At 71.7% G+C, this 81,306-nt stretch carries 82 protein-coding genes and 2 pseudogenes; 37 read left to right on the top strand and 47 right to left on the bottom strand.

Annotated features, from left to right (window positions below; all coding sequences use genetic code 11):
* Positions 1-186 precede the first annotated feature (186 nt).
* Positions 187-1,161, bottom strand: a complete 975-nt coding sequence (locus J7E94_RS09135; RefSeq protein WP_215013911.1) for a carbohydrate kinase family protein — start codon at positions 1,159-1,161, stop codon at positions 187-189.
* A gap of 132 nt (positions 1,162-1,293) precedes the next feature.
* On the opposite strand from J7E94_RS09135, the gene J7E94_RS09130 reads away from it, so the two are divergent.
* Together J7E94_RS09130 and J7E94_RS09125 are read left to right on the top strand one after the other, a co-directional pair.
* A complete protein-coding gene (locus tag J7E94_RS09130) occupies positions 1,294-1,530 on the top strand; it encodes a hypothetical protein (protein WP_215013909.1) in 237 nt (78 codons plus the stop codon).
* Between the two features lie 73 nt (positions 1,531-1,603).
* Positions 1,604-3,043 (top strand): hypothetical protein, encoded by a 1,440-nt coding sequence (locus J7E94_RS09125; protein ID WP_215013907.1) that lies wholly within the window; start codon positions 1,604-1,606, stop codon positions 3,041-3,043.
* A 93-nt stretch (positions 3,044-3,136) separates the two neighbouring features.
* Here J7E94_RS09125 and erpA read toward each other — a convergent pair whose 3' ends face one another.
* Positions 3,137-3,493 (bottom strand): iron-sulfur cluster insertion protein ErpA, encoded by a 357-nt coding sequence (gene erpA / locus J7E94_RS09120; protein WP_030010511.1) that lies wholly within the window; start codon positions 3,491-3,493, stop codon positions 3,137-3,139.
* A gap of 292 nt (positions 3,494-3,785) precedes the next feature.
* Here erpA and nadA point away from each other — a divergent pair, with 292 nt between their 5' ends.
* Positions 3,786-4,973 (top strand): quinolinate synthase NadA, encoded by a 1,188-nt coding sequence (gene nadA, locus J7E94_RS09115; RefSeq protein WP_215013905.1) that lies wholly within the window; start codon positions 3,786-3,788, stop codon positions 4,971-4,973.
* A 115-nt stretch (positions 4,974-5,088) separates the two neighbouring features.
* Here nadA and J7E94_RS09110 read toward each other — a convergent pair whose 3' ends face one another.
* The 4 genes from J7E94_RS09110 to J7E94_RS09095 all read right to left on the bottom strand — a co-directional run bounded on the left by J7E94_RS09110 (position 5,089) and on the right by J7E94_RS09095 (position 8,102).
* Positions 5,089-5,646, bottom strand: a complete 558-nt coding sequence (locus J7E94_RS09110) for an HAD domain-containing protein (protein ID WP_215013903.1) — start codon at positions 5,644-5,646, stop codon at positions 5,089-5,091.
* Between the two features lie 15 nt (positions 5,647-5,661).
* Positions 5,662-6,363, bottom strand: a complete 702-nt coding sequence (locus J7E94_RS09105; RefSeq protein WP_215013902.1) for a bifunctional 2-polyprenyl-6-hydroxyphenol methylase/3-demethylubiquinol 3-O-methyltransferase UbiG — start codon at positions 6,361-6,363, stop codon at positions 5,662-5,664.
* Positions 6,364-7,275 carry a phosphotransferase gene (locus J7E94_RS09100; RefSeq protein WP_215013901.1) on the bottom strand — a complete coding sequence of 304 codons (912 nt, stop codon included), beginning with the start codon at positions 7,273-7,275 and terminating at the stop codon, positions 6,364-6,366.
* Between the two features lie 77 nt (positions 7,276-7,352).
* Positions 7,353-8,102 (bottom strand): hypothetical protein, encoded by a 750-nt coding sequence (locus J7E94_RS09095; RefSeq protein WP_215013899.1) that lies wholly within the window; start codon positions 8,100-8,102, stop codon positions 7,353-7,355.
* A gap of 197 nt (positions 8,103-8,299) precedes the next feature.
* Here J7E94_RS09095 and J7E94_RS09090 point away from each other — a divergent pair.
* From J7E94_RS09090 to J7E94_RS09080, 3 genes and pseudogenes are all read left to right on the top strand, one after another.
* Positions 8,300-8,740: pseudogene (locus tag J7E94_RS09090) on the top strand (tetratricopeptide repeat protein); the annotation flags it as partial.
* A gap of 1 nt (position 8,741) precedes the next feature.
* The gene (locus J7E94_RS09085; protein ID WP_215013897.1) at positions 8,742-9,278 is read left to right on the top strand and encodes an NUDIX domain-containing protein; all 537 of its coding nucleotides are present in this window, start codon (positions 8,742-8,744) and stop codon (positions 9,276-9,278) included.
* Positions 9,279-9,332: 54 nt separating this feature from the next.
* Entirely contained in the window at positions 9,333-9,536 is a 204-nt protein-coding gene (locus J7E94_RS09080; protein WP_215013929.1) for a DUF397 domain-containing protein, read from the top strand.
* Positions 9,537-9,609: 73 nt separating this feature from the next.
* Here J7E94_RS09080 and J7E94_RS09075 read toward each other — a convergent pair whose 3' ends face one another.
* From J7E94_RS09075 to J7E94_RS09065, 3 genes are all read right to left on the bottom strand, one after another.
* The gene (locus J7E94_RS09075; protein ID WP_215013896.1) at positions 9,610-12,738 is read right to left on the bottom strand and encodes an efflux RND transporter permease subunit; all 3,129 of its coding nucleotides are present in this window, start codon (positions 12,736-12,738) and stop codon (positions 9,610-9,612) included.
* Between the two features lie 137 nt (positions 12,739-12,875).
* On the bottom strand, positions 12,876-13,604 hold the full coding sequence (locus tag J7E94_RS09070; RefSeq protein ID WP_308344758.1) for a response regulator transcription factor: 729 nt from the start codon (positions 13,602-13,604) through the stop codon (positions 12,876-12,878).
* Positions 13,605-13,689: 85 nt separating this feature from the next.
* Complete coding sequence (locus J7E94_RS09065; RefSeq protein ID WP_215013895.1) at positions 13,690-14,511, bottom strand: adenosylcobinamide-GDP ribazoletransferase; 822 nt, start codon at positions 14,509-14,511, stop codon at positions 13,690-13,692.
* An 85-nt stretch (positions 14,512-14,596) separates the two neighbouring features.
* Between J7E94_RS09065 and J7E94_RS09060 the strand changes: the two genes are divergently transcribed.
* Positions 14,597-15,370 (top strand): hypothetical protein, encoded by a 774-nt coding sequence (locus J7E94_RS09060; RefSeq protein WP_215013894.1) that lies wholly within the window; start codon positions 14,597-14,599, stop codon positions 15,368-15,370.
* 70 nt (positions 15,371-15,440) lie between these two features.
* Here J7E94_RS09060 and J7E94_RS09055 read toward each other — a convergent pair whose 3' ends face one another.
* Together J7E94_RS09055 and J7E94_RS09050 are read right to left on the bottom strand one after the other, a co-directional pair.
* Positions 15,441-15,719 carry a hypothetical protein gene (locus J7E94_RS09055; RefSeq protein WP_215013893.1) on the bottom strand — a complete coding sequence of 93 codons (279 nt, stop codon included), beginning with the start codon at positions 15,717-15,719 and terminating at the stop codon, positions 15,441-15,443.
* A 13-nt stretch (positions 15,720-15,732) separates the two neighbouring features.
* Entirely contained in the window at positions 15,733-16,527 is a 795-nt protein-coding gene (locus J7E94_RS09050) for a PspA/IM30 family protein (RefSeq protein ID WP_215013892.1), read from the bottom strand.
* Between the two features lie 272 nt (positions 16,528-16,799).
* Here J7E94_RS09050 and J7E94_RS09045 point away from each other — a divergent pair, with 272 nt between their 5' ends.
* Both J7E94_RS09045 and J7E94_RS09040 read left to right on the top strand, forming a co-directional pair.
* Positions 16,800-17,408 (top strand): DUF3043 domain-containing protein, encoded by a 609-nt coding sequence (locus tag J7E94_RS09045; protein WP_251056366.1) that lies wholly within the window; start codon positions 16,800-16,802, stop codon positions 17,406-17,408.
* Between the two features lie 74 nt (positions 17,409-17,482).
* Entirely contained in the window at positions 17,483-18,190 is a 708-nt protein-coding gene (locus tag J7E94_RS09040; RefSeq protein WP_215013891.1) for a bifunctional 2-polyprenyl-6-hydroxyphenol methylase/3-demethylubiquinol 3-O-methyltransferase UbiG, read from the top strand.
* Positions 18,191-18,252: 62 nt separating this feature from the next.
* Here J7E94_RS09040 and J7E94_RS09035 read toward each other — a convergent pair whose 3' ends face one another.
* Entirely contained in the window at positions 18,253-18,465 is a 213-nt protein-coding gene (locus J7E94_RS09035) for a hypothetical protein (protein WP_215013889.1), read from the bottom strand.
* Between the two features lie 105 nt (positions 18,466-18,570).
* Here J7E94_RS09035 and J7E94_RS09030 point away from each other — a divergent pair, with 105 nt between their 5' ends.
* The 6 genes from J7E94_RS09030 (at position 18,571) to J7E94_RS09005 (ending at position 25,125) form a co-directional block, all read left to right on the top strand.
* Positions 18,571-19,776: a bifunctional adenosylcobinamide kinase/adenosylcobinamide-phosphate guanylyltransferase gene (locus J7E94_RS09030; protein ID WP_215013888.1), complete on the top strand. Its 1,206-nt coding sequence runs from the start codon at positions 18,571-18,573 to the stop codon at positions 19,774-19,776.
* A 13-nt stretch (positions 19,777-19,789) separates the two neighbouring features.
* Positions 19,790-20,122 (top strand): DMT family transporter, encoded by a 333-nt coding sequence (locus J7E94_RS09025; RefSeq protein WP_215013887.1) that lies wholly within the window; start codon positions 19,790-19,792, stop codon positions 20,120-20,122.
* On the top strand, positions 20,119-21,183 hold the full coding sequence (gene cobT / locus J7E94_RS09020) for a nicotinate-nucleotide--dimethylbenzimidazole phosphoribosyltransferase (protein WP_215013886.1): 1,065 nt from the start codon (positions 20,119-20,121) through the stop codon (positions 21,181-21,183). Before J7E94_RS09025 ends, cobT begins: the two co-directional genes overlap by 4 nt.
* An 84-nt stretch (positions 21,184-21,267) precedes the next feature.
* Positions 21,268-23,166: a phosphatidylglycerol lysyltransferase domain-containing protein gene (locus tag J7E94_RS09015; protein WP_215013885.1), complete on the top strand. Its 1,899-nt coding sequence runs from the start codon at positions 21,268-21,270 to the stop codon at positions 23,164-23,166.
* A complete protein-coding gene (locus J7E94_RS09010) occupies positions 23,163-23,876 on the top strand; it encodes a hypothetical protein (RefSeq protein ID WP_215013884.1) in 714 nt (237 codons plus the stop codon). The genes J7E94_RS09015 and J7E94_RS09010 overlap by 4 nt, the downstream gene beginning before the upstream one ends.
* Before the next feature lie 73 nt (positions 23,877-23,949).
* Positions 23,950-25,125, top strand: coding sequence for a sensor histidine kinase (locus J7E94_RS09005; RefSeq protein ID WP_215013926.1), 1,176 nt, complete (start codon positions 23,950-23,952; stop codon positions 25,123-25,125).
* Between the two features lie 616 nt (positions 25,126-25,741).
* On the opposite strand, the gene J7E94_RS09000 is transcribed toward J7E94_RS09005, so the two are convergent.
* Positions 25,742-26,248: an NUDIX hydrolase gene (locus J7E94_RS09000; RefSeq protein ID WP_215013882.1), complete on the bottom strand. Its 507-nt coding sequence runs from the start codon at positions 26,246-26,248 to the stop codon at positions 25,742-25,744.
* 18 nt (positions 26,249-26,266) lie between these two features.
* Between J7E94_RS09000 and J7E94_RS08995 the strand changes: the two genes are divergently transcribed.
* The 3 genes from J7E94_RS08995 to J7E94_RS08985 all read left to right on the top strand — a co-directional run bounded on the left by J7E94_RS08995 (position 26,267) and on the right by J7E94_RS08985 (position 27,625).
* Complete coding sequence (locus J7E94_RS08995; RefSeq protein WP_215013880.1) at positions 26,267-27,046, top strand: GntR family transcriptional regulator; 780 nt, start codon at positions 26,267-26,269, stop codon at positions 27,044-27,046.
* A gap of 140 nt (positions 27,047-27,186) precedes the next feature.
* Positions 27,187-27,375, top strand: coding sequence for a hypothetical protein (locus tag J7E94_RS08990; RefSeq protein WP_215013878.1), 189 nt, complete (start codon positions 27,187-27,189; stop codon positions 27,373-27,375).
* Positions 27,368-27,625 carry a hypothetical protein gene (locus J7E94_RS08985; protein WP_215013876.1) on the top strand — a complete coding sequence of 86 codons (258 nt, stop codon included), beginning with the start codon at positions 27,368-27,370 and terminating at the stop codon, positions 27,623-27,625. Before J7E94_RS08990 ends, J7E94_RS08985 begins: the two co-directional genes overlap by 8 nt.
* A 539-nt stretch (positions 27,626-28,164) precedes the next feature.
* Here the strand turns inward: J7E94_RS08985 and J7E94_RS08980 are convergent.
* The 5 genes from J7E94_RS08980 to J7E94_RS08960 form a co-directional block, all read right to left on the bottom strand.
* A complete protein-coding gene (locus J7E94_RS08980; RefSeq protein ID WP_374224415.1) occupies positions 28,165-28,980 on the bottom strand; it encodes an endo alpha-1,4 polygalactosaminidase in 816 nt (271 codons plus the stop codon).
* Positions 28,977-29,627: a spherulation-specific family 4 protein gene (locus J7E94_RS08975; RefSeq protein WP_215013925.1), complete on the bottom strand. Its 651-nt coding sequence runs from the start codon at positions 29,625-29,627 to the stop codon at positions 28,977-28,979. Before J7E94_RS08975 ends, J7E94_RS08980 begins: the two co-directional genes overlap by 4 nt.
* A 32-nt stretch (positions 29,628-29,659) precedes the next feature.
* The gene (locus J7E94_RS08970; RefSeq protein ID WP_374224414.1) at positions 29,660-31,345 is read right to left on the bottom strand and encodes a hypothetical protein; all 1,686 of its coding nucleotides are present in this window, start codon (positions 31,343-31,345) and stop codon (positions 29,660-29,662) included.
* The gene (pelF, locus tag J7E94_RS08965; RefSeq protein ID WP_215013874.1) at positions 31,342-32,886 is read right to left on the bottom strand and encodes a GT4 family glycosyltransferase PelF; all 1,545 of its coding nucleotides are present in this window, start codon (positions 32,884-32,886) and stop codon (positions 31,342-31,344) included. The genes J7E94_RS08970 and pelF overlap by 4 nt, the downstream gene beginning before the upstream one ends.
* A 103-nt stretch (positions 32,887-32,989) precedes the next feature.
* Positions 32,990-35,017 (bottom strand): hypothetical protein, encoded by a 2,028-nt coding sequence (locus tag J7E94_RS08960; RefSeq protein ID WP_215013872.1) that lies wholly within the window; start codon positions 35,015-35,017, stop codon positions 32,990-32,992.
* Between the two features lie 344 nt (positions 35,018-35,361).
* Between J7E94_RS08960 and J7E94_RS08955 the strand changes: the two genes are divergently transcribed.
* The 6 genes from J7E94_RS08955 to J7E94_RS08930 all read left to right on the top strand — a co-directional run bounded on the left by J7E94_RS08955 (position 35,362) and on the right by J7E94_RS08930 (position 44,819).
* Positions 35,362-36,921, top strand: coding sequence for a leucyl aminopeptidase (locus J7E94_RS08955; RefSeq protein ID WP_215013870.1), 1,560 nt, complete (start codon positions 35,362-35,364; stop codon positions 36,919-36,921).
* Positions 36,922-37,219: 298 nt separating this feature from the next.
* Complete coding sequence (gene lpdA, locus J7E94_RS08950; protein ID WP_215013869.1) at positions 37,220-38,608, top strand: dihydrolipoyl dehydrogenase; 1,389 nt, start codon at positions 37,220-37,222, stop codon at positions 38,606-38,608.
* 53 nt (positions 38,609-38,661) lie between these two features.
* A complete protein-coding gene (gene sucB, locus J7E94_RS08945; protein WP_215013868.1) occupies positions 38,662-40,467 on the top strand; it encodes a 2-oxoglutarate dehydrogenase, E2 component, dihydrolipoamide succinyltransferase in 1,806 nt (601 codons plus the stop codon).
* A gap of 155 nt (positions 40,468-40,622) precedes the next feature.
* On the top strand, positions 40,623-41,246 hold the full coding sequence (locus tag J7E94_RS08940) for a GntR family transcriptional regulator (RefSeq protein ID WP_215013921.1): 624 nt from the start codon (positions 40,623-40,625) through the stop codon (positions 41,244-41,246).
* 254 nt (positions 41,247-41,500) lie between these two features.
* Positions 41,501-44,185: a pyruvate dehydrogenase (acetyl-transferring), homodimeric type gene (aceE, locus tag J7E94_RS08935; protein WP_215013867.1), complete on the top strand. Its 2,685-nt coding sequence runs from the start codon at positions 41,501-41,503 to the stop codon at positions 44,183-44,185.
* 112 nt (positions 44,186-44,297) lie between these two features.
* Positions 44,298-44,819, top strand: coding sequence for a DUF4240 domain-containing protein (locus tag J7E94_RS08930; protein WP_215013866.1), 522 nt, complete (start codon positions 44,298-44,300; stop codon positions 44,817-44,819).
* Positions 44,820-44,822: 3 nt separating this feature from the next.
* Here J7E94_RS08930 and J7E94_RS08925 read toward each other — a convergent pair whose 3' ends face one another.
* Positions 44,823-45,593, bottom strand: a complete 771-nt coding sequence (locus tag J7E94_RS08925; RefSeq protein ID WP_215013865.1) for an SDR family NAD(P)-dependent oxidoreductase — start codon at positions 45,591-45,593, stop codon at positions 44,823-44,825.
* 88 nt (positions 45,594-45,681) lie between these two features.
* Here J7E94_RS08925 and J7E94_RS08920 point away from each other — a divergent pair, with 88 nt between their 5' ends.
* Positions 45,682-46,335, top strand: a complete 654-nt coding sequence (locus tag J7E94_RS08920; RefSeq protein WP_308344752.1) for a TetR family transcriptional regulator — start codon at positions 45,682-45,684, stop codon at positions 46,333-46,335.
* Between the two features lie 51 nt (positions 46,336-46,386).
* Here the strand turns inward: J7E94_RS08920 and J7E94_RS08915 are convergent, their stop codons facing one another.
* From J7E94_RS08915 to J7E94_RS08845, 15 genes are all read right to left on the bottom strand, one after another.
* Positions 46,387-46,779: a hypothetical protein gene (locus J7E94_RS08915; protein ID WP_215013862.1), complete on the bottom strand. Its 393-nt coding sequence runs from the start codon at positions 46,777-46,779 to the stop codon at positions 46,387-46,389.
* A gap of 183 nt (positions 46,780-46,962) precedes the next feature.
* Positions 46,963-47,430, bottom strand: coding sequence for an NUDIX domain-containing protein (locus J7E94_RS08910; RefSeq protein WP_215013861.1), 468 nt, complete (start codon positions 47,428-47,430; stop codon positions 46,963-46,965).
* Positions 47,427-47,918 carry an NUDIX hydrolase gene (locus J7E94_RS08905; RefSeq protein WP_215013860.1) on the bottom strand — a complete coding sequence of 164 codons (492 nt, stop codon included), beginning with the start codon at positions 47,916-47,918 and terminating at the stop codon, positions 47,427-47,429. Before J7E94_RS08905 ends, J7E94_RS08910 begins: the two co-directional genes overlap by 4 nt.
* Positions 47,915-48,238, bottom strand: coding sequence for a MazG-like family protein (locus J7E94_RS08900; RefSeq protein WP_215013859.1), 324 nt, complete (start codon positions 48,236-48,238; stop codon positions 47,915-47,917). Before J7E94_RS08900 ends, J7E94_RS08905 begins: the two co-directional genes overlap by 4 nt.
* Positions 48,239-48,340: 102 nt before the next feature.
* A complete protein-coding gene (locus tag J7E94_RS08895; protein ID WP_215013858.1) occupies positions 48,341-49,396 on the bottom strand; it encodes a sulfotransferase in 1,056 nt (351 codons plus the stop codon).
* The gene (locus J7E94_RS08890) at positions 49,393-50,133 is read right to left on the bottom strand and encodes a phosphotransferase (RefSeq protein ID WP_215013857.1); all 741 of its coding nucleotides are present in this window, start codon (positions 50,131-50,133) and stop codon (positions 49,393-49,395) included. The genes J7E94_RS08895 and J7E94_RS08890 overlap by 4 nt, the downstream gene beginning before the upstream one ends.
* Positions 50,134-50,149: 16 nt before the next feature.
* Positions 50,150-50,977 carry a class I SAM-dependent methyltransferase gene (locus tag J7E94_RS08885; protein ID WP_215013856.1) on the bottom strand — a complete coding sequence of 276 codons (828 nt, stop codon included), beginning with the start codon at positions 50,975-50,977 and terminating at the stop codon, positions 50,150-50,152.
* Positions 50,978-51,007: 30 nt separating this feature from the next.
* Positions 51,008-51,523 (bottom strand): topology modulation protein, encoded by a 516-nt coding sequence (locus J7E94_RS08880; protein WP_215013855.1) that lies wholly within the window; start codon positions 51,521-51,523, stop codon positions 51,008-51,010.
* Between the two features lie 38 nt (positions 51,524-51,561).
* Positions 51,562-52,599 (bottom strand): hypothetical protein, encoded by a 1,038-nt coding sequence (locus J7E94_RS08875; protein WP_215013853.1) that lies wholly within the window; start codon positions 52,597-52,599, stop codon positions 51,562-51,564.
* On the bottom strand, positions 52,596-54,299 hold the full coding sequence (locus tag J7E94_RS08870) for a carbamoyltransferase C-terminal domain-containing protein (RefSeq protein WP_308344744.1): 1,704 nt from the start codon (positions 54,297-54,299) through the stop codon (positions 52,596-52,598). Before J7E94_RS08870 ends, J7E94_RS08875 begins: the two co-directional genes overlap by 4 nt.
* Positions 54,296-55,222, bottom strand: coding sequence for a thymidylate synthase (locus J7E94_RS08865; protein ID WP_215013851.1), 927 nt, complete (start codon positions 55,220-55,222; stop codon positions 54,296-54,298). The genes J7E94_RS08870 and J7E94_RS08865 overlap by 4 nt, the downstream gene beginning before the upstream one ends.
* Complete coding sequence (locus J7E94_RS08860) at positions 55,219-56,208, bottom strand: NAD(P)-dependent oxidoreductase (RefSeq protein ID WP_215013849.1); 990 nt, start codon at positions 56,206-56,208, stop codon at positions 55,219-55,221. The genes J7E94_RS08865 and J7E94_RS08860 overlap by 4 nt, the downstream gene beginning before the upstream one ends.
* Positions 56,209-56,473: 265 nt before the next feature.
* Positions 56,474-56,674 (bottom strand): hypothetical protein, encoded by a 201-nt coding sequence (locus J7E94_RS08855; RefSeq protein ID WP_215013847.1) that lies wholly within the window; start codon positions 56,672-56,674, stop codon positions 56,474-56,476.
* Positions 56,671-56,892: a hypothetical protein gene (locus J7E94_RS08850; RefSeq protein WP_215013845.1), complete on the bottom strand. Its 222-nt coding sequence runs from the start codon at positions 56,890-56,892 to the stop codon at positions 56,671-56,673. Before J7E94_RS08850 ends, J7E94_RS08855 begins: the two co-directional genes overlap by 4 nt.
* Positions 56,889-57,080, bottom strand: a complete 192-nt coding sequence (locus J7E94_RS08845; RefSeq protein WP_215013843.1) for a hypothetical protein — start codon at positions 57,078-57,080, stop codon at positions 56,889-56,891. Before J7E94_RS08845 ends, J7E94_RS08850 begins: the two co-directional genes overlap by 4 nt.
* Positions 57,081-57,683: 603 nt before the next feature.
* On the opposite strand from J7E94_RS08845, the gene J7E94_RS08840 reads away from it, so the two are divergent.
* Both J7E94_RS08840 and J7E94_RS08835 read left to right on the top strand, forming a co-directional pair.
* A complete protein-coding gene (locus J7E94_RS08840) occupies positions 57,684-58,682 on the top strand; it encodes a hypothetical protein (protein WP_215013841.1) in 999 nt (332 codons plus the stop codon).
* 23 nt (positions 58,683-58,705) lie between these two features.
* On the top strand, positions 58,706-59,272 hold the full coding sequence (locus J7E94_RS08835) for a GNAT family N-acetyltransferase (protein WP_215013839.1): 567 nt from the start codon (positions 58,706-58,708) through the stop codon (positions 59,270-59,272).
* Between the two features lie 558 nt (positions 59,273-59,830).
* On the opposite strand, the gene glnA is transcribed toward J7E94_RS08835, so the two are convergent.
* Entirely contained in the window at positions 59,831-61,240 is a 1,410-nt protein-coding gene (gene glnA / locus J7E94_RS08830; protein ID WP_030707538.1) for a type I glutamate--ammonia ligase, read from the bottom strand.
* Positions 61,241-61,426: 186 nt separating this feature from the next.
* Here glnA and J7E94_RS08825 point away from each other — a divergent pair, with 186 nt between their 5' ends.
* Positions 61,427-61,897 carry an RDD family protein gene (locus tag J7E94_RS08825; protein WP_215013837.1) on the top strand — a complete coding sequence of 157 codons (471 nt, stop codon included), beginning with the start codon at positions 61,427-61,429 and terminating at the stop codon, positions 61,895-61,897.
* Between the two features lie 97 nt (positions 61,898-61,994).
* On the opposite strand, the gene J7E94_RS08820 is transcribed toward J7E94_RS08825, so the two are convergent.
* From J7E94_RS08820 to J7E94_RS08800, 5 genes are all read right to left on the bottom strand, one after another.
* Positions 61,995-62,693: a DUF4191 domain-containing protein gene (locus J7E94_RS08820; RefSeq protein WP_215013835.1), complete on the bottom strand. Its 699-nt coding sequence runs from the start codon at positions 62,691-62,693 to the stop codon at positions 61,995-61,997.
* A gap of 10 nt (positions 62,694-62,703) precedes the next feature.
* Positions 62,704-62,901, bottom strand: coding sequence for a hypothetical protein (locus J7E94_RS08815; RefSeq protein ID WP_215013833.1), 198 nt, complete (start codon positions 62,899-62,901; stop codon positions 62,704-62,706).
* Positions 62,902-63,186: 285 nt separating this feature from the next.
* Positions 63,187-64,140: a lipoyl synthase gene (lipA, locus tag J7E94_RS08810; protein ID WP_215013831.1), complete on the bottom strand. Its 954-nt coding sequence runs from the start codon at positions 64,138-64,140 to the stop codon at positions 63,187-63,189.
* A 109-nt stretch (positions 64,141-64,249) separates the two neighbouring features.
* Positions 64,250-65,062 (bottom strand): lipoyl(octanoyl) transferase LipB, encoded by an 813-nt coding sequence (gene lipB, locus J7E94_RS08805; RefSeq protein ID WP_215013829.1) that lies wholly within the window; start codon positions 65,060-65,062, stop codon positions 64,250-64,252.
* Positions 65,063-65,105: 43 nt separating this feature from the next.
* Complete coding sequence (locus tag J7E94_RS08800) at positions 65,106-65,426, bottom strand: hypothetical protein (RefSeq protein WP_251056363.1); 321 nt, start codon at positions 65,424-65,426, stop codon at positions 65,106-65,108.
* Between the two features lie 173 nt (positions 65,427-65,599).
* On the opposite strand from J7E94_RS08800, the gene J7E94_RS08795 reads away from it, so the two are divergent.
* Positions 65,600-67,051, top strand: coding sequence for a regulator (locus J7E94_RS08795; RefSeq protein ID WP_215013827.1), 1,452 nt, complete (start codon positions 65,600-65,602; stop codon positions 67,049-67,051).
* 129 nt (positions 67,052-67,180) lie between these two features.
* Here J7E94_RS08795 and J7E94_RS08790 read toward each other — a convergent pair whose 3' ends face one another.
* From J7E94_RS08790 to J7E94_RS08780, 3 genes are all read right to left on the bottom strand, one after another.
* Positions 67,181-68,428, bottom strand: coding sequence for an FAD-dependent oxidoreductase (locus J7E94_RS08790; protein WP_215013826.1), 1,248 nt, complete (start codon positions 68,426-68,428; stop codon positions 67,181-67,183).
* A gap of 166 nt (positions 68,429-68,594) precedes the next feature.
* Positions 68,595-69,491: a TIGR01777 family oxidoreductase gene (locus J7E94_RS08785; RefSeq protein ID WP_215013825.1), complete on the bottom strand. Its 897-nt coding sequence runs from the start codon at positions 69,489-69,491 to the stop codon at positions 68,595-68,597.
* Between the two features lie 345 nt (positions 69,492-69,836).
* Positions 69,837-70,595: a VIT family protein gene (locus J7E94_RS08780; RefSeq protein ID WP_215013824.1), complete on the bottom strand. Its 759-nt coding sequence runs from the start codon at positions 70,593-70,595 to the stop codon at positions 69,837-69,839.
* Positions 70,596-70,684: 89 nt separating this feature from the next.
* Here J7E94_RS08780 and J7E94_RS08775 point away from each other — a divergent pair, with 89 nt between their 5' ends.
* Entirely contained in the window at positions 70,685-71,764 is a 1,080-nt protein-coding gene (locus tag J7E94_RS08775) for a PP2C family protein-serine/threonine phosphatase (protein ID WP_215013823.1), read from the top strand.
* A 50-nt stretch (positions 71,765-71,814) separates the two neighbouring features.
* On the opposite strand, the gene J7E94_RS08770 is transcribed toward J7E94_RS08775, so the two are convergent.
* The gene (locus tag J7E94_RS08770) at positions 71,815-72,066 is read right to left on the bottom strand and encodes a hypothetical protein (protein WP_215013822.1); all 252 of its coding nucleotides are present in this window, start codon (positions 72,064-72,066) and stop codon (positions 71,815-71,817) included.
* Between the two features lie 165 nt (positions 72,067-72,231).
* Here J7E94_RS08770 and J7E94_RS08765 point away from each other — a divergent pair, with 165 nt between their 5' ends.
* On the top strand, positions 72,232-72,603 hold the full coding sequence (locus J7E94_RS08765) for an ArsC/Spx/MgsR family protein (protein ID WP_215013821.1): 372 nt from the start codon (positions 72,232-72,234) through the stop codon (positions 72,601-72,603).
* Here the strand turns inward: J7E94_RS08765 and J7E94_RS08760 are convergent.
* Complete coding sequence (locus J7E94_RS08760) at positions 72,600-73,523, bottom strand: alpha/beta hydrolase (protein WP_308344736.1); 924 nt, start codon at positions 73,521-73,523, stop codon at positions 72,600-72,602. The two genes, J7E94_RS08765 and J7E94_RS08760, sit on opposite strands and share 4 nt — an antisense overlap.
* A 136-nt stretch (positions 73,524-73,659) precedes the next feature.
* On the opposite strand from J7E94_RS08760, the gene J7E94_RS08755 reads away from it, so the two are divergent.
* Positions 73,660-74,121, top strand: coding sequence for a MarR family transcriptional regulator (locus J7E94_RS08755; protein WP_308344734.1), 462 nt, complete (start codon positions 73,660-73,662; stop codon positions 74,119-74,121).
* A complete protein-coding gene (locus J7E94_RS08750) occupies positions 74,118-75,761 on the top strand; it encodes a PLP-dependent aminotransferase family protein (protein WP_251056362.1) in 1,644 nt (547 codons plus the stop codon). Before J7E94_RS08755 ends, J7E94_RS08750 begins: the two co-directional genes overlap by 4 nt.
* Positions 75,762-75,946: 185 nt before the next feature.
* On the opposite strand, the gene J7E94_RS08745 is transcribed toward J7E94_RS08750, so the two are convergent.
* Positions 75,947-76,504 carry a TetR/AcrR family transcriptional regulator gene (locus J7E94_RS08745; RefSeq protein ID WP_215013816.1) on the bottom strand — a complete coding sequence of 186 codons (558 nt, stop codon included), beginning with the start codon at positions 76,502-76,504 and terminating at the stop codon, positions 75,947-75,949.
* 82 nt (positions 76,505-76,586) lie between these two features.
* On the opposite strand from J7E94_RS08745, the gene J7E94_RS08740 reads away from it, so the two are divergent.
* The gene (locus J7E94_RS08740) at positions 76,587-77,183 is read left to right on the top strand and encodes a DUF2867 domain-containing protein (protein WP_215013815.1); all 597 of its coding nucleotides are present in this window, start codon (positions 76,587-76,589) and stop codon (positions 77,181-77,183) included.
* A 414-nt stretch (positions 77,184-77,597) separates the two neighbouring features.
* Positions 77,598-78,152, top strand: coding sequence for a hypothetical protein (locus J7E94_RS08735; RefSeq protein WP_308344733.1), 555 nt, complete (start codon positions 77,598-77,600; stop codon positions 78,150-78,152).
* 4 nt (positions 78,153-78,156) lie between these two features.
* On the opposite strand, the gene J7E94_RS08730 is transcribed toward J7E94_RS08735, so the two are convergent.
* A complete protein-coding gene (locus J7E94_RS08730; protein ID WP_374224413.1) occupies positions 78,157-79,110 on the bottom strand; it encodes a Gfo/Idh/MocA family protein in 954 nt (317 codons plus the stop codon).
* A gap of 223 nt (positions 79,111-79,333) precedes the next feature.
* Here J7E94_RS08730 and glnII point away from each other — a divergent pair, with 223 nt between their 5' ends.
* Together glnII and J7E94_RS08720 are read left to right on the top strand one after the other, a co-directional pair.
* A complete protein-coding gene (gene glnII / locus J7E94_RS08725) occupies positions 79,334-80,383 on the top strand; it encodes a glutamine synthetase (RefSeq protein WP_215013814.1) in 1,050 nt (349 codons plus the stop codon).
* Positions 80,384-80,888: 505 nt separating this feature from the next.
* Positions 80,889-81,284: pseudogene (locus J7E94_RS08720) on the top strand (winged helix family transcriptional regulator); the annotation flags it as partial.
* Between the last annotated feature and the right edge of the window lie 22 nt (positions 81,285-81,306).

The following is an 81,306-nucleotide window of genomic DNA, read 5'->3' as shown; positions in this document are numbered from 1 at the left end:
CTGCACGGGTGCCGCGCCGCTGCGGGGGCTCCGCGCCCGAACCCCCCCGACTCAAACGCCGGCGGGGCTGGATATGCCTCTACGCGGCAACCAGCCCTCCGGGCAGGCAGGCGCCAGCCCACCCCAGCCCCGCCGGCGATTGAGGCGCGGGGGCGGAGCCCCCGGAGCGGCGGCGCACCCGCGCCGTCAGGAGAGGTGGGAGCGGACCTCGGTCGCGGCCTCTTCGCCGTAGGCCTTGGTGAAGCGCTCCATGAAGTGCGCCCGCGCAAGGGTGTACTCCTGGGTGCCCAGCGTTTCGATGACCAGGGTCGCCAGCATGCAGCCCACCTGCGCGGCACGCTCCAGTCCCACACCCCAGCTCAGCCCCGTCAGGAACCCGGCCCGGAACGCGTCGCCGACGCCCGTCGGGTCGACCTTCGCGGTCTCCTCGGGGCAGCCGACCACGATCGGCGCCTCGCCGACCCGCTCGATCTTCACGCCGTTCGAGCCGAGGGTCGTGACCCGGGTGCCGACCTTCGCCAGGATCTCCTCGTCCGACCAGCCCGACTTCGACTCGATGAGGCCCTTCTCGTACTCGTTCGAGAAGAGGTACGTCGCGCCCTCCATCAGGGTGCGGATGTTCTCGCCGTCCATCCGGGCGATCTGCTGCGAGAAGTCGGCCGCGAAGGGGATCCCGCGCGTCCGGCACTCCTCGGTGTGGCGCAGCATCGCCTCGGGGTCGTCCGCGCCGATCAGGACGAGGTCCAGCCCGCCCACGCGGTCGGCGACGGCCTTCAGCTCGATCAGGCGGGCCTCGCTCATCGCGCCCGTGTAGAAGGACCCGATCTGGTTGTGGTCGGAGTCCGTGGTGCACACGAAGCGCGCGGTGTGCAGCACCTCGGAGATCCGGACGGACTCGGTGTCGACGCCGTGCCGGTCCAGCCAGGCGCGGTACTCGTCGAAGTCGGAGCCGGCGGCTCCGACCAGGATCGGGCGGCTGCCGAGCTGCCCCATGCCGAAGCAGATGTTCGGGCCGACACCGCCCCGCCGGACGTCGAGGTTGTCGACGAGGAAGGAGAGGGAGACCGTGTGCAGCTGGTCCGCGACCAGCTGGTCGGCGAAACGGCCGGGGAAGGTCATGAGGTGGTCGGTGGCGATGGAGCCGGTGACTGCGATGCGCACGGCGTGGACGCTCCTGCGGAGGACAGTAAGGGGACAGTCAAAACTACCCGGTCGAGGGCCCCGGGCCGACCGGCCGAAACTACCCCGTAGTAGGTCTTTCTTCACGTGAGGCGCGGTGCCTACGGTGCGTCCATGACCTACACCGATGGCTCCGGCTCCACCGAGTACACCGCCGAGACGCGCGGCGCGGAAGACTCGCGGCGGCCCGGCTTCGCCCGCCTGCTGGGCGACTGTGCCCGAATGGCCCCCCACTGGGCGGTTCCGGCGGGTCCGCTGCCGGCCCGGGTGGCTCCCTCGCAGATCCACGGGATCAGCGTTCCGCCGGCCTCGGCGCGCCTGATCGCCTCCACGGCGGTCTACGGGGACTGATCGGGGAACCGGTTGCGCGTCTGTTCCGTCACACCCGCATCAAGCACGCCGGGACAGGTGAAGGAGCGATGCGGTGACCAGCGAACAACCCGAGACATCACGCGGCACACGAGGGCGGCCGGCCTGGGCCGTCGGGTCCGTCGCGGCTGCCGTGCTGCTGGCCGGCGGCGGTACGGCGTACTGGGCCTCCACCGCGTACGGCGACGCCTCGCCCCGTACGGCCGGCAGCGCGGCCTCCGCGCCCCGGGACGCAGGGAGCCCCTCGGGGCCCGGCATCGCGCCCGGGGAGCCCGACCCGTCCGGCGGCGGGGTGGTCTACCGGGCCGACGTGAAGCTGCCGGAGGGTCCGGCGACCGCGCCCGCCTACGCCGTGTCCGGGGAGGTCACCTCGGAGGAGGCGGCCAGGCTCGCCGCCGCCCTCGGCATCGCGGGCGCCCCGCGGGCCAACGGCGACGTCTGGGTGGCCGGGGAGGCCGCCGACGGCTCCGGGCCCCGGCTCGCGGTGACCCGCAAGGCGCCGGGGACGTGGAACTTCAGCCGCTTCCAGGGGCCGGGCGACGGCGGCGGCAACGGCGCCGGGGACGACTGCGTGCGCGGCAAGGACACCTGCGGCCCCGCCACCCTCCCGCATGAGGCGGTCAAGCGCACCGGCAATCCGCTGTCCGAGGAGGCCGCCAAGGCCGCCGCGGCCCCGGTGCTGGCCGCCGTCGGGCAGTCCGGGGCCGCCCTGGACGCCCGCCTCACCCAGGGGCCGGTGCGGGTGGTGACGGCGGACCCGGTGGTCGGCGGCCTCCCCACACAGGGCTGGTCCACGAAGGTCAGTGTGGGCGCCGACGGCTCGGTCGTGGCGGGCAGCGGCGAGCTGAAGACCCCCGTACGGGCGTCCGAGCAGCCGGTGGTCGGGGCCGTGGAGGCGCTGGCCCGGCTGAACGCGAAGTCGGGCGGCCCGGAGGGCACCGACCCGGGGCCGAGCGGCTGCGCGACCTCGGTCCCCCTGGACCCGGACACCCCGCTGGGGCCGACGGACGTCCCGCCCTGCAACCCGGAGCCGCGGCCGATGAAGCCGCCGCGCACGGAGACGGTCACGGGCGCCGCTCTGGGTCTGGTGCCCGGGACGGTGGACGGGGCCCGCGGCCTGGTCCCGGCCTGGCTCTTCGAGGTGGCGGGCAAGGACGGCGCCCCGGGCCGTACGGTGGCCCAGCCGGCCGCCGCTGAGGACACCGCGCCCACTCCCGGCCCGAAGGGCGGCGCTACCGTGCCCGGGTTCTCGTACACCCAGGCCGACCGGAAGCTGACCGTGAACTTCTGGGGCGGTGCGTGCAGCACCTACGCCCTGGAGGCACGGGAGCAGCCCGAATCGGTCCTGGTGAAGATCACCGACACCCCGAACAAGCCGGGCCAGGCCTGCATCATGATCGCGCAGGAGATGTCCCTGACGGTGACGCTCCAGCAGCCGCTGGGCGACCGCAAGGTCGTCGACGCGACCACGGGCAAGCCGCTCCCCCGGCAGTAGCCCGGGAAGCCCCGGGGCACGCGCGAGGGCCCGCCTCGCCGGTCGGATGTGACCGGAGGGGCGGGCCCTCGTCGTGTACCGGGTCGTCCAGGTTTAGCTGAACGAGTCGCCGCAGGCGCAAGAGCCGGTGGCGTTGGGGTTGTCGATCGTGAAGCCCTGCTTCTCGATGGTGTCGACGAAGTCGATGGAGGCGCCGTGGAGGTACGGGGAGCTCATCCGGTCCGTGACGACCTTCACGCCGTCGAAGTCCTTGACGACATCGCCGTCGAGGGAGCGCTCGTCGAAGAAGAGCTGGTAGCGCAGGCCGGAGCAGCCGCCGGGCTGGACGGCGACGCGGAGCGCCAGGTCATCGCGGCCTTCCTGCTCCAGCAGGGTCCTGACCTTCTCGGCGGCGGCGTCGGACAGGAGGATGCCGTCGCTCACAGTGGTCTTGTCGTCCTGTACGGACATCTGCATTCACTCCCGAAGTGGGCGGCTCCCAGCCGGAGGCAGGGAAACGTCGGACTCTTGCCGTCGGTGGCAACGAGCGGGACCGCGGATTCATTCCGGGACCCGACGCTTGTTTCAGATATTCATGCTCGCACACCGCGCGGGGGCGGAGCCGAAGGTTCGGCGGGCTGATGCGTCACATCGACACTATGGACATCGTCAAACTGACATGAAGAGGTTATGATAGATAGCGTCAAATAGACGAGAACTCGAAGCGATACCTCAAGCAGTCCCTTGTCGCAGAACAGAAAGGGTGCGTGCAGTGACCACCGCCCAGCCTTTGGACGTCCAGCCGACGCCCCTTGCCCTGCTGCTGCTCGGCCGTGAGGCCGACCCCAAGAGCGAGCGCGGCGTGGAGTGCCCCGGCGACCTGCCCTCGCCCTCGGACCCGAACCTCGTGGCGCGCGCCCGCGCGGCCAAGGAGAAGCTCGGTGACAAGGTCTTCATCCTCGGCCACCACTACCAGCGCGACGAGGTCATCGAGTTCGCCGACGTCACCGGCGACTCCTTCAAGCTGGCCAAGGACGCGGCCGCCAAGCCGGAGGCCGAGTACATCGTCTTCTGCGGCGTGCACTTCATGGCCGAGTCCGCGGACATCCTGACCTCGGACGACCAGAAGGTGGTCCTGCCCGACCTGGCCGCCGGCTGCTCGATGGCCGACATGGCCACCGCCGAGCAGGTCGCCGAGTGCTGGGACGTCCTGACCGAGGCCGGCGTCGCCGGTGCGACGGTCCCCGTCTCGTACATGAACTCCTCCGCCGACATCAAGGCCTTCACCGGCAAGCACGGCGGCACGATCTGCACCTCGTCCAACGCGAAGAAGGCCCTGGAGTGGGCGTTCGAGCAGGGTGAGAAGGTGCTCTTCCTCCCGGACCAGCACCTCGGCCGCAACACCGCCGTCCGCGACATGGGCATGTCCCTGGACGACTGCGTCCTGTACAACCCGCACAAGCCGAACGGCGGCCTGACCGCCGAGCAGCTGCGCGACGCCAAGATGATCCTGTGGCGCGGCCACTGCTCGGTCCACGGCCGGTTCTCGGTCGACTCGGTCAACGACGTGCGCGCCCGCATCCCCGGCGTGAACGTCCTGGTCCACCCCGAGTGCAAGCACGAGGTCGTGGCGGCCGCGGACTATGTCGGCTCGACGGAGTACATCATCAAGGCGCTGGAGGCGGCCCCGGCCGGCTCCAAGTGGGCCATCGGCACCGAGCTGAACCTGGTCCGCCGCCTGGCGAACCGTTTCGCCGCGGAGGACAAGGAGGTCGTCTTCCTCGACAAGACGGTCTGCTTCTGCTCGACGATGAACCGCATCGACCTCCCCCACCTGGTGTGGACCCTGGAGTCCCTGGCCGAGGGCAACCTCGTCAACCGGATCCAGGTCGACAAGGAGACCGAGAGCTTCGCGAAGCTCGCGCTGGAGCGGATGCTCGCGCTTCCGTAACTCTCCACCCCGCACTGCGCGAAGGGCCGCTTCCCATGGCCGGGGAGCGGCCCTTCGGCGTCTCAAAGGCGGAGCCACACTGAGCGAGGGGGCTGGTCCGACCAGCCCGTCCTTGCTACGCCGCTTCCGAAGATCCCGTTGCCACCGCCTGAAGGGAGGCCCATTCCTGGACCTCCACGAGGTGGTCCGTCTGAAGGCCGACGTACGGGTCCGGCTGGACGAGGAGGGTGGGGTGGCCGCGGGCGGTCCGTTCGGCGGCCCAGGTGTGGTCGAGGGCGGTGAAGTCGTCGTCGATCCAGGCGACTGCCGACCCGCCGAGCCATGGCTCGACGTGGTCGCGCTTCCACAGGTAGCCGTTGGGGTGGCTGGTGGTGATGTGGGGGCGGGGGAGGTCGAGGTACGGGAACTCCGGCAGCCCAAGGAGCGGCCCGACGATGGCGGTGGCGTCCTTGCGCCGGCTCGTGCACCACACGGGGGCGACGAGACCGCCAGCCAGGTAGTCGGCGAGCAACGGGCCGTGGGCTGGATTGAGCCAGATGGGCACCGGGTCGTCGGGGTTGCGGCCCGTGGGTAGAACGGTGTGGCGGACGTGCGTGGCAGGGGTGCTGCCGTCGGCCGTCGGGAACGGTATGAGGACGCCGTCGATGTCCAGCAGGAGGTAGGGCAGGGGCATCGTTGCCTCCGTCGGTCAGCGTTTGCGGGCGGTGATCAGGAAGGTGGTGGGCCACGGATCGAGACGCGGGTGCCGTAGCTCGATGGCGGAGGTGATCCGCAGGCCGGTCCGGGAGAGGTGGGCGGCCCACCGCCGGGCGTCGAACTCCCAGCGGGCGATGGGCAGCCTGCTGCGGTCGGGCATGGTGACGTAGTCCTCGCGCGGACGGTCGTCCGGCGAAGGATGTCTTCCGGCCCGTGCGGGGTGAGGTACGGAGAAGGCCAGGAGCCCATTGGACTTGAGGCGGCGGGAGATCGCGGCGAGCAGAAGCTCCGGGGCGACCAGGCCGACGACGCCGAAGACGCCGAAGACCGAGTAGATCGCGTCGAAGGTCTGACCGGTGGCGTGGAGGTGGTGCAGGGCGTGGCCGGCGGCGAAGGTGACGCCGCCGATGTGACCGTAGTGCGAACGCGCCCGCCGTACCTGGAGGCCCACCAGGTCGACGCCGGTGACGCGGGCCTGGTGGTGCTGGGCCAGGTGGGCGACGTTGTGGCCGGGACCGCAGCCCAGCTCCAGGAGGCGCTTGCCGCGCAGGTCCCGGCCGAGGATCTCCGCGCCGGGGCCCAGGCCGCGGTGAGTGCTCCACTCCATCCGTGCGGGAGGGGTGAGGGGCTGGGCCGGGCTGATGGCGAGGCGCTGGGCGGCGTGGGCGTACCAGGGGCAGACCTGGGCGAGCACCTAGACCTCCAGGAGTTGGACCACGTCGTTCAAGTGGCGGCGGACGACGGGGATGTACGCGGGGTCCTTGGCCGGGTCGTTGATCCAGCGGGTGGCCTGTTCCATGAACCACTCGACGGCCCACATGCGGTGCCAGCCCAGGGCCCATGCCTCGGCGGCCAGACCACCCCGGGCGGCGACAGCGTCCTCGTGGCCGCCTGCGGTCACGTACTGCTCCAGGAACACCCGCAGCCGGTCGGGGCTCGGCGTGTCGGTGGTGCCGTGGTAGGAGGCGAGGTCGATCAGGCCGGGGCCGGTGAAGGCGCGGGCGAAGTCGAGAAGGTGCCAGCCGCTCTCCCCGATGTGGACACTCGTGGGGTGGAACTCGGAGTGGACCCAGCCGAACGGGTCAAGAGTCGCTCCCTGGGCGCGGGCCTCGGCCGCCGCGGAGATCTTCCCCAGGGCAGTCTCGATGTCGTCGCAGTCCATCCACCGGTCGGCCTTCCGCAGCCGCTGTAGGTGATCAAGGGCTCGGCCGGGCAGGGCCGCGAGGCCCGCACCGTCGAGTAGGGGCAGGCCGCTCGCCGGGCGGGCGGCGTGGACCATCACAGCGGCGGCGACGCCGTCGAGGTCGTCGGCATCCCGGACGGGGGTGCCGAGGTCGTCCATGAGCATCCCGAGCCACTTGTCCCGCATGGCGGTGGCGTGGAGTGCGGGTACCGGCAGCCCGCGCTGGTGGGCCAGCCGCAGGGCCTGGGCCTCGCGGTCGAAAGGTTCCTTGGCGTACTTGAAGACGGCGGTGGTGCCGTCGGGGAAGGTGACGCGCTCGACTCCGGACATGCCCCAGACGCGGATCTCGGCACGTTCGGGGAGGGGCTTGCCGACGAGGGTGCACAGGTCGTTCACCAGGGCGGTGGTGAGGCTCTGGTCCATGGGGGTCTCCAGGGGCTGGTTGGCTCCGGGGCGGGCGAGCAGGTCAGCCCGCCCCGAAGTCGTGCTGGGGGTTGGAGCTACTGGGCCGCAGTCATGCGGTGGGCGTAGACCTGTTCGATCCAGCCCGCCTTGAATGCGGCGAGGTCGTCACGGAAGTTGGCCATCGAGGCACCGTAGGGCGCGACAACGCCGCCGGACTGGTCCGGTACGGACTGGCAGCCGTGCACGAGCCGGCCGCCGAGCGCGGCGTGGGCCTTGATGGACTCGATCCGGCGGCGCTCGGCCAACCAGCCGCCGTGGTAGACCTCGTCGAGCATCCCGCCCATCTCGTCGTCCAGGTCGAAGACGACGGAGGTGGCGGCGGGGAAGAACCAGCACGGGCCGACGTTGGAGATGTGGCCGTCCAGCTCGACCTTGTTGAGCGCCATCAGTGTGGCCGCCTCGCGCAGCATGCGCAGGTGGTGGGCGGTGATCTGCGGCAGGCCAAGGCCGGCCAGGTGCTCCTCGCGGAAGAGGTACGAGTAGACCCCGTACGCCGTCGCCAGCACGAGGGCCGCGTCCGAGGTGGACTCGCCGTGGTTCTTGATGAAGTCGAGCGCGAACTGCTCGACCGCGCTCTCGGTCGTCTCGCTCACGCCCAGGAGCTGGGACTTGACCAGCTCCCAGTCGGCGACGAGCCAGGTGTTGGACTCGAAGCGGAAGAAGTACTCGGTCGGGTCGATGGTGAGGTGTCGGCCCTCGACCTGGATGCCGGGCAGGCGGCTCCAGCGCGGGTCGAAGGCGTCGGGCAGCTCGACCGTGATGGTCGCGGTGTCGATAGTGGTCACCGTGTCTCCGTCTCTCATCGGCCGGGCTCGGACATGGGAATGCCCGAGCCCGGTGGGGCGTACGGAACTTGGAGCCGCCCGGCCCGTGAGTGGGGCGGCTGTCGATAAGTGAACCGCCCGCTACGCAGAGTGGGTACGGTGTGACGGAGTCCAAGCGGTATACGCGGTTTACAGCTCCGGGACGGAGGAACGTGCCAGCGCCGACCGACCCCAACTCCCGCCTACTCGAAACGATCCACGCCGCCGGATGCACGTACGAAGCCCTTAGCTACTCCCGCGTCAGCGGCCCCGCCGCCGGCACCGTGGCCAGCCACACCGCCCGCACCCTGACCGACCTGGCCGACCACGTCGGCACCGAGCAGCAGCACCGCGACGCCCTCACCCGCTGGGACCCGGAGAAGTACAAGCGCGTCCACGCCCTCACCCACGCTGACCTCGGCGACAGCCTCGCCGCCCAGGCCCGCGCTGACGAAGCGGTCGCCGCCTGGACCCAAGCCCTGGTCCTCATGGAGGGCATGACCTCCGACCGCACCCGCAAGGCGATCACCTCGATCCGCTCCACGCTCGCGGTCTACCAGCGCCGCCGCGTCCCCGGCGCCGCCGATCTCGCCCGCCGCGCCCGTGAAGCCCTCGCCTAACATGCCCAACAACCCGCCCGACGAAGGGAACACCGTGGACCAGCAGATCGACGACCGCTCCCAAACCCTCGAGCCGGCGCTCGAATCGATGATCCTGCTGGTCGCGGCGGTCATCGTCCACGACAAGGCCACCAACCGTGTCGTCCTCCTCCAGCGCAGCGAGAACGCCAAGTTCGCCCAGGGCCTGTGGGACCTGCCCGTCGGCAAGAACGAGCAGGGTGAGCCCATCACCGAAACCGCGGTGCGCGAGCTCTACGAGGAGACGGGCCTCACCGTGAAGCCCGAGTCCCTAAAGGTCGCCCACATCATCCACGGCGCCTGGGGCGTCGAAGCCCCCAACGGCTTCCTCACGGTCGTCTTCGCCGCCCACGAATGGACCGGCGAACCCGAGAACCGGGAACCGCGCAAGCACTCCCAGGTTCGCTGGGTCGACACTGACGCTATCCCCGATGCCTTCGTGGACACGACCTCCAGCGCCCTCCATCATTATTTGTCCAGTGGCGCGGACGTCTCCCTTGACGGCTGGCCGACGGCGTGAGCATGACGCTGGCCGCCTCAGTTGGAGGCTTGAGGCCATGCGACACCCGACGACCTGAGCGCCGCCCGCTGGCGCAAGAGCAGCTACAGCGACACCAACGGGAGCCAGTGCATCGGGATCGCCGACGGCTTCACAGGAGTGATCCCCGTATGGGACAGCAAGGACCCGACGGCCCGCGCTGATCGTGGCGGCCGCCGACCGCGCTCTGAATGGGACATCAGTCGGAGTGAGTTGCTCGACGCCATCGTCGCCGGGTGAGGTGAGCCGGGACGGCAGGGGCCCCGCAGCGCGTGGCGCTGCGGGGCTTCCTGTCCCTGGGGTGGGCGGTGTGTCAGACGCCGGCCGGGGTGTCCTCCGGTGCCGTCGCCGGGGACGGGACCACCCTCAGGCGGGCCGTCTTCCTCGCGCGGCGGCGCTCCTTGCGGAGTTCCACCATCGTGTAGAGGGTCGGCACCAGCAGCAGGGTCAGCAGGGTGGAGCTGACCAGGCCGCCGATCACCACGACCGCCAGCGGCTGCGAGATGAAGCCGCCCTCTCCGGTGACGCCCAGCGCCATCGGGAGCAGCGCGAAGATCGTCGCCAGGGCCGTCATCAGAATCGGCCGCAGGCGGTGGCGGCCGCCCTCGACCACGGCCTCGACGACGCCCAGCCCCTGGGCCCGGTACTGGTTGACCAGGTCGATCAGCACGATCGCGTTGGTCACGACGATGCCGATGAGCATCAGCATGCCGATCATCGCCGGGACGCCCATCGGGGTACCGGTGACGAGCAGCAGGCCGAGCGCGCCGGTCGCCGCGAACGGGATCGAGACCAGCAGGATCAGCGGCTGGACCAGCGAGCGGAAGGTCGCGACGAGCAGCATGAACACGATCGCGATGGCCGCGAACATGGCCAGGCCCAGCGAGGCGAAGGCCTCGTCCTGGTCCTCCGAGACGCCGCCGATAGAGGCCCTGGCGCCCTCCGGCAGGTCCAGGGCCTTGATCTTCGTCTGGAGCTCGGAGCTGACCGCGCCCGTGTTGTCGCCGACCGGCTTCGCCGTGACGGTGGCGGCGCGGGCGCCGTCGATCCGGGTCATCGCGACCGGGCCGGGGACCACCTTGACCTCGGCGATGTCGCCGAGCTTGAGCGGGCCGATCGGCAGCGCCTGGAGTTCGGCCAGGGTGGTGGCCGGCTGCGCGGAGCGGATGACGATGTCCCGCTCGGTGTTGTCCAGTACGGCCTTGCCCGCCGGGTTGCCCCGTACCGCCTGCGCGACGATCGCGCCGAGCGCGGCCTGGTTCAGGCCGGCGTCCGCGGCCTTGGGGGTGGCGGTCACCGAGATCCGGGGCACGGACTGGGACAGGTCGCTCTGCACGTCGGTGACGTTCTTGAGGGTGGCCACCTCGGCCCTGACCTGCTCGGCGGCCTTGGCGAGGATCTCGCCGTCGCCTGCCTTGACGACCACGCTGAGGTTCTGGCTGCCGAAGCCGTCGCCCGCCTGGATCCTGGTGTCGCCGATGCCGTCGAGCTTGGCCAGCTCGCCCTCGATCCGCTTCTTCACGGCCTCCGCGTCGCCCGCGTCCTTCAGCGTGACCTGGTACGAGGCCTGGTTGGAGCCCGTACCGCCGCCGAAGGCCGCGAGGAAGCCGGAGGAGCCGACGGTGACCTGGTAGCTCTTGACGCCGTCCACCGAGGCCAGCGCCTTCTCGACCTTGCGGCTCGCCTCGTCGGAGGCGGCCAGCGAGGTGCCGGGGGCCAGCTCCTGCTTGACCGTCAGGACATTCTGCTCGCCCTGGTCGAAGAAGTTGGTCTTCAGCAGCGGGGTCATCCCGAAGGTGCCGACGAGGATCACGACGGCGATGGCCACGCTGGTCAGGCGGCGCCGGGTGGCGAAGCCCAGGACGCGGACGTAGAGCTTCTGGAGGCGGCTGCGCGCCTCCTTCTCCTCAGCCTCGCGCCGGGCCCGTGCAGCGCTCTCGGCGTCTCCCGCCGCCACGCCCTTCGGCGCGCTCAGGAACCAGTACGAGAGCACCGGTACGACCGTCAGCGAGACGAGCAGCGAGGCCAGCAGGGCGGCCGTGACGGTGAGCGAGAAGGAGCCGAAGAGCTCGCCGATCATGCCGCCGGTGAGACCGATCGGCAGGAAGACGGCGACGGTGGTGAGGGTGGAGGAGGTGACCGCGCCGGCCACCTCCTTGACCGCGGTGAGGATGGCGGTCTCGCGCTCCTCGCCGTAGCCGAGGTGGCGCTTGATGTTCTCCAGGACCACGATCGAGTCGTCGACCACGCGGCCGATGGCGATGGTGAGCGCGCCCAGCGTCAGCATGTTGAGCGAGAGGTCGCGGGTCCAGAGCACGATGAGCGCGAGGACGACGGACAGCGGGATGGAGACCGCGGTGACCAGCGTCGAGCGCAGCGAGGCCAGGAAGACCAGGATCACGATCACCGCGAAGAGCAGGCCGAGCAGCCCCTCGGTGGTGAGGCTGGAGATGGACTTGGCGACGGCCGGGCCCTGGTCGCTGACGACGGTGAGGCCGGCGCCGGCGCCGAGCGTGGAGCGCAGCTCGGGCAGCTTGTCCTTGACGGCGTCGGAGATGGCGACGGCGCTGCCGTCCTTGTCCATGGTGAGGACGAGGGCGAGGCTGGGCTTGCCGTTGGTACGGGTGATGGAGACGGCCTTGGCGGCCTCCTGCTTCACCGTGGCCACGTCGCCGAGGCGGACGGCCGGCTTGCCGGGTCCGGGGCTCAGGCGCAGGTCCTCGATCTGGGCGAGGGAGGTGTAGCCGGCGCCGACGCGGACGGTGCGGTTCTTGCCCTCCTCGTCGAAGGAGCCGGCGGGCACGGTCGCGCCGCCCGCCTGGAGGCCCTGGGCGAGGGCGGCGCCGTCGAGGCCGGTGGCCGCGAGCTTGGCGTTGTCGGGGGTGATGGTGACCTGGAGGTCCTGGACGCCGTCGACGGTGACCTGGCCGACGCCCTCGATGTCCGACAGCACGGGGACGACGGAACGTTCCAGCTGGTCGGCGAGTGCCTGCTGGTCCTTGTCGGAGGTGACGGCGAGGATGACGGTCGGGATGTCGTCGGTGGAACCGGCCACGACCTGCGGGTCCACCTCGGCGGGCAGCCGGACGCGGGCCCGGTTGACGGCCTGCTGGACGTCGGCGACGAGCTGCTTGGTGCCGCTGTCGCCGTAGTCGAAGGTGGCCATGACGAGGGCGTTGCCCTCGCTGGCGGTGGAGGTGATGCCGGTGATGCCGTCGACGCCCTTGAGCATGGCCTCGATCGGTTCGACGACCTGCTTCTCCACCACGTCGGGCGAGGCGCCCTGGTACGGCGCGAGCACGGACACCATCGGCAGTTCGATGGAGGGCAGCAGCTGCTGCTTGAGCTGCGGGATGGCTATGGCGCCGAAGAGGAGCGCGACGAGCGACACGAGGCCGATCAACGCCCTTTGGGCAAGGCTGAAGCGGGACAGCCAGGACATGGGTATGGGATCTCTCTGCAGTGACGAAGGCGAGGGCCTTTTCAGCCTTTCGCATGCCGTGGCGCCGCTGCGTCGCTCGCAGGTCCCGTCCTTATGTGCGGCATACCGCGTCCGCAGTACGCCGTACTACTGCGCCGCTACTCCGCGCGGGGCCGGACCAGTCCCGATTCGTAGGCGATGACCACCAATTGCGCCCGGTCGCGGGCACCGAGCTTGGCCATGGCCCGGTTGACGTGGGTCTTGACGGTGAGCGGGCTGACCTCCAGCCGTCCGGCGATCCCGTCGTTGGACAGCCCGGCGGCCACGTGGACGAGGACCTCGCGCTCCCGGACGGTCAGCGCGGCGAGCCGCTGCGCGTGCGAGCCGGCCGTGGCCGCGGCGGCGGCCGGGTCGGCGCCGCCGCCCTGGGCGAGGAAGGTGGCGATGAGCCCCTTGGTGGCGGCCGGGGAGAGCAGCGCCTCGCCGGCGGCGGCGACCCGGATGGCGTTGAGCAGCTCCTCGGGCTCGGCGCCCTTGCCCAGGAAGCCGGAGGCGCCGGCCCGCAGGGCGGCGGCGACGTACTCGTCGACCTCGAAGGTCGTCAGCATCACCACGCGCACGGCGCCGAGTTCGGGGTCCGCGCTGATCAGGCGGGTGGCCGCGAGCCCGTCGGTGCCGGGCATCCGGATGTCCATGAGGACGACGTCGGGGCGCGCGCGGCGGGCGAGTTCGAAGGCCTGGGCCCCGTCGGAGGCCTCCCCGACGACCTCCATGTCGGGCTCGGAGTCGACGAGCACCTTGAAGGCGCTGCGCAGGAGCGCCTGGTCGTCGGCGAGCAGCACCCGGATGGGCGCGGCGGGGGTCGGGTCCGTCCGGATGTCGTCCACGGGGTGAGCCTACGTGGGCACCGGCGGGGCACCCGAGGGGCATCAGCCCGGCCACCGGCGGGGCATCAGCCGGGGACAGGCCGGGTCAGCCCAGAGCCAGGACGATCAGGGCGGTGGTCGCGGAGACCTCGGCCAGGGCGCCGAAGACGTCGCCGGTGACCCCGTCGAAGCGCCGGACGCAGCGGCGCAGCAGCAGTTCCGCGGCGAGCAGGGCGGCCAGCACGGCCGCGGCGTGCCGCCCGGCGGCCGGGAGGCCCAGCGGGAGGGCGGCGGCCGCGGCCAGGACCACGGTCAGGGCGGCGACGGCGACGGCCGCACGGCGCGGGACCACCCCGGCGACCGCCGCGCCGAGCCCCTCGGGGCGGGCGGCGGGAACCCCTTCCCGGGAGGCGAGGGTCATGGCGAGGCGCGCGGTCACGGCGGCGGTCACGGCGGCGAGGGCGCCGCGGATCCAGCTGCCGGCGTACGCCTCGGACAGGGCCGCCACCTGGACGAGGAGCAGGAGGACCAGGGCCACGACCCCGAAGGGGCCGATGTCGGACTGCTTCATGATGCGCAGCGCGTCCTCGGCCGGTTTGGCGCTGCCCAGTCCGTCCGCGGTGTCGGCGAGCCCGTCCAGGTGCAGCCCCCGGGTCAGCGCGGCCGGTACGGCGACGGTGACGGCCGCGGCGAGCACCGGCCCTCCGCCCAGCAGGAGCAAGAGCACCCCGGGCACCGCCGCGAGCAGGCCTACGACCAGCCCGGCGGCCGGGGCGCAGGCCATCCCGGTACGGGCGGCGGGGCGGTCCCAACGGGTGATGCGGGCGGGCAGCACGGTGAGCGTGCCGAACGCGAAGCGCAGGCCGTCGCCGAAGGAGGCGCGGTCCGGGGCCGGCGGCAGCGGCGGATCTTCGTACGAATCTGTCATCGGCGCGAACGCTACCCGCTCGAAGTCAGCGGTAAATTACCGCATACGGGCCAAACCGGGAGCCACTGAACAGAGAGCTGGTGCGATGGGTCACTGGTGGTATCGGAACATCGACGAACCGGGCAAGCTGCCCCTCCTTCTGGCCCTGCTCTCCTTCGTGACGTCGTTCCTGGTCACCCGCGTGATCACCCGGATGATCCGGGCCGGGAGAGGGCCCTTCAAGAACGTGACCCCGGGCGGCATGCACGTCCACCACGTGGTGCCCGGCGTGATCCTCGTGGTCATCGGCGGTTTCGGGGCGGTCGCCAGCGGCCGCCACGGCTTCGGCGCGATGGCCTCGGCCGTCCTCTTCGGGCTGGGTGCCGGCCTCGTCCTGGACGAGTTCGCGCTGATCCTGCACCTCGACGACGTGTACTGGAGCGAGCAGGGGCGCAAGAGCGTGGAGATGGTGGTCCTGACGGCCGCGCTCGTGGCGCTGGTCCTGGGCGGATTCCTGCCCTTCGGGGTGGACGAGCTGACCAGCGAGGAGCGCCAGAGCCGCGGGCTGGTCGCCATGAACACCGCCACCAACTTCTTCCTGGCCCTGATCGCCCTGTGGAAGGGCAAGGCGCGCACCGCCGTCTTCGGCACGGTCATCCCCTTCGTGGCCCTGATCGGCGCGATCCGCCTCGCGAGGCCGACGTCCCCGTACGCGAAGAGGTTCTACGCGAAACGCCCGCGCGCCCGGGCCAAGGCGGGACTGCGCGCCTTCCACCACGACCGGCGCTGGGCGGCGCCGCGCCGCAAGTTCGAGAACTTCATCGGCGGGACCCCCGATCCGGAGCGGGCCGTCTCCCTGCAGAAGCCGCCCGAGCACTGACCGCGCTACGACGACGGGCCCGTCGTCGTAGCGGTGTGCCGGTGGCGGTGTCCTGGCGCTGAGCCCGGTATCAGCCCGGGATCAGGCCGTCGTCGCTGAGCATCTCCTTGACCTCGTCGAGCGACGCGTCGTCCGCGGGCAGGATCAGCTCGGACGGCTCCAGCGCGTCATCGGGGAGCGGCTTGCCGAGCCGCCGCACGGCATCGAGCAGTGCGCCCAGCGTGCGCCGGAAGCCCTCCTCGTCGCCGGACTCCATCTCCGCGAGGAGTTCGTCGTCCAGCTTGTTGAGCTCGGCGAAGTGGCCGTCGGCCACCTTCAGCTGGCCTTCCCCCATGATGCGGACAATCATGACGGGCCCCGTCCTACTGCTTGTCGAACCGGTGCTGGGTCTGCGGCTGCTGGGCGGTGCCCGGGGCGCCGCCCTCGATGGCCTGCTGCTGGGCGGAGGGGCCGCCCGCCAGCTCGGCCTTCATGCGCTGGAGCTCCAGCTCCACGTCCGTACCGCCCGACAGGCGGTCCAGCTCGGCCTGGATGTCGTCCCTGGCGCCGAGCCCGCTCTGGTCGTCGAGCGCGCCGGAGGCCAGCAGCTCGTCGATCGCGCCGGCGCGGGCCTGCAGCTGGGCGGTCTTGTCCTCGGCCCGCTGGATGGCCAGGCCGACGTCGCTCATCTCCTCGGAGATGCCGGAGAAGGACTCCGCGATCCGGGTCTGCGCCTGGGCCGCGGTGTAGGTGGCCTTGATGGTCTCCTTCTTGGTGCGGAAGGCGTCCACCTTGGCCTGGAGCCGCTGGGAGGCGAGGGTCAGCTTCTCCTCCTCGCCCTGAAGGGTCTGGTGCTGCACCTCCAGGTCGCTGACCTGCTGCTGGAGCGAGGCGCGGCGGGCCAGGGCCTCGCGGGCCAGGTCCTCGCGGCCCAGGGCGAGGGCCTTGCGGCCCTGGTCCTCCAGCTTGGCGGACTGCCCCTGGAGCTGGTTCAGCTGAAGCTCCAGGCGTTTGCGGGAGGTCGCCACGTCGGCGACTCCGCGGCGCACCTTCTGCAGCAGTTCGAGCTGCTTCTGGTACGAGTAGTCGAGGGTTTCGCGCGGGTCCTCGGCCCGGTCCAGGGCCTTGTTCGCCTTCGCGCGGAAGATCATCCCCATACGCTTCATGACACCGCTCATGGGCTTCGCGCGCCCCCTTCTAGACGGACTGTGCTCCAGGTCACCGACAGAACCCACAGTACGGGCCCTGTCTCCATTACCGCACTGTTCGAGGACGGATGCGCTCCTCCTCCAGGACGACTGCGCCCCCGCCGTGTCAGGCGTGAGGAGTAGGTGGGCCCCCGATCACCACCGCGGGCGGACCCGCGGCACGAACCGTGCAAGGGGAAGACGCCCGCCGTTGCCGGATCGTTCCCCGCGGGGGTGGGGGCCATGCCCGCAACCACGTAGGCTTGGGTTTTGTGTTTGGGAACCGCTCCTCCAAGGAAGAGAAGGCCGCCGCCACCGACAAGGTGACCGCCGATCTCTCGCAGCCCCGTAACCCGCAGGCCCCGAAGGGCCGCCCTACGCCGAAGCGTGCTGTGGCCCAGTCGCAGCGCAAGGCCGTGGTGGCCTCGACCGGCAACCGCAAGGAGGATGCCAAGCGAACCCGTGAGCGCCGTCGCGTCGAGATGGCCAAGCAGCGCGAGGCGCTGGCCAGCGGCGACGAGCGCTACCTGCCCGCGCGGGACAAGGGCCCCGTCCGCCGGTTCGTCCGCGACTTCGTGGACTCCCGCTTCTCGGTCGCCGAAATGTTCCTGCCGCTGGCCGTGGTCATCCTGGTGCTCAGCATGTGGCGGCAGCCGTCGATCCAGAACATCGCGCTGCTGCTGTGGCTGGCCGTGATCGCCCTGATCCTCGTCGACTCCATCGGCATGGTGTTCCGCCTCCGCAAGGCGCTGAACGACCGCTTCCCGGACGAGCCGCGCCGCGGCGCCATCGCGTACGGCCTCATGCGCACCCTCCAGATGCGCCGGCTGCGCCTGCCGAAGCCGCAGGTCAAGCGCGGGGAACGGCCCTGAGCGGATTCACCGAAGGCGCCCGCCTCTGGCTCGAGGGCCTGGGCGGGCTCCGTAACGCCGTCCGCCAGGAACTCGTGGGCCGCCAGGTCGACGAGCAGATCGCGCACCACTTCCCCGTAGGGCAGCGGCTGCGCGTGCTCGACGTCGGCATGGGCCAGGGCACCCAGGCGCTGCGGCTGGCCCGCGCCGGGCACAAGGTCACGGGCCTGGAGCAGGATCCCGGCATGCTGACCGTCGCGCGTGCGGCGCTGGACCGGGAGCCCGCCGGGATCCGCGACCGGGTCCGCCTCATGGAGGGCGACGGCCGCGAGACCGGCGCCCACTTCCTGCCGGGCAGCTTCGACGTGGTGCTCTGCCACGGGGTGCTGATGTACGTACCCGAGGCGGACGCCATGCTCGCCGGGCTGGCCCGGATGCTGGCCCCCGGCGGGCTGCTGTCCCTGCTCGTGCGCAACGGCGACGCGCTCGCCATGCGGCCGGGGCTGGACGGCGACTGGAAGGGTGCGCTGGCCGCCTTCGACAGCGTCGACTACACGAACCGGCTCGGCTTGGACGTGCGCGCCGACCGGCTGGCCGATCTGACGGCCACGCTGTCCGGGATCGGCGCGCCGCTGCAGTCCTGGTACGGGGTGCGCGTCTTCACCGACGGCACCGAGGCGGGCGGGACCCTGCCGCCCGACGAGGAGCTGGAGCGGCTGCTGTCCGCCGAGGACCGCGCGGGCCGCACCGACCCCTACCGGGGCGTGGCGGCGCTGCTGCACCTGTGCGGTGTGCGGGGCTGACCCCGCGGCGCGGGGGTCACGGCGGCTGCGCGCCCCCGCACCCCCGGCGCCTCGATTAGGGCCTAGACCTCCAGGGCCTCGCGCAGGCTCATCGTGTAGAGCTCGGTGCCGGCGTCGTCCGACAGCTTGACCTGCTCGACGCCGCCCTCCAGCAGGTCCTTCCAGTACTCACCGATCCAGGACTCCGCGTCCCCCTGCGTGGTGAACTCCTCCGGTACCACCGACGGGCTCGTCTCCGCGCCATCGGCCGTCTCGAACCGCCACGTCCACGCCATGTCCGCCTCCGTTGCTCGTCCGCTGCTCGCACGCTGCTTCGCCTTGAGTGTGCCCGCAGAGTAACCGGGCGCGCACCACTCTCGGCGACGCGGGAGGATCATCCTGTGGAACTCACTCTGCTCGGCACCGGCACACCCGAGGGCCTGCCCCGCCCCGGCTGTCCCTGTGCGGCCTGCGCACTCTCCGTCGGCGCCCGCTCCCGCGCCGCGACGGCCGTCCTCGTCGACGGGGCGCTGCTGCTCGACCTGACCCCCGGGGCGGTGCTGGCCGGCGCCCGGGCCGGGCATTCCCTGGCCGGGGTACGGCAGGTCCTGCTGACCCACCCGCACGACGGGCCCGCGGTGGAGCTGCCGCCCGGGCTGCCGGCCGCGGGACGGGTGCCCGACGGGCGGGAGCTGTCGGTGATCTCCGGGCACCGGGTGCGGGCCGTGCCGATGGACGCGCCGGGCACCGGGTACGAGGTGACGGGCCCGGACGGCGGCCGACTGCTGTACCTCCCGCCCGGCGGGGCGCCGGGCGGGACCGGGGAGACCAGGGGGCTGCGTCCGTACGACATGGTCCTCGCCGACGTGCTGGGCCGGCCCGAAGCCCTGGCCCGGCTGCGGGCGAGCGGCGCGGTGGGCCCGGCCACGGACGTGATCGCCGTCCACCTCGACCACGACACCCCGCCCGGCCGCGAGCTGGAGCGCCGGTGCGCGGCCGCCGGGGCCCGGGCGGTGCCGGACGGGACCACCGTGAGCGTCGGGGAGTACGGCGCGGAGCCGGACCTGCCGCGCCGCACCCTGGTGCTGGGCGGGGCCCGGTCCGGGAAGTCCTTCGAGGCGGAACGGCGGCTGGAGGCCTTCCCCGGGGTGGTCTACGTGGCCACCGGCGGCACCCGCGACGGGGACGCGGAGTGGGTGCAGCGGGTCGGCCTGCACCGGGAGCGCCGGCCCGCGAGCTGGCGGACGGCGGAGACCTGCGACCTGGTGCCGCTGCTCGCCAAGACGGGTCCGCCGCTGCTCATCGACTGCCTGGCGCTGTGGCTGACGGACGCGATGGACCGGGCGGGCGCCTGGGACGACGGGGAGTGGGCCAGGAGCGCGCGGCTGAAGCTCGCCGACCGGGTGGCCGAGCTGGTGGCCGCGGTGCGGGCGACCCGCCGCCAGGTGGTGCTCGTCAGCAACGAGGTGGGGGCCGGGATCGTCCCGGCGACCGCGTCGGGCCGCCGCTTCCGCGACGAGCTGGGACGCCTCAACAACGCGGTGGCGGGCGAGTGCGAGCACGTGCTCCTGGTCGTCGCGGGACAGGTGCTCGTACTCAAGGACTAGCAGGGGTGACGCCGTGAGGCCCTGGAGGTCCGACGGAGAGAGGACCGGACTGGCCGCCTTCGCGGGGTGCTGCCTGCCGGGCGGCGGCGACGCGGTGGGCGTGCGGTTCGGCAACCGCGAACTGGACCCGCTGTGGGGCGCGTCGCGCGGGGCCTACGTCTTCGGCGCCATCCCGGTGGTCACCATCCTGCTCTCCTCCCGGCTCGACGACGAGGAGCTGACGGTGGGTCTGCTGCTGGGCGCGCCCCTCGTGATGGCGGGCGTCCACCTCGGTGCGCCGAGGCCCGGCCGGCACCGGGAGACCCCTGAGGGGAGGGCCTCACCGGCTGTACGCTTCGGCAGATGAGCACGCTGAATCTCGACGACTTCTCCGATCTGATCGAGCGCCCCGACGGGGGCGTCCGGCGTGATGCCGAGGAACGCCGTGAACGCCTCTCGGTGCCGCCCGGCGCGCTGGGCCGGCTCGACGAGCTCGCCGAGTGGCTCGCCGCCGCTCAGGGGCAGGTCCCGGTCAAGCCGATCGAGCACCCGCGCGTGGTGCTGTTCGCCGCCGACCACGGGATCGCCTCCGGGGGCGTCTCCGCCCGGGCCGCGTCCGGCGGCCACGAGCTGGTGCGGGCCGTGCTCGACGGGGCCAGCCCCGTCGCCATCCTGGCCGGCCGGCTCGGCGTCACGGTGCGGGTCGTCGACGCGGGGCTCGACTGCGACCCGGAGCTGCTGCCCGAGGATGTGGTCCGCCACCGTGTGCGGCGCGGCAGCGGCCGGATCGACGTGGAGGACGCGCTGACGGCCGAGGAGGCGCAGGCCGCGCTCCGGCTCGGGATGCGGATCGCCGACGAGGAGGCCGACTCCGGTACGGATCTGGTCGTCCTCGGCGATCTGAGCGTCGGCGGGACCACCGTCGCCGCCACCCTGGTCGCCGCCCTGTGCGGCACCGACGCCTCCGTGGTCACCGGCCGCGGCGGCCTGCCCATCGACGACCTGACCTGGATGCGCAAGTGCGCGGCGATCCGCGACGCGCTGCGCCGGGCCCGGCCGGTCCTCGGCGACCAGGTCGCGCTGCTGGCCGCGGTGGGCGGCGCCGACGTGGCCGCCATCACCGGTTTCCTGCTCCAGTGCGCGGTACGCCGTACGCCGGTGATCCTCGACGGCGTCGTGTCGGCCGCCTGCGGGCTGGTGGCGCAGCGGGCCGCGTTCCGGGCGCCCGACTGGTGGCTCGCCGGTCAGGCAAGCGGCGAGCCCGGCCAGGCGAAGGCACTGGACCGGATGGCACTCAACCCTGTACTCGACCACGGCGTCACAGTGGGCGAAGGTACCGGGGCATTGCTGGCACTCCCCCTGGTCCAGGCGGCCGCCGCACTCGCGGCGGAACTCCCGGAGCAGGCGGCGCAGGAGCCGACGGCATGAGCCACCGGGGCCCACGGTCCTGACCAGGCCGCAGTCCCCGGACAGGCCCAGTATGGATCGCGACGCCCCATATGATCGCTTTTTATGGGAGAGGTCCGTTTGACCAGCGTAGAAACCGACCGCGGCGCCGTACCGGCGCCCGGGCCGGCATCCGGAAGGAAAGAGACCGGCGGCGATTCCGCCGGAAAGGCGGCGGGGGGCGGCCGGGAGACCGGCCGGGGGAGCACCCGCTCACGGCGCAGCGCCGCGTTCGCGGTCTGGTACCTGCGCGCCGTCACCTTCGTCAACTTCCTCAGCGCGGTGTGGCTTTCGCTCGGCCAGGATCTGCGCCGGCACAACATCGAGGACTTCTACACCCCGTACCTGCTCACCGCCGGCTTCGCGTCCGGCCTGTTCTCGCTGATGCTGGCCGTCACCATGGGCCGCCGCAAACGCGCCGCGTGGATCCTGAACCTGGTACTGGGCGGGATGCTGCTGCTGGCCTTCCTGCGGGCGGCCTTCGCCCCGTGCGTCCAGTGGGGCGACTTCAACCTGTGCTACCCGGAGTTCCGCGAGCACACGCAGAACTGGGTCTCGCTCGTCCTGACCGCCCTGTTCGTCGGCGCCCTGCTGCTGGGCCGCAGGGAGTTCTACGCCAAGGGCGACCGCTCCAACCCCGCGCTCGCCACCATCGTGGCCGCCGCGGGCCTGCTGGTCACCTCGCTGGTCGCGGCCCTGCTCGTCGGCGCCACCAACACCGCCGAGGCGGGGGCCGAGGCCACCTTCCTGTCGCGCTGGCGGTACGGGGTGATGCGCCTGATCACCCTGGATCCGGACGCCAAGGCCTACCGCACGATCACCACCCCCGGCTGGGTGGACGTCTTCATCAACGTCATGTCGATGCTCCTGCTGCTCGCGGTGCTGTTCGCGGCCTTCCGCTCGCGCCGCGCCGTCGACCCCCTCTCCGAGGAGGACGAGGAGCGGCTGCGGGCCCTGCTCGCCAAGCAGGGCGACCGCGACTCGCTCGGCTATTTCGCGCTGCGCCGCGAGAAGTCCGTCATCTGGTCCCCCACCGGCAAGGCCGCCGTCACCTACCGCGTCGTCGGCGGGGTCTCGCTCGCCTCCGGCGACCCCATCGGCGACCCCGAGGCCTGGCCCGGGGCCATCGAGCCCTGGCTGGCCGAGGCCCGTGAGCACGGCTGGGTACCGGCCGTCATGGGCGCGAGCGAGGAGGCCGGGCAGATCTACGCCCGGCACGGGCTGGACGCGCTGGAACTGGGCGACGAGGCGATCGTCGAGACGGCCGACTTCACGCTGGAGGGCCGCGCCATGCGGACCGTCCGGCAGGCCTACAACCGCGTCAAGCGGGCCGGCTACACGGTGCGGATCCGCCGCCACGCCGACATCCCGGCCGAGGAGATGGACGAGCTGCTGCTGCGCGCCGACGACTGGCGCGACGGCGCGACCGAGCGCGGCTTCTCCATGGCGCTGGGCCGGCTGGGCGATCCCGGCGACGGCCAGTGCGTGATGCTGGAGTGCACCGACGGCAACGGCGACCTGCGGGCCGTGCTGTCCTTCGTACCGTGGGGACCCAAGGGCCTGTCGCTGGACCTGATGCGCCGTGACCGGGACTCCGAGAACGGCCTGATGGAGTTCATGGTCATCGAACTCCTCGAACGCTCCAAGGAGATCGGGGTCACCCAGGTCTCGCTGAACTTCGCGATGTTCCGGTCCGTCTTCGAGCGCGGTTCGCGGCTCGGCGCGGGTCCGGTGCTGCGGATGTGGCGCTCGCTGCTGAGCTTCTTCTCCCGCTGGTGGCAGATCGAGTCCCTCTACCGGGCCAACGCCAAATACCGGCCGATCTGGGAACCGCGGTTCATGCTCTTCGAGAAGAGTTCGGACCTGCTGCGGATCGGTATCGCGGCGGGCCGGGCCGAGGGCTTCCTGGAAGCCCCCGGCCTGCCGAAGTGGCTGCACCGCAGACACCTGGAGACCCGCCGTTGACAGCGTGGACCACCTCCTCACTCGCGGGGTTCGCCCGCCGCGAGTGGGGGCCCCTGTTCCGGACCGTCCGGGACGCGCTCGTCCACGACAAGTGGCGGGCGGTCCCCATGACCCTCGGCGCGGTCTGCCTGACCTCGGTCTTCCAGGTCGTGCAGAACACGTCGTGGGGCTTCCAGCCGGTCCAGAACCTGGGGTCGGTCAAAGCGGTCGACCCCCTGTGGCTGGCCCTGCTGCGCACCCCCCTGTCCCTGTTCGTGCCCGCCCTGGACCTGCCGGTGTGGGGGGCGCTCGCGCAGATCCTGCTCGTCTTCGGCATCTCGGAGATCTGCATCGGCTGGTGGCGCACCCTGCTGATCGGCTACGTCGCCACGCTCGCCGGGACCACATACGCGCGGATCGGGCTCTCGCTCGGCCCCGACCACCCCTTCGGCCTGCCGGTGTCCGACCGGATCGTCAACGACACCGGGCCCTCGGCGGCGGTGGTCGGCCTCGCCATCTACGTGTGCTGGCGCTACCGGGCCTACCTCACCGGCGCCGCCGTGATCCTCGTGATGATCGGCGAGGTGCTGATCAAGGACAACCTGGCGGGCAAGGAGCACCTGGCGGCCATCGCCGCGGTCATGGCGGTGTGCGTGGTCCGGGCGCAGTGGGGCCCGGAGCGCTCCCGGCAGCCGCTGGGCCGTCGCCCTCCGCCGGTGGACAGCCGGTAGCCGGCGCCCTGGCAGGCCGTACCGTATCCGCGTGACGACAGACCTCGGGCGGTTCGCGCCCACCCGGCAGTGGATGCGGGCCCACCCGCTCGCGACCGATGCCGTGCTCGCGTTCGGGGCGTTCGTCGCCATGGCCGTCGGATCCTTCGCCGATCCGCACGGCCCGCACGGGCCCACCTTCGGGACGCGCACGCCGGAGCCGTTCTCGCTGCTGCTGATGCTGCTCGGTGCGGCCGCCCTGGTGTGGCGGCGCCGCCGGCCGCGCACCGTACTCGCCGTGACCTGCGGGCTGTCGCTGCTGGAGCTGACCACCGGGGAGCCGCGGGCGCCCGTCGCCATGTGCACGGTGATCGCCCTGTACACGGTGGCCTCGTGCACCGACCGGCCCACCACCTGGCGGATCGCGCTGCTGACCATGGCGGGGCTGACGGGCGTGGCCATGCTGGCCGGGCCGCTGCCCTGGTACGCGCAGGAGAACCTCGGGATCTTCGCCTGGACGGGCATGGCCGCTGCCGCCGGTGACGCCGTGCGCAGCCGGCGGGCCTTCATCGACGCCATCCGGGAGCGGGCCGAGCGGGCCGAGCGGACCCGGGACGAGGAGGCGCGGCGGCGGGTCGCCGAGGAGCGGCTGCGGATCGCCCGGGACCTGCACGACGTGGTGGCGCACCACATCGCCCTGGTCAATGTGCAGGCGGGGGTGGCCGCGCACGTCATGGACAAGCGGCCGGACCAGGCCAAGGAGGCGCTGGCGCACGTACGGGACGCCAGCCGGTCGGCGCTGAACGAGCTGCGTGCCACGGTCGGGCTGCTGCGGCAGTCCGGCGACCCGGAGGCGCCGACGGAGCCCGCGCCGGGGCTGGCCGTCCTGGACGAGCTGGTGGACACCTTCCGGCACGCCGGGCTGCCGGTGGAGGTCATCGTGCAGCTGGGGCCCGAGGCGGGACCGCTGCCGGCGGCGGTGGACCTGGCCGCGTACCGGGTCGTCCAGGAGGCGCTGACCAACGTACGCAAACACGCGGGGCCGGGGGCCCGGGCGGAGGTCAGCGTGGTGCGGGTCGGCCCCTCGGTGGAGGTGACGGTGCTCGACGACGGCGGCGACTCCGCGGACTCCGCTCCCTACCCGCAGGCCCCCGGCGGCGGCCACGGCCTCCTCGGCATGCGCGAACGCGCGGGCGCCCTGGGCGGCTCCTGCTTCGCGGGCCCCCGCTACGGCGGCGGCTACCGCGTCCACGCCATTTTGCCCGTCTGACGGCCCCCGCCGGGCTCGTGACGTGGCCCGGGCCGGCTTCGGCCCCCTCGGGGGGCCGGGGGCCGGCCGGTGGCTGCCCACCCACCTCTCAGCGGGGCGGAGCCGGAGACCGGGCGCGTCCCGGCGGGGCGGGGGGACGGGAACAGCCCCCGGGAGGCCGGGGCCCCGGCGGGGCGGGAGCGGACAGCCGACCGGCACCCGGAAGATCGGGGTCCCGGCTGGACGGTCTCAGAGAAGGTATGGGGGTTTCCCGTCAGTCTCATCGTCCTTCCGCGTCGGGCCGGCCTGTCAAGGGCGCTCCTTCGTCGCGTCGCTTCGCGATGGCCTTCGGCCACCCTTGACAGACCGTCCCGCCACGGAAAAACGAAGACTGCCGGGAAACCCCCAAAAGAACGGCACGGTCGAGAGCGAAGGGACGGCCGTGGTCAGAGATCCGTCGAGGGGCCGGGCATCGGCCCGCCAGGCATCCGGGCCCGTTTCCGGGCGGCCGGGGCCGATCCGCGCATCAGATCGCTACGCGCTCCTCATTTCTCGGCGGCCGGCGACCGTCTGGGGCTGATACCCGCACCAAAAGACGAACAGAGAGTCATTCGGGATCAGCAGGCGCGTCAGATCGCTACGCGCTCCTCATATCTCGGCGTCCGGCGGCCGTCTTGGGCTGCTCTGTGAGCAGTTGGCGCCCATCATGGCTGCGTACGTGGGGGCCGTTGCCGTCGACGGCGTCCAAGAGGCGGATTGCGTAGACCTCGGACATCCGTTCGGCGACCTGTTCCGTCGTGAGCCACTGGACTGCCGTGGTTTCACCGGAGAGGCGTTCCGTGCCGCCGGAGGGCTTGCAGCGGAAGACCAGGGCCACCACGCCAGCCGTGGTGTTCTTGTAGACGCCGGTGAGCTGGTCCACTTCCACGTGGATGCCGGTTTCCTCCAGCACTTCCCGCCTCACCCCGTCCTCCGGCGTTTCCGTCAGCTCCAGCACTCCGCCCGGCAGCTCCCACGTCCCGTTGTCGGCTCGGCGGATGGCCAGCAAGCGGCCGTCATCGCGCACCACGACCCCGGCAACCGACACGGAGTGACGTGGCGTTGACCTGTTCGGCAGGGCGCTGTTACTCATGTACATGAGCATAGGAGGAAGCGAAGGACCATGGGAGCAGCTGTAGGAGGGGACAGGGCTGTCCCTCGGTATTTGCAGATCGCCGAGGACATCGTCCAGCAGGTCCGGGCAGGTGTCTTGAAGCCCGGGGACCAGGTGCCGAGTGAAGCCGAGATGGTGGACCGTTACGGCGTCTCGGGTGGGACCGTGCGCAAGGCCATGCTGGAGATCCGCGCCAGCGGTCTCGTGGAGACACGGCACGGCAAGGGCTCCTTCGTGAAGGCCCGGCCACCGGTGCGCCACCGGTCTTCGGATCGCTTCCGCCGCTCGCTCCGGCAGGGCGGCAAGGCCGCCTACCTTGCCGAGTCGGAACAGTCCGGCGCCGCCGCGAAGGTCAACGTGACCTACATCGGGCCGGTCGAGGCCCCGGACGGCATCGCTCAGCGGCTCGGCGTGGACCTCGGCACCCAGGTACTCGCGCGCCGCCGCCTGTACTTCCGCAACGGCTCACCCGTGGAGGCCGCGACGTCGTACCTCCCGTGGGACGTGGTGCGCGACGTTCCCGAACTCTTCGCCGAGAACCCCGGAGGCGGCGGTATCTACGCACGCCTTGAGGAACACGGCCATGTCTTCGCCGAGTTCGTGGAAACCCTGCAGGCGCGCCCGGCCTCGAAGGCCGAAGCATCGGAACTGGCACTGAGCCCCGGGTCCACAGTGGTGCACCTACTGAGGAACGCGATCACGGACACCGGTCGCGTCGTGGAGGTCTGCGACACCCTCATGGCCGCCGACCAGTTCGTCTTCGAGTTCCGCATCCCGGCAACCGACTGACGGCCACCCAAACCGCCCGCAACCCGCCGTGAGCAACCCATCACGGCGGGTTGACTCATATACAGGAGTCCGGCACTCTTCTTCATGTCACTCCTATACATGAGTGACGGAGTAACAGCCTCTTTAGAGGAGTGGCCATCATGCGCCCGATTCCCGTTCACACAGCGGCCTCCAAGGCGGTAACGCCGTGCTGCATCAGCATCGACACCGACGACACCTCCTCGCTGGGGGTGGTCGCTGTGGTCGAACCCAGCTCGGACCTGCTCGACCGGGCACAGGTTGGCTGGGAGCGGTTCCTCGACACCTTCGAGGGAGCGCCCGATGAATGAGCAGTACGAATACGTACCCCACCGCCTTCTCCACCGCCGCGTCCGCGACATCGCGTCCGGCGTCGAGGGTGAGCTGATGGCCGTGATCAACGAGAACGTCTCGGACTCCGCCAGCCACCAGCGCTGGATGGAACTGGCCTACATCCGGGGAGCAACCGGCCGCGAGTTCACCACCGCCGTCGAGAACGTCGAGCCCGCCCATGACCAGCCCAAGACAGCCGCCGGACGCCGAGACATGAGGAGCGCGTAGCGATCTGGTGCGCCTGGGTGCTCCGCAGGGCGGTCTCGTCGGCGTTTCGTGCAGGGAGGACCACCCCTGGCCCCGGACCGGCTGGGTGTCGCCCCGGATGCCCGGTCTGCCGGGCCCCGACCGCCCGCCGCATCTCTGACGGAGCCGCTCCTCTGACTATCGACCGTGCCGTTCTTTTGGGGGTTTCCCGGCAGTCTTCGTTTTTCCGTGGCGGGACGGTCTGTCAAGGGTGGCCGAAGGCCATCGCGAAGCGACGCGACGAAGGAGCGCCCTTGACAGGCCGGCCCGACGCGGAAGGACGAAGACTGCCGGGAAACCCCCATACCTTCTCTGAGACCGTCCAGCCGGGACCCCGATCTTCCGGGTGCCGGTCGGCTGTCCGCTCCCGCCCCGCCGGGGCCCCGGCCTCCCGGGTACCGGTCGGCTGTTCCCGTCCCCCCGCCGCGCCCCGCTCGGGGGCGGGTGGGCAGCCACCGAGTGGCCCCGACGGCTCGAGGGGGTGATAGTCGGCCTTCAGGCGCCCGCGCCGCCCGGACCCGTCAGCACGCCTTCCGCCAAGGCCCCAGTTCGGACTTCTTCTGCAGCGAGCTCAGCTTCAGCTCCTTCGACCTCCCGCAGAAGCGACTCGTCGGAAGCTCGTACTCGACGTGGAAGACGGCCTTTCCGGCCTCGATGAACGGGGTCAGCCGCTCGCACTCCTCGTATTGGGCGCACTGCTCGTTCACGGCGAAGTCGAACTCGCCCACCAGCTGCGGGATCTGGTCCAAGTCGTTCTTCAGGCCCACCGCCAGGCCCCGGTCGTGGGCCAGCTTCGCGATCAGCCGGTTGTAGCGCAGCTGGTCCTCCGCCGTGAGCGGGAAGCCGGACGTGTTCTGGTAGCCGTCCATGTTGTCCGGCTCGACCGCGTCGAAGCCCTTGTCCCGGCACATGTCGAACCGCTTGGCCATCAGCGGCTCCAGCTGCGCCACCCGCCGGATGTCCAGCCAGCGTTCGCCCTCCCAGCCGTTGCCCTTGCCGAGCAGTTCCTCGGGGAACTGGCCCGCATCCGGCCGGAAGTCCTCCCAGGCGCCGGTGGAGACGTAGCAGATGGTCTTGCGGCGGGCCTTCTTCAGCGTGGCGATCTGCTCCTTGGTGGTGTTGAAGCCGTCGACGTCGTACACCGCCGCCTTCACGGAGGTGTCGAGCCTGCCCGTGAGCTGCCACTGCCAGCTCACGCCGGGCCGCGGCTGCCAGCGCTCCCCGGGCGCGGGGCCGGGCGAGATGTCCTCGGGTCCCTCGTCAGGCCCCGCGGTGCAGGCTGCGAGGAGCAGGACCGGCAGGACGAGCAGCAGGAGCAGCGGGCGCAGGCGCTTCACGCGGTGGCCTCCAGGGCGTACGGGAGGGTCCCCCACGGGTGGGCGCCCGTCCCCGGGACCGCGCAGTGCACCCCCGCCCGGCGCGCCTCGGCGAGTTCGGCGGCGGGCGCGCCGGGCGGGACGGCGTAGACGAGGTGGCAGAACCGCCGGGCGGGGTGGTCCGCGGTCCAGGACGGTACGGCGCCCGCGTCCCGGTAGGCGTCCCAGGGGCCCTCGAAGGTGACGAGCAGGTCGGCGAGTTCGGCGTAGCCGGGGTGCGGGTGGACCCCGTGGTTGAGGACGAGGGTACGGGCCCCCGCGGCCCGGGCGGCGACGGCGAGCCGCCCGTAATGTGCCAGCAGCTCCGGGGCGGAGGCGGCCTGGTCGAGGAACGCCCCGTCGGCGCCGTACCAGTCGCGGTGGCGCAGCAGGTCCTGCACCACGGCGGCGTGCGGGCGGCGCCCGTAGTCGGTGTCGGCGTACCCGAGGACGGGCACCCCGGCCTCGCGCAGCCGCTCGGCGACGCGCGCGAAGCGTTCGTCGGGGGCGTCCCCCGGCCCGCTGTCGGGGTTGAGCACCACCGAGTGGAGCCGGCCGGCGGAGCTGATCAGCCGCTCCCAGTCCTCGGGCCGGTCGGCGGGGTGCTCGTAGAGGGGCACCAGCAGCATGGGGTCCTTCTTCTCGTACGTTCTGATGTGGTTCACCGGTGGGCGGTCGCCCGGCCGAGGAGCAGGCAGACCAGGACGGCCAGCGCGGCCGCGGCCGCGCCCGCGACCACCAGCTGGACCAGCCGGGGCTGTCCCAGCCCGGTCAGCAGGGCCAGGCTCTGGGCGACGGCGGCCGAGGCGCAGACCACGGCGGCGGGCCGGACCGCCCCGAAGGACTGGAGGAGCAGCCCGGTCCACATCACGGCGCCGAGCAGGAGCAGGGTCAGGGCGCGGACCGCGGTCAGGCCGGGGGCGTGCGGCCAGAGCAGGGTTCCGGCCAGGCCCAGGGCCAGCAGCACCACGAGGTAGGCGGCGAGGCACCGGGCCAGGGTCGCGTGCATCCGCCGCCGGAAGGCGCGGGGCGAGCGGGCCGCCCGGAGCCCGGCGAGGCTGCCGCTGCGGAACCGGTGGAGGAGCCATTCGGCGGGCCCCATGCTGAGGGTGAGGGCCACCGCCGAGGGGGCGGCGACGGCCTCGGCGGGTCCTCCGGCGAGCACCTCCCCGAGGGCGGCGTACAGCACGAGCAGGCCGGTGCCGAGGCCGAAGACCCCGTACGGGACGGAGTCCCCGAGCCGGGGCCCGCGCGGGGCGTACTCCTCCTCGGCGCCGCGCAGCATCTGCCAGCGCACCGGGCCGCCGCCGCCCGGGCGGCGCTCGGTCCAGCCCCGGATCCGGCGGGCGGCGGAGCGCAGGCCCGCGGAGACGGGCAGTTCCCGTACGGCCAGGGTGCAGGCGGCCAGCAGGGACACGGCGAGCAGGGTCACGCGGAGGGGGACGGGCAGGTCCACGAAGAGGGCGAGCAGGGCCCCGGCGGCCATCGGGCCGAGTGCGGCGAGCAGCATCCGCTCCCGGCCGAGGACGAGCAGGACCGTGGCGGCGCCGACGTAGAGGGCCTGCCCGGCGGCGAAGGCGTACGAGAACGGCGGCCCGCCCGGGACGGCCAGCGCGGCGGCGGTGCCCAGCAGGGACCCGGCGGGGGCTCCGGCCAGCAGGGTCCGCGCGGCGGCGGCCCGGTCGCCGAGGCCGAGCCAGGAGTAGGCGCGGTGGGACAGGGTCTGGTCCCAGACCCAGCCGATGAGCGCCCCGGCGAGCAGGGTCAGTGTCCCGGCGGGCAGGCCGAGGCGGTCCTGCGGGCCTTCGAGCAGGGGTGCGCCGAGGACGTAGGCGAGGCCGGGCAGGGCGAAGACCACCCCGCGCAGCAGGCAGGCGGTGAGGGGGACCTTCCAGGGGTCGGGGATGTCCGCGGGTTCCGGGAAGGAGCGGGGCACCCGGGCGTAGAGCTCCTCGGCGAGGGTGAAGGAGTCGTGGCGGCCGTAGGTGAGCCGGATGTACTCGTCGGTCATGCCGTCGGATTCGAGGATCGCGGCGATCTCGTCGGGGTGGACGGCGGCGGCGATGAACACGCCGAGGCGGTCGGCGAGTTCGTCCATCGGGTCGGCCGCGGCGGCCGGGGCTTCGCGGCGCGGCCGGGGGATGGCGGGGAGGGTGTCCCCACGGGGCCCGCGGGCCCCGGGAGCGCCGGCGGAACCCGCCGGCGCCGCCGATCCCCCGGAACCCGCCGGGCCGGCCCCCGCGGGCGCCGCGTGCCGGGCAGGGCCCCGGCGGCGGGTGGCCGGGGGGCCGGCCTGCGCCCACCCGCCCTCGATGCCGGGCGGTTTGAGCCACAGGGATCCGCTCACCACAGGCTCCCGTCGGCGGCCAGTTCGCGGTACCACGGGTCGGCGAGCCGCTGGGTCCAGTCGTCGCCCTCGCGGACGGGCAGGACGGGCTGGCCGTCCGCGAGCTCGCGGTAGATGTGCCGGAAGCCGTCCACGGACCGGTGGAGGGTGAACTTCTCCACCACCCGCCTGCGGGCCATCCGGCCGAGCTCGGCGCGGCGTTCGCCGTCGCGGAGCAGGGCGAGGGTCGCGCGGGCCATGGTCTCGGGCTCGCGCGGCGGGACGACGAGGCCGGTGTCGCCGACGGCTTCGCGGACCCCGCCGACATCGGTGGAGACGGTGGTGCGGCCGCAGGACATGGCCTCGATGATGCTGAAGGGGAAGCCCTCGCTGATGCTGGAGAGCATCACGATGCTGCCGGCCGCGTAGGCCTGGGCGACCTGCTCGATACGGCCCTCGTAGGTGATCCCGTCGCCGACGCCGAGTTCGGCGGCGAGTTTCTCCAGGCGCAGCTTGTACTCCTCGCAGCCGGCCGGGACCGGGCCGAAGAGCCGCAGCCGCAGGGCGGGCAGCTCCTCGCGCATGAAGGCGTAGGCCCGGATGAGGGTTTCGAGGTCCTTGATGGGGTCGATGCGGCCGCACCAGCTGAGGGTGGGCACCTCGGGTTCGGCGCCGGCCTCGGGGAAGGCGTGCGGGTCGACGCCGTTGTAGACCGTGCGGATCCGGTCGGAGGCGGCGCCTCCGCGCTCCTCCCAGCGGCGGTTGTACTGGTTGCAGGGGGTGATCAGGTCGGCCTGCCGGTAGCCCTCGGTGTTGAGCTCGCGGTAGAAGCCGAGCATCAGCGCCTTGACCGGCCAGCGCTGCTCGGCGGTGCGGTAGCCGAGGTAGCGCTCGCGCAGGTAGATGCCGTGCTCGGTGAGGAGGAAGGGCACCTCGTCGAGCTGTTTGGCGGCGAGGGCCGGGAGGGTGGCGAGGCCGCTGCTGACGGCGTGCGCGACGCTGTCGGGCGGGATCCGTACGGCCAGCGGACGCAGCGCGTGTTCCAGCAGGTCGGTGGCGGTGAGCGCGTCGTGGATGGTGGGCGCGGCGGCGGCGGTGCTGAGGCCGGGGCGGGTCCACACGGCCATCAGCAGGCGCAGGACGGACTCGGAGCGCAGGGCGGGGGCCAGTCGCCCGGACCGGGCGAGGAGGGCGAATTCGCGCAGGGCCTCGGAGAACCCCTTTCCGGCTGGCGCCGGCTGGTTCCCCTGGTGGACGGGGTCCAGGAGGGAGAGCACGAAGGTCTCGTAGATCTCGGTGAAGCGGCGGTGGGCCCTGCCGCGCGGGCTCCAGCGGCGGCCGCGCGCGGGGGGCGGCCCCCAGAGCGGGACGGAGGTGTGCCGGTAGACGTTGCGCGGCAGTTCCCAGGTGACCGGCTCGCGTCCGGAGCCGGTCAGGGCTATGACGTTGAAGTCGACCTCCGGCATGCCGCGTACCAGTTGGTCGCACCAGGTGCTGACGCCCCCGTGGACGTGCGGGTAGGTGCCTTCGGTGAGCATGGTGACATGGCGCCCATGGCTCATACGGTGTCCCCCCAGGACGGAAAAGGGGCCGGCGCCCGTGTGGTATCCGGAGCGCCGGCGCTAGGTGGTACGCGTGACGGCTTGCGGGGCTGCTGCCCGTCGGTCAGCTGGGCAGCTTGAGCGTGACGGCGCTCTGGAGCAGCTCGGGTCCGGTCCAGGCGGAACGGTTGCCAGCATAGGCGGCGCCGAAGTCGGCGGTGCCGAGCAGGAGTTGCTTCTTGGTCCCGTTGGGGGCGGTCAGCGGGGCGAGGACACCGGAGGGTGCCTTGACGGTGACGGCCGTGCCGATGCGGTAGGCGGTGACCTTGCCCTCGGCGAGCGCCTTGTCCCAGGCGGTGCGGCGGGCGAGCTCGACGCCGGTGTCCTTCATGCTCTGGTTGACGATCGGCGCGCTGGGCGCGTACAGCGCGCGGTAGTCGTCCAGGACCCGGTTGAGGACCGGGTAGAGGGTGCGGTCCTCGGCGAGGTTGGACTGGTGGGCGTAGTGCGGGCGCGGGTCGTTGGCCAGCACGTGGCGCAGGGCGGTCCGGGCCTCCTGGGGGACGATGTGGTCGAGGTAGCCGGTGTTCGGGTCCAGCGGGTCCGGCAGGCAGGTGGAGGTGGCGGGGCTGTCCTCGCAGACTCCGCTGCCGCCGTCCTCGCGGCTGGTGTAGATCCAGTTGTACTCGTCGGCCATCTCCGCGTTGGTGCCCGTGTTGTAGTACACGTTCATCGGGTGGCGGGGGACGGTGAGGGCGGCGCCGACCGGGCGCTGCCGGGGTTCGCGGGAGTTGTCGCTGCCCGCCCATTTCACGCCGTTGTCGGCGAGCGCGCCGGCCAGGTTGGGATTGTCCTGTTCCTGCTGCGGGAGGGTTTTGAGGCCCGAGTGCTCGCCGGTGACGAGCTCGGTCCGGTCGGTGGTGATGCCCTTGGAGGCGGCCCAGTTGTTGTTGTCGCGGATCTGGGCGGAGATCTCGGCGCGGCTCATCCAGTTGACCGCGCCCTGGGTGTTCTTCGTGCAGGTCCAGGGGACGGTGGTGGTGTCCTGGACGCAGCCGAGGAAGGGGTGCGTGTAGGTGTGGTTCATCCAGCGGTACTTGGCGCGGTCGGCGACGAGCTGGGCGGTGAGGGCGTCGGTGCCGCCGTTCTCGCCCTTCCACTCCTCGCCGGCGCCCGCGTTGAAGAGCATGTCGAGCGTGAAGCCCTTGGCCTGCTGCCACTGCGCCGCGTAGACGGCGTCGGCGGCGGTCATCCGGATGGTGCTCTCCTTGCCCTCGCCCCCCGCGCAGGCGTAGTCGCCGGGCGTGCAGTCGAGGTCCTTGCTCCAGCGGGCGTCCGGGGCGAAGACGTCGTCGACGTGGACCGCGAAGTAGCTGCGGCTCTGGCCGAGGTGGACCTGCTGGGTGAGCCAGTCGACGATGCCGCGGGCCAGCAGCCGGAACTGCTGCTGGTACTGGTTGTAGCCGAAGGTGACGACCAGTTCGCTGCGCCCGTCGTGGGCGTACTCGCCGACGAGCGAGGCCCGTCCGGAGTCGACGGGGGCGTCGAGGTAGCTGGTGTAGCCGGTCCTCGGCTTGCCCATGAACCCGAAGCTCTCGGGGACGAGGGCGGAGTTGTCCTCGAAGGCCACCTGTCCGCCCAGGTAGCCGAAGGGGCCGGCCTTGCCGGCGGCGGTGACGGCTGCCTGGGTGCCGTCGAGCCGGCCGCTGTAGCCGCCGTTGTCGGTGTACTCCAGACCCACGCCCGGGTGGGCCCAGGTGTAGGCGTCGACCTGGCGGATCCCGTACGCCGTCTCGTACGCGGCGAGCGCGGCCATCTCGGCCGAGCCCTCGCCGAAGGGGTTCTCGTTCGGCAGGACCACGCCCTGGTACTTGGCGCGCGGACGGCCGTCCACCGTGTCGCTGAGGAACCCGGCGTTGATGACCGGACGGCTGCCGGAGCCCAGCACCACGCGGGTGTAGGGGACTCCGGTGTCCCGGAGCTCCGCGGTGATCGCCTCGACCGAACTGCCGCCGTCGTCGACGACGAGCACCTTCAGGTCGATGCGCGGCGTCGCGACCGCCGTCGCGGTCGCGGCGGGTACTGCCGCGGACGCCAGGGCAGCCGCGGCCATGACGGCGGCGACCCTGTTCATCCGGTTCTTGTTGACCATGTCGGCCTTTCCCCCCGCAGGCGTCCTCGACTCGGCCCTGTGGCGGATGGCCGGGCCGGGGAGGCTCTGTGGAAATCATGCAAAGGAACCCCGCGTCCCGTTGCGAGAGTGGACCGAGTCTTTCGGACCTCGTCAGGTCTACGAGGCAAACCTGGAGCAGAGTCCACAGATGGGTGAACCTGACGGCCTCTTGATCGAACAACTTGCCAAACCTTCGAGTGGCGTACGGGCGAGAGGCTGCGCGTAGGCTCGTTCCGGCGGCCGTCGGGCCCGAATACGATCGCTACGGATGGCCGTCCACCCACTCGGCCCACACACACAAACGGAAGCGAGACTTCACCACCGTGACTGCTCTGACTCTCAGCACTGCCGGCGCGGCGACGCTGCGCGCCGACGTCCTCGTCGTCGGTGTCGCCAAGGGCCCCAAGGGGCCGGTCGTCGCCGCGGGCGCCGAGGCCGTGGACAAGGCGTACGACGGAAAGCTCGCCGCCGTGCTCGACGCACTTGGTGCCTCGGGCGCCGAAAGCGAGATCACCAAGCTGCCGGCCCCGGCGGGCCTGAAGGTCCCGGTCGTGCTGGCGGTCGGACTGGGCTCCCTCCCCGAGAAGGACGAGTCGTTCGACGAGGAGGTGCTGCGCCGCGCCGCCGGCGCCGCCGCCCGCGCCCTGCACGGCTCCAAGAAGGCGGCCTTCGCCCTCCCCCTGGACGACGCCTCCGCCGTCACCGCCGTCGCCGAGGGCGCGCTGCTGGGCGCGTACGCCTTCACCGTCTACCAGGGCGGCGAGAAGAAGGGCTCCGGCAATGGGGGCACCTCCCGGACGAAGTCTGGGGGAGAGGGCCCGAAGCAGCCGCTCGCCGAGGTCACCCTGCTGGGCGCCAAGCCGCGCGACAAGGAGCACAAGGCCGCGGTCGAGCGCGCCACGATCGTGGCGACCGAGGTCAACATCGCCCGCGACCTGGTCAACACCCCGCCGAACGACCTGACCCCCGAGGCCTTCGCCGCGGTCGCCTCCACGACCGCGAAGGAGCACGGCATCAAGGTCCAGGTGCTGGACGAGAAGGCCCTCGTCAAGGGCGGCTACGGCGGCATCATGGGCGTCGGCAAGGGCTCCGAGAACCCGCCGCGCCTGGTGCGGCTCTCCTACACCCACCCCAAGGCGGAGAAGACCCTGGCCTTCGTCGGCAAGGGCATCACCTACGACTCGGGCGGCATCTCCCTGAAGCCGGCCGGCCACAACGAGACGATGAAGTGCGACATGGCCGGCGCCGCCGCCGTCTTCGCCACCGTGGTCGCCGCCGCGAAGCTGGGCCTCCAGGTCAACGTCACCGGCTGGCTCGCGCTCGCCGAGAACATGCCGTCCGGCTCCGCCGTCAAGCCCGGCGACGTGCTGCGCATGTACAGCGGCAAAACCGTCGAGGTGCTCAACACGGACGCCGAGGGCCGCCTGGTCCTGGGCGACGCGCTGACCAGGGCCTCCGAGGAGGCCCCGGACGCGATCGTCGACGTCGCCACCCTGACCGGCGCCATGGTGCTGGCCCTGGGCAACCGCACCTTCGCGGTCATGGGCAACGACGACGCCTTCCGCACGTCGATCCACGAGATCGCCGAGGAGGTCGGCGAGTCCTCGTGGCCGATGCCGCTCCCCGCCGAGCTGCGCAAGAGCATGGACTCCCCCACCGCCGACATCGCCAACATGGGTGAGCGCATGGGCAGCGGCCTGCTGGCCGGCCTCTTCCTCCAGGAGTTCGTCGGCGAGGGCATCACCTGGGCCCACCTCGACATCGCGGGCCCCGCCTTCCACGAGGGCGCGCCGTACGGCTACACCCCCAAGGGCGGCACCGGCTCGGCCGTGCGCACCCTGGTGCGGCTGGCCGAGCGCACGGCCACGGGCGACCTGGGCTGACGCACGACCGGGAAATGTGAGACACGCCTCAGGCCTTGATCGAACGCTTGATCAAGGCCTGAGGCGTGTTCACCCACGACGAAATCCGTAGGTTTCTACGCAGCGGTACCGCGTGGTTCGTCCAGAACCACCTGCCACATAGTGGGCCCGGCGTCCCGCGTTCCCGCGACAAATGCGAAGATGGGTTCTCGGCAGGACAGGGCCCCCACCACAGGGCCGAAGAAGCAAGCGGCCGATTACCAGCCGCCGCCCGGTCACAGAGGACCGGTGCCCGGCGCACATGCATGGAGGACGTGACGTGGCGAACGACGCCAGCACCGTTTTCGACCTAGTGATCCTCGGCGGTGGCAGTGGCGGTTACGCCGCGGCGCTCCGCGCATCCCAGCTGGGTCTCGACGTTGCGCTGATCGAGAAGAACAAGCTCGGCGGCACCTGCCTGCACAACGGCTGCATCCCCACGAAGGCTCTGCTGCACGCGGGCGAGATCGCGGACCAGGCTCGTGAAGCCGCCCAGTTCGGTGTCAAGGCCGCTTTCGAGGGCATCGACATCGCGGGCGTGCACAAGTACAAGGACGAGGTCATCTCGGGCCTGTACAAGGGCCTGCAGGGCCTGGTCGCCTCCCGCAAGGTGACCTACATCGAGGGTGAGGGCCGCCTCTCCTCGCCGACTTCCGTCGACGTGAACGGCCGGCGCATCCAGGGCCGCCACGTCCTGCTGGCGACCGGCTCCGTGCCGCGGTCGCTGCCGGGCCTGAACATCGACGGCAACCGCATCATCTCCTCGGACCACGCGCTGGTCCTGGACCGCGTGCCCGAGTCCGCCATCGTCCTGGGCGGCGGCGTCATCGGCGTCGAGTTCGCCTCGGCGTGGAAGTCCTTCGGCACCGACGTGACCGTCGTCGAGGGCCTCAAGCACCTCGTCCCGGTCGAGGACGAGAACAGCTCGAAGCTGCTGGAGCGCGCGTTCCGCAAGCGCGGCATCAAGTTCAACCTCGGCACCTTCTTCGACAAGGCCGAGTACACGGAGAACGGCGTGCGCGTCACGCTGGCCGACGGCAAGACCTTCGAGGCCGAGGTGCTGCTGGTCGCCATCGGCCGCGGCCCCGTCTCGCAGGGTCTGGGCTACGAGGAGCAGGGCGTCGCGATGGACCGCGGCTACGTCCTGGTCGACGAGTACATGCAGACCAACGTGCCGACCATCTCGGCCGTCGGCGACCTCGTCCCGACCCTGCAGCTCGCGCACGTCGGTTTCGCCGAGGGCATCCTGGTCGCGGAGCGTCTGGCCGGTCTCAAGACCGTCCCGATCGACTACGACGGTGTCCCGCGCGTCACGTACTGCCACCCCGAGGTCGCTTCCGTCGGCATCACCGAGGCCAAGGCCAAGGAGATCTACGGCGCGGACAAGGTCGTCGCCCTCAAGTACAACCTGGCGGGCAACGGCAAGAGCAAGATCCTGAAGACCGCGGGCGAGATCAAGCTCGTCCAGGTCAAGGACGGTGCCGTGGTCGGCGTCCACATGGTCGGTGACCGGATGGGCGAGCAGGTCGGCGAGGCCCAGCTGATCTACAACTGGGAGGCTCTGCCTGCCGAGGTCGCGCAGCTCATCCACGCGCACCCGACCCAGAACGAGGCTCTCGGCGAGGCCCACCTGGCCCTGGCCGGCAAGCCGCTGCACTCCCACGACTAATCGTTCCGGGCGCGACGACCACTTCCGCACTTTCGTAAGGAGCAACAGAAACCATGTCGGTTTCCGTAACCCTTCCGGCGCTCGGCGAGAGCGTCACTGAGGGCACTGTCACCCGCTGGCTGAAGGCCGAGGGCGAGCGCGTCGAGGCCGACGAGCCGCTGCTCGAGGTCTCGACCGACAAGGTCGACACCGAGATCCCGTCGCCCGTCGCCGGCATCCTGGCCTCCATCAAGGTCGCCGAGGACGAGACCGTCGAGGTCGGCGCCGAGCTGGCCGTCATCGACGACGGTTCCGGCGCGCCGGCCCCCGCCGAGGCCGAGACCGTCGCCGCCCCCGAGGCCGCGGCCGCGCCGGCTCCGGCCGCCGAGGCCCCCGCGGCCCCCGCGGCCCCGGCTGCCGAGGCTCCGGCCGCCGGTGGAGCCGCCGCCTCCGGCACCGACGTCGTGCTCCCCGCCCTGGGCGAGTCCGTCACCGAGGGCACCGTCACCCGCTGGCTGAAGTCGGTCGGTGAGACGGTCGAGGCCGACGAGCCGCTGCTCGAGGTCTCCACCGACAAGGTCGACACCGAGATCCCCGCGCCGGTCTCCGGCACGCTGCTGGAGATCCTGGTGGGCGAGGACGAGACCGCCGAGGTCGGCGCCCGTCTGGCCGTCATCGGCGTCGCCGGTGCCGCCCCCGCGGCTGCACCGGCCCCCGCGGCTCCGGCTCCGGCTCCGGCTCCCGCGGCTCCGGCTCCGGCTCCCGCGGCGGCTCCGGCTGCTCCGGCCCCGGCCGCCGCTCCGGCTCCCGTTGCCGCTCCGGCTCCCGTTGCCGCTCCGGCACCCGTCGCCGCCCCGGCTCCCGTTGCCGCTCCGGCCGCGGTTGCCGCTCCGGCACCCGTCGCCCCGGCCGCTCCCGCCGCGCCGGTCTCCGCCGGTGACGAGGGCGCGTACGTGACCCCGCTGGTGCGCAAGCTCGCCACGGAGTCCGGCGTGAACCTGTCCACGGTCTCGGGCACCGGTGTCGGTGGCCGCATCCGCAAGCAGGACGTCCTGGCCGCCGCCGAGGCCGCCAAGGCCGCTGCCGCCGCCCCGGCGGCCGCGACTGCCGGGGGCGCTGCCGCTCCGGCCGCCAAGGCTCCGGCCGCCGCGGTCTCCGAGCTGCGCGGTCAGACGGTCAAGATGACCCGCATGCGCAAGGTCATCGGCGACAACATGATGAAGGCCCTGCACTCGCAGGCGCAGCTCAGCTCCGTGGTCGAGGTGGACATCACCAAGATCATGAAGCTGCGCGAGAAGGCCAAGGCCGGCTTCCTCGCCCGCGAGGGCGTCAAGCTGTCCCCGATGCCGTTCTTCGTCAAGGCCGCTGCCCAGGCGCTGAAGGCCCACGCGGTCGTCAACGCCCGGATCAACGACGACGAGGGCACCATCACCTACTTCGACTCGGAGAACATCGGCATCGCCGTGGACTCCGAGAAGGGCCTGATGACCCCGGTCATCAAGGGTGCGGGCGACCTCAACCTGGCGGGCATCTCCAAGGCGACCGCCGACCTGGCCGCCAAGGTCCGCGGCAACAAGATCACGCCGGACGAGCTGTCGGGCGCGACCTTCACCATCAGCAACACCGGCTCGCGCGGTGCGCTGTTCGACACGGTCATCGTGCCGCCGAACCAGGTCGCCATCCTGGGCATCGGTGCCACGGTGAAGCGCCCGGTGGTCATCGAGACCGCCGAGGGCACCAACATCGGCATCCGCGACATGACGTACCTGACCCTGTCCTACGACCACCGCCTGGTGGACGGCGCGGACGCGGCCCGGTACCTCTCGGCCGTCAAGGCGATCCTCGAGGCCGGCGAGTTCGAGGTCGAGCTCGGTCTCTGAGCGATCGGTGATCGCAAGTGAGCTGAACGGCTTGTAACGAGCCTCACTGTCGGCGCCCCCGTCCGGGATACTCCCGGGCGGGGGCGCCGCCGTATTGTCTACGCATCAGCCCCGGACCACCCCTGCACACCCCCTCAGGAGATGAACCGCCGATGATCACCCCACCCGTCGTGCACTCGCTGCGCGAGCAGATCCGCGAGCACATCGTGGAGGGGATCGTCAGCGGGCGCTGGAAGCCCGGCGAGCGGATCGTGGAGCGCCGGATCGCGGTGGAGCTGGAGGTCAGCCAGACGCCCGTACGGGAGGCCCTGCGCGAGCTGGAGACGCTGCGGCTGATCGAGTCGGCGCCCAACAAGGGTGTGCGCGTACGGAATCTGTCCGCGGCGGACCTGGAGGAGATCTACCCGGTCCGGGCCGGTCTGGAGCAGATCGCCGCCGAGCTGGCCGCGCCCCGGCTGGCGGCCGACACCACGGCCCTGGAGCCGCACGTCGCGGCCCTGTGGGACGCCGACCGCAGCAAGGACGGCACGGCCCAGGTGCGGCACACGGTGGGCTTCCACCGGGAGCTGGTGCGGGCGGCCGGGAACAGCGTGCTGCTGCACACCTGGGAGAGCCTGGGCATCGAGGTGTTCACCGCCCTGTCCATCCGGTGGCTGGGAACGGTCCAGAAGTCCTACGCGGAGGAGCACGAGGCCCTCGTCGAGGCGTTCCGCGCGCAGGATCCGAACATCGGTGTGCTCGTGAAGCGGCACGTCCTGGGCTGCGCGCCGCGCGCCTGACCGGGCCTGCCCAAAGTTCGAGGCGGGGCCTGACGAGGTCCGCAATGCCCTGATTCGCCCGGCACCGGGTGCCTATATTCCTGGCACCCGGTGCCGACTTTGGTCAGATCGACGTCTCTTCGTCACATTTATTTGATCGATCATCGATCAGGGATTTACAGTCATCGCGGACCTCAACCAGGTCCAACGACCCTGTCCTGCCCGTCAGGGATTTCTTCACCACCTCTCCTTTGTCCGGAAGGCGGCGCACACCGATGTCCGACCCCGTAGGAAAGCTTCCGAGCGAGCTCGACCAGCTCCCGGACCGCGACACCGAGGAGACCGCCGAATGGGCGGCCTCCCTCGACGCCGTCGCCCAGGCCGCCGGTACGCGCCGCGCCGAATACCTGCTCCGTCGCACCCTCCAGCACGCCGAGGCCGCGGGTCTCGCCCTGCCGAAGCTGCTGGAGACGGACTACGTCAACACCATCCCCACCGCCGCGGAGCCGGAGTTCCCCGGTGACATGGACCTCGAGGCCAGGATCACCGCCTGGAACCGCTGGAACGCGGCCGCCATGGTGACCCGCGGCTCCAAGTACGGCGTCGGCGGCCACATCGCCACCTTCGCCTCGGCGGCCTGGCTGTACGAGACCGGCTTCCAGCACTTCTTCCGCGGGAAGGAGGCCGACGGATCGGGCGACCAGCTCTACATCCAGGGCCACGCCTCCCCCGGCATCTACGCCCGCGCCTTCCTCGACGGGCGCATCTCCGAGCAGCAGCTCGACAAGTTCCGCCAGGAGTCCGGCGGCAACGGCCTGCCGTCCTACCCGCACCCGCGGCGCCTGCCGTGGCTGTGGGAGTTCCCCACGGTCTCCATGGGCCTCGGCCCGCTCTCCGCGATCTACCAGGCGCGCTTCAACCGCTACCTGCAGAACCGGAGCATCAAGGACACCGCCAACTCGCACGTCTGGGCCTTCCTGGGCGACGGCGAGATGGACGAGCCCGAGTCGACCGCCGCCCTGGCCCTGGCCTCCCGCGAGCAGCTCGACAACCTGACCTTCGTCATCAACTGCAACCTGCAGCGCCTCGACGGTCCGGTCCGCGCCAACTTCCGCGTGGTCCAGGAGCTGGAGGCCCAGTTCCGCGGCGCCGGCTGGAACGTCATCAAGTCGCTGTGGGGCTCCGCCTGGGACGAGCTGTTCCAGCTCGACACCACGGGCGCCCTGGTACGCCGCCTGCGCGAGGTACCGGACGCGCAGTTCCAGACGTACGCGACCCGCGACGTGGCCTACATCCGCCGGCACTTCTTCGGCGCCAACGCCGAGCTCGTGCAGCTGGCCGGTGTGCTCTCCGACGCGAAGATCGCCGAGTGCTTCCACAGCTCCCGCGGCGGCCACGAGCCCCGCAAGGTCTACGCCGCGTACAAGGCCGCCCTGGAGCACAAGGGCGCGCCGACGGTCATCCTCGCGCAGACCGTCAAGGGCTACACGCTGGGTGCCGGGTTCGAGTCGAAGAACGCGAACCACCAGATGAAGAAGCTGACGATCGACGAGTTCAAGGACATGCGCGACCTCCTTGGCCTCCCGATCCCGGACAGCGCCTTCGCCGACGGCCAGGTCCCGTACGGCCACCCGGGCGCGAACAGCCCCGAGGTCCGGTACCTCAACGAGCGCCGCGCGGCGCTCGGCGGCCCGGCCCCGGCCCGCAAGGTCCACCACGTGGCCCTGCCCGCCCCGGCCGAGCGGTCCTTCGCCCCGCTGCTCAAGGGCTCCGGCAAGCAGGAGATGGCCACCACCATGGCCTTCGTCCGCCTCGTCAAGGACCTCATGCGGGACAAGGAGACCGGCAAGCGCTGGGTGCCGATCGTCCCCGACGAGGCCCGTACCTTCGGTATGGAGTCCCTCTTCCCGTCGGCCGGCATCTACTCGCCGCTGGGCCAGACGTACGAGCCGGTCGACCGCGACCAGCTCATGTACTACAAGGAAGCCAAGGACGGCCAGATCCTCAACGAGGGGATCACCGAGGCCGGCGCCATGGCCGACTTCATCGCCGCCTGCACGTCGTACGCGACGCACGGCGAGCCGATGATCCCCTTCTACATCTTCTACTCGATGTTCGGCTGGCAGCGCACCGCCGACCAGATGTGGCAGCTCGCCGACCAGCTCGGCAAGGGCTTCATCGTCGGCGCCACGGCCGGCCGCACCACGCTGACCGGTGAGGGCCTCCAGCACGCGGACGGCCACTCGCACCTGATCGCGTCCACGAACCCGGCGTCGCTCAACTACGACCCGGCCTTCGCGTACGAGATCGCGGTGATCGTCAAGGACGGTCTGCGCCGGATGTACGGCGAGAAGCCGGAAGACGTCTTCTACTACCTGACGGTCTACAACGAGCCGAAGGTGCAGCCCGCGATGCCCGAGGGCGTCGAGGAAGGCATCCTCAAGGGTCTGTACCGCTTCAACACGGCGGCCGACCTGGCCGAGGCCGCCCCGGCCGCCGACGCTCCGAAGGTCCAGCTGATGGCCTCGGGTACGGCGATCCACTGGGTCCTGGAGGCGCAGCAGCTGCTCGCCGCCGACTGGAACGTGGCCGCCGACGTCTGGTCCGCCACCTCCTGGGGCGAGCTGCGCCGCGACGCGCTGGAGTGCGACGAGGCGCTGCTGCGCGGTGAGGTCCGCACCCCGTACGTCACCCGCGCCCTGGAGGGCGTCACCAGCCCGGTCCTCGCCGTCTCCGACTGGATGCGCCAGGTCCCGGACCAGATCAGCCAGTGGGTCGAGCAGGACTACACCTCGCTGGGCACGGACGGCTTCGGCCTCTCCGACACCCGCGAGGGCGCCCGCCGCCACTTCGGTGTCGACGCCCAGTCGATCGTGGTGGCCGCGCTCGCCCAGCTCGCCCGCCGAGGCGAGGTCCCGGCGTCCTCCATCAAGGAGGCCCGGGAGCGCTACGGCCTCTGAGCCGTGTGTGACTGACCTGCCGAAGGCCGGTGTCCACCCCCTTGGGGGTGAACACCGGCCTTTGGCCGTATGCGCGGTGGCGGCGCGGGGTCGAACCCGTGATGCTGGACCCGTGATGGACGAGACGGAGTTCTGGGAGATCGTCGACCGTACCCGCGAGGCCGCCGAGGGCGACCCCGAGGAGCACGCCGAGCTGCTCGTGGAGCGGCTGGCGCAGCTCGATCCGGACTCCGTCCTGGACTTCGCCCGACACTTCGAGTCGCGGTACAACCGGGCGTACACCTGGGACCTGTGGGGGGCTGCCTGGGTGCTGCTCGACGGGGCGAGCGACGACGCCTTCGACTACTTCCGCTGCTGGCTGATCGGGCAGGGGCGGGAGGTCTTCGAGGGCGCGGTGCACGATCCCGACCATCTGGCGGAGCTGCTGGGCGACTTCGACGAGGAGATCGACGGGGACGGCGAGGAGCTGGGGTACGCGGCCGACGAGGCGTACGAGCAGCTGACCGGGTCGGTTGCGCCGGATCTCGGTGTGCCCCTGCAACCGGCAGAGCCGGAGGGCACCCCGCTGGACTTCGAGAACGAAGCCGTGCTGGCGGAGCGCTTCCCCCGGCTCTGGGAGCGTTTCCGCTCCTAGTACCTAGTAGTGCGTGCCGCCGTCGATGCGGATCTCCGTACCGGTGATGAAGGCGCCGTCCTCGGAGCCCAGCATCGCGACGACGCCGGCCACGGTCTGCGGGCCGGCGAAGCCCTGGCCGATGGCCGGGGCGAGCTTGGCGAAGAGGGACCAGTCGGTGTCCTCGGGCAGGCCGGGGCCGCTGCCGGTGGTCATGCCGCTCTCGATGGAGCCGGGCGCGACGGAGACGAACCGCAGGCCCTGCTTGCTGTACTCGGCGGCCAGCGCGTGGGTCATGGACTGGATGCCGCCCTTGCTGGCCGCGTAGGCGGACATGTAGGGGTGGGCGAAGGACGCCGAGGTGGAGCTGAAGTTCACGACGACCGGCTGTGCGCCCGCCAGCAGGGCCGGGAGCGACTCGCGGATCATCAGGAAGGTGCCGGTCAGGTTGACCGCGATGACCTTGTTCCAGAAGTCGAGCGTGGTCTGGTGGGTGTGCGCGGAGCGCAGGATGCCCGCGGCGTTGACCAGCATGTCGATGCCGGTGAGGGCGTCGACGGCGGCGGCGACGCCGGTCTTGACGGCGGACTCGTCCGATATGTCGAGGACGGCGGTGGTCAGCCGGGCGTGGTGGCCGTCGGCGGCGGCCCGGTCGGCGGTGGCCTTGAGGCCGGCCTCGTTGACGTCCACCGTGTGGACCCGGCCGCCTTCGGCGAGGATGCGGTGGACGGTGGCCTGGCCGATGCCGGAGCCGCCGCCGGTGATGAGGACTCGACGTCCTTCGTAACGGTTCATGGCCCCGAGCGTACCGAAGTAGTGACACGCTTTGCCAGAGTGGCAGAAAATGCAATCAGTCGGGATCCCGGGAGGTACGCTTCCCCCCGTGAGATCCCCTCGTCCGTACTCCCCCCAGGCCGGCCCCGGAGCCCAGTCGCTGACCGAGCGCCGCAAGGCCGCGACGCAGCTCGACATCGCCCGCGCGGCCTGCGAGCTGTTCGCGGAGCACGGTCCCGACGGCACGACCGCCGAGGACATCGCCCACCGCGCGGGCGTGGCACTGCGTACGTTCTACCGCTACTTCCGCAACAAGCAGGACGCGGTGGCCCCGCTGCTGGCGGGCGGCGGCGACACCTGGCGGGCGCTGCTCGCCGAGGAGGCCCCGGGCACGCCCCTCGCCGAGGCCCTGGAGCGTGCCGTGAGCCGCTCGCTGACCGGCGCCCAGGCGGTCGAGGAGGGCCTGGAGGTGACTCGCGGCCTGCTGCGCGCGGCGGCTTCCGATGAGGCCCTGCGTGCGGTCTGGTACCGCGTGAACCAGGACTCCGAGGAGCACCTGGTCCCGGTGGTGGCCCGGCTGGCCGGCCCGGACGCCGACCCCCTGGGCGTCCGCCTGATCGCCGCGGCGGCCACCGACGCGATCCGCATCGCCCTGGAGCTGTGGTCGGCCACGGACGCTCCGGCCACGGGCCCCGGCTCCCCCGCCGAGCTCGCGGTCCGCTGCCTGCGGGACCTCACCGGCGCGATGCCCCTGCTCCGCTGAGCTCAGCGGAGCAGGGGCATCGGCCCGGATGTGCGGGGGTGGGTCCGGTGGTCAGCGGCCTTGGTCCCAGCCGCCCCAGTTACCGGAGTTGTTCCAGTTGGAGTTGTTCCAGTTGGAGTCGTTCCAGTTCCAGGAGCCGTTCCCGTTGGAGTCGCGCCAGCCGGCGTCGTCACGCCAGTTCGAGTCGTTCCAGTTGCCCCAGTCATCGCTGTAGCCGCCGACTCCGCCGACCCTGCCGTCGTCCCAGCACCACCTGGGCACGTCGCGCCAGTCCCGGTTGCAGCACTCGTCCCAGCGGCGCCCGTCGTTCCAGTCGCAGCTCCAGTTGCCGCCACCACCGCCACCACCCGCGACGGTCGAGGCCGCGGCGCCGGCGGCAGACAGCAGCCCGATGGCAATTCCCGCAGCCCCTGCCATGGCTGCCGCGATGATCCTACGGCGCATCTTCATACACCTCCGAATATCTGGCTTATCCGGCCTTTAGAACATTTCCACCCTCGCCCGCCCTCGGTGCCCTGTCAAAGCGGAAAGGCCCCCCGCCGCTCTCCGTGGAGAGTGGCGGGGGGTCTCCCATCAGGCATGACTCTGATTTTCAGAGATCGCGCCCTAGAGGTCGAAGATGTGGACTCAGGCGAGGTTGCCGACGTAGATGCCCGATGGTTCCCCGGCCGCCGCCTTAGCCACAAGGTCAGGGATCAGGTCGCGCAGGTAGACGGGGGTGATCCGGAGCGAGCTGATTCTGTCGAGCGGCACCCACTCCGCCCCGCGCTGCACATCGTCCGGGACGCTGCCACCGAGCGCCGTCGGTACTGCGAGGGGGCGGCACCAGAACAGGGCATCAACCCGGTGGGCGTCCCCCTCCCCGTCGGTGGGGATGCGTTCGCGGAGATGAAGAAGCGGCCCGGTTTCAACCCGCACCCCCGTCTCCTCCCACACCTCCCGCTCAACCGTCCTATTCAGCGGTTCACCGGGCCGCTGGCCTCCGCCGGGCGGCCACCACGAGTCCGGCTCGGGATAGCCGCCGTGCACGAGGAGCACATGCTGCTCCTGGACGACAGGCCCGCAAGCCCCGGTCCTGATCCGGATCACGGTCATAACGGGCTCCCCTCACGGAGGTAGACCGCAGTACCGGATCGGGCGGCGGCGTGGAGGGCGGTCAGTGTATGGAGACGAGCAGCGAGAGGCGTGTCTCGCAGTTCGTCCAGATGCTTGAAGGCGTGGAGGTCGTGCTCGGGGCTCAGCCGGATGGCCTGGTCGCCGGTGTAGATGCCGCCGTGGAAGAAGTAGTCGATCACGGGGCCGGTGTTTTCGACGTTGCCGCGGTGGTCCGTGCCGATCAGTCGGGGTACGTCATCCAGGTCGGCCCCGGTCTCCTCGCTCATCTCCCGCCGTGCTGCCGCCCACGGGTCCTCGCCGTGGTCGAGCATTCCGCCCGGTAGCCACCACTGCCCCGCGACGGGCTGACCGGGGCCGTATCGGAGAAGGAGAATGCGGCCATCGGGGTCCAGCATCATGACGCAGGAGGCCACGATCGTCTGTGGCAGCGTCTTGATCCACTCCTCTCGGGGAATCCACACGCTCATGCCTCCCGGGCGGCCAGGGTCCGGGCGGCGGTCTTCTCCAGGTGCGCGGTGAACACCGTAGCCGGGTCCGCAACGCCGAGCCGGTGGAGCGCGACCATCGCCGTGACCAAGACGTCGCACACCTCCGACTCCACATCCCGCCACGAGTGGGACCGGCCCTTGCGGGGGTTGGTGCCGATGACGGCCTGGGCGGCCTCGCCGAACTCCTCCCCGATCTTGAGTACCTGCAATACGCGGCGCTGCTCGGCGGGGACATGGGCGGCGGCCTCGTCGAGGAAGGCGGCAAGCTCCCCGGTGATGTCCCAGTTGTTCTTCTCCACGGTGGTTCCTTTCGTCTGGCCGTTATTCGTTCTCAGTCCTCTGAACGAATCGGAGGATGTCCCGGATGCTCGACCGTCTGTTGACGGCGCCGCCGGCCGTCGTCAGCCGAGGCTTCGGCCGGGCTCGGTCGGCGCGTCAGCGGTGCCGCTGACGCCGTTCACGTCGAGCCATCGGGTGATGCGCTGGATCTGTGTGCCGGAGTCGTTCAGCAAGTCGTGGTGGCTGACCGCGAGGGTCCGCTCAGCCGGGGCGTCGCGGTCGATGGTGGTCGTGAACAGCTCCCACGCTTCCTCCTCCGTGAGGGGTGTGCCGTGGTGGTGGAAGCGGAAGTGGTTGCGGCGCATGGAGTCGGCGGTGCCCTCCTGGTCGCGGGTGATGTTGAGGAACAGGGCGCGCTGTCCGGTGGCCGCATCGAGCTGGGCGATGCGCAGGCTGTTGAACGGCGACTTCGTGAGGAAGCTGGTGCGGGCGAAGTGGCGGCAGTGGGCCTGGATGCTGGCGTTCAGGAGGGACTGGTCGGTGAGGCGGGCGTCCTGGAGGTCGTAGGTGTGGCCGCCCCGGTGCTCATAGGTGGGGACCGCGCGGTGGTAGAGGTCTTCGGCCTCGTAGGGCATGAGCAGGCCGGGGATGAGCCGGGTGTTCTTGTTGTCCACGGCCAGGACGCGGTCGCCGATGGTCTCGAAGGAGCGGCGGGCCGGGTGGGAGAGGTTTCGGGTGGGCCAGGCCCAGCAGGATGCGGTGGTGAAGTAGGCGAAGCGGCCCGTGTAGGCGAGGAGGTTGAAGAGGTGGCTGGTGCCTGACCGCGGGGCGCCGATGATGAAGACCAGCGTGGTCGGCTGGTGTTCGGGCATGAGGCGGGGCGCGTAGGGGACGCGGGCGTCGCGCTCGCCCCGGATGTCGACTCCTTCGGCTGCGGCGATGTCCTCGTTGAAGGGGAGGAGCTGGCCGGTGGCGCGGATCTGGTCGAGGACTGCCCGGATGTAGGTGAGCGTCGCGGCCGACGGGAGGGTGCCCTGGGCGTAGTTCTCTTCCAGGGCTTCGGCGAAGACGTAGTGGCGGGGGTCGTCGGTGAACCGGTATGCGCGGGTGCGGTAGAGGGCGATGGCGGTTCCGTCGGGATGCGGTGCGGTGAGCTGCGCAGTCAGGGAATCGGTCAACGGGTCCTCGTTTCGGTCGGGCGGAGGGTGTGCCAGCCGTGGATGTATCCATGTCGGCCCAGATAGGGGCTGGTGAGGATGTGGTGGATCTCCAGCCAGTCGTTCAGCCGGTCGGCGCTGCACGGGTGCGGGACGGCCTGGTTGTAGGAGTTCAGGGTGGCGGCCGTGAGCGGGCCGGGCAGGGGGCCGTGGGTCATGGCGGTGGTGAGAATGAGCTTGGCCAGGTCGTAGCCGAACGGGGCGAGGGTGAGGTCGTCGAAGTCGATGACGGCGATGCCGGCCTGGGTGATGAGGAAGTTGCGGGGGTTGGCGTCCTTGTAGAAGGCGGCCGGTTCACCGGCGGCAGTGGTGATGACGCGGGCCGCCTGGTCGCTGGTGAAGGCCGGTTCGGGGACGGTGCCCGCGTCCAGGAGCTTCTGGACGCGGGCGATGCGGGGGGTGGTGAACGGCTCCAGCGTGCCGACACCCGGCAGAGGGAACGGCTGGTCGAGTCGGGCCCGGTGCAGGCTGTCCCGGTACGCGGCGGCGTGAGCCTGGCCGAGGAGCCGCGCGGTCTCGGGAAGGTCGCCGGGGCCGATATGCCGATCCGGCAGGGCCTCGAAGAGGAGGTCAAGGCGGTGCCGGCCGCGCCGCCCGTGGAGGCGGGGCACAGGCACCCCGAGCCTGTCGAGCCAGGCGTGGTGGGCCTGGGCCCGTAACGCGGCCTCGGCGGTGGCGTACGTCTTGGTGAACCCCATGGGCGCGGCTTCTTCCTCAGATGGGGACGGCCGCGGTCAGGTAGCTGACGACGGAGGCTGTCTCCACGGGGCGGTCCGGCAGCGCGTCCCGGAGCCGGATGGTGAGGGTTTCGGGATCGCCCGCCAGGCCGGGCGGCAGCCGGTATTTGGGTGAGGTGGCCAGATAGGCGGCCGTGTGCGCGAGGTCGCGGAAGCGGAAGAGGTGCGCTTCGTGGTGTACCTCGCGCACGTCCAGGACGCGGGCGGCGACGGCCCGCATGTTGGCGCTGTGAAACGCCCCGTACAGGCCGGTCCTCTGCTCCGCTTCCCGGTCGAGGCCCGCTTGCGCGACGAGCCGGTCCAGTGAGGCGTAGCTGTCGGCGGACTTCGTGGCGAGGATGACCGTCGCGCCGGGCTGGAGACACCGGGCGATCTCCCGCAGGGCATCCTCCGGCCGGGGCGAGTGGTACAGACAGAACGCCGCCACGGCCAAGGCGGCGCGGCCGGTGGGCACGGGGAGCCGGTGGAAGTCGGCCTGCACCGCCACGGCGTCCAGACCGTGCCGGGTCAGCCGGTCGCGCGTCGCGGCCAGAACCGACGCCGAGGCGTCGACGGCTAGAACACGGGAGCCGGGCAGGGCCTGGGTGAGCGCGAGGGTGGAGGCACCGCGTCCGCAGCCGATGTCCAGTACTTCTCCCGGCGCGGGGCGGGCCTGGACGGCGTAGGAGGCGATCACTGCGGGCGCGGGCCGTCCGGAGACCTTCGCCGCCATGAGCGCCCCGGTACGGTCAGCGAGCCTGCGCTGATCACGGTAGAGGGAACCGTTGACGAGCTGGGGGTCCAGGAACGGGGACAGGTCAGGCACGGGCACCTCCCCGGCCCGCCCCTGCCCTTTCTAGGCGGGTTGCGTGTCCCGGAGCCGGGTGAGGAGCGCGCGGGCCTGCCTGCGGCTGGTGACGACGTGGACGGTCGCCCCACCGGCATGCTCGCCGATCAGGTCCCGGACCCGGGGCCCCATCGACTTGCGGTACCCCCACACGTAGCGGATGAACGACCAGGTGATGCGGTCGTAGACGCCGGTCGTGTCGTTCTGCCCGCCGCCGTAGCGCAGGCGGCGCTGGGCGATGCCCCACAGGCAGGTCCGGGCCGGAAGGTCCAGGAAGATCACCGTGTCCGCGCGCCTCAGCCGGATGGGCAGCGTTCCGGCGTAGTTCCCCTCGATGACCCAGGCCGGGGCAGCTGTCAGCTCCTCCTGGATCGCGGCGAACTTCTCCTTGGGCAGCGCGTTCCACCCGTCGTCGTAGTAGACGGCATCCAGGTGCGTGACCGGGGCGTCGATGAGAGAGCCGAGCTGCTTCGACAGGTAGGTCTTGCCGCTTCCGCCACAGCCGATGAAGGCGATTCTCTTCATGGGCGCAGAGGCTACCGATCCGTGAGGGCGTGCTGGGGTCAACTTCCATCATCCACTCTTCCGAATTGATCCAATACCGCGTTGATGGTGTTGATCTGCCGGGAGAGGCGGAATACGTCCAGCCTGCGAAGACAGCGGTCCAGCAGCCGCGTCTTCCCCCCGACGGCCATGCCGGCGACTCCGTGGGTGATGTCAGCCACATGGGCGCCGCCGCAGGCGTGCAGCTCACCCGGCACGACCGTCGCCGCTCCCCGGTAGTGAGCAGGAATGACCGGCGCGCACCCGGACAGGACGGCCTCGAAGACCCGCTGGGTGAACTGTCCGCTGGTGACGTACCGGTCCGGGGCCAGGAGGACCGTCGCATGGGACTGGTGATGAAGGGCCAGCCCTTCCTGGAAGGAGATGCGGCCGGTGAAGCGGACGTGCGGCCAGCGGCCGGTGTCGGTCCACTTCCCCGCGACCTCGTGCTCCAGGCTGTGGGCGGCCGGGGCGAAGAACGCATCGAATGCCGCGTCCCGCCCGTACTGGTTTCCCACGTACACCAGCGGCAGCCTCCGGTCCCCGTCGGCCAGGGCCTTGGGGTCAGCCATGTCCAGTACCTGGTCGGCTACGGGGAACAGCAGGCTCCTGGCCCCGTGCCGGGGATAGAGCGCCGGTTCACATACGGTGACGTGGCTCGCGGCCCGGATCGGGTCGGCGGGAGCCAGGCGCTGGTCCTTGTCCCACAGCAGTGCCGGGACGCCCAGGCGGTGAACGTAATGATCAACGAGCTGCTGCTGGCGGTGGAGATCGCAGGTGTGCCCGGCCGCCTGGCAAGGGGTGTCGTTCCGGCCCCGGACGGGCCAGCGCCATTCGAGGAACAGGGCGTCCACCTCGGGCAGCCCCTCGTCCCACACGTATGGGCCCACGACCGGTGTGCGGGCCTCCGTGGTGTCCCGGTCAGCCTGGAGGAACACGATGTCGTGACCGGTAGCGACGAGGCCGTCCACCAGGGTCTTGCGGTGGCTCCTCCCGCCGTCCGGGGTGTCGGTGACGCCGTCGCCGAGGAACCCCCAGTGGCTGTATCCGATCCTCATTCCTCGGTCACCCACCAGTCCTCCAGCAGGAGGGCGTCGATGCCGGACTCCGCGAGACAGTCCAGCGCGTGGTCGGGGGTGCCGCAGATCGGCTTGCCCTTGATGTTCAAGCTGGTGTTGATCAGCACGGGGGTGCCGGTGATCTCGCAGAACTCCCGCAGAACGGCGTCCATGAACGGGTTCCGGTCCGGGGCGAGGGTCTGGACGCGGGCCAGCCCGTTCGCGTGGACGATCGCGGGGATCGTGGCCCGTGCCAGCTCGGTGACGCCGCTGGCGAACGACATGTAGGGGGCTCCCTGGCCGAGGGTGAAGTAATCGGCCGTCTTGTCAGCGAGGACCACCGGGGCGAAGGGCCTGAACGGCTCGCGGAACTTCACCCGGGCGTTCAGCCGCTCCACCACCTCCGGGATCAGCGGGGAGGCGAGGATCGACCGGTTCCCCAGCGCCCTCGGTCCGGCCTCCAGCGCGCCCCGGAAGACGCCCACGATCTTCCCCTCAGCGAGCTGCACGGCCAGGAAACGGGCCGCGTCCGCCGGGCGGTGCGCGGTCATCCCGGGCCGGGGCACGGCGAGGTCGATGCCGTCGAACGAGGGTCCCAGGTAGCACTCGTCGCGAATCCCGGCCACCGTGGCCGCCGATCGCGTCTGGTGGACGCTGAGGGCCGCGCCCACGGCGGTGCCGGCGTCGCCGGGCGAGGGCGGTACGAACACCTCGTCGTATCCGGCCTCCTCCACGATCCGCCCGAGGCTGAGGCAGTTCAGGGCCACGCCGCCGCCGACACACAGCGTCCGTTCCCCCGTCCGGTACCGGGCCTGACGCGCCAGGTGGACCATGACCTGCTCGGTTCGCTCTTGCAGGGCTGCGGCCACATCCGCGTGGACCTGCTCCAGCTCCTGACCCGGGGCGCGGGGCGGGCAGGTCGCGGAGACGAACCCGGGGGACAGCCTCGGATAGCGGCTGGAGATCACCCGGAGCGGGAACCAGGCCGGGTCCAGCGCGAACGCGTCCGAGGTGAGGGGGATCGCCTGGGCGAACAGGTCCCGGTAGCGGCCCGGATCGCCGAGCGCCGCAAGGGCCATCACGGTGCCTTCCTCGTCACCGCGGCGCCATCCCAGATGCTCGGTGACGGCCCCGTACGCGTAGCCGAGGGATGCCGGGTCCGCCAGCGACCAGCGGGAGTGGAGGTCGATGGCCGACCCGGTGCGGCGAGCCGCGCAGAAGGAGGTGGTGGTGGTCTCGCCGAGGCTGTCCACGACCAGGACGGCAGCTGTGTCGAAGCCGGAAGCGGCGAATGCGTATAGGCCGTGGGCGCGGTGATGCTCCACCCCGTGCAGGGCGGCGTTGGGGAAGTGCTGGCCGAACTGGCGCAGCCGCGCGGAGGCCCGGCGGGTGACCGTGAGGAAGCTGCGGGCCCGGGGCATGGCCCGCCCAGCAGTCCCCGGCCGCAAGTGCCGCAGCGGCATTGCCCCCTTGAGGTAGAGACGGGGGGCGAAGTTGTACGCCACATCCGTCACGTCCTGCGGGCGGAGCCCGGCCGCCTCCAGCAACCAGTCGACCGACCTCGCCGGGTACGCCTTGGTGTGCTTGACGCCGTTCAGGCGTTCCTCTTCGACCAGGCCGACCAGGGCACCGTCCGCGAGGAGCGCGGCGGCCGAGTCATGCGTTCCCGAACACAGGCCGAGCACCACCGGGCCCCTCACGCCGCCACCCCCGCCAGCTTCGAATACCAGTTATCCAGTCCTTCGGTGAGGACCCCGCCCCGCCCGGCGACCATGCCCCGCGCGTCGGCCCGGTCACCGCCCTTCCACACCCGGTAGCTGTGCATCACCCGCCCGAACTCCTCCCACGCCCCGACCGGCACGGCACCGACGGCGACGCCGGCCAGCATCGGATCGAAGTCCTCCCACCGAACCGCGAGCGGGCCCATGGCCCGGCTCGGGGCCGGATCGGCAGGCAGCCTCCGGGCTTCGGGAACGTTGTCCTCGTACAGATGCAGGGAGTCCACGTGGTGGTGGTAGTGGCCCAGCTCGACGCCGATCCAGTGCGCCATCTGCTCGTGGAGGATCGTGGCGGTGAACAGGTCGTAGCAGAACCCCAGCCATAGATCCTGGCTCCGCATCGTGGTGTGCATCTCCAGGCGGCCCTCCCGGAGGTAGAACCGGTAGCCGAGGGTGCAGGGAACGTCACTGTGGTTCGGGATGTCCCGGTCCGGGTCGTACAACTGGATCAGGGCCCTGCGGGAGTCGGGGTCGGCCAGCAGCGTGCGCCGCACGTGGTCGAGCTGGTCGTGGCCCGGCCGCCAGGCCCGCATCCGGGGCCCGTACGCACCCCGCAGACGGCCGTCGTCCGCGTACTGGGCCATGCGCTGGTTGTAGGTGTAGATCCACGGATCGTCGGAGCCGGACAGAATCCACACCGTCTCGGCGGCTGCGAAAGCCGCATTGAGAATCCGGACCGGCGGCAGACTGACCAGCCGACGCTGCGGGTCGGTCAGCGTCAGGTGCGCGCCGATGACCTCGGTGGTGGCCATGCCACGCGGCTTGACCACCTTGCCCTCGGCCAGCACGGCGGCGCAGGCGGCGGTGAACAGCTCGTTCGCGGAACCGGCACTCACGTGGATCACGCGGTCCTCCCCGAGATCACCGCGTCCACGGTCGCGCGGGTCCACGCCCACTGCCGGTCGATGCCCTCGGCCAGGCCGATGCCGGGCCGGTAGCCGAGCACCGATTCGGCCAGCGCCGGGTCGGCCTCAGTGGACTCCGGGTCACCGGAACGCGCCGGAACCCGCTTGACCGGTACCGGGCTCCCGGTCACCTCCCGCACCGTGTCCAGGAGGTCCCGCATCGACACCGTCACCGGCCCCGCCACGTTGACCGCGCACCCGGTCGTCTCCGTCTGCGCCGCCCGCATCAGCGCGTCGACCACATCGGCGACGTAGGTGAAGTTCCGGCGCTGGCTGCCGTCCCCGTACAGCCGCATCGGCTGACCGGACCGGACCGCATCGAGCATCCGGGAGATCGCCATGTCCTCACGCTGCCTCGGCCCGTACACGGTGAAGAACCGCAGCGCCACCGTCCGGGTCACCGCGTCGGGGCGGGCCGCGTACGCCAGGGCGAGCTGTTCGCCTGCCAGCTTCGACACCCCGTACGGCGACAGCGGCACAACCGGCCCGTCCTCACGCGACGGCCCACCGGCCGACCCGCCGTACACGCTGGACGACGATGCCACCACCAGACGCGGAACGCGGGCCAGCTCGCACTCCTCGATCACCCGATGCGTCGCGGCGACGTTGTCGTGGACGTACGACATGAACGCCTTCCCCCACGAACCGCGCACACCAGTGGACGCCGCCAGGTGGAACACCGCATCCACGCCGCTCACCATGTCCCGCAGACGCGGATCGGTCAGGTCCATGTGCTCGAACACAAACTCCGTCGACTGCATGGCGCGGGCGAGGTTCCGTCCGGCCACCGCGTCCCTGGCCGGGGACCTCCGGTCCACGCCGCGTACTCGCCATCCCTGGGCAAGGAGTCCGTCCACCAGGTGGGAGCCGACGAAACCCCCGGCTCCGGTCACCAGCGCTGTGCTTCCATGCTCGTTGCGGTTCAAGCCTGTCCTCCAAGGGACGGTGCAAGCACTTCCTCCCGCGCATCACGCAGAAGGGCGGTACAGATCCCGGCCTGAGCCGGATGGTGAAACCTGGTCCCGGCCCGCGCCTCAAACGGATCACGCGGGCCAGGATCGAATGGATGACGGCGCCGCCGTCCAGCCGAGTCCGGATAATCACCGGGCTCCGCCCTGCTGCTGGGCGTGGGCGGCATACCGCAGGAGGAAGTCCACGGACTTGGCGAGCAGCCGCAAGTTCGCGACCGGGTCACCGCCCTGGTCCTGGGGGTGTCAGCGCGTCGGCGTACTCCTGCGCGGGGTCGGCCAGCAGCGTGATGTAGCCGCGCAGCCGAACGCGAAGGTCGCTGGCCGCAGGTCCGGTCGCAGTCGCGAGAGCGGCAAGAGTCATGGCCGTGGAGGAGTCATGGCGCATGTCGCTGCTGGTCGGTGCCTGGTCCACGACGCTCACTGCCCGGTCTTCTCTCGGTCTTCGACGCGGCGCAGGTGTTCCAGGGGCACCAGCTCCGGCTCGTCGCCGCCGACCTGGAGCCACACATGGGAGACGGGGCCCCTCTCGCGGCCGGAGCCGATCCGTGTGACCATCCCGGTCGCGCCGGTCCGCTCGTCGCGAGCGTCTATCCCCACCCTCAGCCAGGGGAGTCCGGGGACGGGCCCGGGGGCGGTCACTGTTCGGCCTCCTCGGCCGTAGCCGTGTCCGGCTCGTCCTCGCCGGGCAGCGGGCCCGTGCGGGCCAGGAAGGCGTTCCAGCCGCGGGAGGCGCGGGCGGTGAGCCGTTCGGACGGCTCACCGGGGCGCCTGGCCTCGTTGAAGGTTCGGGTGGACAGCGGCGCTCTTTCCTGCTGGCTGCTGGTCATCGCGGTCTCCGGGGGGTGACTGTGGTGAGTGGCCGCTGCCGGGCCCGTCGCGGGTCGGCGGACCCGGGCAGCGGCAGTACGGGGGGCGCGGCCACCAGGGGGGAATGGGAACCAGGGCTGGTGGCTGCGGCCGTGCCCTTAGTTCACTGCCGGGCGAGCGGCCATACGAGGACACCGAGCGGCCATTCAGCGGCCATTCGCCGGCCGCGCCGGACACGGACCGACGTGATTCCCGCCACCACATCCCCGCCGTAACCGTTACCGCCTACGGTGAGTCAGGAATCGGAATCAGGGGGCAGTCGGATGAGGACTCCGGCCAATCAGGTGCTGTTCGCCGCCCGTATCGGGCAGGGCTGGTTCTCTCAGGAGGCAGCAGCCCAGGGCGTCAGCGCCGCAGGCCAGCAGGCATTACGGGACTCGGGATACGAGGTAAGCGTCCGGACGTACCGGCGCTGGGAGTCAACGAATCCGGGATGGCCGCGCCCGGATCAGGCCACGGCTTTGCGTGCCGCCTTCGGGCGCGGGCCGGAGTATCTGGGATTCGCCACGGAGTCCGCAACCGCGTTTGACAGCCTGCCCAATCCGGCCGTCATGATCCCGCCTGTGAAACGCCGCGAAGCCCTGAGCGCAGGGGCCGCCGTCATCGGCCTGCCCTGGCTCAGCCCCTCACCAGCCCGCTCCGCCACCTCTGAACTCCGCGTCGGACGAGACGAGATCGAACTCCTCCACGCGACTGCCGCAGACCTTGATGCCATCGACCAGCAGTTCGGCGGCGACCGTCTGTGGCGAACCGCCAAGATGCACCTGTCCTGGGTGCACCACGTGATAGACCACGGCGTCTATAACGATGACATCGGCCAGGAACTTCACGGCATTGCCGGCCAGCTCACCACGAGCCTGGGCTGGTTCTGCTACGACGCCGAACAGCAGACCGAGGCCCGCGTCTACTTCTCCGAGGCCCTGAACACCGCGATGATCTCGGGCGACGAGCCGCTGGCCACCAGGACCCTGTCCAACATGGCCCGCCAGTCCGTCGACCTCGACAAGCCCCGTGAGGCTATCCGCTTCGTCCGCACCGCAGAGCGGCACGCTGCCCTTTGGGACGCCCCGCCGCGCGTCACCGCGCTCCTGGCCATCCGCCTCGCGCAGGGATACGCCCGGCTCGGCGACGAGATGAACACTTCCCACGCCATCAAACGAGCCTGGCGGGCCTCCGACCAAGGCGTGAGCGACCGCGACCCCGAATGGACCGGCTTCCTCAACGAAGCCGAACTCGTCTGCCTGGAAGGGATGTGCCGGTCCGACCTCAGCCAGCACAAGCGGGCCGTACGACTCCTCGAACGCTCCTCAGACCTCCAGGACATCGAGCACTCCCGCAACCGGGGCATGTGCCTGGCCCGGCTCGCCCACGCCGCCGTCCAGGACCACGACCTCGACCGCACCGCGGACGCCGCGAAGGAATCCCTGCGCCTCATCGAAGGCGGGCAGTCCTCCACCCGCACCCGCCGCCAGCTCGCCCTCGTCCGCGACAGCCTCACCCCGCACCAGGCCAGCCCACAGGCCCGCGACACCATCGACATGCTGACCAACCGAATCGCCTGACCACCACAACGCCGGAAGGACCCATGACGAAAACAACCCAAGCCCTCACCGTCACCCGCCACACCCCCGACCAGGCCCGGCAGATCACCGACGAACTGACCGCCCTCTACGCCGAGGTGTACGGCGTCCCCCCGTACGCAGGCGACCCGTTCTTCTCCGTCGCCACGTTCACCGACCGCCTCCAGGCCGCCTTCGACATGACCGGCTTCGAGGTCGTCACAGCCCACCTCGCCGACGGCATCCTCGCCGGATACGTCCACGGCGTCACCCTCACCCCGGACCGCGCCTGGTGGGTCTCGATCGCCGACGAGCTCCCCGCCGATGCGAAGGAAGCGGCCAAGGCCGGTGAGACGTTCTGGCTGCGGGAGCTGATGGTCCTGCCCAAGCTCACCAACCAGGGCATCGGCCGCGCACTCCACGACGAGATGATCACCGGCCGCGCCGAACCGTGGACCACCCTGACGTGCATCATCGACAACGAGCCCGCCCGCTCCGCCTACCCGCGCTGGGGCTACGAGGTCGTCGGCCGGATCAAGCACGCCCCCGAATCCCCGGTCTACGACGCGATGGTCCTCCGCCCGCAGGACTAACCTCTCCAGGACCCGGCCCCGGGCGCACACCCCCGAGCGCGCCCGGGGCCGCAGCACGTCTACCCAATCGAACGATGGTGCACGCCGGCCCCGCCGCCCGCGTGAGCGTTCGGCTTGCCCGGCTGCCGAGATGTGGCCGAGTTGCAGAAGCGCGGCCACGTCGAGCCGACAGCCAAGCTGAGCTCCATCGGCGGCTCCATCTCAAGCCCGCGCTGGAGAAATATGAGTGCCATGGCGGCGACCACGGGTCCTCGCGGTACAGGCGGCGCTGCCGGCCTGGTACCGGGAGCTGGTGGACGCCAGAGTCGGAATCGGGCCTTGTGTACGTACACGCATATGGTGCCCCGCGATGCGAATGTGGTGCGCAGGGCGATCGGGTATCACTACAGCGACGACGACATGACGCTGACCCAGCCCCGAGCGCGGACGAGCCGTCTCGCACTCCGTGAGGAGTGCGAGACGGCTCGTCATGATCGGGCGTATTTGTCGCTGCCGCTCGTGTAGCGCTCGTCCAGCACCTCCGCTGGGCGAGAAACCACAGGTCAGCAAGGCCTCCGGCTAAAGGTCGAAGTACAGCTCGAACTCGTGCGGGTGCGGACGCAGCGCGATCGGGGCGATCTCGTGCGTGCGCTTGTAGTCGATCCAGGTCTCGATGAGGTCGGGGGTGAAGACACCGCCGGCCAGGAGGTACTCGTGGTCCGCCTCCAGGGCCTTGAGGACGTCCTCGAGGCTGGTCGGGACCTGCGGGACGCTCGCGTGCTCGTCGGGCGAGAGCTCGTAGAGGTCCTTGTCGATCGGCTCCATCGGCTCGATCTTGTTCTTGATGCCGTCGAGGCCCGCGAGGAGCAGCGCCGAGAAGGCGAGGTACGGGTTCGAGGACGGGTCCGGCGCGCGGAACTCGACGCGCTTGGCCTTCGGGTTCGAGCCCGTGATCGGGATGCGCATGGCGGCGGAGCGGTTGCGCTGCGAGTACACCATGTTGACCGGCGCCTCGAAGCCCGGCACCAGGCGGTGGTAGGAGTTCACCGTCGGGTTGGTGAACGCCAGCAGCGACGGGGCGTGCTTGAGGATGCCGCCGATGTAGTAGCGGGCGGTGTCCGACAGGCCCGCGTAGCCGGCCTCGTCGTAGAACAGCGGGTCGCCGTTCGCCCACAGCGACTGGTGCACGTGCATGCCCGAGCCGTTGTCACCGAAGATCGGCTTCGGCATGAAGGTCGCGGTCTTGCCGTTGCGCCAGGCGACGTTCTTCACGACGTACTTGAAGAGCATCAGGTCGTCGGCCGCGGCCAGCAGCGTGTTGAACTTGTAGTTGATCTCGGCCTGGCCGCCGGTGCCGACCTCGTGGTGCTGGCGCTCGACCTGGAGGCCCTGGGCGTCCAGCTCGAGGGAGATCTCGGCGCGCAGGTCGGCGAAGTGGTCGACCGGGGCGACGGGGAAGTAACCACCCTTGTAGCGGACCTTGTAGCCGCGGTTGTTCTCCTCGGAGCCCGTATTCCAGGCGCCGGCCTCGGAGTCGATGTGGTAGAAGCCCTCGTTCGCGGAGGTCGCGAAGCGCACGCTGTCGAACACGTAGAACTCGGCCTCGGGGCCGAAGAACGCGGTGTCGGCGATGCCGGTGGAGGCGAGGTACGCCTCGGCCTTCTTCGCGATGTTGCGCGGGTCGCGGCTGTAGGCCTCACCCGTGATCGGGTCGTGGATGAAGAAGTTGATGTTGAGCGTCTTGTCCTTGCGGAACGGGTCCAGGCGCGCGGTGGTGATGTCGGCACGCAGCGCCATGTCGGACTCGTGGATCGCCTGGAAGCCGCGGATGGAGGAGCCGTCGAAGGCGAGCTCCTCCGCCGGGTCGAATGCCCGAGCCGGGATGGTGAAGTGCTGCATCACACCAGGCAGGTCGCAGAAGCGGACGTCGACGAACTTGACGTCGTTCTCCTCGATGTACTGCTTCACTTCGTCGGCGTTCTGGAACATCCAACTCCTCCTACTCCCGGTCCCCGGGGGAGGGACGGGCTTTATAGCTCGTGGTGCGTCAGTGCGGTGCCGCACGCTGACCCGACCATAAGCAGACGGGATTTCTCAAGCATGACCCATTTGTTTCGCACAAGTTAACCAGGGTCCCGTCCGAAGGTCGCGAGACGCCACCGGTACCGTGGTCGGGTGGACAACAGGCAAGCACTCGGATCCTGGCTCTCCGGCCCCCGCGCGGCCGCCGAGGACATGGGCATCGACTTCGGCTACCCGGGCCGGCGGCTCGGTATGCCCCAGCAGGGGCGCGGCTCGATGGCCCGGTTCGGGCGGCGCCTGGGCGCCATCGCCCTCGACTGGATCAGCTGCGAGGTGATTGCCTACGGCCTGATCACGGGCGGTGGCGACATGAACGCGCTGGCCGACTGGACCTACGTCCTCTTCCTGGCCCTGACCCTCCTGACGGTCGGCACCGTGGGCTTTACCCCCGGCAAGCGGATCGTGGGCCTCCGGGTGCTCTCGGAGGACGGCAGCCGCCTCGGCATCGGCCGCGTGCTGCTGCGCACGCTCCTGCTGGCCCTGCTCATCCCCGCCCTGGTCCGGGACCGGGACGGCCGCGGGCTCCACGACCGGCTGGCACGCGCCGTCCAGGTCCGCATCTAGGCACGGAAGTACGACGCGCAGTACGACGCAGGGGCGCCCCCCGAACCGCTCGGTTCGGGGGCGCCCCTGCGTCGTATACGAAAATCAGGTGAGCGGGTCAGCGCATCTTTCCGCCGCGCGGCATCCGCATGCTTTTGGGCATCGGGCCCTTTGGCAGCGGCATGTTGCTCATGAGATCACCCATGGCACGCAGCTTGTCGTTGACCTCGGTGATCTGCGGGCCGGCCAGCACGCGCGGCAGCTTGAGCAGGGTGGTGCGCACCTTCTTGAGCGGCACCTCGCCCTCGCCCGTACCCACGATGAAGTCGTGCACCGGCACGTCCGGCATGATCCGGGCCAGCTTCTTCTTCTCGTTCCCGAGCAGGGGCTTCACGCGGTTCGGGTTGCCCTCGGCGATCAGCACGACGCCGGCCTTGCCCACGGCACGGTGGACGATGTCCTGCTGCCGGGTCATCGCGACGGCCGGGGTGGTCGTCCAGCCCCGTCCCACGTTGTCCAGTACGGCCGCGGCCGCGCCCGGCTGTCCCTCCATCTGCCCGAAGGCAGCCCGCTCGGCCCGTCGTCCGAAGACGATCGCCATCGCGAGGAACGCCACCAGGAAGCCCAGGATGCCCAGGTAGAACTGGTGGCCGATCAGGAAGCCGATCGCAAGAAAGACACCGAAGGTGACGATTCCCACGCCCGCGACGATCAGACCGACCTTCGGGTCGGCCTTGCGCGTCATCTTGTAGGTCAGGGCGATCTGCTTCAGTCGCCCGGGGTTCGCAGCAGTCTCTGCGTTTGACTTCCTCGCCATAGGGCGAAGTTTACGTGGCCTGCGGGGTCCGGGTCGCCGCGGCCTCAAGTACGTGTTCGGTTTCGACCCGGTCCTTGGCCCGGCGGCGGTCCTCGAGCACCGCCGTCCAGGCGTTGCGGCGGGCCCCGCTCATGAGCAGCGACTCGATGCCCCGGAAGGCGTCGGACAGGGACGGAATGGCGATGGCGCGTACGGGCGCGGCCTGCATGGTGTCGACCCTTTCACGGAACTCACGTCGGCGGTGCGGTTGCGGTGCGTGGATCCAGCGTCACTGATTGGTGTTACCAGCGCATGGCCGGGCGGTCAAACGTGATGAAACATATACGCGGCCCACCGGGCTCTCCTGGAAAGAGCCTAGGGGCCGCGCCGATGCGGTGTTACCCGTTGGTAGTACTTTGTGCGTGAGTTCACACAGTCCGTGTGGTAGCGCGCGTCACACGGAGGTGCCGGTCGCGCCGCGCCAGACGGTCGCGCGCTTCCCCGGACCCCCGACCTACGCTCCAGCTCGGCTGCGCTTCTCCATCGCCTGCTGGTAGAGGCGGCCGGCGCGGTACGAGGAGCGGACCAGCGGACCGGACATCACACCGGAGAAGCCGATGTCCTCGGCCTCCTTCGCCAGCTCCACGAACTCGGCCGGCTTCACCCAGCGCTCGACGGGGTGGTGCCGCGGCGAGGGGCGCAGGTACTGGGTGATGGTGATGAGCTCGCAGCCGGCCTCGTGCAGGTCCTTCAGGGCCTGCGAGACCTCCTCGCGCTCCTCCCCCATGCCGAGGATCAGGTTCGACTTGGTGACCAGGCCGTAGGCGCGCGCCTTGGTGATCACTTCGAGGGAGCGCTCGTAGCGGAAGCCGGGGCGGATCCGCTTGAAGATCCGCGGGACCGTCTCGACGTTGTGCGCGAAGACCTCGGGGCGGGAGGCGAAGACCTCCTCCAGCAGCTCCGGCACCGCGTTGAAGTCGGGCGCCAGCAGCTCGACCTTGGTGTGGCCGCTCTCGCGGCCCGCCGTCTGCTGGTGGATCTGGCGCACGGTCTCCGCGTACAGCCAGGCGCCGCCGTCGGCCAGGTCGTCGCGCGCGACACCGGTGATGGTGGCGTAGTTCAGGTCCATGGTCACCACGGACTCGCCGACACGGCGCGGCTCGTCCCGGTCCAGGGCCTCGGGCTTGCCCGTGTCGATCTGGCAGAAGTCACAGCGCCGGGTGCACTGGTCGCCACCGATGAGGAAGGTGGCCTCGCGGTCCTCCCAGCATTCGTAGATGTTCGGACAACCGGCTTCCTGGCAGACCGTGTGCAGTCCTTCGCCCTTCACCAGGGCCTGCATCTTGGTGTACTCGGGACCCATCTTCGCCCGGGTCTTGATCCACTCGGGCTTGCGCTCGATGGGGGTCTGGCTGTTCCGGACCTCCAGGCGCAGCATCTTGCGTCCGTCGGGTGCGACTGCGGACACGACCGGCTCCCTGTGACTTTGATTCTTCGGCGCCCACCAGGGTACGCCCGTAATTTCATACGTTCTTACGTCGGCCAACCTGCGGGGGACCGGAGGCATTCCCCGCCCGCTAGGCGCCCGCCACCTGCTCCGTCTCCCGCTCGATCTCGCGGGGCCGCAGCTCCGCGTGTTCCAGTACGTCCTTCAGGTGCCGTTCGATGACGGGCATCACCTCGGCGATGGTGACCTCGCGGCCCAGCTCGTACGAGAGCGAGGTCACACCGGCGTCCCGGATCCCGCAGGGGATGATCCGGTCGAACCAGGTGCTGTCCGGGTTCACGTTGATCGCGAAGCCGTGCATGGTGACGCCCTTGGCCACGCGGATGCCGATCGCGGCCAGCTTGCGGTCCTCGCGGCGCTGGCCGGCGTTGGACGGGGCGTACTCGGGGCCGTTCAGCCGGGCGTCGAACTCGTCGTCGTGCATCCGGGGGTCGAAGTCGAGGGAGAGGCCGCCGATCTTCGGGCGCTCCTCGACGGGGTCGCCCAGCACCCACACCCCGGAGCGGCCCTCGACGCGGGTGGTCTCCACGCCGAACTCGGCGGCCGTGCGGATCAGAGCGTCCTCCAGGCGGCGGACGTGGGCGACCACGTCCACCGGGCGTGGCAGCTTCATGATCGGGTAGCCGACCAGCTGGCCCGGGCCGTGCCAGGTGATCTTGCCGCCGCGGTCCACGTCGACGACGGGCGTGCCGTCGAGCGGGCGCTCGCTCGGGTCGGTGCGCCGGCCGGCCGTGTAGACGGGCTGGTGCTCCAGCAGCAGGCAGGTGTCCTCGATCTCGTCCGCGAAGCGGGCGGCGTGCACCCGGCGCTGCTCTTCCCAGGCCTCGGTGTACTCGACGAATTCCGGCCCGAAGCCCAGATGCACAAACCGGAGCTCAGTCACCGCAGCGCCTCCTCGTTGAACCTGCCGTGTGCACGTATCGCACTCAGCAAGGGTACGGCGGCCCCTCCCGGGGTCCCCCCGGGGGCTCGGGCGCGGGCTGGGGCGGGGGCCAGGGGAGCTGCTTCGGCCGGCGCCGGCCCTTCGGCGGCCGGTCCGGGTCCTCATCCTCGCGCGGCAGCCGCCGGTGGCCCTCCGAGTGGTCGTTGACCCAGCCGCACACCCCGCAGGCGTACCGACCGTCGAGCCCCGCGATGTAGGTGCCGCACCGCCGGCACTCGGCCTCCGTCAGTTCGGGCGGGGGCAGCGGAGCGGTGGATTCGGGCCGCTCCTCGGGGAGGTGCGGCCCGTGGGGCCGGCGCGTCATGTGCGGCAGGTTACGCCGACGGAGGGGGTCAATCCGTAAAGGGTCCTGCCGATTCTGCACACGATCGGATGAATGTGGGACAGAGAGGGCGGCGAGAGGGGTGTTCGCCGCTACATTCACGCCGTTCACAGGGCCGGGACTCCGGTCCGTCGCGTCAGGAAACCGTGGAGCCGATGACGGAACGACCTGCCCAGCGCGTCCCCAACCGGCAGCTCGCGGTGCTGATCGCGGAAGCCGGATTCTCCAACGCCGGGCTCGCCCGCCGCGTCGACCAGCTCGGCCTGGAGCACGGTCTCGATCTGCGGTACGACAAGACCTCCGTGACCCGGTGGCTGCGCGGGCAGCAGCCGCGCGGGACGACGCCGGCGCTGATCGCCGAGGTCTTCACCCGGCGGCTGGGGCGGCGGCTCTCCGCGCAGGACCTGGGGCTGGACGCCTGCGCGCCCGTGTACGCGGGGCTGGAGTTCGCGGCCACCCCGGAGGAGGCCGTGGACATCGCGAGCGGGCTGTGGCGCAAGGACTCCGGCTCCCCCGCCGAGCTGCGGAAGATCGCCTTCACCCCGGCCGGGCTGGTCGTGCCCAGCCGGGACTGGCTCATCGGGCGGGCCGACGAGCGGGTGGGGCGCGGCGCCCACCCGGTGACACCGTCGGACGCCGCCCGCGTCCCCGTGCAGGGGCGGGCCTCGGTGCCCCGCCAGCGGCAGATCGACCGGGGACCCGGGCAGCGCGTGACGGGCGGGGACATCGCGGCGCTGCGCTCGGTGAGCGAGCTGTTCCGCACCCTGGACCACGCCTACGGCGGCGGCCACGCCCGCCAGGCCCTGGTGCGCTACCTGGAGCACGAGGCCGAGCCGATGCTCCGCGGGACCTACGGGGAAACCACCGGGCGCCGGCTGTTCTCCGCCGCCGCCGACCTGACCCGGCTCGCCGGCTGGACCTCGTACGACATCGCCGCCCACGGGCTGGCCCAGCGGTACTTCGTGCAGGCGCTGCGCCTCGCGCAGGCGGCGGGCGATCGGCCGTACGGGTCCTACGTGCTGGTCACGATGAGTCGGCAGGCGGTCTACCTGGGCCACGGCCGGGAGGCGGTGCAGCTGGCGCGCGTGGCCCAGCAGGGCGTCGGCTCCGGTCCCCCGCCGGTGGTGCAGGCCCTGCTGCACTCGGCGGAGGCACGCGGCCACGCGGTCCTCGGCGAGGTGCGGGCGTCGACGGCCTCGCTGGTGCGGGCCGAGCGGGCGCTGGGCGCGGCCCGGCCGGGGGACGACGTACCGCACTGGGCCCGGTTCTTCGACGAGGCGCAGCTGGCGGACGAGTTCGGGCACTGCCACCGGGACCTCCAGCAGTACCGGGCCTCGGCGCAGCACGCGGAGCGGTCCTTGCAGCTGCGGGCGCCGGGGTACGCGCGGTCGCGGCTGTTCTGCCGGGTGGTGCTGGCCACGGCGCGGCTGGGGCTGGGCGAGCTGGACCAGGCGTGCGCGCTGGGCGCGGAGGCGGCGCAGCAGGCGATGGAGATGCGGTCGGTGCGTGCGGTGGAGTACGTACGGGACTTCGAGCGGCGGCTGGAGCCGTACCGGGACGCCTCGGCGGTGCGGACCTACCGGGACCGGGTGGCGGCCCTGTCGTGACCCGGGGTGCCGCGGGGCGCCGGGTGGCGGCCCTGTCGTGACCCGGGGTGCCGCGGGGCGCGGCGGCCCGTCCTGAGCCGGGGCCCGGTCCGGTGCGTCTGGACCGGGCCCCTGTGTCGTGGGTGGTTCTCAGGCAGCCACCGGAAGGGCCGGCGCCGGGGCTGCCGGGAGCGGGATGCCGAAGTCGCGCAGGACGGCGGTGGTGGCGCGGCGGGCGGAACGCAGGGCGCCCTGGACGGTATTGGTGTCCCGGTGGTCCCCGCACACGTACAGCCCGGCCAGGACGCGCACCGGACGCCGCAGGTCGTGGGGCGGGGGCATGGCGGGGACGGCCTCCGGGGTGTGGTGGACGGCCAGCAGCTCCCAGTCGCGGGTGGCGGTGTCGTAGAGGCGGGCGAGGCGCGAGGCGACCGTACGCGGGGATGGCGGCGGGCCGAGGACGGTGGTGGTGACCAGGCTCCGGCCGGCCGGGGCCCGCGTCGGGTCGACGGCGCTCATGACGGTGGTGTGGGAGACGGGCCACTTGGGGTCCGCGTCGAGGAGCAGCGAGCCGTCCCAGGTCAGGGGTGCGGCGGTGGCGTGGTGCAGGACGGTGACCTCGTGGAAGCCGGGCACGCGCAGGCCGGGCAGGAGCCCGGCGGCGGCGCGGGCGCCGGTGGCCAGGAGGACGGAGCGGCAGCCGAAGTCGCCGTGCTCCTCGGTGGTGACCAGGTTGGTCGCCACCGACCGGACCCGGACCCCGGTGCGGACGGTGCCGGGCGGCAGCCCGGCGGCGAGGAGCTCGGGCAGGGCCGCCGCGCCGCCTTCGGGCACGGCGAGGCGGCCGCGGGCGAAGCCGCGCAGGGCGAGGTCGGCGACCCGGCTGGAGGTGGTGAGCTCCGGGTCGCGGAGCAGGGCGGCGAGCAGCGGCCGGAGCACTCCGTTGATCGTGCGCGGGGGCAGGCCGCGGGAGCGCAGGGCGGCGAGCGCGGTGCGCTCGGGCCGGGCGAGCAGGCGTTCCTCGGGCAGGGCGGCGAGCCGCCCCAGCGCGGCGCTGAGCCGAGCCTGGTCGAGGGAGCCGCTGGCCAGGGCGCGGGCCGGGGTGAGGGCCCCGGCCCGGAGGTGTCTGCCCTCGGTGTGGACCAGGACCCCGGGCGCGAAGGGGCGCAGGGGCAGGGCGGACAGGCCGGGGGTCCGGCCGAGTTCCGTGTACGAGGTGTTGAGCAGCTGGCCGATCCGGTCCAGCCGGAATCCGTCGGCCGAGACGGTGGCCATCCGGCCGCCGGGGTCGTCGGCGGCCTCCAGAACGGTGACCGCGACCCCCGCTGCGATCAGGTGGTGCGCGGCCGCGAGTCCTGAGACTCCGGCTCCTACGATGACGACGTCCGCATTGAGCACGTGCCCCTCCCCGAGGTCGGCGCGGCTGTGTGGGGGTCCTCCTTCCCCTAACGGGCTCCAGGGGAACCCAAGTTGGTTGGGGTATTGCGGTCATCTCCGGTCGCACAGCGGTCGCATCCGGCTCACAAACGGTCGCACGACGGTCGCACGCCGGTCGCACGGTCCGCTATCCGGTACGGAGGGAAGCCCGGATGGCCTGCTCGACGCCGGGGTCCTGGAAGACGAAGCCCGACTCCAGCAGCCGGGTGGGGCGGGCCCGTTGACTGCCCAGCACGTCCGAGGCGAACTCCCCGAGCACGATGCGCAGGGCCGCCGCCGGCACGGGCAGCACCGCGGGCCGGTGCAGTACGCGGGCCATGGCCGCCGTGATCTGGCGGTTGGTCAGCGGCTCGGGGCCGGTGAGGTTGACCGGGCCGGAGACGGAGGGGGTGTCGATGATGTGGCGCAGGGCCGCGATCTCATCGCGCAGGGAGATGTACGGCCAGTACTGGCGGCCGTTGCCGAGCCGGCCGCCGAGGCCGGCGCGGAAGAGCGGGAACATCCTGCCCCAGGCCCCGCCGTCGCGGGCGACGACCAGGCCGGTACGGGCGAAGGCGGTACGGATCCCGGCCGCGCGGGCCGGCTCCGCGGCCGCCTCCCACTCGACGCAGACCTCTGCGAGGAAGCCGTCCCCTGCCGGGGAGTCCTCGTCGAGGGCCCGGTCGCCGGCGTCGCCGTAGTACCCGACGGCGGACCCGACGACGAACACCTGCGGCGGCTGCTCCAGCGCGGCGAGCGCCCGGGCCATCGCGGCCGTGCCGAGGACCCGGCTGTCGCGGATCTCCTTCTTGTACGCGGCCGTCCACCGGTGGTCCCCGACCCCGGCCCCGGCCAGATGCACGACGGCCCCGCAGCCGGCCAGCGCGCCGGCATCGACGTACCCCCCGGCGGGATCCCACCGCGCCTCGTCCGCCCCGGCGGGCGCCCCCCGCACGAACCGCACCACCTCGTGCCCGTCCCCCCGGAGGGACCGCACGAGGGCACTGCCGATGAGCCCGCTGGAACCGGTGACTGCGATACGCATGCCCCCATCCTGCCGGGTCGCTGCGCCCGCTCGGCCGAATCGGGTCCGCTCCGGTACGCGCCGCCCCGTGCCTGCGCCCACCGGCCCCGGCCCCGCGCCCGGCACCCTGCGGGACCGGTGGCGGGCACATTCGCCGGGGGCTGGATGCCGGGGGCCGGATTGCGCGGAGCGCAATTTCAGCCGCGCCGGCGTTTGAGGCGCGGGGTCCGGGGCGGAGCCCCGGGACCGGGCGGAGCCCGGCTCTGGCGCGCGGCACCAGCCCGGCCGCAGCCACTCGCCGCCCGCCGACGCTTGAGCCAAACTCAGCCTCGCCGGCGATTGAGGGGCGGGGCAGAGCCCCGGGGGTCAGGTTGTGCCGAGCCAGGTGCCCACCGCGTAGGTGACGGCCATGGCCAGGGCGCCCCCGACCACGTTGCGGCCGACCGCGCGGAGCGCAGGGGCTCCGCCCAGCCGTGCGCTGAGCACCCCGCACAGCGTGAGCGCCGCCAGCACCGCCCCCACCGTCACCGGCACCCGCTCCGACGGCCCCGGCAGCACGATCGCCAGCAGCGGCAGCAGCGCCCCCACCGTGAAGGCGACCAGGCTGGCCAGCGCCGCATGCCACGGATTGGCCAGCTCGTCGGGGTCGATTCCCAGCTCCACCCGGGCGTGAGCCCGCAGCGCGTCGCGCTCCGTCAGCTGTTCGGCCGCCTCCCGCGCCAGCGGCCGGCTCAGTCCCCGCCCCATCAGCAGCTCGGTGAGCTCCTCCAGCTCCGCTTCCGGCTCCTCGGCCAGTTCCCGCCGCTCCAGATCCAGCGCCGCCCGTTCCGAATCCCGCTGGGAGCTGACCGACACGTACTCCCCCGCCGCCATGGACAGCGAGCCCGCCAGCAGTCCGGCCACACCCGCCGCCAGGATCGCCGAGCGCGAGGTGGTGGCCCCGGCCACGCCGACCACCAGGCCGGCCGTGGAGATGATCCCGTCGTTGGCCCCGAGCACCCCCGCCCGCAGCCAGTTCAGCCGCGTGCTGATGTCCGCCCCGCCGCCCCCGTGGGCCTCGAGGTGCGCCTGCGTCGGGGCGGCGGCCGGGGCCGGGCCCTCGCCGGAGTCTTCGTTTACCGTCACGCCACCACTGTCGTGGCACCGGCCCTACGGGGCCACCCGGCGGAGCGGTCCAGGGTGCGCGGTCCCGGCCCCCGTACCAGGGTGGAGGGGTGAGACGCGGACGCGGGGAGCCAGGCTGGCTGCGCGGGGAGCCGCCACCGCGCTGGGCCCGGTTCGCGCCCGCGGTGGCCCTCGTGGTGCTGGTCCTCGCCCAGGACCTCACCCCCGGCGACGTGGAGCTCGGCTACTTCCTCGCCGGTCTGCCGCCGGTGGCCGCCTTCGCGTACGGGGCGGCCGGAACCGCGTTCTTCGCCGCCGTCGTGCTCCTCCTGCTGGGCGTGCCCAGCCTCGGCATCTCCCACGCCCGGGGCACTGACCTGGCCACGGTGGCCACGGTCGGGCTGCTGAGCGTGGTGATCGCCTGGGTCCGACGGCGCCGGGACGCGCAACTGGTCAGCGTACGGACGGTGGCGGAGGCGGCGCAGCTGGCGGTCCTCCCCCCAGTACCGGAACGGGTGGGTCCGGTGGCCTGCTCCGGCCTCTACCGGGCGGCCCAGCGCGGCACCCTGGTCGGCGGGGACCTGTACGACGTGCGGGCGGGGCCGTACGGGGTGCGGGCGCTGGTCGGCGACGTACAGGGGCACGGCCTGGCGGCGGTCGCCACCGTGGCGGCGCTGCTCGGGGCCTTCCGCGAGGCGGTGCTCGACGACGCGGAGCTGTCGGCGGTCGCGGCCCGGCTGGACCGGCGGCTGACGGCGGACGCCGCCGCCGCGTCCGTGGAGCACCCCGAACTGTTCACGACGGCGGTGCTGATGGAGTTCCCGCCCGGGCTGGACCTCGTACGGATCGTGTCGTGCGGGCACCCGCCCGCCCTGCACCTGCGCGGGCCGCAGGTCGAGGAGGTCGCCGTGGAGCCGGGTCCGCCGCTGGGCCTGGGGCTGGCGGGGCAGCTGCCGTCGACGGTGGCGGAGCTGCCGGTGCGGCCCGGGGACCGGTTCCTGCTGCACACCGACGGGGTGACCGAGGCCCGGGACGCGGCGGGGCATTTCTATCCGCTGGCCGCGCGGGTGCCCGTACTGGCGACGGATCCGGCGGGCCTGGTCGAGTCGGTGTGGCGGGACCTGGCGGCCTTCACGGGCGGCGGCCCGCGCGACGACGTGGCCCTGCTGCTGCTCCGCCTGGACGGATGACCACTCCGTGCCGGTCCTGCGGCCGGCACGGAGTGGGTGGTGACCGGCTGTCACGCCTCCTGGATGAACGTGCGCACCATCTTGCAGGTGACATTGGACGGCCGGTGGATCCCCGTCCGGACGGCCATCGTCCGGATCTTCCGGTTGGTGGCGCGCCGGGCGTCATACGTCCCCGAGTCGAGCAGGGATATCGCCAGGCGCATCGCCTTCAGACGGCGGTTGTGGCTCTCGTACCACTCGCGGGGCAGGCCCGCCGGCAGCGGCTTCTTCTTGACGTGCTGGATGGTGGTGGCAGTGGCCATCTACAGCCTCCCAAACGGTAGTTGGCTTCCTGTCGTTCTCCCTCGATTTTACCGGGGACCACTGACAGAACCCCCTGGCCAGACCGACTTGGGACCGGCTCCGAGACCAACTCCGAGACCAACTGCCGGACCGGCTCAGGACCGTCTCTGGATAGGCTGGGGGCCATGGAGATCTGGATCAATCCCGCCTGTTCCAAGTGCCGCAGCGCGCTGACCCTGCTGGACGCGGAGGGCGCCGACTACACCGTGCGCCGCTACCTGGAGGACGTGCCCTCCGAGGACGAGATCCGCGAGGTGCTCGGCCGCCTCGGGCTGGAGCCCTGGGACATCACGCGCACCTCGGACCCGCTGGCCAAGGAGACGGGCGTACGGGAACTGCCGCGCGAGGAGACCGACGCGGCGCGGGCCCGCTGGATCGCCCACCTGGCCGCGCACCCGAAGCTGATCCAGCGCCCGATCATCACCGCCGAGGACGGCACGGCCGTTGTCGCGCGCTCCGAGGAGGCCGTCCGCGACGCCCTGTCGCGCAAGGGCTAGTCGAGGACCAGCCGCCGGGCGATCTCCTCGGCCGCCAACAGCGGCAGCGCGTGGTGCGAGACCCCGGGGAGTACGTCGATGCGCGCGCCCGGCAGCGCGGCGGCCGCGGCCCGGGCCGCGCGGGCGGAGTCGTGGCAGCGGGCGCGCTCGGCGAACAGGACGTGCACCGGCAGTTCCCCGAGCCCGGCCGGCCCGGCGAGGCCGGGGCGCGGGCCGGTGACCGGTCGGACGGTGGGGAAGCCGGCGGTCTCGTCCTGGAGCCGCAGCCAGGCCGGGTCCAGCGCGGCACCGCCGGTCTCCCACGCCAGGAAGGACCGGATCCGGCGCGGGGTGGGCCGTACCAGCATGGGCAGCGCGCGCAGCACGTAGCCGGGGCGGAGTCCGGTGAAGACCTGGGTCGGGTCGAGCAGGACGAGGCGGTCGAGCCGGGTGGCGTCGCGGGTGGCGTCCCGGGTCGCGCAATGAGCGGCGTAATGGGCGGCGATCCAGGCCCCGTACGAGTGCCCGCCGAGGGTGACGGCCTGCCGGCCGGGGCCGCCGGCTCCCCCTGCGAGGGAGTCCAGCACCGCGTCGAGCCAGCCGACGAGGTCCCCGGTGGTCCGTACCGGCCGCCCCGCCGCGGGGACACTGAGCCCCGGATCCCCCACCAGGTCGACGGCGTGCACGCGGTGGCCCCGGGCGAGCCCGGCCGCGGCGCAGGCCCCCCACACGGTGGAGGTGGCCCCGCCGCCGGGAAGCAGGACCAGCGGCGGCGCGCCCGCCGGGCCGCAGCTGTTGACGCGGGTGACGCCGTACGGGGTGGGCAACTCGACGGCCTCGACCGGCCCTGGCCAGTGCCCCAGGGCGGCGTCGTAGGCGGCCCGGAAGGATGCCGTCGGGGAGGTGGCCGGCCCCGTCGGCTGCGCTGGCTGCGCCGGCACGGCTGGGTTGGCTGGGTTGGCTGGATCGGCTGGATCGGCCGAGTTGGCCGGGTCCGCTGGACTGACCGGCATGGCTGGCTCCTATGTCTCGCCAGACGATAATCTCGCTCAGCGAGGGATATTAGGCGGAGGCGATGTGCACGACAACCGGGAACCCGACCATCTGCACCTGGTGCACCTACTGCGGGCGGTGACCGTCGAATTCGGGCTGCGCCAGGCTGAGTTCGCCTCACGCAACGACATGCACCCCACCGACGTACGGGCCTTGATCTGTCTGCTGGACGCGGCCCGCGCCGGCGAGTCGGCCACGGCGGGCTTGCTCGGTACCCGACTCGGCCTCAACTCCGCGGGCACCACCGCCGTGATCGACCGGCTTGAGCGGCTCGGCCACGTGGCGCGGGTCCGCGACGCCCGCGACCGCCGCCGCATCCTGCTGCGCGTGGAGCCGGAGGCGATCCGCCTCGGCCGCGAGTTCTTCGGCCCCCTGATCGACGGGCTGCTACGGGTGCTGGACTCCTTCGACCCCGCTGAACGGGAGACGGTCCACCGCTTCCTGACGGCCGCCCACACCATCTTCGCCGGGGAGCCGGGCCCATGACGTTTCCTGACTTGGGCAGCGGCGGGGGCGTGGGTTCCGGGGCGGGGGCGGGCTCCCGGGCGGGCTCCGGCTTTCGCTTCGACTCCGGCGCGGGCGCCTGCGCCGGCTCGGACTCGGACTCGGACTCGGACTCGGACTCGGACTCGGACTCGGACTCGGACTCGGACTCGGACTCCGGATCCGGCTCCGGTTCCGGTTCCGGTTCCGGTTCCGGTTCCGGTTCCGGTTCCGGTTCCGGTTCCGACCTGCACCTGGAACTCTCCGCCGAAGGCGCCCGGCGGACCGCCCTGGCGCAGGCCCTGCGCGGCGCCGTACAGAGCGGCCGGCTGGCGGGCGGGACCCGGCTGCCGCCCTACCGGACGCTGGCCGCCGACCTCGGGCTGGCCCGCAGCGCCGTCGCCGACGCGTACGCCGAACTGGTCGCCGAGGGCTGGTTCACCGCCCGCCAGGGCTCCGGAACCCGGGTCGCGGAAGGGGCAGCGACCGCGGCCGCCGCACCCGCCGCACCGGCCGGGCCCGACCCCGAAGGCCCCCGCCTCGACCTCCTCCAGGGCGAGCCCGACCCGGCCTCCTTCCCGCGCGGCCCCTGGGCCGCCAGCGCCCGGCGGGCCCTCGCCGAGGCGCCCACCGAGGCCTTCGGCCCCGGCGATCCGCAGGGCCGGCCGGAGCTGCGGCGGGCGCTGGCCGGCTATCTGTCCCGGGCACGGGGCGTGCGTACCGGCCCGGAGAACATCGTGATCTGCTCCGGCTTCGCCAACGGCCTGCGCCTCCTCGCCTCGATCCGCCCGCGGGACTGGGCCGTCGAGGCGTACGGACTCCCCTTCCACCACGGAATCCTCCAAGCCGCCGGGGTCCGCCCGCATCCCGTCCCCGTCGACGAGGACGGCGCCCGGACCGACGCAGTCGCGGGCCGGGCACGCACCCTGCTCCTCACCCCGGCGCACCAGTTCCCGACCGGCGGCCGCCTGCTGCCGGCGCGGCGCGCCGCCGCCGTGGAGTGGGCGCGCAGCGTCGGCGGACTGATCGTGGAGGACGACTACGACGGGGAGTTCCGTTACGACCGCAAGCCGGTCGGTGCCGTGCAGGGCCTGGCTCCCGACCAGGTGGTGTACGCGGGCTCGCTCAGCAAAAGCCTGTCGCCGGCGCTGCGGCTCGGCTGGCTGGTCCTCCCGGACCACCTGGTCGATCCCGTCCTGGCGGCGAAGGGGCTCCACGAGTCCTGGGCGAGCGCGCTGGACCAGCTGGCGCTGGCCGACTTCATCGAGTGCGGCGGCTACGACCGGCACGTGCGCCGGATGCGCCGCCGCTACCGGGACCGCCGCGACCAGCTGGTCTCCGTACTGGCGGCCCGCGCCCCGCAGGTCCGGGTGACGGGCATCTCGGCGGGCCTGCACGCGGTGGTGGAGCTCCCCCCGGGCCGCGAGGCCCGGGCCTTGAGTGCGGCCCACGCGGCCGGCCTCGCCCTGGACGGCCTCTCCTCCTACCACCACCCCGCCGCACCCGGCCCACCCCGCGAGGGCCTGGTGGTGGGCTACGCGGCACCCCCGAACGCGGCCTTCGCCAGGGCCATGGAGGTATTGGGGGAGGTGGCGCGGGGGGTGCACACGGGCCCGTCAGGGAGCGACTGTTCAGTTCCCTAGGCCGGCCAAGGCCCACCACCCAAGCCGGGCAGCGCCGCGGCGCGGGCACCCGGCAGCCCGACCTGCACCGAACACCGGCCAGAAGCCCGTCCGGAGCGGCGTGCGCGTCAGATCGGTACGCGCTCCTCACGTCTCAGCGCCTGCGGACCGTCGGGGGCGGTAGGGGGCATCCAAGTGGGCGGAGGCTAGCGGAGGAGCCACTGCCTGGTCAGCGCCATGACCTCGGCGCGGGAACGGCCGGGGTGGTCGGCGGCGATGAAGTGGTAGCCGATCCGGAGGGAGAAGGCGAGCATGCAGCGGACCTCGACTTCGTCCTCGTCGGGACAGAAGGAGCGGAAGAGGGAACGCAGGTAGTCCATGCGGCGGTTGTCGCAGCGCCGGAGGCGCTGTGCGACGTCTTCGTCGCGCCGTGCCCAGTCGCGGATCGCGAGGTCGGCCGCGACGCCCGTCGTCGGGCCGTCGGCGGACGAGGCGATCGCGAAGAGGCGCTCCAGCTTGGCCCTCGCGTCTCCCCCGCCGCCTTCGACCTGTTCGATCACCGACTCGGTGACCCCGCGCTCCCAGGTGTCGAGCATCTCCGTGAGCAGCGCGCCCCGGTTGTCGAAGTACCCGTAGAAGCCGCCCTTGCTGACGCCGAGCGCCTGCGCCAGCGGCTCGATCCGCACGGCCTCAGGGCCCCCGGCGGCCAGGGCCCTGAGGCCCTCCTCGATCCACTTGCCGCGAGGCGTCCGCGTCACGCCCATGATGTACCTCCCTCGTCTATACGGTGCCGTATAGACGGTGCTAGCTTTGATCTATACGGCATCGTATAGATAGGGGCACCAGATGAGACTCCCCATAACCGCGCACACCTCCCGTCCCTGGCGGATCCACGAGATCGCCGGCGACTTCCAAGTCGAGGACGTGTGGGCACTCCCGACACCAGGCGGTCCCGACGACCTCGCGCGACTGGTGGACCAGTTCACCCACGGCACCGGGGAACCCCTCTCCGCCCCGATTCCGCGCATGCTCTTCGCGATCCGCTGGAAGCTGGGCAAACTCTTCGGCTGGGACAAGACCGACGCCGGGGTCGGCACCCGTGTGCACTCGCTCCGCAATCGACTGCCGGAGGACCTCCGCGAGGGCCCCCGGGGTGCCGACCTCGGCGCGGTCCCTTTCACCTCCGTCTACCAGACCCACGACGAGTGGGTGGCCGAGATGGGCAACCGAACGGTGCACGGGCTCATGCACATCGGCTGGGTCCCCGACGGAACCGGCGGCTACCGCGGCCAGATGGCCGTCCTGGTCAAGCCGAACGGCCGCCTCGGCGCCGTATACATGGCAGCCATCAAGCCCTTCAGGTACCTCGGGGTCTACCCGGCACTGATTCGGGGAATCGGCCGCGAGTGGCAAGCGAACTCCACCGAAAGAACCGCGGGCTGACCCCTCCCTCCATGGACGGCCTCGGCCACCGCGACCGGCGTCGATGAGCCCCGGACGGTCCGCGGACGCCGAGACGTGAGGAGCGCGTGGCGATCTGACGCGCGCGTGGCCTCGGAGGGGCTTCTCGCCGCTGTCTGGTGCAGGTAGAGCCCCACCCCGTCCGGAGTCTGATGAATTCGGGCCCGGGCGGAGGTATGCCTGGCGCCCGTGCCTCCATCGCCGCCCGGCTTGGGTGGTGGGCCCCCAAACCCTCACCGGTTCCGAGCCGCTCGGGCCCCGCTCACCAGCGACGGTGAGCGCAGCATCAAGACCCCGCCCAGGCGCAAGCGCCGCTCTTCATCTCATCCCCACGCTCCCCCCACGTAAGGTGGCCCGAGTAGCAAATCAGGACGTACCGCACCAAAGGGACCCACCGTGAACGAGCAGCCGCAGCAGCCGCAGCCGCAGCACCCGTCGCGGCCCGCCACCGGCGGGCCCTCGCTTCCGCCGCCCCGGCGCGGGGCCGACTGGATGTTCGGCGGGGTGTACGGGACGGTGCTGGCCAGTGGGCTGCTGGCCGCGCTGCATCAGAACGGCGAGGACTACACGCCGTTCTACGACGCCAGCTGGGTGCTCGTCACGGCGGCCACCGCCGCACTCGCGCACGGGTACTCGCACCACATGACCACCCACCAGCGGGGCCCGGCCCGCCATCTGTGGCGACTGCTGACCCGGGCGCTGTGGAACGAGTGGCCCATGATCGCGGCCACCCTGCCCACCGTCCTGCTGCTGGTCATCGCGGGGCTCGCCGGCTGGGACCCGTACGGGGTCACCGCCGTCGGCCTCGGCCTGAACACCGCGCTGCTCTTCGCCTGGGGTTCCTTCGTGGCGATCCGGGTCGGCTACCGGCTCAGCTCCGCGCTGCTCATCGGCCTGGCCGACACCACGATCGGCCTGGCGATCATCGTGGCGAACGCCGTCATCAAGTAGCCCCTCACCCCGCCAGCTGCCCCTCCGCCTTCGCCAAAAGCTCCGTCAGCCGAGCCCCGAACTCCGCCCCCCGCGGATCCGGCACCCCCGTCCGGGCGGCAGTGAGCAGTGCGTCCAGGGCGCGCCCGTAGGCGCCCGGGACATCGCTCCAGCCGGGCAGCGCGTGGACCCCCTCGGTGCCGCGCAGTTCCAGGCCCACCCCGGCGGCCGCCTGCGGGGCGCCCAGGCTGAGTACGGCGGTGCTGGCCGCGCCGGAGGCGTGTCGCAGGGCCAGCTGGACCACGTCGGACGGGCCCCGGGTGGCACTGACTGCGGTGACGTCGCCGAGGATCGGGATCAGTACGGAGAGCGCGTGCGGGCCGACGTCCCACAGCCCGCCCTTGGTCTTGCGCCAGGGCGAGTCGGCGTACGCGCTGGGCGTGCCGTCGGGCGGGAAGACGGCGCCGAGCCAGTGCGCGGAGGCGGTGAACCAGCCGGAGCGCCCGGCCTGTTCGGCGACCCACCCGGCCGTGGGCTCGGCGAAGCGCAGGGTGAGGAAGACGACGGAGGCGACCTCGTGGCGCGCCACGGCTTCGGCGACGGCCCGGGCGTCCTCGACGGTCGTCGCGACGGGCTTGTCGAGCAGCAGGTGGCAGCCGGCGGCGGCCGCGCGCACGGCGAGCGGGGCCTGGACATCCGGGGGCAGGGCGAAGGCCACGACGTCACAGTCGGCGAACAGCGCGTCGGGGTCTTCGTACACCTTCACGCCGTACTCGCCCGCCAGCTCGGCCGCGGCTTCGGGCCGGCGGCCCCACACTCCGGCGAACTCGGAGCCGGAGTGCGCGGCCAGCGCGGGGGCATGCGTACGGTGCGCCCAGGGGCCGGTGCCCAGCAGGCCGATCCGGGGTCGGAGGCCTGCGGGGACCTGTTGGGCGGCACTCTCGAGGGCGCTCTCGGCGGGGTCTCCGGCGGAAGTCACATCAGACAAAATGCTCACCTGACCAGTCTGCCCCACCCGGACGGACGCTCCGCCGCCGACCCGCTGCCGGCCCGCACAACCCACCCCGCCTGCGGCGTAAACGTCGGTAACACGGGGTTCACACACGGGCAACGGATGGGAAATCGCGGCGGGGCACGCTGCGGTGACACCGCAGCGATGAAGCAGCGACCAGCAGCACCCGCAGAGTCTGAGGATGGGGCCCGTGAGCTACAAGGCTGAGTACATCTGGATCGACGGCACCGAGCCGACGGCGAAGCTTCGCTCCAAGACGAAGATCCTGGCTGGGGGCCCCTCCCAGGCCGAAGGCTCTGGGGGAGGCGACGCGCTGCCGATCTGGGGCTTCGACGGATCGAGCACGAACCAGGCCGAGGGCCACGCCTCCGACCGCGTACTGCAGCCGGTCTTCTCCTGCCCGGACCCGATCCGCGGCGGGGACAACGTCCTGGTCCTGTGCGAGGTCATGAACATCGACATGACCCCGCACGAGTCGAACACCCGCGCGCTGCTGCGTCCGATCGCCGAGGAGTTCGCGGAGCAGGAGCCGATCTTCGGCATCGAGCAGGAGTACACCTTCTTCGACGGCTCCCGCCCGCTCGGCTTCCCGGTGAACGGCTTCCCGGCGGCGCAGGGCGGCTACTACTGCGGTGTCGGCTCGGACGAGATCTTCGGCCGTGCCATCGTCGAGAAGCACCTGGACCACTGCCTCGCGGCGGGCCTGAGCATCTCCGGCATCAACGCCGAGGTCATGCCCGGCCAGTGGGAGTTCCAGGTCGGCCCGGTCGGCCCGCTGGAGGTCTCGGACCAGCTGTGGATCGCGCGCTGGCTGCTCTACCGCACCGCCGAGGACTTCAACGTGTCGGCGACGCTGAACCCGAAGCCGGTGAAGGGCGACTGGAACGGCGCGGGCGCGCACACCAACTTCTCGACGAAGGCGATGCGCGAGGTCTACCGCGCGATCATCTCCGCGTGCGAGTCGCTCGGCGAGGGCAGCAAGCCGCTGGACCACGTGAAGAACTACGGCGCCGGCATCGACGAGCGCCTGACGGGTCTGCACGAGACCGCCCCGTGGAACGAGTTCAGCTACGGCGTCTCGGACCGCGGCGCCTCGGTCCGCATCCCGTGGCAGGTGGAGAAGGACGGCAAGGGCTACATCGAGGACCGCCGCCCGAACGCGAACGTGGACCCGTACGTGGTGACCCGCCTCATCACGGACACCTGCTGCACGGCCCTGAAGAAGGACGGCCTGGTCTGACACCGGCCCCCTGGCACCCTGGGCCCTGATCGGCACCCGCGGCGCCCGTTCTCCCTCCGGGGAGGGCGGGCGCCGTGCTGTCGGTGGGACGGACCGGCCCACGATGCGATACGGGGCGTCGAAATGGAGTGGCGTGGGCAACTGGACGGCTGATGGTATGTCGGGATTGCGACAGTCTGACGACGGCTTGATCGCGGAATTTGAGATTCCGCTCCATGCATTGAGACGGGGTCTGCCCCGAGCGGCGCACATCTGCTTGAATGAGGCCATGGCCAGCCATTCGCACACCTCGTCAGGTCGCAGCGACCTCGAGCCGTTCTGGCCGTCCCGTCAGGATCACGATTTCGACCGGGTGTGTTGCCGCGCGAAGAACGCGCCGGCCCTCTAAAGCCTCCGGGACCTCCCACCTGACCTTCCCCGAGGCCTTCGGTCTGCGCGGTACGACATCGATGACGCACGTACGTACGTCTCCTGCCGACCCTCCGCGTGAAAGAGCTGACCACTCATGGCGACCACCCGTACCCTCACTTCTGCCAACTCCTCTGCGACCTCTCCCCTGGCCTTCCCTCCCAGTCCGCGCCACCGGCTGCGGGCCGTGGACCGGGACGAGGTGGCCCGGGTCGTGGAGCTGCTCCCGCCCGGCGCCACCTGGCTGCCCGCGCCCCAGCACACCCTGCCGGCCCTGCCGGGCCACCCGCCGATGGTCGGCTACCTGGTCCTGGTGCCGGCCGACCAGCAGCCGCCGATCACCTTCGCCCCGCAGGCGGTGGCCGCCCCCGGACCGTCGGCCCCACCGGCCGCGCCGGCCGCCGAGGCCCCGGCCACCGCGGGCGACGCGCTGGTCCGCATCAACTCGGCGCAGCGCACCGCCGAGGTCGACGGACAGGTACTCGACCTGACTTAGACCGACCGGCAAATGGTGC

The organism is Streptomyces sp. ISL-94 (genome assembly GCF_018614075.1).
Lineage (GTDB): Bacteria > Actinomycetota > Actinomycetes > Streptomycetales > Streptomycetaceae > Streptomyces.
Note: the sequence above shows the minus strand (reverse complement) of the source record. Positions and strands in the feature narration are given on the sequence as shown.

Coding starts and splice junctions, on each gene's coding strand:
- J7E94_RS09065 (WP_215013895.1), bottom strand. CDS start 14,511: ATGACAGATTCGTACGAAGATCCGCCGCTGCCGCCGGCCCCGGACCGC.
- J7E94_RS09060 (WP_215013894.1), top strand. CDS start 14,597: ATGGGTCACTGGTGGTATCGGAACATCGACGAACCGGGCAAGCTGCCC.
- J7E94_RS08880 (WP_215013855.1), bottom strand. CDS start 51,523: ATGAAGAGAATCGCCTTCATCGGCTGTGGCGGAAGCGGCAAGACCTAC.
- J7E94_RS08815 (WP_215013833.1), bottom strand. CDS start 62,901: ATGCAGGCCGCGCCCGTACGCGCCATCGCCATTCCGTCCCTGTCCGAC.
- J7E94_RS09085 (WP_215013897.1), top strand. CDS start 8,742: ATGCCCAACAACCCGCCCGACGAAGGGAACACCGTGGACCAGCAGATC.
- J7E94_RS09015 (WP_215013885.1), top strand. CDS start 21,268: ATGGGAGAGGTCCGTTTGACCAGCGTAGAAACCGACCGCGGCGCCGTA.
- J7E94_RS09110 (WP_215013903.1), bottom strand. CDS start 5,646: ATGCCCCTGCCCTACCTCCTGCTGGACATCGACGGCGTCCTCATACCG.
- J7E94_RS08795 (WP_215013827.1), top strand. CDS start 65,600: ATGACGGAACGACCTGCCCAGCGCGTCCCCAACCGGCAGCTCGCGGTG.
- J7E94_RS09050 (WP_215013892.1), bottom strand. CDS start 16,527: ATGAGCGGTGTCATGAAGCGTATGGGGATGATCTTCCGCGCGAAGGCG.
- J7E94_RS08750 (WP_251056362.1), top strand. CDS start 74,118: ATGACGTTTCCTGACTTGGGCAGCGGCGGGGGCGTGGGTTCCGGGGCG.
- J7E94_RS08995 (WP_215013880.1), top strand. CDS start 26,267: ATGGGAGCAGCTGTAGGAGGGGACAGGGCTGTCCCTCGGTATTTGCAG.
- J7E94_RS09000 (WP_215013882.1), bottom strand. CDS start 26,248: ATGCTCATGTACATGAGTAACAGCGCCCTGCCGAACAGGTCAACGCCA.
- J7E94_RS09100 (WP_215013901.1), bottom strand. CDS start 7,275: ATGGACCAGAGCCTCACCACCGCCCTGGTGAACGACCTGTGCACCCTC.
- J7E94_RS08975 (WP_215013925.1), bottom strand. CDS start 29,627: ATGCTGCTGGTGCCCCTCTACGAGCACCCCGCCGACCGGCCCGAGGAC.
- J7E94_RS08745 (WP_215013816.1), bottom strand. CDS start 76,504: ATGGGCGTGACGCGGACGCCTCGCGGCAAGTGGATCGAGGAGGGCCTC.
- J7E94_RS08985 (WP_215013876.1), top strand. CDS start 27,368: ATGAATGAGCAGTACGAATACGTACCCCACCGCCTTCTCCACCGCCGC.
- J7E94_RS08740 (WP_215013815.1), top strand. CDS start 76,587: ATGAGACTCCCCATAACCGCGCACACCTCCCGTCCCTGGCGGATCCAC.
- J7E94_RS08820 (WP_215013835.1), bottom strand. CDS start 62,693: ATGGCGAGGAAGTCAAACGCAGAGACTGCTGCGAACCCCGGGCGACTG.
- J7E94_RS08785 (WP_215013825.1), bottom strand. CDS start 69,491: ATGCGTATCGCAGTCACCGGTTCCAGCGGGCTCATCGGCAGTGCCCTC.
- J7E94_RS09130 (WP_215013909.1), top strand. CDS start 1,294: ATGACCTACACCGATGGCTCCGGCTCCACCGAGTACACCGCCGAGACG.
- aceE (WP_215013867.1), top strand. CDS start 41,501: ATGTCCGACCCCGTAGGAAAGCTTCCGAGCGAGCTCGACCAGCTCCCG.
- J7E94_RS08875 (WP_215013853.1), bottom strand. CDS start 52,599: ATGAGGATCGGATACAGCCACTGGGGGTTCCTCGGCGACGGCGTCACC.
- J7E94_RS08845 (WP_215013843.1), bottom strand. CDS start 57,080: ATGACCAGCAGCCAGCAGGAAAGAGCGCCGCTGTCCACCCGAACCTTC.
- J7E94_RS08960 (WP_215013872.1), bottom strand. CDS start 35,017: ATGGTCAACAAGAACCGGATGAACAGGGTCGCCGCCGTCATGGCCGCG.
- J7E94_RS09005 (WP_215013926.1), top strand. CDS start 23,950: ATGCGGGCCCACCCGCTCGCGACCGATGCCGTGCTCGCGTTCGGGGCG.
- glnA (WP_030707538.1), bottom strand. CDS start 61,240: ATGTTCCAGAACGCCGACGAAGTGAAGCAGTACATCGAGGAGAACGAC.
- J7E94_RS09055 (WP_215013893.1), bottom strand. CDS start 15,719: ATGATTGTCCGCATCATGGGGGAAGGCCAGCTGAAGGTGGCCGACGGC.
- sucB (WP_215013868.1), top strand. CDS start 38,662: ATGTCGGTTTCCGTAACCCTTCCGGCGCTCGGCGAGAGCGTCACTGAG.
- pelF (WP_215013874.1), bottom strand. CDS start 32,886: ATGAGCCATGGGCGCCATGTCACCATGCTCACCGAAGGCACCTACCCG.
- J7E94_RS08915 (WP_215013862.1), bottom strand. CDS start 46,779: ATGCGCCGTAGGATCATCGCGGCAGCCATGGCAGGGGCTGCGGGAATT.
- J7E94_RS08910 (WP_215013861.1), bottom strand. CDS start 47,430: ATGACCGTGATCCGGATCAGGACCGGGGCTTGCGGGCCTGTCGTCCAG.
- J7E94_RS09075 (WP_215013896.1), bottom strand. CDS start 12,738: ATGTCCTGGCTGTCCCGCTTCAGCCTTGCCCAAAGGGCGTTGATCGGC.
- cobT (WP_215013886.1), top strand. CDS start 20,119: ATGAGCACGCTGAATCTCGACGACTTCTCCGATCTGATCGAGCGCCCC.
- J7E94_RS08890 (WP_215013857.1), bottom strand. CDS start 50,133: ATGGGGTTCACCAAGACGTACGCCACCGCCGAGGCCGCGTTACGGGCC.
- erpA (WP_030010511.1), bottom strand. CDS start 3,493: ATGTCCGTACAGGACGACAAGACCACTGTGAGCGACGGCATCCTCCTG.
- J7E94_RS08800 (WP_251056363.1), bottom strand. CDS start 65,426: ATGACGCGCCGGCCCCACGGGCCGCACCTCCCCGAGGAGCGGCCCGAA.
- J7E94_RS08925 (WP_215013865.1), bottom strand. CDS start 45,593: ATGAACCGTTACGAAGGACGTCGAGTCCTCATCACCGGCGGCGGCTCC.
- J7E94_RS08905 (WP_215013860.1), bottom strand. CDS start 47,918: ATGAGCGTGTGGATTCCCCGAGAGGAGTGGATCAAGACGCTGCCACAG.
- J7E94_RS09035 (WP_215013889.1), bottom strand. CDS start 18,465: ATGGCGTGGACGTGGCGGTTCGAGACGGCCGATGGCGCGGAGACGAGC.
- J7E94_RS08835 (WP_215013839.1), top strand. CDS start 58,706: ATGACGAAAACAACCCAAGCCCTCACCGTCACCCGCCACACCCCCGAC.
- J7E94_RS08765 (WP_215013821.1), top strand. CDS start 72,232: ATGGAGATCTGGATCAATCCCGCCTGTTCCAAGTGCCGCAGCGCGCTG.
- J7E94_RS08770 (WP_215013822.1), bottom strand. CDS start 72,066: ATGGCCACTGCCACCACCATCCAGCACGTCAAGAAGAAGCCGCTGCCG.
- J7E94_RS08990 (WP_215013878.1), top strand. CDS start 27,187: ATGCGCCCGATTCCCGTTCACACAGCGGCCTCCAAGGCGGTAACGCCG.